Annotated in this window: 105 protein-coding genes and 2 pseudogenes (2 of these 107 running past the window's edge); 101 read left to right on the top strand and 6 right to left on the bottom strand. The window is 42.9% G+C overall.

What is annotated here, in order from left to right:
• Positions 1-548: the 5' portion of a hypothetical protein gene (locus QP794_RS25705; protein ID WP_285079589.1), read on the bottom strand. 217 nt of this gene lie to the left of the window's left edge; the window shows 548 of its 765 coding nt (coding positions 1-548); its start codon is at positions 546-548; its stop codon lies beyond the left edge, outside the window.
• 396 nt (positions 549-944) lie between these two features.
• Between QP794_RS25705 and QP794_RS25700 the strand changes: the two genes are divergently transcribed.
• The 9 genes from QP794_RS25700 (at position 945) to QP794_RS25660 (ending at position 14208) form a co-directional block, all read left to right on the top strand.
• Positions 945-1421: a hypothetical protein gene (locus tag QP794_RS25700; protein WP_285079587.1), complete on the top strand. Its 477-nt coding sequence runs from the start codon at positions 945-947 to the stop codon at positions 1419-1421.
• Positions 1422-1776: 355 nt separating this feature from the next.
• Positions 1777-2844, top strand: coding sequence for a GTPase (locus QP794_RS25695; RefSeq protein WP_285079585.1), 1068 nt, complete (start codon positions 1777-1779; stop codon positions 2842-2844).
• A gap of 364 nt (positions 2845-3208) precedes the next feature.
• Positions 3209-5179 carry a type I restriction-modification system subunit M gene (locus tag QP794_RS25690; RefSeq protein ID WP_285079583.1) on the top strand — a complete coding sequence of 657 codons (1971 nt, stop codon included), beginning with the start codon at positions 3209-3211 and terminating at the stop codon, positions 5177-5179.
• Positions 5176-6540, top strand: a complete 1365-nt coding sequence (locus tag QP794_RS25685) for a restriction endonuclease subunit S (RefSeq protein WP_285079581.1) — start codon at positions 5176-5178, stop codon at positions 6538-6540. The genes QP794_RS25690 and QP794_RS25685 overlap by 4 nt, the downstream gene beginning before the upstream one ends.
• Complete coding sequence (locus QP794_RS25680; protein ID WP_285079579.1) at positions 6537-9560, top strand: type I restriction endonuclease subunit R; 3024 nt, start codon at positions 6537-6539, stop codon at positions 9558-9560. Before QP794_RS25685 ends, QP794_RS25680 begins: the two co-directional genes overlap by 4 nt.
• A 182-nt stretch (positions 9561-9742) precedes the next feature.
• Positions 9743-10468, top strand: coding sequence for a hypothetical protein (locus QP794_RS25675; RefSeq protein ID WP_285079578.1), 726 nt, complete (start codon positions 9743-9745; stop codon positions 10466-10468).
• A 119-nt stretch (positions 10469-10587) separates the two neighbouring features.
• Positions 10588-12075 (top strand): tyrosine-type recombinase/integrase, encoded by a 1488-nt coding sequence (locus QP794_RS25670; protein ID WP_285079577.1) that lies wholly within the window; start codon positions 10588-10590, stop codon positions 12073-12075.
• Positions 12076-12093: 18 nt separating this feature from the next.
• The gene (locus QP794_RS25665) at positions 12094-13218 is read left to right on the top strand and encodes a tyrosine-type recombinase/integrase (protein WP_285079575.1); all 1125 of its coding nucleotides are present in this window, start codon (positions 12094-12096) and stop codon (positions 13216-13218) included.
• Between the two features lie 24 nt (positions 13219-13242).
• On the top strand, positions 13243-14208 hold the full coding sequence (locus QP794_RS25660; protein WP_285079573.1) for a tyrosine-type recombinase/integrase: 966 nt from the start codon (positions 13243-13245) through the stop codon (positions 14206-14208).
• 190 nt (positions 14209-14398) lie between these two features.
• Here QP794_RS25660 and QP794_RS25655 read toward each other — a convergent pair whose 3' ends face one another.
• Positions 14399-14983 (bottom strand): hypothetical protein, encoded by a 585-nt coding sequence (locus tag QP794_RS25655; RefSeq protein WP_285079572.1) that lies wholly within the window; start codon positions 14981-14983, stop codon positions 14399-14401.
• Between the two features lie 501 nt (positions 14984-15484).
• Here QP794_RS25655 and QP794_RS25650 point away from each other — a divergent pair.
• Positions 15485-16009, top strand: a complete 525-nt coding sequence (locus tag QP794_RS25650) for a hypothetical protein (RefSeq protein ID WP_285079571.1) — start codon at positions 15485-15487, stop codon at positions 16007-16009.
• Between the two features lie 105 nt (positions 16010-16114).
• On the opposite strand, the gene QP794_RS25645 is transcribed toward QP794_RS25650, so the two are convergent.
• Complete coding sequence (locus tag QP794_RS25645) at positions 16115-16507, bottom strand: hypothetical protein (RefSeq protein ID WP_285079569.1); 393 nt, start codon at positions 16505-16507, stop codon at positions 16115-16117.
• 316 nt (positions 16508-16823) lie between these two features.
• Between QP794_RS25645 and QP794_RS25640 the strand changes: the two genes are divergently transcribed.
• The 5 genes and pseudogenes from QP794_RS25640 to QP794_RS25620 form a co-directional block, all read left to right on the top strand.
• Complete coding sequence (locus QP794_RS25640; protein WP_285079567.1) at positions 16824-17843, top strand: toll/interleukin-1 receptor domain-containing protein; 1020 nt, start codon at positions 16824-16826, stop codon at positions 17841-17843.
• Between the two features lie 20 nt (positions 17844-17863).
• Complete coding sequence (locus QP794_RS25635; RefSeq protein ID WP_285079566.1) at positions 17864-18292, top strand: hypothetical protein; 429 nt, start codon at positions 17864-17866, stop codon at positions 18290-18292.
• A 328-nt stretch (positions 18293-18620) separates the two neighbouring features.
• Positions 18621-19889, top strand: coding sequence for a hypothetical protein (locus QP794_RS25630; RefSeq protein ID WP_285079564.1), 1269 nt, complete (start codon positions 18621-18623; stop codon positions 19887-19889).
• Positions 19852-21072 carry an SIR2 family protein gene (locus tag QP794_RS25625; RefSeq protein WP_285079563.1) on the top strand — a complete coding sequence of 407 codons (1221 nt, stop codon included), beginning with the start codon at positions 19852-19854 and terminating at the stop codon, positions 21070-21072. The genes QP794_RS25630 and QP794_RS25625 overlap by 38 nt, the downstream gene beginning before the upstream one ends.
• A 343-nt stretch (positions 21073-21415) precedes the next feature.
• Positions 21416-21569: pseudogene (locus tag QP794_RS25620) on the top strand (arsenate reductase/protein-tyrosine-phosphatase family protein); the annotation flags it as partial.
• A gap of 116 nt (positions 21570-21685) precedes the next feature.
• On the opposite strand, the gene QP794_RS25615 reads toward QP794_RS25620, so the two are convergent.
• Both QP794_RS25615 and QP794_RS25610 read right to left on the bottom strand, forming a co-directional pair.
• On the bottom strand, positions 21686-22396 hold the full coding sequence (locus tag QP794_RS25615; RefSeq protein WP_285079561.1) for a hypothetical protein: 711 nt from the start codon (positions 22394-22396) through the stop codon (positions 21686-21688).
• Between the two features lie 363 nt (positions 22397-22759).
• On the bottom strand, positions 22760-22903 hold the full coding sequence (locus tag QP794_RS25610; protein WP_285079559.1) for a hypothetical protein: 144 nt from the start codon (positions 22901-22903) through the stop codon (positions 22760-22762).
• Positions 22904-23454: 551 nt separating this feature from the next.
• On the opposite strand from QP794_RS25610, the gene QP794_RS25605 reads away from it, so the two are divergent.
• From QP794_RS25605 to QP794_RS25575, 7 genes are all read left to right on the top strand, one after another.
• Positions 23455-26295: a UvrD-helicase domain-containing protein gene (locus QP794_RS25605; protein WP_285079557.1), complete on the top strand. Its 2841-nt coding sequence runs from the start codon at positions 23455-23457 to the stop codon at positions 26293-26295.
• Positions 26296-26331: 36 nt separating this feature from the next.
• Positions 26332-27096 carry an ABC-three component system protein gene (locus QP794_RS25600; RefSeq protein WP_285079556.1) on the top strand — a complete coding sequence of 255 codons (765 nt, stop codon included), beginning with the start codon at positions 26332-26334 and terminating at the stop codon, positions 27094-27096.
• Positions 27093-27332, top strand: a complete 240-nt coding sequence (locus QP794_RS25595; RefSeq protein WP_285079555.1) for an ABC-three component system middle component 7 — start codon at positions 27093-27095, stop codon at positions 27330-27332. Before QP794_RS25600 ends, QP794_RS25595 begins: the two co-directional genes overlap by 4 nt.
• Positions 27310-28914, top strand: coding sequence for a DUF2326 domain-containing protein (locus QP794_RS25590; protein WP_285079553.1), 1605 nt, complete (start codon positions 27310-27312; stop codon positions 28912-28914). The genes QP794_RS25595 and QP794_RS25590 overlap by 23 nt, the downstream gene beginning before the upstream one ends.
• 59 nt (positions 28915-28973) lie before the next feature.
• Complete coding sequence (locus tag QP794_RS25585; RefSeq protein ID WP_285079551.1) at positions 28974-29189, top strand: protein-tyrosine phosphatase family protein; 216 nt, start codon at positions 28974-28976, stop codon at positions 29187-29189.
• A gap of 534 nt (positions 29190-29723) precedes the next feature.
• On the top strand, positions 29724-31523 hold the full coding sequence (locus QP794_RS25580) for a recombinase family protein (protein WP_285079549.1): 1800 nt from the start codon (positions 29724-29726) through the stop codon (positions 31521-31523).
• 507 nt (positions 31524-32030) lie between these two features.
• A complete protein-coding gene (locus QP794_RS25575; RefSeq protein ID WP_285079547.1) occupies positions 32031-32492 on the top strand; it encodes a hypothetical protein in 462 nt (153 codons plus the stop codon).
• A 196-nt stretch (positions 32493-32688) separates the two neighbouring features.
• Here QP794_RS25575 and QP794_RS25570 read toward each other — a convergent pair.
• Positions 32689-33615: pseudogene (locus tag QP794_RS25570) on the bottom strand (YifB family Mg chelatase-like AAA ATPase); the annotation flags it as partial.
• Positions 33616-34141: 526 nt separating this feature from the next.
• On the opposite strand from QP794_RS25570, the gene QP794_RS25565 reads away from it, so the two are divergent.
• The 79 genes from QP794_RS25565 to sleB all read left to right on the top strand — a co-directional run.
• A complete protein-coding gene (locus tag QP794_RS25565) occupies positions 34142-34597 on the top strand; it encodes a MarR family winged helix-turn-helix transcriptional regulator (RefSeq protein ID WP_285079546.1) in 456 nt (151 codons plus the stop codon).
• A gap of 249 nt (positions 34598-34846) precedes the next feature.
• Positions 34847-36007, top strand: a complete 1161-nt coding sequence (sucC, locus tag QP794_RS25560; protein WP_024630201.1) for an ADP-forming succinate--CoA ligase subunit beta — start codon at positions 34847-34849, stop codon at positions 36005-36007.
• A 79-nt stretch (positions 36008-36086) separates the two neighbouring features.
• Entirely contained in the window at positions 36087-37016 is a 930-nt protein-coding gene (gene sucD, locus QP794_RS25555) for a succinate--CoA ligase subunit alpha (RefSeq protein ID WP_024630202.1), read from the top strand.
• A 244-nt stretch (positions 37017-37260) separates the two neighbouring features.
• Complete coding sequence (gene dprA / locus QP794_RS25550; protein ID WP_285079544.1) at positions 37261-38391, top strand: DNA-processing protein DprA; 1131 nt, start codon at positions 37261-37263, stop codon at positions 38389-38391.
• Between the two features lie 120 nt (positions 38392-38511).
• Positions 38512-40602 carry a type I DNA topoisomerase gene (topA, locus tag QP794_RS25545; RefSeq protein ID WP_079346980.1) on the top strand — a complete coding sequence of 697 codons (2091 nt, stop codon included), beginning with the start codon at positions 38512-38514 and terminating at the stop codon, positions 40600-40602.
• A 29-nt stretch (positions 40603-40631) separates the two neighbouring features.
• Positions 40632-41969: an FADH(2)-oxidizing methylenetetrahydrofolate--tRNA-(uracil(54)-C(5))-methyltransferase TrmFO gene (trmFO, locus tag QP794_RS25540; RefSeq protein ID WP_285079543.1), complete on the top strand. Its 1338-nt coding sequence runs from the start codon at positions 40632-40634 to the stop codon at positions 41967-41969.
• A gap of 26 nt (positions 41970-41995) precedes the next feature.
• Positions 41996-42538, top strand: a complete 543-nt coding sequence (gene hslV, locus QP794_RS25535; RefSeq protein WP_024630205.1) for an ATP-dependent protease subunit HslV — start codon at positions 41996-41998, stop codon at positions 42536-42538.
• A gap of 136 nt (positions 42539-42674) precedes the next feature.
• The gene (gene hslU, locus QP794_RS25530) at positions 42675-44075 is read left to right on the top strand and encodes an ATP-dependent protease ATPase subunit HslU (RefSeq protein WP_285079541.1); all 1401 of its coding nucleotides are present in this window, start codon (positions 42675-42677) and stop codon (positions 44073-44075) included.
• Between the two features lie 988 nt (positions 44076-45063).
• A complete protein-coding gene (flgB, locus tag QP794_RS25525; protein WP_024630207.1) occupies positions 45064-45471 on the top strand; it encodes a flagellar basal body rod protein FlgB in 408 nt (135 codons plus the stop codon).
• Between the two features lie 5 nt (positions 45472-45476).
• Complete coding sequence (flgC, locus tag QP794_RS25520; RefSeq protein ID WP_285079540.1) at positions 45477-45929, top strand: flagellar basal body rod protein FlgC; 453 nt, start codon at positions 45477-45479, stop codon at positions 45927-45929.
• Between the two features lie 63 nt (positions 45930-45992).
• Positions 45993-46304, top strand: a complete 312-nt coding sequence (fliE, locus tag QP794_RS25515) for a flagellar hook-basal body complex protein FliE (RefSeq protein WP_024630209.1) — start codon at positions 45993-45995, stop codon at positions 46302-46304.
• Positions 46305-46442: 138 nt separating this feature from the next.
• Positions 46443-48026, top strand: a complete 1584-nt coding sequence (gene fliF, locus QP794_RS25510; protein ID WP_285079623.1) for a flagellar basal-body MS-ring/collar protein FliF — start codon at positions 46443-46445, stop codon at positions 48024-48026.
• A gap of 11 nt (positions 48027-48037) precedes the next feature.
• Positions 48038-49054: a flagellar motor switch protein FliG gene (gene fliG / locus QP794_RS25505; protein ID WP_053783792.1), complete on the top strand. Its 1017-nt coding sequence runs from the start codon at positions 48038-48040 to the stop codon at positions 49052-49054.
• Positions 49047-49907, top strand: coding sequence for a FliH/SctL family protein (locus QP794_RS25500; protein ID WP_285079538.1), 861 nt, complete (start codon positions 49047-49049; stop codon positions 49905-49907). The genes fliG and QP794_RS25500 overlap by 8 nt, the downstream gene beginning before the upstream one ends.
• Entirely contained in the window at positions 49894-51213 is a 1320-nt protein-coding gene (gene fliI, locus QP794_RS25495) for a flagellar protein export ATPase FliI (protein WP_024630213.1), read from the top strand. Before QP794_RS25500 ends, fliI begins: the two co-directional genes overlap by 14 nt.
• An 11-nt stretch (positions 51214-51224) precedes the next feature.
• Positions 51225-51677, top strand: a complete 453-nt coding sequence (gene fliJ / locus QP794_RS25490; RefSeq protein ID WP_024630214.1) for a flagellar export protein FliJ — start codon at positions 51225-51227, stop codon at positions 51675-51677.
• Between the two features lie 43 nt (positions 51678-51720).
• Positions 51721-52659: a MotE family protein gene (locus QP794_RS25485; protein WP_285079536.1), complete on the top strand. Its 939-nt coding sequence runs from the start codon at positions 51721-51723 to the stop codon at positions 52657-52659.
• Between the two features lie 42 nt (positions 52660-52701).
• A complete protein-coding gene (locus QP794_RS25480) occupies positions 52702-54081 on the top strand; it encodes a flagellar hook-length control protein FliK (RefSeq protein ID WP_285079535.1) in 1380 nt (459 codons plus the stop codon).
• Positions 54082-54100: 19 nt separating this feature from the next.
• Positions 54101-54646, top strand: a complete 546-nt coding sequence (locus tag QP794_RS25475) for a flagellar hook capping FlgD N-terminal domain-containing protein (RefSeq protein WP_024630217.1) — start codon at positions 54101-54103, stop codon at positions 54644-54646.
• Complete coding sequence (locus tag QP794_RS25470; protein ID WP_285079533.1) at positions 54643-55026, top strand: TIGR02530 family flagellar biosynthesis protein; 384 nt, start codon at positions 54643-54645, stop codon at positions 55024-55026. The genes QP794_RS25475 and QP794_RS25470 overlap by 4 nt, the downstream gene beginning before the upstream one ends.
• 81 nt (positions 55027-55107) lie before the next feature.
• A complete protein-coding gene (gene flgG, locus QP794_RS25465) occupies positions 55108-55926 on the top strand; it encodes a flagellar basal body rod protein FlgG (protein WP_285079532.1) in 819 nt (272 codons plus the stop codon).
• 66 nt (positions 55927-55992) lie between these two features.
• Positions 55993-56214, top strand: a complete 222-nt coding sequence (locus tag QP794_RS25460) for a flagellar FlbD family protein (protein ID WP_076208897.1) — start codon at positions 55993-55995, stop codon at positions 56212-56214.
• Positions 56214-56672 (top strand): flagellar basal body-associated FliL family protein, encoded by a 459-nt coding sequence (locus QP794_RS25455; protein WP_079346966.1) that lies wholly within the window; start codon positions 56214-56216, stop codon positions 56670-56672. The genes QP794_RS25460 and QP794_RS25455 overlap by 1 nt, the downstream gene beginning before the upstream one ends.
• A 39-nt stretch (positions 56673-56711) precedes the next feature.
• Positions 56712-57710, top strand: a complete 999-nt coding sequence (fliM, locus tag QP794_RS25450) for a flagellar motor switch protein FliM (protein ID WP_094936442.1) — start codon at positions 56712-56714, stop codon at positions 57708-57710.
• Entirely contained in the window at positions 57700-58962 is a 1263-nt protein-coding gene (fliY, locus tag QP794_RS25445) for a flagellar motor switch phosphatase FliY (protein ID WP_285079529.1), read from the top strand. Before fliM ends, fliY begins: the two co-directional genes overlap by 11 nt.
• 28 nt (positions 58963-58990) lie before the next feature.
• Positions 58991-59356, top strand: a complete 366-nt coding sequence (locus QP794_RS25440) for a response regulator (protein ID WP_017689175.1) — start codon at positions 58991-58993, stop codon at positions 59354-59356.
• A gap of 11 nt (positions 59357-59367) precedes the next feature.
• The gene (locus QP794_RS25435) at positions 59368-59904 is read left to right on the top strand and encodes a flagellar biosynthetic protein FliO (RefSeq protein WP_053783803.1); all 537 of its coding nucleotides are present in this window, start codon (positions 59368-59370) and stop codon (positions 59902-59904) included.
• Positions 59901-60656, top strand: coding sequence for a flagellar type III secretion system pore protein FliP (fliP, locus tag QP794_RS25430; RefSeq protein WP_024630225.1), 756 nt, complete (start codon positions 59901-59903; stop codon positions 60654-60656). Before QP794_RS25435 ends, fliP begins: the two co-directional genes overlap by 4 nt.
• Positions 60657-60681: 25 nt before the next feature.
• A complete protein-coding gene (gene fliQ, locus QP794_RS25425; RefSeq protein WP_024630226.1) occupies positions 60682-60951 on the top strand; it encodes a flagellar biosynthesis protein FliQ in 270 nt (89 codons plus the stop codon).
• A gap of 10 nt (positions 60952-60961) precedes the next feature.
• Positions 60962-61750 carry a flagellar biosynthetic protein FliR gene (gene fliR / locus QP794_RS25420; RefSeq protein WP_024630227.1) on the top strand — a complete coding sequence of 263 codons (789 nt, stop codon included), beginning with the start codon at positions 60962-60964 and terminating at the stop codon, positions 61748-61750.
• A gap of 23 nt (positions 61751-61773) precedes the next feature.
• On the top strand, positions 61774-62856 hold the full coding sequence (gene flhB / locus QP794_RS25415) for a flagellar biosynthesis protein FlhB (protein WP_285079526.1): 1083 nt from the start codon (positions 61774-61776) through the stop codon (positions 62854-62856).
• Between the two features lie 25 nt (positions 62857-62881).
• Positions 62882-64915, top strand: coding sequence for a flagellar biosynthesis protein FlhA (gene flhA / locus QP794_RS25410; RefSeq protein ID WP_024630229.1), 2034 nt, complete (start codon positions 62882-62884; stop codon positions 64913-64915).
• Positions 64912-66267: a flagellar biosynthesis GTPase FlhF gene (flhF, locus tag QP794_RS25405; RefSeq protein ID WP_285079525.1), complete on the top strand. Its 1356-nt coding sequence runs from the start codon at positions 64912-64914 to the stop codon at positions 66265-66267. The genes flhA and flhF overlap by 4 nt, the downstream gene beginning before the upstream one ends.
• Positions 66264-67157 carry a MinD/ParA family protein gene (locus QP794_RS25400; RefSeq protein ID WP_285079524.1) on the top strand — a complete coding sequence of 298 codons (894 nt, stop codon included), beginning with the start codon at positions 66264-66266 and terminating at the stop codon, positions 67155-67157. The genes flhF and QP794_RS25400 overlap by 4 nt, the downstream gene beginning before the upstream one ends.
• Before the next feature lie 33 nt (positions 67158-67190).
• Complete coding sequence (locus QP794_RS25395) at positions 67191-68633, top strand: protein-glutamate methylesterase/protein-glutamine glutaminase (RefSeq protein ID WP_285079521.1); 1443 nt, start codon at positions 67191-67193, stop codon at positions 68631-68633.
• A gap of 33 nt (positions 68634-68666) precedes the next feature.
• Entirely contained in the window at positions 68667-70745 is a 2079-nt protein-coding gene (locus QP794_RS25390; protein WP_285079519.1) for a chemotaxis protein CheA, read from the top strand.
• A 42-nt stretch (positions 70746-70787) separates the two neighbouring features.
• The gene (locus tag QP794_RS25385) at positions 70788-71249 is read left to right on the top strand and encodes a chemotaxis protein CheW (RefSeq protein WP_285079518.1); all 462 of its coding nucleotides are present in this window, start codon (positions 70788-70790) and stop codon (positions 71247-71249) included.
• A gap of 37 nt (positions 71250-71286) precedes the next feature.
• Positions 71287-71880, top strand: coding sequence for a chemotaxis protein CheC (locus QP794_RS25380; RefSeq protein ID WP_094936499.1), 594 nt, complete (start codon positions 71287-71289; stop codon positions 71878-71880).
• Complete coding sequence (locus QP794_RS25375; RefSeq protein WP_024630236.1) at positions 71873-72370, top strand: chemotaxis protein CheD; 498 nt, start codon at positions 71873-71875, stop codon at positions 72368-72370. Before QP794_RS25380 ends, QP794_RS25375 begins: the two co-directional genes overlap by 8 nt.
• A gap of 3 nt (positions 72371-72373) precedes the next feature.
• Entirely contained in the window at positions 72374-72817 is a 444-nt protein-coding gene (locus QP794_RS25370) for a hypothetical protein (protein ID WP_024630237.1), read from the top strand.
• Between the two features lie 15 nt (positions 72818-72832).
• Positions 72833-73621 (top strand): FliA/WhiG family RNA polymerase sigma factor, encoded by a 789-nt coding sequence (locus tag QP794_RS25365; protein WP_285079517.1) that lies wholly within the window; start codon positions 72833-72835, stop codon positions 73619-73621.
• Positions 73622-73690: 69 nt separating this feature from the next.
• A complete protein-coding gene (locus QP794_RS25360) occupies positions 73691-75100 on the top strand; it encodes a flagellar assembly protein A (protein ID WP_285079515.1) in 1410 nt (469 codons plus the stop codon).
• A gap of 52 nt (positions 75101-75152) precedes the next feature.
• Positions 75153-75467, top strand: coding sequence for a hypothetical protein (locus QP794_RS25355; RefSeq protein WP_285079514.1), 315 nt, complete (start codon positions 75153-75155; stop codon positions 75465-75467).
• 66 nt (positions 75468-75533) lie between these two features.
• On the top strand, positions 75534-76106 hold the full coding sequence (locus QP794_RS25350) for a hypothetical protein (RefSeq protein WP_285079513.1): 573 nt from the start codon (positions 75534-75536) through the stop codon (positions 76104-76106).
• 3 nt (positions 76107-76109) lie between these two features.
• Complete coding sequence (locus QP794_RS25345) at positions 76110-76742, top strand: hypothetical protein (RefSeq protein WP_285079512.1); 633 nt, start codon at positions 76110-76112, stop codon at positions 76740-76742.
• Positions 76743-77017: 275 nt separating this feature from the next.
• Positions 77018-77716 carry a 30S ribosomal protein S2 gene (gene rpsB / locus QP794_RS25340; RefSeq protein WP_024630243.1) on the top strand — a complete coding sequence of 233 codons (699 nt, stop codon included), beginning with the start codon at positions 77018-77020 and terminating at the stop codon, positions 77714-77716.
• A gap of 116 nt (positions 77717-77832) precedes the next feature.
• A complete protein-coding gene (tsf, locus tag QP794_RS25335; protein WP_024630244.1) occupies positions 77833-78483 on the top strand; it encodes a translation elongation factor Ts in 651 nt (216 codons plus the stop codon).
• A gap of 229 nt (positions 78484-78712) precedes the next feature.
• On the top strand, positions 78713-79441 hold the full coding sequence (pyrH, locus tag QP794_RS25330) for a UMP kinase (RefSeq protein WP_024630245.1): 729 nt from the start codon (positions 78713-78715) through the stop codon (positions 79439-79441).
• A complete protein-coding gene (gene frr, locus QP794_RS25325; RefSeq protein WP_024630246.1) occupies positions 79441-79995 on the top strand; it encodes a ribosome recycling factor in 555 nt (184 codons plus the stop codon). Before pyrH ends, frr begins: the two co-directional genes overlap by 1 nt.
• Positions 79996-80084: 89 nt before the next feature.
• Entirely contained in the window at positions 80085-80852 is a 768-nt protein-coding gene (locus QP794_RS25320) for an undecaprenyl pyrophosphate synthase (protein WP_285079510.1), read from the top strand.
• Between the two features lie 16 nt (positions 80853-80868).
• The gene (locus tag QP794_RS25315; RefSeq protein ID WP_024630248.1) at positions 80869-81663 is read left to right on the top strand and encodes a phosphatidate cytidylyltransferase; all 795 of its coding nucleotides are present in this window, start codon (positions 80869-80871) and stop codon (positions 81661-81663) included.
• Between the two features lie 67 nt (positions 81664-81730).
• Complete coding sequence (locus QP794_RS25310) at positions 81731-82870, top strand: 1-deoxy-D-xylulose-5-phosphate reductoisomerase (protein WP_285079509.1); 1140 nt, start codon at positions 81731-81733, stop codon at positions 82868-82870.
• A gap of 113 nt (positions 82871-82983) precedes the next feature.
• Positions 82984-84255, top strand: coding sequence for an RIP metalloprotease RseP (gene rseP / locus QP794_RS25305; RefSeq protein ID WP_079346938.1), 1272 nt, complete (start codon positions 82984-82986; stop codon positions 84253-84255).
• A gap of 61 nt (positions 84256-84316) precedes the next feature.
• Entirely contained in the window at positions 84317-85771 is a 1455-nt protein-coding gene (gene proS / locus QP794_RS25300) for a proline--tRNA ligase (RefSeq protein ID WP_024630251.1), read from the top strand.
• Between the two features lie 152 nt (positions 85772-85923).
• On the top strand, positions 85924-90243 hold the full coding sequence (locus QP794_RS25295) for a PolC-type DNA polymerase III (protein ID WP_285079506.1): 4320 nt from the start codon (positions 85924-85926) through the stop codon (positions 90241-90243).
• Between the two features lie 258 nt (positions 90244-90501).
• Positions 90502-90963 carry a ribosome maturation factor RimP gene (gene rimP, locus QP794_RS25290; protein ID WP_024630253.1) on the top strand — a complete coding sequence of 154 codons (462 nt, stop codon included), beginning with the start codon at positions 90502-90504 and terminating at the stop codon, positions 90961-90963.
• 123 nt (positions 90964-91086) lie between these two features.
• Positions 91087-92184, top strand: a complete 1098-nt coding sequence (gene nusA / locus QP794_RS25285) for a transcription termination factor NusA (protein WP_024630254.1) — start codon at positions 91087-91089, stop codon at positions 92182-92184.
• A gap of 26 nt (positions 92185-92210) precedes the next feature.
• The gene (rnpM, locus tag QP794_RS25280; RefSeq protein ID WP_053783828.1) at positions 92211-92519 is read left to right on the top strand and encodes an RNase P modulator RnpM; all 309 of its coding nucleotides are present in this window, start codon (positions 92211-92213) and stop codon (positions 92517-92519) included.
• A complete protein-coding gene (locus tag QP794_RS25275) occupies positions 92509-92838 on the top strand; it encodes a YlxQ family RNA-binding protein (RefSeq protein WP_029880929.1) in 330 nt (109 codons plus the stop codon). The genes rnpM and QP794_RS25275 overlap by 11 nt, the downstream gene beginning before the upstream one ends.
• Positions 92831-95422, top strand: coding sequence for a translation initiation factor IF-2 (gene infB, locus QP794_RS25270; RefSeq protein ID WP_285079504.1), 2592 nt, complete (start codon positions 92831-92833; stop codon positions 95420-95422). The genes QP794_RS25275 and infB overlap by 8 nt, the downstream gene beginning before the upstream one ends.
• 25 nt (positions 95423-95447) lie before the next feature.
• Positions 95448-95807 (top strand): 30S ribosome-binding factor RbfA, encoded by a 360-nt coding sequence (gene rbfA / locus QP794_RS25265; RefSeq protein ID WP_079346932.1) that lies wholly within the window; start codon positions 95448-95450, stop codon positions 95805-95807.
• A 19-nt stretch (positions 95808-95826) separates the two neighbouring features.
• Entirely contained in the window at positions 95827-96804 is a 978-nt protein-coding gene (locus QP794_RS25260) for a DHH family phosphoesterase (protein ID WP_285079502.1), read from the top strand.
• A complete protein-coding gene (gene truB, locus QP794_RS25255) occupies positions 96798-97721 on the top strand; it encodes a tRNA pseudouridine(55) synthase TruB (RefSeq protein ID WP_285079500.1) in 924 nt (307 codons plus the stop codon). Before QP794_RS25260 ends, truB begins: the two co-directional genes overlap by 7 nt.
• A 66-nt stretch (positions 97722-97787) precedes the next feature.
• Entirely contained in the window at positions 97788-98726 is a 939-nt protein-coding gene (locus QP794_RS25250) for a bifunctional riboflavin kinase/FAD synthetase (RefSeq protein WP_285079498.1), read from the top strand.
• 159 nt (positions 98727-98885) lie between these two features.
• On the top strand, positions 98886-99155 hold the full coding sequence (rpsO, locus tag QP794_RS25245) for a 30S ribosomal protein S15 (protein ID WP_024630262.1): 270 nt from the start codon (positions 98886-98888) through the stop codon (positions 99153-99155).
• Between the two features lie 252 nt (positions 99156-99407).
• Positions 99408-101510 carry a polyribonucleotide nucleotidyltransferase gene (gene pnp / locus QP794_RS25240; protein WP_285079495.1) on the top strand — a complete coding sequence of 701 codons (2103 nt, stop codon included), beginning with the start codon at positions 99408-99410 and terminating at the stop codon, positions 101508-101510.
• A gap of 241 nt (positions 101511-101751) precedes the next feature.
• Complete coding sequence (locus QP794_RS25235) at positions 101752-102729, top strand: polysaccharide deacetylase family protein (protein WP_052016603.1); 978 nt, start codon at positions 101752-101754, stop codon at positions 102727-102729.
• A 98-nt stretch (positions 102730-102827) separates the two neighbouring features.
• Positions 102828-104111: a M16 family metallopeptidase gene (locus tag QP794_RS25230; protein WP_285079493.1), complete on the top strand. Its 1284-nt coding sequence runs from the start codon at positions 102828-102830 to the stop codon at positions 104109-104111.
• Positions 104071-104517 (top strand): dUTP diphosphatase, encoded by a 447-nt coding sequence (gene dut / locus QP794_RS25225; protein WP_285079618.1) that lies wholly within the window; start codon positions 104071-104073, stop codon positions 104515-104517. Before QP794_RS25230 ends, dut begins: the two co-directional genes overlap by 41 nt.
• 221 nt (positions 104518-104738) lie before the next feature.
• The gene (dpsA, locus tag QP794_RS25220) at positions 104739-105638 is read left to right on the top strand and encodes a dipicolinate synthase subunit DpsA (protein WP_285079492.1); all 900 of its coding nucleotides are present in this window, start codon (positions 104739-104741) and stop codon (positions 105636-105638) included.
• Positions 105635-106231, top strand: a complete 597-nt coding sequence (locus QP794_RS25215; RefSeq protein ID WP_024630269.1) for a dipicolinate synthase subunit B — start codon at positions 105635-105637, stop codon at positions 106229-106231. Before dpsA ends, QP794_RS25215 begins: the two co-directional genes overlap by 4 nt.
• Positions 106232-106266: 35 nt before the next feature.
• Positions 106267-106431 (top strand): hypothetical protein, encoded by a 165-nt coding sequence (locus QP794_RS25210; RefSeq protein ID WP_285079489.1) that lies wholly within the window; start codon positions 106267-106269, stop codon positions 106429-106431.
• A gap of 221 nt (positions 106432-106652) precedes the next feature.
• The gene (dapG, locus tag QP794_RS25205; RefSeq protein ID WP_024630271.1) at positions 106653-107870 is read left to right on the top strand and encodes an aspartate kinase; all 1218 of its coding nucleotides are present in this window, start codon (positions 106653-106655) and stop codon (positions 107868-107870) included.
• A 47-nt stretch (positions 107871-107917) separates the two neighbouring features.
• Complete coding sequence (gene dapA / locus QP794_RS25200; RefSeq protein WP_285079488.1) at positions 107918-108796, top strand: 4-hydroxy-tetrahydrodipicolinate synthase; 879 nt, start codon at positions 107918-107920, stop codon at positions 108794-108796.
• 473 nt (positions 108797-109269) lie between these two features.
• The gene (locus QP794_RS25195; RefSeq protein ID WP_024630273.1) at positions 109270-110949 is read left to right on the top strand and encodes a ribonuclease J; all 1680 of its coding nucleotides are present in this window, start codon (positions 109270-109272) and stop codon (positions 110947-110949) included.
• A 227-nt stretch (positions 110950-111176) separates the two neighbouring features.
• Complete coding sequence (locus QP794_RS25190; protein ID WP_285079486.1) at positions 111177-111938, top strand: ClpP family protease; 762 nt, start codon at positions 111177-111179, stop codon at positions 111936-111938.
• A complete protein-coding gene (locus tag QP794_RS25185) occupies positions 111935-112165 on the top strand; it encodes a YlzJ-like family protein (RefSeq protein WP_285079484.1) in 231 nt (76 codons plus the stop codon). The genes QP794_RS25190 and QP794_RS25185 overlap by 4 nt, the downstream gene beginning before the upstream one ends.
• A gap of 90 nt (positions 112166-112255) precedes the next feature.
• A complete protein-coding gene (locus tag QP794_RS25180; protein WP_285079483.1) occupies positions 112256-114982 on the top strand; it encodes an FtsK/SpoIIIE family DNA translocase in 2727 nt (908 codons plus the stop codon).
• A 188-nt stretch (positions 114983-115170) separates the two neighbouring features.
• Positions 115171-115343: the start of a spore cortex-lytic enzyme gene (gene sleB / locus QP794_RS25175; protein WP_024630277.1), read on the top strand. Its footprint extends 658 nt past the window's final position; the window shows 173 of its 831 coding nt (coding positions 1-173); its start codon is at positions 115171-115173; its stop codon lies beyond the right edge, outside the window.

Below are 115343 nucleotides of genomic sequence, written 5' to 3'. Positions count from 1 at the left end.
ATCAAAGTTATGTACCATTCATAATAATATTCTTTTATGTAATCTTTAGTTTTAAATGTACTTCCAATTTTGCTACACATCTCAAGTTCAATATTCTCTACATTATATACCCTTGCAATTCGTAGCACGTGTGGATGGCTAAATAATTCAATAATCCTGCCTTGAATATTACTACTACGATCACGTTCATCATGTACATTAGGCATTGAACGAGCAATATAGTTTGCTTCCCCTAATTCATGTATGAATATACTCTTGATTTTACTTGTATCAATAGTAGGCTTAAGCTTTATTGTAATGTCTTTTTTATATTCTTGAGTAAATGCAGTATATGTCACATCGTCAGTTGAGCTTATTTCAAATTTTAATTCTTTTCCATATTGAACTATAGAATCATTGACCTCCTTTAATAAATCTATAGCCTCTGGAGTTTGATTAATAAACTCAGTCCGTATTGAATCACTTGCTGCGTTTTCTTTTTCATTCATGTTTCCGTTGCATGATGTATATGCCAAATCAAATATTTCTCTTAATGATGTAGTAGTCATGTATTGTCCACCTTTTTCTTATTCTATTTAAAATATTATGAATTATTTAAGTTGAATTCTATCTATTTCGTGATTTTTTACGTAGATGATTTACATCTCTTAATTTAATTCTACCACAACCATACACACGTTTTCACAAAGATCATCTCGGGCTGCAAAAGTTTCGTAGAACAACTTTGCTCAACTAAAAATCCGGTTGAATCACTATATGAAAATGAAGAGATCATACAAAGCCTTGCAAGTATTATTTATTAAGTAATCTAATAAAAAACCGTGAACATATTAGGTGTTTTCATTATTTTAATTTTCACCAAAACTTACTTACAAAAGATGTACATTTTTGAATTTTCTAAGTATTATTTAGTTGATTACTTAATACTTAGTGGGGGATGTAAAATGAACAATGTCTGGTTGATGAAAACCTTTAAAGATTGGTCAGTTCGTTTTTTGGAGTCGACGCCTCCTTTTATTGCTATTGATGAGGAGGGTATCGATACCGATTATGGAAGTATGTCTCAAAAGCAGCGTCAACACTTACTTGATCAACTAAAGGAAGTTAATCCCTCAAGACATTATGGGCATATTAAGCGTTTCTTCGACGATTTTTATGACGAGGCTGGGGATAACGATTTGCTAGTTCTTGGTACTGGAAAAACCACGAAGTTCTTTGTTACTGCCATTGTTAGGCTTAAGAACAATCCGTTTTTTTACAATTCAACAAATAGTAAAGATTCACGTCACCGTTTTACAGTGGAAATTTTGTGGAAAGGCACTCCTTTTGAAGTTCCCGAATGGGGGTGGGCAAACAGACTAGAAAAAATGGATACAACTGATCGCCTTAAACAATTTATAAAGATGTATACACAACTCTAGTAAGGAACAAAAACAATAAAAGCACTGATTAGTATCACAGAGAAAATAATTTAAATATTGATTCTGAACTAGAGATCTGGTGTACGATAAAATATCAAATATGAATTGCTTATTACAATGCTCACTCTTTAAATCGAGAGTTTGCTCTTTGAGAATTTATCACGCAAGAGTAATACAGTACTTAGCTGTATTCTTTTTGTAACTATATTCAGATAGCAAGAAGTTGGCAATCAATGATGGGTTGTAAGGGCGAATTATTCGAGGGAACGCAATGTATGATTCCAGAAAAACATGTTAGAATACTATCAATCCGTTGTTGATAATTTGTTGCTTTATAATTGGAAGGGGAATGATTGTGAGTAATACATTCAATAATATCAATGAGATTAAAGAAGAATTGCGAAGGCTTACGGAAGAAGAAAAAGTCAAAATTGCTTTCTTTGGACAACCTGGTGCAGGTAAGTCATCTCTGATCAATGAAATTGTCGGCGAGGAAGTTTCGCAAGTCTCTAGCTACACAGATACTACAGTTGATGCTGAGCCCTACGAATGGAATAATCTCGTTTTGATGGACTTGCCGGGATATGGTACGGAGATGTTCCCCAAAGAGACTTATTGGAATCAGTTTAATATCGATGAATATGATTTATTCTTGTGCGTGCTCTCTGGTAAATGGCATGATTCGGACACGGAATTTTTCAATAAGTTAAAGAATAAGGGGAAAGTTTGTATTTTTGTTCGTAATCAATCGGATAATCTTTTTGATAAGAGGAAGTCAATTGATCAAATTAAAGCAGAAATAAAAGTGGATATTTCTTTACAAATACATATTAAAACTGATGATTTTGAACTTATTTTTACGAGTTGCAAAACGGGAGAAGGTATTGATGAACTCATAAAAAAAATTGATGATTGTCTGGATAGTTCTAAGCGTGAATGTTGGGAGCGGAATGCCAAAGCTCATTCAATTGAATTTCTAACCAAAAAAAAAGAAGCGTGTTCTAGGTTAATTACATTAGCTGCAGGTGCTTCAGCACTGAATGGATTGAATCCAGTTATAGGTACTGACATTGCAATTGATATGGGGATTTTGGTTAACTTGTCAAAACAACTTCAGAAAAATTACGGGATCTCAGATGAAAAGCTAAAGGAAATGAGTCTTTTAAAAGAGTATGATCATATATTTCAGATCATAAATAGGGTTCTAAAATACGCTTCTACAGATGGAATTAATGCTGTGCTAAAAGCTATAATTAAAAAAGAAATTCCAAAAAAAATAGTGAAAATCATTCCTTTTGTTGGGCAAGCAATTTCAGCTACTGCTGGATTTGCTTTGACTTATTATATTGGTAAACAAATGAGAGATGACTTTCACACCCTTGCTGAGTCAATCTTAAAGAATGAGCTCGATGTTAATGCGTAATTACAATGTTTTTCGCAGTCGGCATAGTCACATAAATCTCTTATTTAAATAACTTCGAGAAAATCTGAGAGTTGATAATATTTTTATACCTTTGGTGTGGTTAAAGTCCTGGAATAAGATAAATGAGTTATAATATTATTAATGGACTTAAAAAGTCTCGGTGTTCCGAGGCTTTTTTAATATTGACTATAATTTTGAGTATTATATACCTCTGTATTAGCATCTTTTTGGTAGGAATATATTCACATAAGATAAATAGTTATAAAAATAATAAACCCTCGTATTTTGTCGAAAATGCAGGATTTATGAACAAGTACGTAGAAATTTAATGATTATATACAGAGAGAGATAAGGGAGATGTAACATGAATTTTTCAGATAAAGTCAGTTTGATTTGGAACATTGCAGAGCTTTTGCGCGGCGATTATAAACAATCCGATTACGGTAAGGTGATTTTACCTTTTACGGTGCTAAGACGTTTGGACTGCGCACTTGAAGAAAGCAAAGAAAAGGTATTGGATACCTACAAAACGATGAACGAACCACTATCCACAATCCAGAAGCGTATGCTTGAGAGAGCATCCGGTTCCACTTTTTATAATACAAGTCCCTTCACTCTACGTTCTATCCGCGATTTTCCGGGTATGCTTGCTGATAATATTAAGCAGTATATTCAAGGCTTTTCCGAAAATGCTCGTGAGATTATTCGATATTTTGACTTTGAAGCGCAAATTACCAAGCTTCAAGACGCCAATATTTTGTTCAACGTTCTTGAAGAGATGTTGAAAATTGATTTGCACCCAGATGTCGTTAGCAATATCGAAATGGGCTATATCTTTGAAGAACTCATTCGCCGTTTCTCAGAGCAGTCTAACGAAACTGCCGGGGAGCACTTTACACCGCGTGAAGTCATTCAGCTTATGGTCAATATTTTGTTCGAAGCTGAAAAAACGGCTCTTACGGGTGAAAAGGTTGTACGTAAGATATATGATCCAGCTTGCGGCACAGGTGGTATGCTTGCAGTGGCTTATGAATATCTTCGTAAACTCAATCCCACGATGAATGTTGAAGTATTTGGTCAAGAACTCAACGGTGAATCGTATGCGATTTGTAAATCGGATATGTTGCTCAAAGGGCTAAATGTGTCAAATATTAAATTTGGAAACAGCTTTACGCAGGACGGGTTGGAGAATGAAGAGTTTCATTATTTTCTCTCTAATCCACCGTTTGGCGTAGATTGGAAAAAGACGCAGAAAGATATTACAGAGGAACATAACAAAAAAGGCTTCAATGGTCGTTTCGGCGCTGGACTCCCACGTGTAAGTGACGGATCACTTTTGTTCCTTCAACATATGATTTCCAAAATGAAGCCGGGTGAAGGGCGTATTGCGATTGTTTTGAACGGCAGTCCTCTCTTTACCGGAGGCGCAGGGTCTGGTGAAAGTGAGATTCGTCGCTGGATCATTGAAAATGATTTGCTTGAAGCAATTATTGCACTCCCGACTGACTTGTTCTACAACACGGGTATTGCCACCTACGTATGGGTGCTCAGCAATCATAAATCTTCTAACCGTCAAGGCAAAGTGCAGCTGATTAATGCGATTGATTTTTATCAAAAAATGAGAAAAAGCCTTGGCAGCAAGCGGAAGGAACTCGGACAAGAGCATATTGATGATATCTTGAAGTTATATAGCTATTTTGAGGAGAGTGAACACAGCAAAGTTTTTGACAATGAAGATTTCGGTTATCGACGAGTTACAGTCGAACGTCCGCTACGTCTGAATTTCCAGACCACGTCCGATAGAATTGAAAAGCTAGAAGATCAAACAACTTTTGCTAAGCTCTCTTCTGTAGAGCAAGAAGCTATCAAAGATGTTATTAAAAGTATTGCTTCAGATCATTTGTATGTGAATCGCGATGAATTTGAAAAAGTGTTAAAGAAGCAAATTAAAGAAGCTGGAATTCCAATGAAAGCTCCAGTTTACAAAGCAATATTAGCCGCTTTAGCTGAGCGGGATGAAAACGCTGAAATTTGCTATGACGCCAAAGGAAACAAAGAAGCGGATACGGAGCTACGAGACTTCGAAAATGTACCGCTGAAACAAAGCATCTACGATTACTTCGATGCCGAAGTTCGTCCGCATGTGGAAGATGCTTGGATCAACGAAGATGTTCGTGACGAAAAAGACGGATCCTTCGGCAAAGTGGGCTATGAAATTCCGTTTACAAGGCATTTTTACCGTTATCAATCGTTACGACCTCTCAATGAAATTCATAACGAAATAAAAATGCTACAGAAGGAAATATTGATTGTGCTTGAAGAGGTAACACAATGATGGAAAATATGAAGAAGGCTGAGTTTAGGCAATATGAAATGTATAAAAACACAGGAATTGAATTAATAGATGAGATACCTTCCCATTGGAAGTTGTACAAAGCAAAATTTATTTTTAAGCATATAATTGAATATTCAAAAACAGGTGAAGAAGAGTTACTTTCTGTCTCCGAATATTATGGAGTTGCTGCGAAATCGGAAATGAATGAAGATTCTGAATTCCTAACGAGAGCTGCTACCCTTGAGGGTTATAAAAAAAATAATAAAAATGATCTAATAATAAACATTATGTTAGCTTGGAAGAAAGCTCTTGGTGTTGCACCAATAGATGGAATTGTAAGTCCTGCATATGCTGTTTTTAGAATTATTGATTTAGAAAAACATGATCCTCGTTTTTATCATTATTTACTAAGAACGGAATTGTACGCTACCGAGTTTAAAAGGTTTTCAACGGGTATTATTGATTCTCGATTAAGATTGTATCCTGAAAGTTTTAATAACATAATTCTATTAACTCCACCTTACACAGAACAAGTTGATATATCAAATTTCCTTGATCATGAAATAAATAAAATCGATGACACTATAGAAAAAAGTCGACAATTAATCCAACTTCTTAAGGAACAACGACTAGCGATCATCAACGAAGCGGTCACGAAAGGTCTCGATCCGAATGTGCCGATGAAAGATTCGGGAATCGAGTGGCTTGGCGCCGTTCCGGTGAATTGGGAAATTAAACGTTTGAAATTTATAGCCAATGTCCGCTCAGGTGTTACCAAAGGTAAAGATTTATCAGGCAAAGAAGTAATTGAATTTCCCTACCTTAGAGTAGCAAACGTTCAGGACGGATATATAGATTTATCAGATGTTGCCACCATACAAGTGGCGGAAGGGGAAGAGAAAAGATACCAGCTAAAATATGGAGATGTTTTAATGAACGAAGGCGGCGACTACGACAAATTAGGTCGAGGTGCAAAATGGGAGGCACAGATCGAACCGTGCCTTCATCAAAACCATGTCTTTGCTGTTAGACCAAATGACTTATCGTATTCGGATTGGTTGGACCTTATCACTTCAACTAGTTATGCTAAGTTTTATTTCATGTTGCATTCTAAACAATCAACCAACTTGGCTTCTATTTCATCTTTTAGCATAAAAGAGCTTCCCATTCTATTGCCTCCGCATAATGAACGAGAATATATAATTAAATATATAAAGGAAAAAACAATTAAAGTTGATACATTAATTTCGAAAGTAAGGCTTCAAATCCAAAAACTCCAAGAATACCGCCAATCGCTTATCAGCGAAGCTGTTACCGGAAAGATAAATGTCCGCAACTATGGAAAGGAGACACAAGAATGACCATCGATTATCGTGAAATCGTATTTGAATCTGCTATCGAATATTCCCTTCTTCGCCAAGGATACCTAAAAGGTATCCCTGGCGAGTTCAATGCTAAACTCGGATTATTCCGCTCACGACTCATTTTATTTTTGCAAGAAACGCAGCCCAAACATTGGGCTGCGCTTCAAACTATTTACGGGACGTCTGTCGAAAATAGTGTGATTCAGTCTATAATACGTGCTATACAAACACATCCCAAGGGGCTTATTGGATTTCTTCGAGACAGTGCACAAGGGAAATACAAAGATCGTGGTATTGAGCTACGGATGTTTTTCATGAAGCCGGATAACGATTTCAATCCTGATGCGGTCTCAAATTACGAGAAAAACCGACTTTCCGTAACTCGTCAAGTTCATTACAGCATTAACAATAACAATTCCCTTGATGTAGTCATCGATTTAAATGGATTTCCACTCATTACAATGGAGCTAAAGAACCCATTAACAGATCAAACCATTGAACATGCGATCCGTCAATATAAAAAGGATCGTGATCCGGCTGAGCCCATCTTTAGGTTCAATGAACGTTCACTTGTACATTTCGCGCTTGATACAGATGAGATACATATGACTACGGAGCTTAAAAAAGAAAAGACGTACTTCTTACCGTTTAATAAAGGTGATGGTTTTGGTAAAGGTAACCCGATTCATGAATCAGGTTATAAGACGACCTATCTATGGGAAGAAATTCTTCAAAAAAATAGCCTTTTTGATATCTTACAGCGATTTATTGAACTTAAAATTGAAGAAAACAAAAAAGATAAAAAAAAGAAAAAGAAACAACTTATTTTTCCACGCTATCATCAGCTTGATGCTGTTCGAAAAATCGCGGATCACGTCTTTACCAACGGGGCAGGAAATCGTTATCTGATTCAGCATTCCGCAGGTAGCGGAAAAAGTAATACTATTGCATGGACAGCTCACCAACTAGCTTCGCTCGCGGATCAAAATGGAAAAGCGATCTTTAATACGGTGGTTGTGATTACAGACCGGATTGTACTTGATTCACAAATCCAAGATACCATTCGCCAGTTTGATTCCACGCCTGGTTTTGTTGCTTATATTGATAAAGGCTCACAGCAACTAGCTGATGCGCTTAGCCGAGGCGCGAAGATAATCGCAACCACTCTCCAAAAATTCCCATTTGTAATGGGGAAATTGAACGGAATGCCAAAAGGATCTAAATATGCGATTATCATGGACGAGGCTCATAGCTCACAAACTGGGATGACCTCGACCAAAATGAAGGATATGCTTACGTATAAGTCACTCGAAGAAGCGGAAAGCGTGGACAAACGTGGCGAAGATCTTCTCGATGTAGATGATCAAATCGCTGAGGTGCTTGCTGCCTATGAGAGACGTCAAAACTTGAGCCTTTTTGCTTTTACGGCAACACCGAAGAAGAAAACGATGCAAACATTCGGCAGTAAAGACGAGGATGGTGACTATCAAGCGTTTCATCTCTATTCCATGCGTCAAGCGATCGAGGAAGGCTTTATTCATGATGTCCTCAAGAACTATACGACATATGATACGTATTTTAAAATTACTAAATTAGCAATTGAGGATCCTGAAGTGGATTCAAAAAAAACAAAACGAGCTATTGCCCGTTTTGTCTCCCTTCATCCGACCAATTTATCACAGAAAGCCGAAATCATTATTGAACATTTCCGTACGTTCACGAAAGACAAAATTGGCGGACAAGCCAAAGCGATGGTTGTTACATCTTCTAGGCTTCATGCGAAGCGTTATATGGACGCATTTAAAGTATATCTGTCTCAAAAAGCATATACTGACCTTCGTGTGCTCGTCGCTTTCTCCGGCAACGTTGAAGATCAGGAAATGGATGAAATCGTAACCGAAGCTGGCATGAATGGTTTTCCGGATACGCAAACCGCCGAAGTATTTGAAGAAGATGAGTACAAAATTATGATTGTAGCCGATAAATATCAGACAGGATTTGACCAACCACTGCTACATACGATGTACGTCGATAAAAAGTTAACAGGTATCAAAGCCGTTCAGACACTGTCACGTCTTAATCGAACGCATCCAGAGAAAAGTGATACATTTGTACTTGACTTTGTTAATGATCGTGAAACGATTCAGAAGGCGTTTCAACCGTATTACGAGCAGACTACGATCGACGAAGAAACGGATCCAAATCTGCTTTACGAATACCGGAGGCAACTTGATGAAACTCGGGTATATGAGGAAACCGAAGTTCAGGCACTCTGTGATATATTCTTTCAACCTAAAATGAAGCAATCAGCGACGGATCAAGCCAAGATCTATAAAATCCTGCAGACGCCGGAAAAACGGTTCAGGGCGATCTCAAAGGATCAGCAAGAAGATGTAAAGTCCATGATGAAAAAGTTCGTATCGATGTACCTGTTCCTCTCTCAGATGGTGGAATATGAAGAGGATATGAAACGCTATTTTACATTCATTCGTTTGCTGTATAAAAAGATTAGTGATCTAATGGGACAAACAGGTTGGGATTTTGACGGTGACCTCGTTGAACTGGAATATTATCGCATCAAAAAAATTGAAGAAGCACACATTGAGCTTGCAAAAGGAGCTAACGCACCTCTTACAGGGGGCTCAGGTGTCGGTGGTAAAAAGAAAGAGGATTACAAATACTTGTCTGAAATTGTCAAACAAATTAATGACCTTTTTGGTACGGATCTCGATGGCGAAATTATAAGTGGACAACTCTATGAAGTGGCTGAAAAGTTCGTAAGCACACCCGGTATGGAAGAACAGGTGGTTAACAATTCATACGAAGATTTCAAATATCCTTTCGAAAACCAGTTTATTGATGGTATTGTTGATTCATTCGAAGAGCAACGAGAACAACTTGAAAATGAGAATGACCAGCTTAATAAACTGGTTCAATTTGTTTCCTCAAGTGATGAAGGTTGTAAAATGATCAGTGATGCTGTCGGGAAAATTGTATATAACTTGCTAAAAAGGTGATATAGAAAGACGCATTTGATTATAAATGCGTCTTTTTGTAGTGATATTTGTTTCGGATAGATAGAGTAGAGTGATCTATGGTCCTGACCCTATAATCAACAACTTGTAGGATGAACAGCAAAAGTTAGAAAATAGGAATATTTGATGGCTTAAATCAATATTAATAGTGTGAGGTGATACATATGAGGAAGCAATTCTCGAAAACTTTCACTTGTGAAGAAGCAACTCTCGATAAATATAAGTGGATATACAACCGCTATAATTTAGCTGGAACAATAACACATAAAAGCTTTTTTTTACACTTACTTTCTAGATTTGAACTTGATCTATTGAATGACAAAGATCTGCATTCTCCGGAATTCAAAGCAGCGATTAATAAAAGTGCTGAGAATCCGATTTCTTATTTCACAAAAACTCAATCTGAGAGTGAGAATGAAGATAGAGTAGCAAAAGTTTTAAAAGAAGCTTTAAACAATGAACTTAAGAAGCATCCCGAACAATACAATGGCTTACTGGATCTTTGTATACAACTAGCTTCTAAAATTCTCTCATGCCAGACTAGTAATGAGAAGGCAATAAATTTGGGGAGGAAGATTTATTCAGCAGCGAGTGACAAAAAAAATGCCAGATCGTCTCTGACACTATCTAATATAATGGAATTAGAGAGTATTGGTTTCATTCCGATTTCTGATTTTTTTCCATTGTCCAACATAGTGCCGAAATCTGTAATTAAGTCATATGAAAGTTTAGAAAGGTGGAGCAAGCCTAGAAACAGTTTGACTAAGTTCTATAATAACTTTTTAAAAAAAATTGAATCATGTGAACTTGAGGATGAACTTAATAAAGTTTTGAAAAATTTAGATAAGGCACTGAACGACCCTGAATACGGAAAAACGGAAACCCTTTAATTACCAAAGAGCCGAATCGCTTGTATATCAAGCGATTCGGCTCTTTCCAATTATTGTATTATTTAAAACATAATCTAGTACTTTTCATTAATTATAATATCAATCAGGAGGTAAGATTAATGCACAAAAGACCTGATGAGATTTTTAGAGTAAGAGAAATGTGGTCTCCAGATGATATCGAAAGTTTGGAATTAAACTTCGGGAATTTTGCATGGAATGTTAATTCCACGCAAAAAAATTCAGAATTAGACATAAATTTTCCAGGAATATCCCATACTAATGAATATATCACCAACCAGATAGGAGAAATAGATATAGGAACCGTTTTTAACACCCTATACTTTGATGGGTTTGCAGAGGAAACATCACTTAAACCCATCGGCAAAAAAGCGATTAACGATTGGATTTGGGAGAACGTTGTATGTAAGCAAATCAAGTCTGCTTCTTTATGCAACTTTTTGAATAAGAAAAGAAAGAAGGTAAAGCCGGAAACTTTTGATTTAATTGTAGTACTAGCAATCGATTACTGTAATAAATGTGCTCTATTGCTAGAAAAAAAGATCGGCGAAGTTACGTCAGAAGATCTAAATGATTCAAGGATTGTTGATTTATTCATCCATGAATTTAATCAACAAAAATCTTCTGTAAAGCAGTGCTATTTGAAGCAGATTTTTAAGGCAACCTCTTTTCATAGGGTTGAATTAAAAATTAGTAAAAGAAAGAGAGAGGAGTTCATACATCCCCTTGTTCTCCGCTATCTGAAATATTGTAAGGATCAGGGGACGTTGGATAGCAGCTTATCAAACCTTTCATCACAATTAAAACGCGTATTAATTTGGCTTACTTCAGTGCCTTTAGACTTAAACTGTTACAGCATGAACGATATTCCTGTATGGGAAATCAATCATAGTCATTTGAAAGGCTATCGGAAGTATTTACAAAGAATGGTTGCAGAGGAAACGTACACGTTGAGAGGCGCGAGTCAACATATGGTTTATGTCACTTCATTCTTTCAGTATCTTTATGAAACTGAAGTTATTTCCAGTGATATAACCAGAGGTATTTCCAAAATCGTTTCTGATCCGTATGAATACCGAGATATACCGAAAGACGAGGAGATTAAAGCATTAATTAAGACCGTAATGCTTTACTCTGATAACCCTGTAGTTGAGTCATTATGTTACCTTTTAATGCTAAACATGGGGCTTAGAAATGTGGAGGTGGCAAATCTACAGTGGCAAGATATTAATCTAGAAACAAATATTCTTACAATAGATCAGCATCAATTGCCAATCCCAACAAGTATTACACGTTTGTTTGGAAAAATTAGTATTGCAAAAAAGGGATTGGTTTTTACTCAAGAACCCAGCAAGTATAAAGGGCAGATCTACAATAACTTTAAACTTTATAAACAAATTGCTGGCTGGAGATATGAAGGCGGAGTTCATTTGCTAAGACATACCTTTATTACCAGGATGGCTGAGTTTTTACCACCAATGGTTTTAAAAGAAGTCGCAAGACATGAGAGCGATAGAACGACTGCACTATATGTTCATATCAATGAATCAAAGTTAAGAGACGCCGTAAACACCCTGAAATTCTTATAAAAGAGAGGAAGAAAATGGATGAACAAAGCTGTGAAAAGAAAAAAAGGGGCAGTCAACGATGAGTTGGTCAATGCGATTGATCAGTTGATGAACAAGTATGATGTGACGCGTATCCGGTCTGTATTGTCGGCACGCCCGCAACTTATTCGTAACTTAGAAGGCAATAAAGTCGAATCTTCTGTCGCTCCAAAAACAATACAGCAAGCATTTGTTGATTTTGAATCCGGAGAAGATTTCCCATTGAAGGAATCATCAAAGAAAACCTATCGGTCGGAAATCAAGATTTTCTCGGGATACTGCGCAAATACTTTTGAGAAAGGCACCGAAACGGAGGTGAACGCTATCTTAAACAAACGGTTCATGGCAGAGTATTTAAGTCAGTGGACTAATGATAATACACGAAATAAAAAAGCTTCTTTTCTAAGATCATTTTTACATGCTGAGTGCAGAGAACTAATCATAAAAGATCAACTGGATTTAAAAAAACTGCTACCACTTGATACAGTTGATCATGACATTCCACTTTCTTTCACTCTCAAGCAAGCGCTTGAAATCGTTAATCTTTCACGGAGTGGCAACAACAATTTAAGAAATCATACTCTTATTACCACTCTCTTGGGAAGTGGAATAAGGGTAGGTGAAATTGTGATGCTTAAAACTGGTGACATCGATTGGGAAACTCAATCACTCTGGGTTCATCCAATGAAAAAAGGACTTAAAGCAAGGGAAAAACGAAAAATTAATAATAAAGCACTTGAAGTGCTCTCTGCTTTTACAAACTTCACCTATGGGTATGTAATGAAGGATTTGGAGGAAAGCGAGTACAATGATCTTTTTATTTTCTCTAAGAATGGAGGAAAAAGTCATTTAAGCGTGCGTACCATTCAAGAGATTGTTAAAAATCTGATTTATAGATGTAAAACAATTTCTAAGGAAGATAAAGAACGATTTAGCACGCATACAACACGGCATACATTTGCGATGCAATTACTAGATGCTGGAGTGAATTTTTACACCATTTCTGAATTGTTGGGACACGACAGCTTCGCATCTACAACAAGGTATCTGAAGCTTTTCGATGAGCAACTTGTTCAAGCTGTTGAAAAGCACCCATTCTCTCACACGTCGATATTTGCGAAATAAATTAAATAAAACAAAGGATGTGTAATGATGATTTTTAAACAACAACTAATGAAAGACATTTTAATTGATTCACATTATGTGAAAGACTGGTTGAAATTTGCTCGTCTTAAAGATTCGACAAAGAAGAATCAATTAACCTATTTAAGAAGGTTCGAGAGATTTATTATCGAACAATCTGAGGAGGTATTGGAAGAAGTCGATTTTAATAAATTCTATTTTTACGAAGACGCGGGCGAATTCGGTCCAATAGATCCCCTTTTTATTGACGAATATTTTGAAAGGAGCTATGAAGATTTGACCGATCACGGTCAATATAACAATATTTGCGCAATAAAGGGGTTCTTCACATTTTTAAAGGATATGGATTTGATAGCTACAAATCCTGTAACTTTAGTTAGCAATACATTTTACAAGCCTGTGAGGCGCGATAGATCATTAAGCAATGACCAATGCAATAAATTAATGCTGGCTGCGAACGAGTTAGAACCGTTTACAAAGCAGTATGCTGTTCTTTTTCTTCTTGAAATAACATGTGGACTTAGAGCAAAAGAGCTTATAATGCTCAAAAAGTCGCAAATTGATTTTCAAAGAAAATGCATATTTATTAATAGAGGTCAAAAAACCTCAAAAAACACGGTATTTATGCATTCGACTCTTTGTCAAGCTCTTTACGAGTACATTAACCATCCCCATTGGTTAACTTGGAGCAATGGGGAAGATCGGGAGATTTTCTTTTCGAACAATCAACCTCTTAACTATCAGAAGCTCCGAAATGTATTGGATTTAATTGTCAATAAAGCGAAGATGGAAATTGGTTTAACTCCACACCAACTTCGGCACACAATGGCGCGATTGATGTTTGAGAGTGGTATTGACATAATCCTAATTCAACGGCAATTACGTCATAAGAGAATCGCAACTACGTTTCGTTATTTGCCCCCATCAACCAGCCTAACTGAATATATGGAGAAAAATGCAATCGAAATATGACAAAAGCAGCCGAATATGTTATCGGCTGCTTTTACAAAATCGTTCAACTTTTATCCTTCTGTATAATAGCTTAGCATACGGTATACAGTATCTGAACCGATCTGTCTCTTCCAGCGTAAAAAGAGATTCAAGAAAGCCAATTATGCCTTCAATTGCATTAAGTTCGAAGACTCTTAAAATCACTCCATCTTCATTTGACGCGTAGCTTCGACTGAGGTAAACAATATGTCCTATCATGAGGTATTAAATCAATAATAAGTTTCTCAATGTTTTGAGTATCTCGATACCTTGCAAAAATATCATCCCCTGCTTTCCATCCGATAGGCATGGAATTTTTAGATAATTTTGCATTTTCATCTTTGTGGATAGTTGCAGTCCAGTAACAATCATTTAAACAATTGTAAATAAATTGCTCAGAAAAATTATTATCTTGGTTTAGAAAATACTTCTTAGCTTCTTCTTCGCATATGTCTCTAATATGTTTGGTTTTTGGTACTATGTGTTCAAATATCAGAGATCCTTTTTCCCATTTCCCTGGTTTAAGCAATTCTAACGCTCGCTGACTAACATAATCGGACGTATACCTCCAATCTTGTTTACTTCTGTCAAAAAACTTCCGGATAATTTCTGTATTAAGATTAGACAAAAATTTAGTTCTACCTTCCCGCATACCCCCCATATATAAGTCATCGTCAAATGGCAAGGTCTTTAGAAAGCGAAAATATATTTCTGACATTAACTCTATAGTTTTTTCTCTTGAAATCAGAATTAACACCTACTTTGCAGATGATGAAAGCACCTGATAATCAGTATATTCATTTTCACTTACTTATAATAGACTTTTGTGAGGAACGACAGAATAAAAAGACCCCATTTAGTTTCGTCCCCTATGGTTAAAGATCTCAGAAAGAATCACTCATGATTTTTGCTACAGAAACGACAGAGTCAGGGCAAACTTACTAAGCAATATGACTCAAATTCAGTAGAATTAGAAACCTTTTTTATTTCTAAGGATTCTCTAATAAGACAATTCCCCAACATTATGAAACTATGAATTAGAAATGGTTTTTTGAACCCTCAATCGACATTTATTCTGAAAACAAATAACTCCTGTCATAATCTTAAGTCACTGTTTGTGAAAAGTTTTTCTATGACAGTAGCTCCAAAGTTATAAATCTTTAGGAACAGTAAAATCATGTAACAAGCAGATAGGAAATCATGTCTTCTAGAATACATAGTTATATAAATAGTTTACAAAAGAAGGTGATTTTCTGGAATGTCAAAGTCAGACACTGAAAGTGAACATGCTAAGGAATGCTATGCTTATTTTGGGCTAGCTGTGTATTATTCTCAAGTTTTGGAGCATCAATTGGTTAATATGATTATTTTATTAAAACGATCGCAAGGGCTTCTTCCTACAGAAAGTGACTTCGATGTTCTTTATATTCAAAGATCAAAACGCACACTAGGTAATTTAATATCTGAAATAAAAGAGTTGTTTCAACTTCAAGAGGATGAAAAAAACGAATTAGAAGAAGTATTGAGGCAAAGAAATTTTATAGTGCATGATTATTTCAAAGAGAAGATAGCACTAACGCTTACCGAAAGTGGAAGAAATGAATTGGTTAATGAACTCCAACGGTTTGTTGAGCGAGTGAGAAATATAGATTCTCGACTTGAGGTTTATTCAGATAGGATGAGGAAAAGTGTAGGGTTAACCGATGAAATGTTAGAAAATGAATTAAAGATAATACGTAATGAAGTAGGATTAGATGAAAGAGAAGACTCATCTATAGATTGAACCTTAGAACATCCATTGATCAAAGACTATCAACAGGGATCGTGCTTACGATCCTTTTTTCTTTAACGTTTTTTGGTCGCAAAATTAACAATTCGATCGGTTAATCTAGCTGTATTCGTTCTCAATCCAAGGTTGAATTTCTCCAGGGTTTTTAAATATCTTCTTGGGCACAGCATCTACAAATAAGTAAAATTCATAATCACAATCATTAATTTTTATATCAATGATTGTTTCCCCAATTGAGAGCCTTATTTGGAACCGGTGTATTCTCTGATAGCCAAGTCCCCGCTCTATAGTCCATTTTTGTAATTGTAAGAAATAAGATTCTGCAACTTCCATAGAATCAGATGCAAGTTCGAATAGGCGAGAAATAAAAGCATTATATATAACAGAATCACCATGGTTTTTCCACCAAGAAAAATTAAGGGACACAAGCTCTTTGGAGATTTTGTTGGTATTCATCTTCTTTTTTTTAGTAGGTTCTAATTCTATATCCATTATAATTCGCTCCCTGTAAAGTTCTATTGAAGTCATAGTTTCTCAATGAGGTAAGACATATCTGAATCATTAATGTGGTCTCTTTCCTCTCTTTTATATAATGATAGTATGTACCATATGGAGGACAGTTATTCTGGTACTAGACCTTTGAAATAAATAACGGTTTAGGAAGGCACGTTCATAATTTTGAAAAAAGAAGTACCAGCTGTTTTTGCAGGTATTAAAAGGTAAATTTCGAGTGACTAGAAACGAATGTTTGTTCTATAATCAAGAGGAGATCTTACATATATTTTATAGTGAAAGAAGGTTTGTGGCAGTGGATAATCGGAGACCAACCGCTTTTATAAGTTACAGCTGGGATGGTGAGGAACATGAGAAATGGGTTCATGACCTGGTCAATCGTTTGCGTTCTGATGGCAGCGGAGTTGAAGCCAGTTTTGATAAATTTGAGCTTTATGATAAAACAGTAAATTTGAATCAAATGATGGTTAACGCAATAAAGAGTAACGATTATGTGATTGTTGTTCTGACTGAAAATTATAAGAATAGAGCAGATGGTTTTCTGGGGGGAGTGGGTTTCGAAGCCGAGATGCTTTTGGCTGATTTACGAAGAAATCGGGATAAGATCATCCTCGTAATGCGGCACAACGGAGATTTCGAGAGCGTATTCCCTTCGTACTTTCGTGACTATTATGCAATTGATTTTTCAGATGGCAAACAATTTGAAAAGAAATTTGACGAACTTGTAAACAGGATTTATCGTCATAATTCATATGAAAAAGCACCACTGGGATCGATGCCAAGTTTTTTAGCTTCAAATGTGCAGCCATCATCGTTAGTAGAAGAGCCGATACCTCAACCGATCAAGAAAGAAACAAACATTTTTGAATCATTTTCAACTCTTGAAATACCAAAGTCGTTTACCGATTTGGATAAAGAGGAATTTCTTCGGTCGAGTTATGATGAAATAATGAATCAATTTAATGCATTATTTGATCATGTTAAAACACAGACACCTGGCTTCACGTATCAATTAGACGTAGAAAACGCGCGGAAACATATTTATAGGCTGTATATTCATGGTCAACATAAAACAAGCGTGAAGATGCTACTCGGAAGTGGTTTTGGCAACCATCATTCGATTAATTTTTCTTTTGGGAATCAGTCCATGTTTAGTGATAATTCTTTTAATGAGATGCTTTCAATTGAGGAAAAAAATAACCAACTGAATCTAAGGATGTTAATGAGTTTCCGTCACAATGATACTTTCGTTAAGCCAACTGATATTGTAAAAAGAATGTGGGAAGATCACTTGTTGCCTTATCTAAGAAATTAGTAGTTGGGTGGGATTAAGATATGTATTTTAATGCTTATGAAAATTTCATATCAAGATTGTCGGAGTTCAGGGGAGGTAGATATTATGTTGATCTAATTACTTCTATGATTCCACAGGGGGACGAAGGAAGCTTCGTATCCTCTGAACGACATGATATTGAACCAATTCGTTTTGTTATCGTAAATGCTGAGAAATTTATAACCGGAAGTGTCGACTGGTTAGGCGAAGAAAAGTTAGAAGTATCTTTTACTTCTTACAATAAAAAAGACATCACCTCGATCAATGTTTTATTATTGAATCCAAGCTCAATGTATTACGAGAACACTGATTTCAAACAAATGCAAGTTAACATCACTTTCCACAATGGAACTGAAATCAATTTAAATAAACAAGATTACTTCCCAGAAGGAAGGGCTTTCACAGAAGTAGTAAAATTGTTGGTCAAATAAAAACTAAAGCCCTCGATATTAAAGCGCTTTTATTTTTTTATTAAAAATATACATTATATACAATGAGTTTTTTGGAAATTTTAAGCGAAGGACAAGCTTATTGTGATTAAATGTTTTGTAAGTGCAAAAAATGAATCAGATGGTTCCAATAGCCTATTCTTGTGAGAACCCTCTTAAGAGGGTTCTTATTTCTTGCCAATGTTAGTCTGGATAGATTGAATACTGACTCACTGGGTTCATTCATTCTGCCAATTTTGTCGACAGTCCATAATTGGAGGTGATATAATAGGAAAATATTACTATGTTTACGTCGAGTGGGGGAAGAGCATTGACGACTACGAATGCATATGTGTTCAACGGTAAAAAGCTATTGTCATATAGTCACTTTGATATATACAGGGAAGCATTGGTTAAAGAGGGGATTGAGGTTACCTCCACTTCATTTAATGAAATTTTTGAAGAAATAAATGGGGATTTTCCAGATAGAAAACGGGAAGCAGATAGATTGTTTTTCGAGAATATTTTTTATGGACAACTGAAGAATATTTACTTTCATAAGGTAACTAATGATTTGCCTGAAAAAAACGCATTCCTTCATAATGTAGCTCGAATAATAAATAATATGAACAAAAAGGAATCCATTCCAGCGCAACATCATGACTCATTCAATATAAATGGTTTTTATGCTTTGGACATTCTTAATATCGAAACAAAAGGTAATGTATTTTTGTTGGGGTATGATTTCAAGGAAAACAATGATCGTGTAGAATTAGCCCGTTTTTTAATTGCTCAAGTAGTGATAAAAGATGACGAGCCTGTCTACTATCTTGCAGCCCTTGAAATAAATTATTTAGAAAAATTTTATTTACTAATGTTCAGAAACTTAATAGGTATTGATGCAGTTCCACAATCCGGGTTGCTCGAAGAAGAAAAATGGAATAGAACCATGAATGGATACATTACAAAAATCAATAATTTTGTACTTAGTCCACTTGATATTATCGAAAGTTTTCAGGTGAAAAAAGACAGAGCTGGAATGTATGATATGTGTAAGAAATTAGACGATGATCTGTTGGAGGAATACAGAGCAATAGTTACAGGAAAAATTAACTCTTCTGTTGAAAATTCGATCGATGATTGGTTCGATGCTTTATTTACTGATGGAGAGGGACCGAGTGCTATTCAAAAAGAGTCTCTAAAGGATAAAATCTGCTCTCAAGTATTAGCGTTATATTTAAAAAACAATCCTCAAATTGATCTTGTGGAAAAAGCAAGAGCTCTAGGGCAAGTCGGTTACACAACTAAAATTGAATTTAAAGCGAATCAAGCAGGAAGGGGGGCAACCAAATCTAAAAGTGGAAGTGAACCCATAGTTTCTGAAGATATGTTTCATAGCTTGTATATTGATTTTAAAGGTGCATTAGAATTGCCGAAGTGGTCTTTAGCTTGGTTTACAGACGAAACTGACGATTACCTGCAAACGACTATTTATATTACAAATAACTATTTTAAAGTGATTTTTTTACCAACGAGACACTTGGACAAGGAGGCAATTTATCGTGTTGTTAGATATATTGGTGGATTCAGAAATTACTAAATATCAAGAAAATCGAGATGTTGATCATTTAAAGAACATTGAAAGATACGTTGAAATCTTGAATGAACACAATTTTACTGAGCGGTTTATCCGTAGTCTTGGTTTTTCATCAAGTGGAGCGGAACAACTTATCCAACAGTTGAAACTTGAAGACCAAATAGAGGAAAAAATTCATCTAACATGCAATATGACTGAAGAGGACTCAGTTATCTCAATTAATACTACTAAATGTCCTTTGTGTAAGGAACAGATATCAGAGAAAGAACATGAATTTGAACCACTATATCAGGTCAATTTACAAAAGGAAGAATATAATGGTATTAGACAAGCTGTATCAAATAAACTGTTAAATGTATTCCTTGATTCAGACTATTCTGACAACTACAGGAGTTTGTGTAACAACATTTCAAGTACCATACCGCTAGTGGGTGCAGGTTTTTCGATGCCTCTAGGAGCCCCTTCATGGGAGAAATTGTTTTTGGAATTTGGCTTATTAATTTCTGAAAAATTTCGGGACACATATGAAGCAATGATAAAACCAGGTAATTATTTTAGTGGAATACCATTGCTGTACCAGTTGTCTAAAAGTGTAAGGGAAGATAGACAGTTGAAGCCGATAGCTGCTGAGATCATAGAGAGACATATTAACTATGATATCCCTAACGAAAAACATAATTATGTAGACTTATTGAAAGTTAAGTTTCCATATTATTTAACAACAAATTATGATAATGCACTAAATATTTTTAGTTCAAAATACTCGGTTCCTTTAGAGATCGAAGAGATTGAAAATGTTCAAAAGTTTATTTCAGAGCATAAATCTAGAGTTGTTCACCTTCATGGTATATTGGACAAACCCAATTCACTTGTGTTGACTAAAGATGACTATACAAGAAAGTATCAAGACGACACATATACAAAGAAGGCATTAGCCTTGATGGCTCATAAATCTTTATTATTTCTTGGTTTCTCTTTCTCAGATGAGCATTTTACCGAACTCTATAAATATGTACGAGAAATTGTTGGTGGAAGACACTATATCATTACAACAGATGCTTCAAAGGCTGACGAATTAATTCAATTAAACATTATCCCAATCGTTCTGAAAGTTAACAATCGGGATGAAACCGTGATTGCTTTAAAGTATCTGTTGAAAAATATTGAGATGATTAATCATGTCTAGCCAAATAGGAAATGTCGTAGAAATTGTAAAAGACGAAGAGTTTTTATACGCGACATTAAAGAGAGAAAATGTGAGAGTCATCAGAAAAATTATGGACAGAGAAGTAATTGTTGAAATTGGGTATGTACGCTCTTTCACTAATTTTTACATCAAGATAAACGATTGTTATTATATCAGAAATGAAAATAAATTTCTGATTGAATCTGTGAAATGAACAATTTGATTCCCAGCAGTAAAACAAATAACAGCCATTAACATTTCATAGTAATGTTAATGGCTGTTATTTGTTATAGCTGTTACATATCGCCGATGAGTTCTTATATGCACTTGGTAGTGATAAAGAAGTGCAGGAATAGGGACACATGGCTTAAATCCTCGTGCTGTTCAAACGATGAAAGAAGCTGAAATCGATATTTCGAGTCATACATCAGATGATTTTAAAACAAGCAGACTACATCATCACGCTTTGTGGTAATGCCAACGATAATTGTCCAGTGTAAGTAATTGAACCGTATCCGATGTATTTATACCTTCTTCGAAAACAAACAAAAACAAAAAGGGATTGTATGCATTTCTGAGACAATCCCTAAATTAGTGTAATAGTTGGGTAGTTCTATTCCGATGTTGTTCTAATTAGACTGTACTCATATACCATTTTAGTTACATTATCAAAAAAATCTATAATCATTTTACAAGAAGATTCCAAAGTATCTTTAGTGATTTTTTCTTCGTGATCATTCTTATTTCTGAAAGCTGGGGAGGTGAATGATTGTTCTCCAGTTACTAAATCCATTTCACTATATGGAAAAATATGTTTTTGGTGCTTGTTCATATTATTTATATCTCCAACATAAGGGAAGATGGCTACTTCATTTTCTTCTATTTTCATCTTAATTTCTTCCAAAGAATCATCAGACTTTATTTTGTTCTTAATTTTAGAAAAATTCAAATATACTGGAATCGGATCTTGCGGAAACAATGACTTATGCAAAAAGTGCGCGTAAGTATCAAAAAAACTGTGAACCGTTCCATAAAAGTTCAATGTAATTTTACTTATAAGTAGTTCCGCCGGTTGTTCAGTATAATAATAATCTATTTTCAATAAACTTGAGGGAAACTCGAAAGGCTTTCCATTCTTAAGTTCGTTTAACCATGTATCATTTTTTTTATTTAGTTCGTTTTGAATATAATAATAAGAGTTCAAATCCATTAAAGAAAAAAAAACTTTTTCCTGTGCTGTTTTCAAGTAATCCATTGTTTCATTGTCCCAGAGCTGCTCCCACTCATTTAAAACCTTACGAGAGAAAATAAGTTGTTCGTTCATTTAAGACATCTCCTTCTTAATTTTTATTGAGTATAGGTGTAGGTAGCTTATTCCTGTTTCTCAAGAATTACAGGAAATTAGTGAACAGTGTTCTCAAATCTTACATATCTATACTAAGATTATTAGAATGAATGGAAAGTAACGAATGTGTTGATTTTATGAATTGTTACTATATAGATCACAAAACAATGAGATGATTGAAGAAAGTTTTCTAAGGAAATATGTACAATGACCCTATCAGGACATAAGATGAACAAACCAGCGATATTGTAGGATATTAGTATCCTACAATATCGCTGGTCATTTACCGCTTTCATTTCAAAAGCTTGGGAAGAATTTTAGAAAGTGAATTCAAGTGGTCCTTTACTCGCTGGATTGTTCGTTTTCCCATGCATCATAATCATCACTGTATCGGTCGAGATTACTATCTTCTTTAAAATATTCTTCTACATTGGGCATAGAATCGTAATCCCATTCACCATTAGGATCATTTGGATGGTTCGGCATATAGCTGTCCTCCTTGCTTTATTATCACATGTGTAGGTATTATGCATTAATTATAATGTTGAAAATTACTGATTTCAAGCATTCGCCTTTCTTGGGAAAGTTTATTATTTTATGCAGGTAAGTTCTTAAGTCAAAGATGAGAGTAGTGATACAAGGGATTGATTAGTCAGGTAATGATCTATTACGTATTTAGGAAGAAATATTACAGAATTTATTGTGGACTAGTATGTTTCAGAAAAGCTTGAGTATTTAAATATCAACTGGAAAATCACTGAGAATAATCTCGGATGAACAAGGACAACATCTTGAGGATGATGAAACCGAAATGGAAGTATAAAATATATAAGGAACGGCAGACATGGTCTGTCGTTTATTTTGATTTGTATGGTGTGGTAAACTTAAAGAACATATAATATGAAAGGGAACTAGCCATGAATATACTCCTAACCCTCAAAGGTCTGATTTATAAACCGAGAATAAACAAATTATTGAATCTTACGCAGACATATCTTGAGTCACTAGATGGTTTCGTAAAAACAGCTAATAGAGTAGTGAACGATTTTGATAAAAGTACTGCATTTATGTCCCTTAAAGAACACAAACGTTTTATCGATCGCTATATGCAAAATAAGGTTTATTTAGATAAGGGCGATCCCTTTGAAGTCCACAAAAAAATAAAACAAGAGTTTAATAAGCTACATAAATGGGTGCTAAAAACATCTAAATACAAGACAATAGTTCAGCTTTATGAGCATGTCCAACAAGAATCATATCAAGTTTATATAAGTACGCTGGAGCAATTACAGATTATTCAGACACATAACTCAAAATACGACAAAAAAATTAATCATGCTCTTAGTGAACTTGAGCAGCTTAAGCAAGATTACATAACGAACTCTGCGAAACTGCATTTTGCAAAAAAATATGAAGAAGTGTATTGTTTTTTTCGTCAAGCAGGTAAAGATGAGCTTAGTGAGCGCCAGAAGGGATTTATAAATATATTCAGCGATAAGGATGCTCAAATTACCTTTTGGAATCAGGAATACATACGAGCTAATCTTCAAACTCATTCAGCATTTTTTGATGATATCGATGGGAAATCGCTGGATGAGCAACAACGAATTTCTGTTCTGACAGATGAGGATAACAATTTAGTCTTAGCTGGCGCAGGAAGTGGAAAGACACTCACAATCGCTGGCAAAGTTAAATTCTTGACTCAAATTAAAAAAGTCAGACCGGAGGAAATCCTTCTAATCTCATTTACCAATAAAGCAGCTGGAGAGATGCAGGAACGAATTTCAAATAGACTACATGTAAATGTAGATGTGAAAACATTCCATAAGCTAGGCAATGGAATCATAGCAAAACATGTTAACGTCAAACAGAGCATAAGCGACGAGCTTAGATCTTATGTGCAAACTTTCTTTGACCGTGAGATTTTAACTAGACCAGTGTTACTTCAACATATTGTTCAATTTTTTGGAGTTTATTTTAACATTCCACGCGACCGCTCTGAATTTGAAACGATAGGTGAATATCATGAATCACAGCGAGGACTTGATTTTGAATCTTTAAAGAGCAAATTACAACGTATGAATAGTACTGACCAGACCTTAAAAGGTGAGACGATGAAGAGTTTAGAAGAAATCATGATTGCAAATTTTTTGTTTTTAAACGGGGTTGAGTACGAATATGAAAAAAATTATGAGTATGACACTGCAACGAAAGAGTTTCGACAATACCAACCTGATTTTTATTTAACTAAATATGGACTTTATCTGGAGCATTTTGGTGTCAATGAGCAGATGAGGGCTCCCTGGTTAAAAGGAATTGAAGAGAAGAAATATATTCAAGGTGTTCATTGGAAACGAGGGCTGCATGCCGAGAAAGGTACAATATGCATTGAATCCTTTTCTTATTACAATCAAAATGGTGTTTTACTTTCAAAACTAAGTGAGAATTTACAAGAATATGGTGTTGAATTTAATGAAGTTAATGCACTTGATTTGTATGAGCTTCTTTGCTCGAGACAGAATAATCAGCAGTTTGAAGAGTTTGTAAAACTGATTTGCAGTTTTATCAATTTATTCAAATCGAGCGGGTATTCCGGCACTGATTTTGATCGTTTAAAGCATGAAAACCGAATTTCCGAAAATAACCCTTTTCTTCGTAAACGCACGGAATTATTTTTCGAAATTGTTCGTCCTATTTATGAATTTTACCAAGCATCTATAGCTAAAGAACGAAGAATTGATTTTAACGATATGATTAACGAAGCGACCAGAATTGCTCGCTTGCTGGAATCAAATTTCAATTATAGATATATCATCATTGATGAATACCAGGATATTTCAAAAAGTAGATTTGGACTTGTGAAGGCGATTAAGGATAAAACCGGTGCAAAGGTTATGTGTGTGGGAGATGACTGGCAGTCCATTTATCGATTTGCAGGTAGTGATCTAGATTTGTTTACACGATTTGGAGAATATTTTGGCGCTTATGAAACCATGAAAATTGAACAGACCTACAGAAATTCGCAAGAGCTCATAGACATTGCCGGTCAGTTCGTGATGCGAAATAAAAAGCAATTGACTAAAAAACTTAAATCCGCAAAATCAACATCGCAGCCAATCAAAATACATTCATTCTCAGATAACATGGGAGATGTAGTTGATGCGATCATTGAAAGTATTGTCCAAAAATACGGAGTCAATAGTACTATCATGTTGTTGGGAAGAAACAATATGGATATCAAACAACTGGATGGTCATCACGGCTTTAACGTAGATGTGAATAAGCATCTAATAAAATCCGAGAAATATCCATCTCTTCAGCTTAGTTTTATGTCTGCACATAAATCTAAAGGATTAGAAGCCCATAATGTAATTGTAATCAATGGTCGAAATGCTGTATTGGGCTTTCCGAATCGTATGTCAGATGACCCTGTCCTTCAATGGGTACTAACAGCACCTGATTCTTTAGCATTTGCGGAAGAAAGGCGTTTGTTTTATGTCGCATTGACACGAACTGAAAATGAACTATTTATTGTTGTACCAGAGCGTGAAAAATCTTTATTTGTGAATGAACTGATTAAGGATTATAAGGTACCTCTTATTTTATCTGGAAGTCAGACCTCAATTGCTTCTAATCCGAAGTGTTTGACCTGTAATACAGGCACCCTTGTAGAGCGAAAAGGGAAGGGCGGCAAGTCTTTTTTGGGATGCAGTAATTACCCAGGATGTCGTCGTACATATAGCGATATAAGGATAATTAAGAATCAAGTTCGTTGTGCAACATGTAAAGGGTACATGGTGGTGCGGAGGAGCAAAAATGGAGTACAATTTTACGGATGTACAAACTTTCCGCATTGTCGTACGACGAAAAAAAGGTGATTTCTTAAAAAGAACATAAGAAGTGGGGGGAAATTTATGTCGAGCAATAGAAAGGCTCTCACTGAAAATGATAATTTAATTTTATTTTCTGAGGTTGAGGGGATCTGTCCTTTATGTACGAAATCGTTAATGTACGTTAAAGACGGTAAGCAGTATAAGATTTTTGAAGGTGCTCACATTTATCCATTAAATCCAAGCAAAGAAGAAGCAGAGTTATTGAAAAATGAAGAAAGATTAGGTGATGATGTTAATGATATAAAGAATTTCATCGCTTTATGTCGTGATTGTCATAAGAAATTTGATCAACCTCGAACTGTTTCGGAATATAAAAATCTGTTATCTATAAAGAAAAAATTATTGGCGAAAAGTGAAATACGAAAAAAATATATCAATTATCAGATTGAAAATGAAATCAAAGTCATACTGTCTTTATTAGCCAGTGAAGAGGATTGGGATTTGGAGCCCGAAGAACTTGAGTATGATCCAAAAGAAGTAGATAGAAAAGCAAATTCAACACTTCAAAAGTTGACTAAAAAGAAAATTAAGTTTGATGTATCGGAATATTATGTATATATAAGAGATCAATTTCGTGAGCTTGATAAATCAACTGAAGACACCTTTGAAACAATAGCTTCACAAGTAAAAGCATTTTATATGGTATTAAAAAGGGAAGGGCAGGCACAAGAAGATATCTACGAACATATGGCAGAATGGGTGAGTAAAAAAACAGAAAACAGCTCTTTGGAAGCAAGTAAAATAGTAGTATCTTTCTTTGTTCAGAATTGTGAGGTGCTTTCATGATTGTTCCAAATAAAGTTGTTAATTACGAGGAGTCTATTATCGGAAAAATGATCCCAGTTCTTGAGTCGCTCCGGAATAATGATAACAGTGTAGAAAAGTTGTTTTATGAGTTACAGGAGATATTTGATGGGGTTGAAGAGTTTATCTATACAATAGAAGCATTATTTATTTTAGACGTGATTAATGTAGATTTAGATACTGGAGGATTGGAATATGTTGAAAGAAATTCGCTGTAGCGTATTTAGAGAGCCGGTAATTAAATTTCATGCTGGATTGAATGTGGTATTAGGTGATAGTCAAGGTTCCAATTCAGTAGGGAAGTCATCTTTGCTTATGATTATAGATTTCGTATTTGGTGGAAACTCATACATTGATCATAATAGTGATACAGTAAAAGAACTTGGGCATCATCATTTTCAATTTATTCTTTCATTTAGTGGTGAATTATTTTATTTTCAAAGAGGAACGGAGTTACATAAGGAAGTTTATTTATGCGATAGTTATTTTCAGATTGTTAGACCAATGCCAATAAAAGAATACTTGTTCTTTTTGAAAGAAAAATACGCATTATCATCAAATCATTTGAATTTTCGCTCAGCTGTCAGCTTATTTTCAAGGATTTGGGGCAAATTTAATTTGGATGTTAAAAGACCATTGCATACATTTCCTAAGGAAAAAAATGCGGATACCGTCGAAAGAATTCTGTTGGTTTTCAATGAATATGACCATGTTATTGAAGATGTAAAGGTTTTAAAAGTTCTTAGAGAATCCCGTACGACACTCAATAAGGCGAGTAAATTTGAATTTCTTCCTAAAATCACTAAATCAAAGTATGAAAGAAATTTGAAAGAAAAGTCCCAAATAGAAGAAGAAATCACCACAATTCAAAATAACTTATTTCAAGAAACGCTTAATCTTCGTGAGAAGGTTACAGAAGAAGTATTCAAATTACAAAATGAAAAGAACCGTATGCTTGAAGAGAGGGACTATTTCAAAGCCCAATTGAATAGACTCAATAAAAATCTAAAAGTTAAGCATACTAATCAAAAATTTGAAAAGTTAGTTGAATTTTTCCCTGATGTTAATTTAGACAGATTAAGGACAATTGATAATTTTCATTATAAAATTTCAAATATTCTCCAGAGAGAAATAAAAAATGAAAAGAAACAGTTGGAAATGAAAATCTCATTTATTAATGATCAAATAAGAGAAACTGATCAAACAATGAGTGGTCTCCTTAGTAATAATGATCATTTAAGTCATTTAATCGAGCGATTAATCAATTTAACAACAAGGCTTAAGAACATTGAAGTAGAGAATAATATGTATTCTGAAGCTCAAACTATAAAAAGTAACATTGAAGGCAAGGAACTTAATATAAGCGAAAGTAAAACCAAAAGTATTCAAAAAGTAAATAAATTATTAAATGATCGTATTAACATAATCAATAATCAAATTCACAATCATCGGAGACATTCCCCTATATTATTGATATCTGAAAGCGATTATAGTTATCAGATCCCTGATAATACAGGGACAGGAAAGGCATATACAAACTTAATTATATTGGATTTGGCTGTGCTTGAACTAACTACTATCCCAATCCTGATTCATGATTCCATTCTTTTTACAAACATTGAAGATGATGTAGTAGAAAATTTTATACTAAATTATAATAGTCATCTGGATAAACAGATTTTTATTGCGATTGATTCAGTAAATAAATACTCTAAGGATATTCGTGCTGTGATAGAAAGGCAAAAGGTCATATCATTAGGTACTAATAAATTGTTGTTTATAAAAGATTGGAGAGGTTAGGCTCGTTAACAGCATAAACTATAGAAAGAGTAACCTGACGAAACTAGCGGGTTACTTTTTTGTGTGTAATCAGTTATAACGTCGGCAAGAAAGTTGCCTTTCACTGTGGAGGAGGCAAGGGAAGAACGGGTACCGTTGCAGCCGGGATATTGTTAGAGCTAGGGTTGGCAAATACGTTTGAGGATGCTGAAATAAAGGCAAAAAGCATCAGAAGTATCATCAATATTAAACCAATGCAAAAGGACTTATTGGAGAGCATGTACTTGAGTAAGTAACCTCACATTTGTGCACAATATCTTCCTAGCAGTTGATTGCTAGGTACACAGACAACTAATGTATTTAATCAAATAAGCACAATGCGAAATTAGGCATTGTGTTTTTTTGATTTGTTGCTGTTGATTGGAATCATATTATTGAAAACAATTTTCAGTTTATTGTCAGTATTACGTAATGGAAATATTTATATATGTTTCAGAACATACAAAAAGAAAATCAAAATGGTCTTGTTATATTCAATGGGAAACAACAAGCGGGGATATTGAGTTGCTCGAAACATGGGATATCTGAAACAGGCAGTTCAAAGATTAAATTCTATATAAGTGAGTATCTAAATAATGGTGATTTACTTGGTTCTCATCAAGTGTCTTGAAATTAACCATGTAGCTTCATTATTTAACAACAAATTTATTTTCCTATCATTATACTTTGTTTTTTCTCACTCTCCTGACCTTTGACGAAAAAAAAAACCTCTTGATATGATGTGGCGATTGTTACAAGCCTACCTCACATAAGGAAAGGGAAGTGAAACGATGACATTTACAGTAGCTTATGCACGAGTATCGACCGATTCTGATGATCAGTTGAACTCACTTGGTAATCAATTAAGCTTCTTTAATGAGTATTTTATTGAGCAAAATTATGAAAAAAGCGATTGTGGCGTATTATGTCGAAAAAATGGAGATAGCGAAGTGCTTCAAAGTGTCTTTGCGGATGAAGGTATATCAGGGAAGAATTTACGCAAACGCCAGGCTTTCAAACAAATGATGAAAGAAGCGAAAGCAGGGAAGTTTGACCTCATCGTCACCAAATCCGTTTCGAGATTTGGGCGTAACGTAGAGGATACAGCCAAAGCGGTTAAGGATTTAAAGGAACTAGGAATCGGCGTCTTTTTCTTAGACTTGAAAATAAACTCGCTCGATAATTCAAAAGAGTTCATGATAAATCTATTTGCGGCACTTGCTCAGGAAGAATCCAATAACCGTTCTTACATTACACAGTTTGGTGTTCGCAAAGCCCAGAGGCAGGGGAAATGGACCACGGGAACGCCTCCGTATGGCTACGACATAAAAGAGGGATTTCTTGCAATCAACGAAGTCGAATCAGAAGTCATAAAACGGATTTATCATCAGTATTACCACGAAGGATTTGGTACGGGTAGAATCTGTAGAACGTTAAACAAAGATGCCATTCCAACCAAAAAAGGACGACAGTGGTCGCAAAAACAGTTATCAACGATGCTAGATAACAGAATTTACACAGGTATTCAAACGACACACACAAAACAAACCATTGATATCAATCGTCAACTTCAAAAGTTGATTCCTAAGGAGGAACAAATCGTACACAAATTCGAACATTTAAAAATTATAGAGCCCGAGTTCTTTCAACTTGTTCAAATTGCAAGAAGGAAGCGTAAGGAAATGTTTGGAAGGGTTTCTTTTGTTGAGATGAAAACGGTGAATGACGACGGAGAAATCGAAACTACACTTAAACGTCAGCTGCATCGCTCAAAAACTCGATACAGTACCGTTCATTTATTTAGCAATCTATTATATTGCAATCATTGTGGGACGGGTTTAAAACGCAAAAAGAGGAAAACATATGTGCGAAAAGACGGGAGTTCCAAAGAACTTGGTTATGAATGGTGCTGTGCGATCAACGATATGTACGGCAAAACACGGTGCGCCTATCGAAGCGCCATACCGGAAGTGGCGATGATAAATTTTATCAAAGAGAAAATCGAGTTTGAAAAGAAGAATCACCTCAAATTTGATGCACTTTTAGAAAGTTATATTTCGCTGTATTATCATGAAGAAAATATTCCAGAAAGGCTTCAACACTTGGAAAAACAAATGGCAGAAAAGAATGAAGAGATACAAACTAATCTTAGACTTGTTTCCAAGGGTATTCTGTCGGACGATCAGTTTCATACGTTTAATGTGCAAGTAAAAGAAAAGCTTTTAAATTTGAAAAAAGAACATGATCGATTGAATTACTTGGATGTTGAAATCGAACAAATCAAATTAAGGCACCAAGCTTTTATGAGGGCATTAATTCAAATCGACACGGAGGACTTAACAAACAACATCCTAAGAAGGCTCATCTCCAAAATCGAAATTGTAACCCTTACTGCTTCCGAAAAGAATATCCGAGTGTTATGGAACTATATGGATGTCCCCTTCTCACAACTATTAAAGGATATCTTCTTAAAACCTTTTGGTGGAAGTTCAGCTAATATTCCAGAGGGTTATGACACCAATAGCATGGACGAAAAAATGAAAACAGAATTCAATCAAGCTCTGAAAATGATTGCGGGTGAACGGCTATAAAGAGATGGAAAAGTTCGTGAAGCTGCATAATAATGTCCTTTAAGTGAGGAAACAACCACACGATTCAAGCTCAATCAAGAAAAAAGGTGAATAATAAGGAGAACCAATATAATGGTTCTCCTTTGCTCTTGGAATGCCTCTTTGCTCGATTGTATCGCCTTAAAGCATACTAAAGATAAAAAATAGTGTTTCCCCTTTATGTTACTGCACATAAAGGGGCGTCCCCAGATTGCCGAAACATAAGCAAGATCCCTAATAGGTTCTTGTTTAAGTTAAGGATATTCTCAAATGATCAATAGCATCGAGTTGATTAGCAAGTCTTTTTTCATCCTTAAGTAATTTTACCAATTCAGAATCTCCATTGATTATGGAGTTTGCTGTATCTAGAAAGTTTGAAAGGTTTTACGTAATCCAAGTATCGCCCAATATACAGACAATTTATTTGATGTATCAACCGATCAAAACAAACGCAGCTTTTCGGCTTTATATAAAAGAAACAAAGAATCCATGATCGCTGAGATAAAGGTGCATCTACTTAATAACCTAGAGCCAATTCTTGAGGATGAATCGAACAGGTATTTTTATGAACAAACAGAGGATGCTGGTCAATGGGATGAACGTTTAATTGAGGGTGATTACTCACCTGTATATGATTATGAAATAACCGAGCTATCTGATGAAAACGAAGAACATGTTACGCTGCTTCTAGATAACCTGAATACGCTGATGGCAGGTCATATTACAGAACTTGAACCGTTAGAGCAGCTTCAAGGTACATTTTGTTATGATCATGACTTTCCAAACTATGGAATTTATGAGGGAGAAAATGTTAGCTTCTCTTGTGATGTTAACGCTAGATTGACACTGGATACCGCTAATTATAATTACAATTATATAGGTGATGACGAAGAAGAGAATGACGATCTCGAAGAAGAAACTGATGAGGTTGAAGCTGAAGCTATTCAATAAAAAATTGCCGTGGTGATTACCTAATGGGTTCCCATAGTTTAATGTAAAGGTTGCCGGAATTGGCAGCCTTGTTTGTTTTTATGCATCCTGTTTCTTAGTATTGAAAATCTTGCCACTATGAAGGTAAACAAACCACTAAATAATGTGGTATGAAGTAAAAGTAAAATAAAGGGGTGAGCAAAATCCCCCCCCTTTATATTACTGTATGGGTGGAGATCGTATGATGTGGTGAACGAAAAGGCCTGTCTGCAACCAGTCCGCGAGAGGTTTCCTTAAGCTTGCCTGCGGCACTTAGCACTTTGGTTACTTCCAGCGCTTCGTCTTCGGATAATGGGGGAAGAATCGTAGGCAGCCGTTTAATTAACATGGTTTTCCCTGTTCCTGGTGGGCCAACTAGCAAAATATTGTGCATACCTGCTGCGGCAATCATGAGTGCTCGTTTCACATGATGCTGTCCTAACACATCACTATAATCATCCTCCAGGAATGAAGTGTGTTTCGAGCGCTCGTGGTTATTCAAATTTTCGTGATCTGGAATTCGAACAGAAAGGTGAGCGTAGTCTTTTATAACCACAGGCCCCTTATTTGGTATCGTTTCTTTCGTGCTCTTTGCAGCGGTTACGCTCTTTGGTACGATATCTTGCAAATGACGAACGCCATATACTTGAATACCTCGAATCAGTGAAGCCTCTTCCAAATTATCAGCGGGAAGAAGAACGGAAGTAAAGCCTTGCCGTTTTGCCAAATCCACCATGGATAAAATGCCAGGAACAGATCTCACTGAACCGTCCAATGCCAGTTCACCCACCACTAATGTCCGTTCCTGTACAGGAAGTACCAGTTGACCACTTGTCATAAGTAAACCAACAGCAATGGCGAGATCAAAGGAAGCTCCTTCCTTTCGCAGATCCGCAGGGGCCAAATTAATCGTAATCCGTTGTAACGGATACTGATAGCCACAGTTTTTTATAGCCGCACGAACGCGTTCAACCGCTTCACGAATAGCCGAATCCGGCAATCCGATAATAGACGTCTGGGGTAAACCATTCGACAAATCTGTTTCCACTTCAATTAATACTCCGTCAATTCCATATAAACAGGCACTATGCAGTTTTCCATACATAATACAAGAAACACCTCACTTCGTCCTTGGCGCGCATAGTACGGGCCAGTCTACGAATCAAGGTGCTTCCTCAGCTTCTAACAAGCATTTTATATAAAAGAAATCAGGGCGTCAACCCGTCTCGTCATAGTACGGTTTATCTATCCCTTACTTTGGATTGTATATAGATTTCCGCATGAAGTTTCCCGCAGAATAAAAAATATTCACTTCTGAATCAATATCGCGCTGTTATGGAGGCGTAAGTAGAAGATGGGTGAGCTGTTCAACGTATCAAGAATTTTTGGTTATGTGGTTATATATTTGATTATATCTATACCTGTTATTATATTTTAGGCAATTAAATTTAACACTATTAAATAGAATGGTGAAATCATTTGTGCTCAATTATTCTGTTTTTTTTCTAATTTATGATAAGATAGATGGAGGTTCCTTATATTCGCAAATTCTTGCGGTTATAACAGGGGGCAACCTCTATTATAAGGAATATAGAATGCTCAATAGCACAATAGGTAGGTGAGACAGATATATGCAGAATGAAAGTTTGAAGCTGGATAACCAATTATGCTTTGCCATATACGCTTGTTCACGTGAAATTACGAAGATGTACCAGCCTTATCTTGAGGTACTGGGTGTAACCTATTCTCAATACCTGGTCTTGATGGTGTTGTGGGAACGTGAAGAATGTACGGTTAAGGAAATCGGAGAGGCGCTTTACCTCGATTCAGGGACACTGACACCACTTCTGAAACGTTTACAGTCAGCAGGACTTATTCATCGCGAACGTTCAGTCCAGGATGAACGAAAAGTATTGATTACACTTACAGACGCCGGGCGGGAACTTCGCTATAAAGCTTTGTCTATACCTGAAGCGATCCAGGAAGATGCATGTCTGAACAGTTCAGAGTTTGAATCTTTACTGGGACAGTTCAAGGGCCTTCTGGAGAAAGTCCATCAGACGAACACCAAAGAAGCCAGAAAATAAAATGCATCGTCGTATTATTATCAAGAAACCTTGGCTTATTAGCTGAGGTTTTTTCCATTAATATCCAAGCATTCACAATATGGGATCATACTCATATCAAAATACTGTCTATTAACCATTACTTTTTTAAGGAAAGCGTTTTAAAAACATGTTACAATGAATTGGGTTTAAGTGAAAATAGTCAACATTTGTCTTTTGTTAGTCTACCAACCCGCCTTGTTGCAGTCATGTTGATAGGAGGATTCGAGAATGAATATCCATGAATATCAAGGAAAAGAAGTACTGAAACAGTATGGAGTCACCGTTCCAAACGGAAAGGTTGCTTATACAGTCGATGAAGCGGTTGCGGCCGCAGAGGCACTGGGCAGTCCGGTGACTGTAGTCAAAGCGCAAATTCATGCAGGTGGCCGGGGGAAAGCCGGCGGCGTGAAAGTAGCGAAAAGTATCGACGAAGTTCGTGCTTACGCATCCGAAATTTTGGGAAAAGTATTGGTAACACACCAAACTGGACCTGAAGGCAAAGAAGTGAAGCGTCTTCTGATTGAAGAAGGATGCGATATCCGCAAAGAGTATTATGTGGGTGTTGTTGTGGACCGTGCCACAGGCCGCGTCGTGATGATGGCTTCCGAAGAAGGCGGTACAGAGATCGAAGAAGTAGCTGAAGCTACACCTGAGAAAATTTTCAAGGAAATTATTGACCCTGCAATTGGATTGCAAGTGTTTCAGGCACGTAAACTGGCGTACAGCATTCGTATTCCGAATGAGTTGGTGAACAAAGCGGTTAAGTTTATGCTTGCGTTGTACACAGCATTTGTCGAAAAAGATTGCTCCATTGCCGAAATTAATCCACTCGTTGTTACCGGAGATGGAAACGTTATCGCGCTGGATGCAAAATTGAATTTTGATTCCAACGCCTTGTTCCGTCACAAAGATATTCTGGAACTGCGCGACCTGGATGAAGAAGACGAAAAAGAAATCGAAGCTTCCAAATACGACCTGAGCTACATAGCACTTGATGGCAACATCGGCTGTATGGTTAATGGTGCGGGACTTGCGATGGCGACGATGGATATCATCAAATACTATGGCGGCGACCCGGCCAACTTCCTCGATGTTGGGGGCGGTGCGACAACAGAGAAAGTGACCGAAGCTTTCAAAATCATTTTGTCTGACGCCAAAGTGGCGGGTATCTTCGTTAATATTTTTGGCGGCATTATGCGTTGTGATGTCATTGCCAATGGTGTTGTTGAAGCCGCGAAGCAGCTTGGCCTGACTAAACCGCTGGTTGTTCGTCTTGAAGGAACTAACGTGGAACTTGGTAAACGCATTTTGGGTGAATCCGGCCTAAATATCGTTCCTGCTGATTCCATGGCCGATGGTGCACAGAAAATTGTTGCCCTCGTAAAATAAGTTCATTCCTGGGCAAATTGCTGCCTTAGTTCCGGAGCTGTCCGGCACTTGAAAAATAACCGTAAGGATGTGAAGCAACGTGAGTATTTTGATTGATAAAAATACAAAAGTCATTACGCAAGGCATTACGGGTTCAACGGGAATGTTCCACACGAAGGGCGCATTGGACTACGGAACCCAGATGGTAGGCGGCGTTACACCGGGTAAAGGCGGAACCAATGTTGATATCACGCTGGAAGATGGCAAAGTAGTCAGTCTCCCGGTGTTTAATACAGTACAGGAAGCGAAGGAAGCTACTGGCGCAACAGCGAGCGTCATCTACGTTCCTCCGGCATTTGCAGCGGATTCCATCATGGAAGCTGTGGACGCAGAGCTGGATCTCGTGATCTGTATTACCGAAGGTATCCCGGTACTTGATATGGTCAAGGTTGACCGTTTCATGGAAGGCAAAGATACCGTTCTGATCGGACCAAACTGTCCAGGCGTTATTACACCAGGCGAATGCAAAATCGGCATCATGCCAGGTTATATTCATATGCCTGGTCATGTTGGCGTGGTATCCCGTAGTGGAACACTCACGTATGAAGCTGTTCATCAATTGTCTGCACGTGGAATTGGACAATCTTCTGCTGTGGGAATCGGGGGCGACCCGGTTAAAGGCTCCGAGTTCATTGATATCCTGAAACGGTTCAATGAAGATCCGCAGACACATGCGGTCATCATGATCGGTGAAATCGGTGGTACGGCTGAAGAAGATGCGGCAGAATGGGTACGCGATAACATGACCAAACCGGTAGTTGGCTTCATTGGTGGTGTTACTGCGCCTCCAGGGAAACGCATGGGTCATGCAGGCGCAATCATCTCTGGTGGTAAAGGTACAGCCAAAGAAAAAATTGCGAAACTGGAATCTTGCGGAATCAAAGTTGCTCCAACGCCAGCTGAAATGGGCTCGACTCTTGTGAGCGTACTTGAAGAACGCGGTATTCTGAATTTGTGCACGACACATTAATTCTTTTCCGTTATAATAGAAGAAACGGCTCAGGAATATAATTTTCTGGTGAACCGACTATTGATCATACGGAAAAGGTAAGCAACCTTTTGTCCTGAACAGGGCGAAGGGTTGCTTTTTTGCGTTTTTTACCGGGTGAAAAAGAGAGTGATTGTTTGCCTGCGAGAGTAAACGCTTGCATTCCGTTGTCACATAACACACAATATGAGGGAAGATTTTCTTCCCGATATGGGAGGTTTTTGATATGGAAGAAAGATGGATTTTGATTGGACTGCATGAAACGGACGGTATTGGTAAGAAAACAATCTCCAAACTGCTCTCAGGACAAGATCAACTGATGGATTTGTTGGACTATAAAGAGGGAGATTGGATTGCTGCGGGATTACGCAAGGATCAGGCTGCCCGTCTAACCAAACAATTCAATATGGACTGGATTGAGCAGAAACAAGAGAGTGTTTATAAACTTGGAATTGAGATCGTTACCTATCTGGATCAGGATTATCCCATATTAATGAAGGAAACCGTTCAGCCACCCTGGGTCATGTACGGGCGTGGAGATATGAAACTGCTGCACACGCAATCCATTGCAATGGTAGGAACCCGCATGCCCACAGTATACGGACGCAAAATTGGTGAGAAACTGGCGGAGCAATTATGCAAGGCGGGTCTGACCATTGTAAGTGGGTTAGCGAGAGGAATAGATAGTGTTTGTCACGATGCGGCTCTTCGTGCACATGGTAAGACCATTGCGGTATTTGGGACAGGAATTGACAACATTTATCCTCCCGAAAACACCAGTCTTGCTGAACGAATTGCCGAAACAGGGCTGCTCTTGTCAGAATATCCTCCGGGTACGCGTGCACGTCAGGGATTGTTTCCGGAACGTAATCGGATCATTGCAGGGTTAACTTTGGGTACGTTGGTCGTTGAGGCTGATATCCGAAGTGGATCACTTATTACTGCAGATGCTGCGCTTGAAGCTGGAAGAGACGTGTTTGCTGTTCCAGGTCCCATAACATCTCCCAAAAGTCGAGGTTCGCATAATCTGATTCGTCAGGGCGCAAAATTGGTGACCTGTGCCACAGATTTATTGGAAGAGTTTCAATTGGACTTGCCAAATACGGAGCAACTTCCTTACAATAGAGGACGTTCAACGGAAAGCAGTGAAACTTCCAATCAAGGAATATTCCCTGTCGTAAAACTATCTTTAGATGAACAACGTGTTATTTATTTGCTGGAGCGGGAAGAGCAATCCCTGGATCAACTTGTTGAACAGCTCAACTGGGATTTTGGACATTTGCATTCAGTTCTGTTATCTTTAATCATAAAAAAGCAGATTAGCCAATTACCTGGAACCAAATACGCAAGGGTATGACGATGCTGCAATTAAGGCAGCATGTGAAAATAGATTATTAGCGGAAGTTAGTCATGCTGCTAATGAAGTGAGAATCATAAAAACAAGCAGCAGTTTCATGACTGAGAGGAGGATGAACCTATGGCGGATGCACTCGTAATCGTTGAGTCGCCCTCAAAGGCGAAGACGATCGGCAAATATTTAGGCAGCAAGTTCATCGTGAAAGCTTCGATGGGACATGTACGCGATTTGCCAAAGAGTCAGATCGGCGTTGAGGTAGAGAATGATTTTAATCCGAAATATATTACGATCCGCGGCAAAGGTTCAATTTTGAAAGAACTGAAGGATGCACGTAAGAAAGTGAAAAAAGTGTATCTCGCAGCTGACCCGGATCGCGAAGGTGAGGCTATTGCATGGCATTTGGCCCATGCACTTGAACTGGACGAAACCGCGGATTGCCGGGTTGTATTTAATGAAATTACGAAACAGGCTGTCAAAGATGCGTTCAAAACGCCGCGCAAAATCAATATGGATCTGGTTAACGCGCAGCAGGCGAGACGTATTCTGGATCGGCTTGTAGGATATAAAATTAGTCCGTTATTATGGAAGAAAGTCAAAAAAGGATTATCCGCTGGCCGCGTACAGTCCGTGGCCGTCAAAATCATTTTGGATCGTGAAAATGAAATTAATGATTTTGAACCGGAAGAGTACTGGAGCATTACTGCCAAACTTACAGCGGACGGAAATCCGTTTGAAGCCAAGTTCCATCAGTTGAACGGTACCAAAACCGAACTTGGCAGTGAGGCAGAAGTACAGGCCATCTTAAAACAAATCGAGGGAGCTTCTTTTACAGTCAAAGAAGTTAAAGAAAAAGAACGCAGCCGTAATCCTTCTGCTCCGTTTACAACGAGTTCCTTGCAGCAGGAAGCCGCACGTAAATTGAATTTCAGAGCTTCCAAGACGATGTCGGTTGCCCAACAGCTGTATGAAGGGGTAGACCTCGGAAAAGAAGGCACAGTCGGTCTCATTACGTATATGCGTACAGACTCTACCCGAATTGCAGCATCGGCTCAGGAAGAAGCCAAGGAATACATTGTTGGCAAGTACGGTGAGCCATTTGCACCTGAGACGCCTAGAAACTATTCCAAAAAAGCAGCCAATGCTCAAGACGCGCATGAAGCGATTCGTCCAACTTCCATTTTGCGTGATCCCGATTCAATTAAATCGTTTATGAGCCGTGATCAATTCCGGTTGTACAAACTGGTTTGGGAACGTTTTATAGCGAGCCAGATGTCATCTGCTGTTCTGGATACACTATCCGTGGACATTGCTGCAGGTGATACGATTTTCCGGGCAGCGGGTTCCAAGGTTCGTTTCCAGGGATTCATGAAGGTGTATGTAGAAGGTAATGATGATGGTACAACGGAAGAAGATCGTCTGCTGCCTCCGCTGAAAAATGGAGATGTACTGGAGAATCGGGAGATTGAGCCGAAACAGCACTTTACACAGCCGCCACCACGTTATACGGAAGCAAGGCTGGTTAAAACGCTTGAGGAACTGGGCATAGGGCGTCCGAGTACATATGCGCCAACGCTGGAGACCATTCAGAAGCGCGGATATGTTGCAATTGAAGAGAAGAAATTCATGCCAACTGAACTGGGCGAACTGGTTATCGAACAGATGGAGGAGTTTTTCCCGGAGATCCTGAATGTAGAGTTCACCGCGAACATGGAAGGTGATCTTGACCATGTGGAGGAAGGGTCGGAGGATTGGGTCAAGGTACTCGCAGAATTCTACGAATCTTTTGAGAAACGTTTAGAGTTTGCAGAAGAAGAAATGAAGGAAATCGAGATTGAAGATGAAGTATCGGATGAAATATGTGAGAAGTGCGGCAAACCGCTTGTTTATAAGCTGGGTCGTTTCGGCAAGTTTCTTGCATGTTCCGGGTTCCCGGATTGCCGTAATACCAAACCGATTATCAAGGATATTGGTGTAACCTGTCCGAAGTGTAAGGAAGGGCATGTTGTTGAACGCCGCAGTAAAAAGGGACGTATTTTCTATGGTTGCGACAAGTATCCTGAGTGTGATTTTGTATCATGGGATAAACCATCGGCGAAACCATGTCCAAGTTGTGGATCACTAATGATTGAGAAACGGAACAAACAGGGAACACGATTGCAGTGTACTTCATGTGATCATCAAGAGCCGGTAGAGGAACCGGAAGAAGAATGAGCGGATTAGCATAATGGGGGTAAATGATTTTGAATAATGAACAACAAGTAACCGTTATTGGTGCCGGGTTGGCAGGAACAGAAGCAGCTTGGCAGATCGCAAGTCGTGGTGTTCCCGTAAAACTATACGAGATGAGACCGGTTGTGAAAACGCCGGCTCACCATACAGATAAATTTGCAGAACTGGTATGCAGCAACTCGCTTCGTGCCAATGGCTTGACCAATGCAGTCGGTGTATTGAAGGAAGAAATGAGAATGCTTAATTCTCTAGTCTTGGGTGCAGCAGACCGTCATGCCGTTCCAGCAGGTGGGGCACTTGCTGTGGACCGGGACGGATTCTCAGGCGAAATCACATCTACGCTTCATCAGCATCCGCTCATTGAGGTTGTCAATGAAGAGCTGACTTCTTTGCCAGAAGACGGAATCATAGTTGTTGCAACCGGACCATTGACTTCGCCAGCGTTGTCCGAGCAAATCAAAGCCCTTATGGGTGAGGAATACTTCTACTTCTATGATGCGGCTGCGCCGATTATCGAAAAAGATTCCATTGATATGAACAAGGTCTATCTAGCTTCACGTTATGATAAAGGCGAAGCAGCATACTTGAACTGTCCAATGACAGAAGAGGAATTCGATGTGTTCTATGAAGCATTGATCACAGCGGAAGTTGCTCAACTAAAAGAGTTTGAGAAAGAAATTTACTTCGAAGGCTGTATGCCGATTGAAGTCATGATGAAGCGTGGTAAGCAAACGGCTTTGTTTGGTCCGATGAAACCTGTAGGACTCGTCAATCCGCATACTGGAGAACTGCCACATGCTGTTGTTCAGCTTAGACAGGACAATGCAGCAGGAACGCTTTATAATCTGGTGGGATTCCAGACGCATCTGAAATGGGGAGAGCAAAAACGTGTCTTTTCTTTGATCCCTGGACTTGAAAATGCGGAATTCGTCCGTTATGGCGTAATGCACCGTAATACATTTATTAATTCTCCCAAACTGCTTCGTCCAACGTATCAGTTCAAAGAGCGTCCAAACCTGTTCTTTGCAGGTCAGATGACAGGAGTAGAAGGTTATGTAGAGTCTGCGGCATCCGGTTTAATCGCGGGTATGAATGCAGCCAAAGCAGCCCTTGGACAGGAACTGGTCGTATTGCCGGTGGAGACAACGCTGGGCAGTATGGCACAGTATATTACAACAGCTGATTTCAAACACTTCCAGCCAATGAATGCAAACTTTGGATTACTGCCGAAGCTGGAAACCAAAATACGTAACAAAAAGGAAAAAAATGAAGCACTTGCACAGCGTGCACTGGATGGCATTGCTCGTTTTGCAGCAGCAGAAGGTCTAATCGTTCCAGAACGCGTGTAAATTAATCGTGGGAGGAGGCTGATATCATGGATATGTCATTTCATGCTACAACGATCTGTGCAGTTCGTCATAATGGCAAAGCAGCGATTGCCGGTGATGGTCAGGTGACCATGGGGCAAAGTGTTGTGATGAAAAATACAGCCAAAAAGGTAAGACGTTTGTATCGTGGTCAGGTTGTGGCGGGTTTTGCCGGTTCCGTAGCGGATGCCATTACTTTGTTTGAGAAATTCGAAGGCAAGCTGGAGGAGCACCATGGTAACTTGCAGCGTGCGGCGGTAGAGCTTGCCAAGGATTGGCGCCAGGATCGGATTTTGCGCAAACTGGAGGCACTCCTGATTGTTATGGATAAAACGGGTATGCTGCTGATTTCTGGCGGGGGCGAAATTATCGAGCCGGATGATGATGTTATTGCCATCGGCTCGGGAGGAAACTTTGCCTTATCTGCTGCGCGTGCGTTAAAACGTCATGCGGTGGATTTGGAAGCAAAAGACATTGCTCGTGAATCACTCCAGATTGCTTCAGAGTTATGTGTATATACCAACAATAATATTATTGTTGAAGAGTTGTAAGGAAAAGCAATCTCCCGTGATGGAGCATGATGATTAAATCGGCTTCAGTTACTTCGTGGAGATTCTTTGTCCTTATAGGTCATTTTATAAAGTCATCTCATATACAAGGTTCGCATACTGATAGGAGGGAAGCTATATGCATACTCAAGCGTTAACACCCAGACAAATCGTTGCAGAGCTTGACAAGTACATTGTAGGTCAAAAACAGGCTAAAAAATCGGTAGCGGTCGCCCTTCGCAATCGTTATCGTCGCAGCCTCTTGCCTGAGCATACCCAGGATGATATTGTGCCTAAAAATATCCTGATGATTGGACCTACCGGTGTCGGTAAAACGGAGATTGCACGCCGACTGGCTAAGCTGGTAGGAGCTCCATTCGTAAAAGTGGAAGCAACGAAGTTCACGGAAGTAGGTTATGTTGGCCGTGATGTGGAATCGATGGTACGTGATCTGATTGAAACATCCTTGCGGATGGTCAAGCTGGAACGTACAGAAAAAGTGAAGGATAAAGCTGAAGAAGCTGCCAATGAGCGGATTGTACATATTTTGGCACCTTCGCAATCCAAATCCAAAAATCAGCGCAACCCGTTCGAAATGATATTTGGCAACAATGGCAATAACACGCCAGAAGCTGATGAACAAGAACCCGATACGGGAGTAGCCGAGCGGCGCCGTAAAATCAAATTCGATTTGTTATCTGGGAAACTGGAGGATGACGTTATCGAAATTGATGTGGAAGATGCCGCACCTAACATGATGGACATGTTCGCTGGTCAAGGAAATGATCAGATGGGGATGAACATGCAGGAGATGTTTGGCAGTTTATTGCCTCGTCGTACCAAAAAACGTAAACTGGCGATTAAAGAAGCTCGCAAAGTGCTGATCCAGGAAGAAGCGGGCAAGTTGATCGATATGGATGATGTTACTCAGGAGTCCATCCGGCGGGCGGAACAGACAGGTATCATATTCATTGACGAAATTGATAAAGTGGCCAGTCAAGGGCGCGGTAGCGGCCCCGATGTATCCCGTGAAGGTGTGCAGCGTGATATTCTGCCTATCGTGGAAGGATCTACGGTAATGACCAAATACGGCCCTGTCAAAACGGACTATATCCTGTTTATGGCAGCCGGTGCATTTCATGTGGCAAAACCCTCGGATCTCATTCCAGAGCTTCAGGGGCGTTTCCCAATCCGCGTAGAACTGAACAGCCTGACACTTGATGAATTTGTATCGATCCTCACGGAACCTAAAAATGCATTAACCAAGCAGTATGTGGATTTGCTGCGTACGGAGAATATTGAAATTGAGTTCTCGGATGATGCGATTCGTGAGATTGCCAAGCTAGCTGAGTCCGTGAATCAAAATACCGAAAACATTGGTGCAAGACGTCTGCATACTATTTTGGAGAAACTTCTTGAGGATCTGTCTTTTGAAGCACCAGAACTTACGCTGGAGCGTATGGTAATCACTCCGGAATATGTACGTGAAAAATTGAATGACATTGCACTGGATCGTGATTTAAGCCAATATATCTTATAACATAGGTGTATTGCTCAGTTCAGAGCGTGATTGAAGTATGGATAACGGTATACTATGGATGATTAAAGAGTAAACGACTACACGGAAACAGGATATTCGGTCCTGGTCCTGACTATCGTAGACTTTATTCAATCCATCTGTATGCCGTTTATTTTTGTTTTAGCCTAATATAATGCAGTATTGTAACCGATAATAGAGTTGGAGTTCTATAAGACGAAAGACAATCTAGGACTTGTGCCGCAGAGATATGTATTTAAACCCTAAAGACGTGCTTACAGCACATATTCAATAATGCTATAAATTCCAATAAAAGGATTTGTTTTTTCCAAGTCTGGTGATCGGTTTAATTAGAGCTGTTAGAAAAGTTTGCATAAATGCGCAAAAAGCGAAATTAATTGCATTGCAGATGTGACTAAATTTTATCGGTTCATTAAAATCTGCATACCAAGGCTAAATGTTAAAAAAGTGTTGGGGGAATTCAGTGAAATCAGATAATCTACTATGGATATTTTGTCAATTATCTATTTCATTGAAGATCTTAGAGTATCGTTGAATTGATAAGAAAGCTTATTATATCGGTAAATATTTCTAACAGAAAACAGATTGAAGTACCTCCATGGATTTCAGGTTTGTATTAATATGATGTGCTCAATCGTACAGAAGCATAGTATAAATTTTAAGAATGTTTAAGAGCTCATAAAGAGTGCTTAAGCTTATTTTTGTTTTGGGCCCCGACATTTACGAAAAAATTCATAATTTGCAGAAAATACACAAAAAGCTCTGTCTTTCAGAAAAGATAGGGCTTTTTTCTTATTGTAATATATCCCAATCTCGAAGAAACTTATGTTATACGACAACATCAGAGTTAATTCTACTTAAGTCCTAGAAAACCGTGTAAAAGCGAATGTTTTTTGTCGAAAAAACATAAGTGTCCTGACGGAAAAAGATTGAATCTATTTCCATAATTTCTAAAGAGAGGAGGGCGATTATGAATCTTTTGAATGATATTAGTTTTCAAAGGTTACAAGGTGCACTCGATGCCTCCAACATTAGACAACGAACAATTGCTGACAACATTGCGAATGCGGACACCCCGTATTTCAAGCGTTCCGACGTTGCTTTTGAAGAAATGCTGCAGGAACAAATGAATGGAGATATGCCTGTACTTAAAGGAAAAGTAACGGATTCAAGGCATTTTGTCATAGGTCCTTCCTCTTCCGTACCTACACCAGTAGTTAATATGGACCAGTCAACTTCCATGAATAACAACCAGAACAACGTCGATGTAGACAAAGAAATGAGTCTTCTGGCGGAGAACCAGTTGCGTTACAACGCTTATATTCAGCAAGTGAATGAACAAATCAAAATGATGCGTGTTGGAGTCGAAGGGAGATAACTTAGGTGAACATCAGTAACAGTTTTAGTATCAGTGCATCGGCTCTGACGGCTCAGCGTTTGCGGATGGACGTTATATCTTCCAACATCGCCAATGCGGAGACGACGCGCGCGAGTGTAACTAACGGTGAGGCGGTCCCTTACAAGCGTAAGATGGTTGTGCTTGAGCCCAATAAAACTTCCTTCAACAGTTTGCTTCAAAATCAGATGAAAAGTAGTGGGTCTGGAGAGGGAGTTCGAGTATCAGAGATTCGTGAAGATCAGTCGCCTCTGAAGCCGGTTTATGACCCTTCACATCCGGATGCGAACGCTGAAGGGTATGTGTACATGCCTAACGTGGATATTGCGAAAGAAATGGTGGACATGATCTCGGCTTCACGCTCATATGAAGCAAACGTCACAGCTTTGAACTCAACCAAAGCAATGATATCCAAGGCATTGGAAATCGGAAGATCTTAATTAACGGCTTAAAGGTGGAAAATTACTAAAACCAAAGAACAGATATGAAAGGGAGGGACATTAATGATTCAGAACAACATGTTCAGCACACAGGGGATTCAACCGCTTCAGATGCAAAGTACGGCACAAAGCAAACCATCTACACCAGCCGAAACCATTCAGAGCTTCGGTACATACCTACAGGATGCGCTAGGGTCTGTAGCTGCACAGGAGACCCAAGCACATGAAATGTCAAACCAATTCCTGGTTGGAAAAGTGAATGTTGATCAGGTGATGATCGCTTCCGAACAGGCCCTGTTGAGTCTGCAACTTACGACTCAAGTCCGAAACAAAGTAGTCGAAGCATATCAGGAGATTATGCGTACGCAATTGTAAATTGGTTTTACATGCGCTTCGACAACAGCGCTGATTACTACAACAAGCAGCTGCGATGCTGCTCCTGACCGTTAATCTTTAGAATCGATAGAGATGGCGGAAGGACAGACCAAGCAAAGTTTCGGATGGGGTGACAGAGTGAATGAGAGAATTGCCCAGTACAGGGAAAAGGCATCCCAGTATTGGAATAGTTTTAGCAAAAAGCAAAAAGTATTATTTATTTCCACCTTTCTGTTTTTAATTTTGGCTGCAGTTGTACTAACCATGCAATTGTCAAAGACGGAATATGAAGTTGCTTTCACGGATTTGAATGCAAGCGACTCGGCAGGCGTCATTAGTTATCTTGATTCATCCAGTATTCCTTACAAATTAAGTGCAGACGGCAAGACCATATCTGTACCGAGCACGGATGTTGCTATTGCAAAAGTAAATATCGGATCACAAGGAATTATTCAGAATGGTTCATTAGGATATAAGTCATTCGAGGAGTCATCATCTCCAATCGGGATGACGGATAAAGAGTTTGATGTAAAGTACAACAATGCATTGAACGGAGAAGTAGAGCAGTTGCTTCAACGAATGCAAGGCATACAGGATGCTAAAGTGCTTGTCAATATGCCAAAAGATAATATCTTTGCTGGCCTAGAAGAACAGGATAAAGCATCCGCATCGGTGGCCCTGCAATTTAAACCGGGTTATCACCCTAATCAGGCTGCGGTAGATGGATATTTTAATTTGGTTAAGACAGCCATTCCTAATCTACCTATTGAAAACATAACGATTACCAACACGGATGAAGCGGAACTGATTCCGACGGCCCGAGGCGGTAGCGGGGGATTGTCTTCTGAAGTCCAGGAAAACATGGCTTTGCAGAAAAAATTTGAAAATGATGTTCGGAATAACGTGAAACAATTTCTTTCCCAGATTGTAGGCGAGGATAAAGTCAACGTTCTTGTGGCTTCCAAGCTGAACTTTGATAAAGAAACTCGGAAAGAAAATCTGGTTACACCGGTCGATGTAGACAATATGAAAGGCATCGAAATCAGTGTACAGGAGATTCAAAAGAGTTACACGGGGGCCAGTAATCCAACAGGCGGTGTAGCGGGTACCGGCCAACAGGATGTTCCGGGTTATCCATCCTCGGATACATCAGGCAATGCGAACTCGGAAGAATCATCAAGCACCATCAATTATGAGGTTAATCGAATCGCTAAGGATATTATATCCAGTCCATATACTGTAAAAGACTTAACCATTAATGTCGCGGTTGAACCACCTGAAGGACAAACCGAATTGGCACAACCGGTCAAGGATGCTATTGAGAATATACTGGTTAATATCGTTCGGGCTTCGTTGGCCGACTCTGGCACTGTAATAAGTGACGCTGATTTGACCAAAAAAGTTTCTGTATTATCACAGGGCTTCCAGACTGCTGCGGCAGCAAATACAGGTTTCCAGCTTTCCACCGGAATGATGTGGGGCATAGGAGCACTGGTGGCAGCATTGATTGCAGCGGTTGTAATTTTGTTAGTACGCCGTCGTCGCAAACAAAACGAAATAGAAGAAGAGGAAATTCCTCTTCCGGTAGCAACAGAGTTTCCGTCCATTACGTTGGACAGTGTAACGAACGAAAGTCAAGTGCGCAAACAATTGGAGAGTTTGGCCAAGAAAAAGCCAGACGAATTCGTCAATCTGCTGCGTACGTGGCTGGCTGACGAATAGAGGTGAACGCATTGGCGAAGGCAAGCAGTCAAGGTCTGACTGGAAGACAGAAAGCAGCGATTTTGTTGATTACATTAGGTCCGGAAGTATCCGCTCAAATCTTCAAACATTTGCGTGATGAGGAGATCGAGCAACTGACGTTGGAAATTGCCAATGTTCGCAAAGTGGATGCTTCCGAAAAAGATATGATTATGTCTGAGTTTCACCAGATCTGTCTCGCACAAGAATATATCTCTCAAGGCGGTATTACATACGCGAGAGAAATTCTGGAGAAAGCACTCGGATCGCAAAAAGCACTTGAAGTTATTAACCGTTTGACGGCTACGCTGCAAGTTAGACCATTTGACTTTGCGCGTAAGGCGGATCCGAATCAAATATTGAACTTTATTCAGAACGAAAGCCCGCAAACGATTGCTCTGGTATTATCATATCTGCAATTTGAGCAGGCAGCAGCGATCTTGTCCTCGTTACCACAAGAGAAGCAGGCCGATGTAGCTCGCAGAGTTGCTGTTATGGACAGTACTTCTCCAGAGGTCATTTCTCAAGTGGAGCGGGTGCTCGAACAGAAATTATCTTCTACTGTTACGCAGGATTATACAAATGCGGGTGGTATCGAGTCCATTGTTCAGATCTTGAATGGCGTCGACCGTGGTACGGAACGTACCATCCTCGATTCGTTGGAAATTCAAGATCCGGAACTTGCAGAAGAAATCAAAAAACGCATGTTTGTATTTGAAGATATCGTCAATGTGGACGATCGATCGATTCAGCGTATTATCCGGGATATCGACAACGCAGATTTACAGCTGGCACTCAAAGTGGCAAGCGAAGAAGTACGGGATGCTGTTTTCCGGAATATGTCGAAACGGATGTCCGAGACATTCAAGGAAGAAATGGAATTCATGGGGCCCGTTCGGCTGCGTGATGTTGAGGAAGCTCAAACTCGTATCGTAGGAACGATCCGTAGATTGGAAGAAGCTGGTGAGATCATTATCGCTCGCGGTGGAGGAGATGATATCATTGTCTAATTTGATTAAATCTTTCCAGTATGTACCGGTCGATGACCGCAAACGACTCGAAAATCATCATCATTATGGTGGATCAGAGTCTGAATCGGAATTAAACGGTGAACGTGCTGAAGGTTCCGAAGCTGAGATGCTGCAGGCACGCGTGGACGAAGAAACACAACGTCTTACCGCGGAGATGCTGGAGGATGCCAAGGAGTTTGCAGAAAAGCAGGTACGCGAAGCTTCAGAGGAAGCGGAGCGATTGCTTCAAGAAGCCCGTGAACAGATTGATAGCTGGTGGCAGGAGCAGCGTCAGCAGGATGAACATCTGACTGAAGCACTTCGTTCACAAGGTTTTCAGCAGGGTTTTGAAGAAGGCAAAGTGCAGGCTGAACTGGATCTCCAGGTGCAGATCGAAGAGATGATGAAGGAAGCCCGTGGGGTGCTTGAAGAAGCATACGTTGCCAAAGATCAGATCATTCAGGAGGCAGAGCCTTTCCTTGTGGATCTCGCCTGTGGTATCGCTGAGAAGGTCATTGACAAGCAACTCTCGGTTGAACCAGAACACACGCTTGAGCTGATTCGTCAGAGTTTGTCTCGCAAACGTGAACAGGGGATGATCACCTTATGTGTGGCACCTGATCAATTTTCTTTTGTGCAAGCCGCACGTGAAGAGTTGGCTCTGGCCATTGACTCCCAGGCAGAACTGCAGATTTTGCCTGATGCGACGGTAAAAGACAAGGGATGTGTTATACGATCATCGTTTGGCAGCGTAGATGCCAGAATAGATACCCAGCTCGCTGAAATTAAAAAAGAACTGATCCGCATAGCACTTGAGGATGAGGGGCGAAAAAATCAACATGAAGATTCTTAGCTCACAGCGATATATGGATCATCTTAAGCAATTTGATCCTGTTCGCATTAACGGTAAGGTCACTCAAGTCATTGGTCTTATGGTTGAGTCTGAAGGTCCGGATGCTAGCATCGGAGATGTATGTTACATCTACCCGGGGAAATCTGCCAAGCCTCTTCAGGCAGAGGTAGTCGGGTTTCGGGATAACAAAGTGCTGCTCATGCCACTCGGTGAACTTCAATCCATTGGTCCTGGATGTGATGTGGTTGGAACAGGTAAACCACTTGGGGTTCAGGTTGGATCAGAATTGCTCGGTAAGGTGTTAGATGGATTGGGACAACCTTTAGACGGATCATTACTACCTTCCAGAATGCCGATGTACTCCACATCCAATACGCCAGTGAATCCGATGGATCGTCCACGGGTGCTCGAAACGATGAGTGTTGGTGTGAGAGCCATTGACGGGCTGCTGACGGTTGGCAAAGGGCAGAGGGTCGGCATATTTGCCGGGTCAGGTGTTGGTAAAAGTACGTTGATGGGCATGATCGCACGTAATACAGCAGCAGACGTCAATGTCATTGCTTTGGTGGGTGAGCGGGGCCGGGAGGTACGCGACTTTATTGAACGGGATTTGGGTCCGGAAGGACTGGAAAGATCCGTCGTTATTGTCGCTACCTCCGATCAACCTGCTCTGATTCGAATCAAAGGTGCAGTCATCGCAACTACGATTGCGGAGTATTTCAGAGACAGGGGCATGAATGTCATGTTAATGATGGATTCCGTCACACGTTATGCCATGGCACAGAGGGAAGTGGGACTTGCCGTGGGAGAACCTCCTGCGATGAGAGGATATACTCCTTCTGTTTTTGCGAGTTTACCCAAGCTGCTTGAGCGAGCGGGGACTGGGCCTACAGGTTCAATTACAGCTTTTTACACCGTTCTTGTCGACGGGGATGATATGAACGAACCGATCGCGGATGCGGTGAGAGGTATATTGGATGGTCATATTGTACTGAATCGGTCCATTGCAAATAAAGGTCATTTCCCTGCCATTGATGTTCTTGCGAGTATTAGCCGTGTTATGAAGGATATTGCTCCTGAAGAACAGCTGGAAGCCGTTAATAATATGAAGAGACTCATGGCGGTATACAAAGAATCAGAGGATTTAATCAACATTGGTGCTTATCAAAGAGGTTCTAATGCAGCCATCGATGAATCGATAGACCAGATTGATAGCATCTGGAATTTTACAAGGCAGAAAGTCGATGAAAAAGTAACGCTGAGTGAAGTACAGGAACGTTTGATTCTTGAATTTGCAAGGAGATGAATGGGTAAACGATGAAATTTCGATATCATTTCCAGAAGGTTGTTGACCTGAAAAGCAATGAAAAAACGCAAGCGGAGTGGATGTTATCCACAGCGATCGGGAAACTTCAGACAGAGGAAGAGCATCTTTTACAACTAATGAATGATAAAAGGGAAATGATTGATGTCATTCAATCCGCTACGGAAAGTTCGGCTTCCGTATCCAGCCTGCAGGAAATGCAGCGGTATGTCCATCACCTTGACGAGTGCATTTCACGTAAAAGTAGTGATGTCAGACATGCTCAGGTCAATGTGCAACGGAATCAGACGTTTCTGAACGGCAGAATGATGGACGAAAAAGTATGGCTTGGGGCGAGAGACAAGGCCAAAATCAAATTTCAGCAGGAGATGCTCCTCCGGGAACAGAACGATCTGGACGAGATGGCTACTGTACGCTTCGCTGCCAAAGCCGGACGCGCGAATTAATGTGGGCCGGATGCGAAGTTGTCTCGTGAAGGAGGAATGAACAATGGCTGTTAAAGACACAGATATGGAAAAAGAGTCGAGCGGCGGTTGGGAAAAGTTCTTGATGATTTCAATCCCAATTGTGTTCACTGTGGTTTTGTTGGGTGTTTTGCTCACTCTATTTAATGTAGATATTCGCAACAACTTGCTTGAAGTTGCTAACAAAATTCCTGTCGTGAAAGACTGGGTACCTGATCCTGTGCTAGATCCGGAGAAAAAGAAACTGGAGAAGAGCGAACAGCAGGTCGAAAGTGCAGAAGCGACAATAGAAAAGCTGAAGGCACAGGTAAATGCAAAAGAAAATGAGCTCAAGGCAGCACAGGAAGCCACAACGACTGAGGCCAAAAAAGCAACTGATTTGCAAAAGAAATTGGATGATGCGGAAAAAGCTGTTGAAACCGCTGCGACAACAACGCCGGAGACGGAGTCCGATTATCAGAAACAGATCAAAGATTTAGCTAAGATGTATGCGGACATGAGTCCGAGTAAAGCCGCGCCGATTTTGCAAAATATGACGAATGAAGAGATGGTCTTGCTTCTGAGTGCGATGCAATCGGCTGCACGGACTAAGGTACTGGAGAAAATGGACCCCAAAACAGCGGCTGATGTCACGATGATGATGAAGGATGCGAAACCATCCGGTGATCTTGCCCTGGATGCACTGCAATCCCGCTTAAAGAAAGAGACTGCAACGACATCTACGGCGTCTACGACTAATTCCAAAAATTTGGATAAAAATCAGCTTAGTCAAACGTTTGCTTCGATGTCGGCCTCTAGTGGAGCGAAGCTGTTGCTCGAAACATACAAGCTGAGTCCGGATAAAACCTTGACCATTTTGAATTCTGTTGACGATGCAACGCGTTCTCAATTACTTGAAAATATGTCGACTGAAAACTCGGTTGAAACTGCAAAAATTTTAAATAAATTAATGGGTAACAAGTAAGATTAGTAGCGTCTGTTTACTACGGAGAGGAGGTGAAAACAAATGTCGATTGTATATCAAATGACATCCACATCATCCGCCAAGACAACAGGAGCAGCTCAGACTGCCGGAACTGCATCCAAAGGTGCAACTGCTGGAAGCGGTGATTTTCTGCAAACTCTTGCCCAATCATTAAGCGGTGGGGCAACGGCGGAGAACAGTTCAGCAGCAGCAGGGAGTTTAACAGCGAATCCGCTAATGTTTACCTTTGCAACTAGTGAGGACGAAGAACCAACATCGATTACAGATATCTTGAGCTCGTTATTTGCAGATTTGGATTCGCTAGATGAAGCTTTGGAAAATGATCCGTCGCTACTAGGGGATTTACAAAGTTTGATTCAGCAGATGTATGCTCAATTAAACGCTGCTTCAGATACTCAAGCTGAAGGTTCTGACGAGCCTGCAACTGAAGCGGGAAGTGCAGCATCAGCAATTGATTTGGCCGAGCATCCCGCAGCAGTGCGCTTTGTATTACAGGATGTGCTTACACAGCTGATTTCTGGAATGACCGAGCCGGATAGTACAGTTGCCAAGAATGCTCCAGAGTTCAAGCACCTGCTTCAATCTCTTCAAAGTCAGCTGCAAGATGCTGGCGTTGACACTAGTCTTAACAAAGGGTGGACTGAACTTAAATCCATTCTGGATACATTAGTTGTCGCTAAGGATCAGGCGGTGCAAGTGGCTCCAACCAATCCCGTTCAAACGTCCAAGCAAGATTCTGTGGTACCGCAAGTTCTTGTTGCGGCAGTTTCAAATGCTGGAACTAAAGTTACAGTTGAAACGGATTCAACACCTGCTACAAATGAAGTTGGAGAAGTGGATCATTCCAGTATCATCACCGCAGGAGAGTTGTCCTTACGTTCATCAGGTACATCAGCAGGTAAACCGGCTGAGCCTGTCATGCAAGCATCCCAGTTTGCAAAAGAGATGACACAGTTTGTTGTGAATAAGTTGGATATTGTGCAGCAAAAGGGATTCTCGGAGGCGACGATCTCACTCCGTCCAGAGCATCTGGGTAAGCTGGATGTACAGATTACTTTGCAAAATGGACAATTGGTTGCACGTTTTATGACCGAGCATACGATGGCCAAAGACATGCTGGAACAGCAAATGATGCAGCTGCGCAGCTCGCTTCAAGCTCAAGGCATTCAAGTGGAACGACTTGAGGTTACTCAGAACAGTTCACTTGGTTCACAGATGTATCAGGATGGTGGTCGCCAGCCAGGAAGCAATTCTCAGCAGCAACGCCGCTCACGTGAACGTGAAGAACAATCGGATGATGCTGTAACTACAGCAACTCTCCAGGAAGAATTACGGAACTGGCGCAGTGAGCATGAAGAAGGTAATGACCAGCGAAGAGACACGTTTACAGCAGAGGCTTAATCAGAAATGAGGTGAAAAGATGGCTAATGAAGCGATTTCTACTAATAATACGTGGCCTAACTATTCGGCAGCGAATAAAGCTACAACAAGCGCTGCAACAAAGGAATTAGGTAAGGATCAGTTTCTCAAAATTTTGATTACCCAGCTGCAGAATCAGGATCCGATGCAGCCGATGGAGGATAAGGAGTTTATTGCTCAGATGGCTCAGTTCAGTTCGGTAGAACAACTGGTGAATATCTCATCTCAGCTTAAGACTTTAAATCAGTCTCTTGGGACAGTGTCTGGCATGATTGGCCGCGAGATCAGTTGGCTTTCTTCTAATAAAGAGGATAACGGAACCCTGCGTCAAGGCATTGTGGATTCCATCATCGTACGAGATGGTGTTCAGTACGCAAAAGTGGGCAATGACGAAATCAAGCTGGATGAAATTATTCAGGTAACCAATCCAACACAGGCTGAGGAAAATGAAACTCCGGTCCAGAACGCTGCAGATTCAGCTGAAACGACCGAAAGTAAGGAACCAGAAGCATCAGCGCAGCCTGAAGACAATGGAAACACGTTATGAGTGATCGGATAACAGTAGGTCAACTCTACACAGGCCCAATTACACCTAATTTGCTTAATCGCTCCAAATCGGGAGAAGCGTCCAATGGACCTGAACGCCCTTTTGCACAGGTCTTGGAAGACAATCTTCTGAAATTGAGTAATCATGCTGCCAAAAGGTTGGAACAGCGTGGTATTGAGCTCAAGACTGAGCAGATGCAACAGATTGGCACTGCCCTGGATAAGGCTGCTGCCAAAGGAGCCAAGGAATCCTTGATTCTGATGAATGATATGGCTTTTATCGTTAATGTCAAAAATCGCACTGTCGTTACAGCCATGGATAGTGAAAGTATGAAGGATAATGTATTCACCCAGATTGACAGTGCTGTAATTATTTCTTGACCGGCTGGCCCTTCTCGGGAGCCGGAATGCCGCTGACCGACTGACGCGGTAACCAAATTAAGGCTGGGAGGATTTTTAAAAATGTTGAAATCAATGTACTCAGGCGTTTCCGGGATGCGGGGTTTTCAAACGAAATTGGATGTAATTGGTAATAATATTGCGAACGTAAATACGGTTGGTTTTAAAGGTAGTCGTGTCATGTTCAAAGATATTATGAGCCAAACCACTGCAGGGGTGACTGCACCGACTGATACTCCATCCGGTGGTGTGAATGCGAAGCAAATCGGTTTGGGTGTATCTGTAGGGTCTATTGACACTTTGCATCTTGCAGGAAGTCCGATGACTACAAACAATCCAACAGATTTGCGTATTAATGGAGATGGCTTTTTCCTGGTACGTTTGAGCGAAGATCAGGAAGTTCCCTACCTTACTCGGGCCGGTGATTTCCACGTTGATGCGGCACGCAACTTGGTGACTTCAGACGGTCTCTTTGTAATGGACAGTGGTGGTGGTAACATTACCATTCCTGATGATGTTGTTTCATTTACGATTGGTCAGGACGGAACGATCAACCAAACCATGGCTGATGGAACTATCGAGCCAGGTGCACAGATTGGGATCGGTAAAGTTGTTAATCCGGAAGGACTTGAAAAAATCGGGGGCAACCTCTATCGCATGACTGCAAATGCCAATCCAGATGGTGCACTTGAACCTTTGACTGCCAATAGCGCAGAAGATGGAACAGGCTCAATTATTGCAGGCCAATTGGAAATGTCCAACGTGGATCTGACTGGAGAATTTACAGAGATGATCGTGGCTCAGCGTGGATTCCAGGCGAACTCACGGATTATTACAACGTCGGATGAAGTGCTTCAGGAAGTTGTTAACCTGAAACGTTAATAACTGATTAGTAATTTTTAATGCGTGGGGGAGCTTGCTCCTCCACTCTGATCGAGGGGGCTTAGCATGATTTCGGTTACGCGGTTAAATGGTTCTCCCATGTGGTTAAATGCGCTGATGGTTGAAATTGTGGAAGAGACACCAGACACGTATATTACTCTGGTAACCGGAAAGCGACTTATTGTGCTTGAAAAGGCCGATGATGTCATTTCCAAAATTAAAGATTACAACCGTGAAATCGGGGTTCAGGCAGCCACTATCAAAGTGCAGCAAACGGAGGAGTCCTGATGAAAAAGATGTTGCCTTGGCTTGCAACGAGCTTGCTAGCTATAACACTCATTGTGGTGGTTGTGTTTGTATTTATGCAGGGACAGAACGGGAATAAGCTTGATACACATACGGCAGCTGCTGCAGAGAAGAAGATGACTGCGGATGAGATTGTCGAAGTTTCCTCAGAGCTTGGAGAAATTAAAACCAATTTGGCTGATATAGACCATATTGTCGTTGTAAGTTTTTCTTTCAAATTATCCGACAAAAAAGCCAAAGAAGATTTTGAGAAAATCAAGGAAATCACGGTGAAGCCTATTATCATCCAGACGTTTGCGGATACCAAGTCTGATGAACTGGCTACAGCGAAAGGTCGCATTCAATTTAATAAAAAATTGACCGAGCTTATTAATGAAGCTTTGCCGGAAGGTAAGCTGACCAGCACTAGTTTTTCTTCTTTTTTGACAGCACCAATATAATGAACAGGACACGCTGTAAATCTGTAAGGGGGTGAGAACATGGTGGATGTATTATCACAAAATGAGATTGACGCCCTATTAGCTGCCCTTTCCTCTGGTGAGATGGATGCTGAGGAATTGAAAAAGGAAGAAACTCAAAAGAAAATTAGATCATACGATTTTAAGCGGGCGGTTCGTTTTTCCAAAGATCATATTCGAAGCTTGACCCGTATTCACGAAAATTTTGCACGCTTTCTCACCACTTATTTTTCAGCCCAACTGCGGACGTTCGTTCAGATCAATGTCGTTCAGGTTGAACAGTTGCCTTATGACGAGTTTATCCGTTCTATTCCGAAGATGACGATATTGAACATATTTGAGGCGGAGCCATTACAGGGACGGATGGTAATGGAGGTTCATCCCAACGTGGGTTATGCAATGCTGGATCGCCTGCTTGGCGGAACAGGAAATGCACCGACAAAGATCGCATCGATGACGGAAATTGAGACGACGATTATGGAGCGGATTTTCAGCCGTGCGTTTGAGAGTTTGCAGGAAGCCTGGAAGACCGTGTTGGATATTTCTCCAAGAATGGAAGCGCTGGAGACCAATCCGCAATTTATGCAGATTGTATCTCCCAATGAGACCATTGCTCTGATCTCGCTGAGCACCAAAATCGGTGACACCACAGGTATGATCAATTTGTGTATCCCGCATGTCGTTCTTGAACCTATTATGTCCCGGTTGTCGACTCATCAGTGGTTTGTTTCGGAGAAAAAGACGAGAGCTCCGGAAGAATATGATGCTCTCAAAGAGCGTGTGAACAAAGCCAAATTGCCCGTCGTTGCGGAATTAGGAGAATCCAGAATTTCGATTGCTGAATTTCTGGGACTGTCTGTTGGCGATGTCATTACATTGAACAAATCCGTTGATGAGGGACTGTCCATTAAAGTTGGAGACAGGCTGAAGTATATGGGAAGCCCGGGAACGATCAAGGATCGTGTGGCTGTGCAAATAGACAAGATTGTCACCGAAGGAGTTGAAGAATTTGACGAGTAAGGATTATTTATCCCAAGAAGAAATCGATGCTTTGCTCAGACAATCGGAATCGATGAACAGTTCGGAACCGGCTGAGAAAACAGTTGATGATTTTTTGACCGAGCTAGAACAGGATGCCTTGGGAGAGATCGGTAACATTACATTTGGTAGTGCAGCGACAGCTTTGTCCACGCTTTTGGGCCTAAAAGTAGATATTACAACACCTAAGGTGTCCATCATTAGCCGGACACAGTTTGATGAAGCGTTCCCTAAGCCTCACGTTGCCGTCCATGTAAACTATGTAGATGGATTTGAAGGGATCAACTCGCTGGTCATCAAAAAACGGGATGCGCAAGTGATAGCCGATTTGATGCTTGGTGGCGAAGGGAATCCGGTCGATGAAGAACTGAATGAAATCCATATCAGTGCAGTACAGGAAGCAATGAATCAGATGATGGGTTCGTCTGCTACATCCATGTCCACAATCTTTAACCGTTTCGTGAATATTTCTCCTCCGGGAATCGATATTCTCAATATGGAAAGTGGTGAGGGAGTCAGCAATCTTCCAGAAGATGAGACGTTGATCCAAGTATCCTTCCGTCTGTTGATTGGTGATCTGATCGATTCCAATCTCATGCAGCTGCTTCCGGTGCACTTTGCGAAAGAAATGGTAGAGATGCTGATTGGAGGAGCGCAAGAGTCTACTGCCAGCGCACCAGTTGCGTCGACACCTGAGCCAGCACCAGCAGCAGCACCTGTTGCCCCTCAGCAACCTCCAGTTCAGCAACAGATGCCGCCACAGGCGCAACAACCGCCTGTTCAGGATTATAATGGATATGGCCAGGCTCCGATGGGGGCGCCTCAAGGAATGCCGCCACAGCAGCCTTACAGCATGCCTCCGCAGCAACCATATGGTGTACCGCAGCATTACGGCGGTGTACCGAACAGGAATGTAAACGTACAACCGGTTCAATTCGCCAATTTGCAAAATGGGGCGTTCGGCCAGGTAGACGAAAACAATTTGAATTTATTGATGGACATTCCCCTTAAAGTCACCGTAGAATTAGGAAGGACCCAGAAGCAAATTAAGGATATTTTAGAACTGTCACAAGGTTCAATTGTCGAGCTGGACAAACTGGCCGGTGAACCTGTCGATATTTTGGTGAATAACAAGCTGATTGCCAAAGGTGAGGTTGTCGTCATCGACGAAAACTTTGGTGTCCGTGTTATAGATATCGTAAGCCAATGGGACCGAATTCAGAAATTACAATAAGCACAATTTAGGGAGGACTTGAATCAAGATGGCAAACCGAATTTTAGTCGTGGACGACGCTGCATTTATGAGAATGATGATCCGGGACATTTTGTCCAAAAACGGATACGAGGTCGTTGGCGAAGCACAGGATGGATCACAAGCAATTGAGAAGTTTAAGGAGCTTCGTCCTGATCTGATCACCATGGATATTACCATGCCTGAGATGGATGGTATTGCAGCATTGAAAGAAATTAAAAAAATTGACGCTAACGCAAAAGTGATTATGTGCTCTGCAATGGGTCAACAAGCGATGGTTATTGATGCAATTCAAGCCGGAGCCAAAGATTTCATCGTGAAGCCGTTCCAATCTGACCGGGTTATCGAAGCAATCAGCAAAACGCTGGGCGTTTAAGAGACATGATGATGGCTCAGGATAAGATTCCAAATGATGTAGGCGCGGGAGTCAATTATTATTTTCAGCTTGTATGGGTGATTGTTGTCCTGGCCGTCATTCTGGTTCTTATAGTCTACCTGATTCGTTTTCTAAACAAACGGAATCAGCGATGGTTCCGGAACGGCACAATTCGTATTTTGGGTGGAGTCGGACTGGGACCAAACAAGTCGCTGCAAATTATAGAAATTGGCGGTAGCGTTTATCTACTCGGTGTGGGTGATGACATACAGCTGGTGGATAAGGTTTCGGATCTTGAAGAGGCACAGCGAATCATTGATTCATTTGAACGGGATGCTTCAGCACAACAGGGAAGCCTCTCGCCTCTCATTGCAAAGCTGGCAGCCCGCTTGCGCAAAGATGAACCGCCGCGGGAAATGGAACTTGAGGATACAACCTCTTTTCACGAACTGTTTGAATCTAAACTTCGGCAGATGCCTAACCGTAAAGAGAAGATGGAGAAGGTCCTGGAAGAAGACAATACTACAGATCGGTCGAGGGATTCATGAAGAAAAAGATTTGGTTAGCGTGTTTATTCATAGGGCTCTTCAGTCTGGCCTCCGTCACTGCTGCCTTTGCCGAACCGATTCCGAATATTGACATTCAAATTGGAAACGGGGATGGGAGCACACCAAGCACGAGTTCACTTTCCATTATCCTGTTGATCACGGTACTTAGTATAGCACCAGCTTTGCTAGTACTGATGACCAGTTTTACCCGGATTGTTATCGTTCTCGGGTTTGTGCGGACATCCTTGGGTACGCAGCAAATGCCACCCAATCAGGTGCTGGTCGGTTTGGCGCTTTTTCTGACACTTTTCATTATGTCACCGACGTTGTCATCCATCAATCAGGTAGCGCTTCAGCCCTATCTCAAGGGAGACATCACACAAACCGAGGCGTTGGAAAAAGCTGCGGATCCCATGAAGAAGTTTATGTTCTCCCACACCAGGGAGAAAGACCTATTGCTGTTTATGAAGTACAATCAAACCGAAAAGCCCAGCACATACCAGGATATTCCGATTACTGTGATGGTACCGGCATATGCAATCAGTGAGTTGAAGACAGCATTCCAGATGGGATTCATGATCTTTATTCCATTCTTGGTTATAGACATTGTAGTGGCGAGTACGCTCATGGCTATGGGGATGATGATGCTTCCGCCTGTCATGATCTCATTACCTTTTAAAATACTGCTATTTGTGCTTGTCGATGGCTGGTATCTGGTCGTGAAGTCACTGTTGCTGAGTTTTAACACTTGAGCCGGAATATTAAAGGAGGACGGTCATGACTTCGGAGTTTATTATCGGTCTGGCCGGGAAAGCAGTCTATACTTCACTGCTGGCCAGCGCACCCATGCTTATTCTAGCTCTGGTTGTAGGACTCATTATCAGTGTCTTTCAGGCAACAACTCAAATTCAGGAGCAAACACTGGCCTTTGTGCCTAAAATCATTGCCGTACTTCTGGCAGTACTTTTATTTGGTCCTTGGATATTGAATATACTGGTCGATTTCACGTATAACATTCTCGATAATTTATACAGATACATAGGGTAGGCTGTTGCAGATGGAGACATTGTTGCAAAGTTTTCCTGTCGCTCTGCTTATGTTTTGTCGAATAGCATCATTTTTTGTAACCGCACCTGTCTTCTCGGCTCGGAATGTGCCGAATTCTATTAAAATTGGTTTATCGGCATTTGTAACCTTAACTGTGTATATGGTATACGGCATAGACCAGGTTGTACCTACGGATCTGAGTTATATCCTGCTGGTCATCCGAGAGATATTGATTGGCTTGCTGCTAGGCTTTGTTGCATATCTGTTAATGACGGCTATACAGACAGCAGGAACTTTTATTGATCTTCAGATCGGTTTTGGTATGGCTAACGTATTTGATCCAATGACTGGTGCTTCTGCACCGCTTACAGGTAACTTCAAATATGCCTTTGCTATATTACTCTTTCTGACAATGAACGGACATCATTATCTGCTCGATGCCATTGTATACAGCTATCGCTGGATTCCGTTGTCGAACGCATTCTTTATAAGATTGGCAGATGGAAGTATTGCTGAATTTTTGGTGCGTACATTAGGTGAATCATTTATGTTGGCTTTTCAGATGTCTGCACCGATTGTTGTTGCCCTGTTTTTGACGGATGTAGGATTGGGATTCTTGGCAAAGACGGCTCCTCAATTTAATGTATTTGCCGTCGGAATGCCGCTTAAGGTACTCGTTGGGCTTGCTATTTTGCTTTTGCTGGTTCCCAGTTTTGCCTTTGTGTTTAGTCAATTGTTCGAAGTAATGTTCAGATCCATGGAAAAATTGCTTGGGACCATTGGACAAAGGCCGGGCTGAGTGAAACGGAGGACAAGATTCAAATGAAATATCAACTCGACCTCCAGATGTTCGCAGGGGAAAAAACAGAGAAGGCTACCCCGAAAAAGAGGCAGGATACGCGAAAAAAAGGACAGGTTGTCAAAAGTATGGAGCTGTCCGGCGCATCCATTCTCCTATTCACCTTTTTGATCATGATGATGTTCAGTAACTTTTACAAAGAACGTATGGTTCGACTGTTTACAGACATCTTCATTAATCGGCTGAGTATGGAGGTCACTGGGGAGAACGTCGTATCCTTATTGATGCGTTATGGCATCGAGGTGATGTTATTGCTTGCTCCTGTTTTGCTCGGTGCAGTACTGGTTGCGTTAATCGTCAATTACATGCAGGTAGGTTTCCTGCTTGTAGGAGAGGGCCTCAAGCCGAAACTGGAAAAGTTGGATCCGATTAAAGGGTTCAAAAACATTTTTTCTCTTCGTTCTTTGGTGGAGTTTGCTAAATCCATAATGAAAATGTCGATAATCGGCTTCCTGGTTTACAGTACCATCACAGGTTATCAGTCAGATATTGCTTCGCTTTCACATTTTTCATTAGATGCGATTCTGCATTTTGCGGCTTCAATCACCTTAAACTTGGGGATCAAGATTGCAGTAGCCCTGTTAGTACTTGCCGTACTCGACTATATGTACCAGAAGTATGATTACGAGAAAAACATTAGGATGTCCAAACAAGACATCAAAGACGAATACAAAAAAATGGAAGGTGACCCACTGATCAAGGGGAAAATCAGGGAGCGTCAGCGTCGTATGGCTGTTCAGCGCATGATGCAGGAAGTTCCCAAAGCGGATGTGATTATCACTAACCCAACTCACTTTGCCGTAGCGCTTAAGTATGAAGGGTCTGAGATGGAAGCACCGCAGATTATAGCCAAAGGTCAGGATTATGTCGCCTTGCGCATTAAGGAAATTGCCAAAGAGCACGGTGTCATTACAATGGAAAACAAGCCGCTGGCACGGGCATTGTTCCAGAGAGCCGAGATTGGTGACGCTATACCGGCTGATTTGTTTCAAGCGGTAGCCGAAGTGCTGGCTTATGTATATAAATTAAAGGGCAGAACGAAATAACAGGGGATCGGAGGCCGTACATCCATTGAAAACAAAAGATATAGCTGTCCTTGCGGGTATCATCGGCATCGTGTTGATGATGATTCTCCCGATCCCAACCTGGTTGTTGGACTTGCTGCTTGTCATCAATATCTCACTTGCACTGATGATACTGCTTGTTGCGATGAACAGCAAAGAAGCACTGCAATTCTCCATCTTTCCTGCGTTGTTGCTAATCACGACGTTGTTTCGATTAGCACTCAACATATCGACAACGAAACTGATTCTGGGACAAGGGAACGCGGGATCTGTTGTAGCCACCTTTGGTAGCTGGATAGCCGGTGGACAGATTGCAATCGGATTTGTTGTGTTCCTAATTCTCGTCGTTGTTCAATTTATCGTTATAACCAAGGGTTCCGAGCGTGTAGCTGAAGTAGCAGCACGGTTCACCCTCGATGCGATGCCTGGTAAGCAGATGAGTATTGACGCAGATTTGAATGCTGGACTGATTAATGAGCAGCAGGCGCGTGAACGACGTTCCAAAATTGAACGTGAAGCGGACTTTTACGGAGCCATGGATGGTGCGAGTAAGTTTGTAAAAGGGGACGCGATTGCGAGCATCATTATTCTCCTAATCAATCTGATTGGCGGCTTTATCATCGGAATGACAGTACATGGTCTTGCTTTTGCTGATGCGCTGTCCACCTATTCCGTATTAACTATCGGGGATGGATTGGTAAGTCAGATTCCTGCACTTCTAATTTCTACAGCAGCAGGTCTAATTGTGACAAGAGCATCATCGGAAGGTAACCTGGCCGATGACATTACGGGGCAATTGTTTACATACCCGACGCTCCTTTATATTGTAGCCTTTGTAATAGCAATGCTCGGATTTTTCACTCCGATCCATATTATCACAACGCTGCCTCTCGCAGGTTTGCTAGCTTATTCGGGTTGGAGAATGCAGAACAACCTGAATCAGAAGCAAGTCGCGGAGGAGCAAATGGAAGAGGAGCAACAGATTGAAGAAGTGAGAAGTCCAGAGAGTGTAATTAACTTGCTTCAGGTTGACCCTATCGAGTTTGAATTTGGGTATGGTTTGATTCCTCTGGCTGATAATCAGCAGGGCGGAGACCTGTTGGATCGGATCATTATGATACGTAGACAGTGTGCTCTTGAACTCGGGTTAGTTGTTCCGGTAATCCGCATTCGGGATAACATCCAATTGAGACCGAATGAATATGTCATCAAAATTAAGGGTAATGTGGTTGGCGGCGGGGAACTGTTGTTAAATCATTATCTGGCGATGAGCCCGGGTTACGAAGAAGAGTCTGTAACAGGTATAGAAACAACAGAGCCAGCTTTTGGACTTCCAGCGTTATGGATTGATGAAGTAACCAAAGACAGAGCTGAACTGGCAGGATATACGGTTGTAGATCCTCCTTCGGTTGTAGCAACACATCTGACTGAATTGATTAAGAAGCATGCGCATGAGTTACTTGGCAGACAAGAAACGAAAGCACTTGTGGATAATCTCAGAGAGAATTATGCTGCGCTGGTGGATGAACTCATTCCATCTGTCCTCTCTATCGGAGATATACAGAAAGTACTCGCCAAGCTGCTGCGTGAGAAAGTTTCCATTCGGGATATGGTTACAATCTTCGAGACACTGGCTGACTACGGAACGTATACCAAAGATCCGGATGTACTGACGGAATACGTGAGACAATCTCTCTCTCGTCAGATTACTCAGCAATTCTCTCAAAAAGGAGAGACGCTTAGAGTAATCACTGTTGGACCTGGTCTGGAGAAGAAAATTGCTGAGAGTGTACAGCAATCCGATCAAGGCAGTTACCTTGCATTGGATCCGGCCTCAACGCAGAGTGTATATCAAAAGTTGACTGAACAAGTCAATCGATTAATCCAGTCTGGTCAGCAGCCTGTTGTATTAACTTCTCCAACCATTCGTATGTATCTGCGCCAGGTGATCGAACGCACCATGCAGGATATACCAGTGCTTTCCTATAGTGAGTTGGAGCCGAATGTTGAAATCCAAAGTGTCGGGGTGGTGAACTTATGAGAGTAAAACAATACGTCGTGGAGACCATGCCCGAAGCTATGCTTCAAATTCGCAAAGACCTGGGAAGTGATGCCGTCATTCTGTCCACCAAAGAAATCAAGGTGGGCGGTATGCTGGGGATGTTCCGCAAAAAAAGGATCGAAGTTGTAGCAGCAGTGGATAAGGAAGAAAAAAAACAAGCAACAAAGCAAGTGCAAAACCAATTTACACCCGTGCCTCGCGCATTTGTACCTGAAGCATATCGACAAACGGCTCATTCGTTTGTCGCCGCTTCAGATGAATCGGCTGTAAATACAGCCGACAAACATGTGCAAGAGAGAGTGACGGATGCCCCTGCTGTGTCTGAATCGAGTAAAATCGGTTCAGACATGAGCAGTGGCAGATCTTCTTTGAGTTTCGAGCATAAACCGCGACCGCAAGGGGCGGATTTTTCGGGTTTAACATCTGCTAGTGGGCAGCAGAAGCAGGAGATCAATCCGCAGCAAGACCAGCTGATGTCTGAATTGCAGGAGCTCAAACTGATGATGACCAAGTTGTCTAAGCAAGGGGCTTCGGCAGACCCGGTACCAGAGCAGCTTCATGCTCTTCGAGAAAGGTTGATGGAGCAAGACATTTGGCCAGAAGTATGGGAATCATGGTTTGACGTTGTTCAGTCGTTGCTTGCTGAAAAAGGATTAACTGAAGTAGAAGCCGTTCAAGCCGTTCAATTGGAAATTTCACAGTTTTTGGAGAAACGTATCGATGCAGGCATTTTACCGACTACACGTATTGTATATGTAGCTGGGCCAACAGGGGTTGGTAAAACAACAACGATTGCCAAGCTGGCTGCTGAACAGATGTTCAACAAACAGCGAAAGGTAGGGTTTATCACTTCAGATACGTATCGGATCTCAGCGGTAGAGCAACTAAGAACGTACGCATCCATTTTAAATGTCCCGCTTGAGGTCGTACAATCCCCAGGTGATACACAGCGTGCGATCTCCCGTCTTGAAGAATGCGATCTGATCTTTATGGATACAGCGGGAAGAAACTACAGAAATGAGCTGCTTGTTTCAGAACTGCAAAGCTTACTCGCGCCTGTGGAAAATAGTGAAACCTTTTTGGTTATGAGCATGACCTCCAAAAGTGCCGATATGGTTCAAATTACAGAGCATTTCAGCAAATATGGGCTGGATAAGGTCATCTTTACGAAGATGGATGAGACCGGCAGCTGCGGCCCGATGTTTAATCTGCTGCACCGTTTTCCACTCAAACTTGCTTATGTGGCTAACGGCCAAAATGTGCCTGATGATTTGCTCAAGCCTGATGCGGATTCTCTGACCAAACAATTGTTAGGAGAGCTTGTACGATGAAGGACCAGGCAGCCTCACTCAGAAGTATGGTCTCCATGCCTAGGGGAGTGGAAGAAAGGGGACGTAATTCACGTTCCTCCAAGATCATAACCGTTGCCAGTGGAAAGGGAGGGGTTGGTAAATCCAATTTTACACTTAACTTTGCACTGAGTTTACAGGCATTGGGGCAAAAGGTATTAGTATTTGATGCAGACATAGGGATGGCTAATATCGATGTCTTAATGGGAACCTCTTCTCCCTATAATCTGTACCACTTGTTATACCGACAGAAATCCATACAGGAAATCATACAGCTTGGTGCAAGCGGGTTGCCTTATATCGCCGGAGGTTCGGGGATGCAGGAATTGTTCTCATTGTCAGATCGAGATCTGGAGTTTTTTGCTGGGCAAGTTGAAGAGATTGCTCAGGAGATGGACTATGTCATTTTTGATACAGGAGCAGGACTTTCCAAAGAAAATATGAAATTTATCGGTGCAGCCGATGAATGCCTAATCGTCACCACACCTGAACCAACTTCAATAACTGATGCTTATGCTTTAGTCAAAGTTATGCATGGCCAGGAAAATGCTACACCCTTTCGGATGATCGTTAACCGGGTTGAAGACCAGCAAGAGGCGGAACGGGTGGCGGATAAAATAGCTGGAGTGGCAAAGAGGTTTTTACAGATCGATATCCCGCTGCTTGGATACATTTCCGAAGATGCCCAAGTAGTAAAGGCAGTTAAAAGGCAAGTACCATACAGTTTGGCATATCCGAATGCCAAAGCTTCCAGGGATATCGAGAAACTCGCACAACACTATTTGGCTGCACCTGCTGCTCAGGGATCGGGAACCGAAACCTTAACAGGAATCAGAGGTTTTATGAAAAAGTGGCTAAAGCGGACAACATGATCTCTGAATAAAGGAAACAGGGGTGGAAACAACATGGCGGTGTATCAAGTATTGGTTGTCGATGATTCCGCTTTTATGCGTAAAATTGTCTCGGATTTAATAGAAGCAGATTCGGAGTTTAAGGTTACGGCAACAGCATCAAATGGTAAGGAAGCCATTCAAAAAGCAATAGACTTGAAGCCAGATATCATCACAATGGACGTTGAGATGCCCGAAATGAATGGCTTGGATGCATTAAAATCGATCATGAAGCAATCTTTCGTTCCGGTAATTATGCTCTCGGGAATTAATGAGCAAGGCATGAAGGAGACCATCATGGCGCTCGAGGCCGGTGCCTTTGACTTTATTCGTAAGCCATCCATTGTGCATGATCAGGATATTGCCCAAGTAGGTAAAGCACTGATTGAGCGGATGCGAGCAGCAATGAATGAAATCAAGCGAAAAGCCGATCGGGAAGCATCCATGAAGAAGAATCGGGATGAAGCGCAGAGCAAACTGCTGCATCAGTCCCAGCGAGTTCAGGTTGACCCACCTTTACAAGACCGCAAAGGTCTTTTGAAGAAAACGATAGAACCTGCCCAGTCAGGAACACGACTTGGCAGTGACAAATCTGAATCCTTGCGAGCAAAACCGAAGCAGCCAACTGCTCCACTGACGAACCAGAATGCGGGACGTTTGGACAAGAAGCCGGAGCGTTTACGAGATGCAAATGGAGCCTCGGATACGAGCACTGACAAGTTAGCAAAGGCGAACAAATCAACGCAGCCTCCTAAGGGAAACCATTTGTCCAATATGTCTCGATTGGCTGAACAGGAGACAGCAGCCACTTCAGCCGAACTATCCAAGGATATTACCAAGGTAATCCCGTCCCATAAGGGAGCAGGGGGAGCAGACGGTTCATTCAACAAACTTGTGGCTATTGGTTGTTCAACAGGAGGTCCGAGAGCCCTCAAGACTTTGCTGGAGCAGCTGCCAGGTGATTTACCGGCTCCAGTCATTATTGTTCAGCATATGCCGCCTAATTTTACCCGGTCCCTTGCCCAGCGTTTGAATACATTCAGTGAACTGCATGTGGTTGAAGCTGAGGAAGGAATGGTTCTACGAAAAGGGACAGCCTACATTGCTCCAGGTGGCTTTCATGTCATAGTCAACAAAACGGCAGACGGAAGATTTACCATAAAGCTGACAGAGGAAGAACCAGTCAATGGTCACAGGCCCTCAGTAGATACGATGTTTGAGTCGCTGCTGTCGTACACGTCATTGCAACGACATCTGGTTTTGCTGACAGGGATGGGCAGTGACGGCGCTCGTATGATGAAAAAATTGTATGAAGCCGGTGTCACATCAACCTTTGCGGAGAATGAAGAAACTTGTGTTGTGTATGGTATGCCGCGTTCTGCTGTAGAGCTGCAATGCGTGCGTCATCTTCTGCCATTGCAGGAGATTGCGCCTAAACTTGTTCAAGCTGTGAAATAAACGGAGTGTAACTCATGGAGGAGGTGCCTCACAATGGACATGAATCAATATTTATCTATGTTTATTGATGAGTCTAATGATCATCTGCAGTCCCTTAACGAAAATATGCTTCAACTCGAAGGCAGTCCGGAGGATCTGGGAATTGTTCAGGTCATATTCCGCTCCGCTCATACGTTGAAGGGTATGGCTGCTACAATGGGTTTTGAGGATCTGGCATCATTGACGCACAAAATGGAAAATGTGCTGGATCTGGTACGTAATGAAAAGTTGAAAATGCAGGATTTCATTTTTGATACCCTGTTCAAGAGTTTGGATGCTCTGGAAACAATGGTTCAGGATATTACCGAAGGTGGAGAGGGTAAAGCGGATGTCTCTTCCATCGTAGCCTCTCTCCAAGCCATTGAGAGTGGTGAATGGACGGGAGGTACTGCTGCTCCAGCAGCCGCAGTAAACCAATCATCAAGTACAGTAACACCAAGTGCGGTTGAACTGGACGAATTCCAGTACTCCGTATTGGATCAGTCCATAGCTGAAGGTCATCGTGTGCTCTATATTGAAGTTCTTGTCAGCGAGCAGAGCCAGCTGAAGGGCGTACGTGCATATATGGTCTTCGATCTGTTAGAACGCTCGGGTGAAATTGTTAAATCGTTCCCAACAGTACAGGATATCGAACAAGAGAAGTTTGAGCGCAGTTTTTCGTTGTATTACATAACAACCAAAGAGGCGCAGGAACTTGAAAAAGGCATTATGAGCATCTCTGAAATTGAGAGTGCCAAAGTCATTCAGCTGGATCAAGAGACTCTTCAGCAAATGACCAATCAGGCAGCGGCAACAGCTGAAATGGAAGCTGCACCTGTTCCTGCTCCAGTAGATGCATCCCCGGAATCGGTTTCTTCATCAAAAGACGAACCAAAGAAGCCGGCAGCGACCAAAACAGCTGCACCTAAACAAGCTGCTGCACCCTCACGTACCATCCGTGTGGATATAGAACGTCTTGATGTACTGATGAACTTGTTCAGCGAGTTACTGATCGATCGTTCCCGTTTGGAGCAGTTGGCCAGCGAGACGGGTAATAATGATTTGTCTGACACGGTAGCTCATCTGAGCAGAGTCAGTACAGATTTGCAAAATATTGTACTGAAATTGCGGATGGTTCCTGTGGATACGGTATTCAACCGTTTCCCGCGTATGATTCGTGACCTGGCTAAAACTCTGGACAAAAAGATCGATCTGGTCATTACGGGTGCCGAAACGGAGCTTGATCGGACGGTAATCGATGAGATCGGCGATCCGCTGGTGCATTTGCTGCGTAACGCTGTAGACCATGGTGTTGAATCGATCGCAGAGCGTGTGGCAGCGGGTAAACCGGAATTGGGGACAGTTAACCTTCGTGCCTTCCATAGCGGAAATCATGTATTTATCGAAATCGAAGATGACGGTAAAGGCATTTATCGCGATAATCTGTTGAGAACAGCTGTCAAACGTGGCGTTGTTACCGAAGAACAAGGTGCCAAGATGAGTGATGATGAAGTCAATCAGCTGTTGTTTGCACCAGGCTTCAGTACCGCAGATAAAATCTCGGATATCTCCGGCCGTGGAGTAGGCTTGGATGTTGTAAAATCCAAAATCACCTCCCTTGGTGGTAATGTAACCATTCATTCGACACCGGGTAAAGGTACCAACTTCTCCGTTCAATTACCTTTGACCTTGTCTATCATCGCTGCGATGCTTGTCCGACTTGGTTCCGAGAAATATGCCGTTCCTTTGTCTTCCATTGTGGAGACAGCTATTGTGCAGCGTGAACAGGTTCGCAACATTCATGGCAATAAAATGATCACGTTCCGTGAGTCTTTAATTCCGTACCTGTCCTTGAGCGAAGTTTTCGGGGTGCCTGATTTCAATGATGCGGACGAACAAGAAACTGAAATCGTGGTTATTCGCAAAGGTGAACGTCTTGCAGCTGTAGCAGTTGAAGAATTTATTGGACAGAGTGAGATTGTTCTTAAATCGATGGGGACTTATCTTCCTGGCATTGAAGGGATCTCTGGTGCAACAATTCTGGGAGACGGACAAGTAGCTCTGATTCTTGACCCTAATGCGTTTATTAAATAAGCACACAAGATAAATCTTACATTTAATAGGGAGGTTTTATCCATGGAAGAAGAGTTGAAAGTCATTGTCTTTAAATTAGGTTCCGAAGAGTATGGTATTGAGGTAGACAAGGTTCAGACGATTGAGCGTATGATGCCTATTACCCGTGTTCCCAAGACCCTCTCTTTTGTAAAAGGGGTTATTAACTTACGTGGTGTTGTTATTCCCGTCATTGACCTGCGTGGTCGATTCTCTTTGCCGGAAACAGAATATACCGATCAAACACGTATTGTTATTGTAGGCGTGGACGACATGCAAGTTGGCTTTATCGTTGACTCTGCCAATGACGTTATTGACATTAAGCGTGATGCTATCGATAGTCCGCCGGAAGTAGTTGGTGGAGTTAAAGCAAGATACCTGCGCGGTGTAGCCAAGCTGGAGGATACGCGCTTGTTGATCATGCTTAATCTCAACGAAGTATTAAATAAAAGCGAGATTGTACAGCTGGAAAGTATTGAGGGCTAACACCGTGGAACTGTTCAACCGATTTGAGGGATTCCAAATGGATGTGCTCAAAGAGGTCGGTAACATTGGAGCAGGCAACGCCGCAACGGCGTTGTCTCAGCTTCTCAATAGACCGATTGACATGGGTGTACCTACAGTACAGATGCTTCCTTTTGAAGAAGTTGCTGAGAAAGTGGGCGGAGATGAACGTATTGTTGTTACCGTATTTCTTCGTGTTGAAGGCGAAGCACCAGGCAATCTCTTCTTTATGATGGCACCTGAGGCTGCCAAAATGCTGCTGAACCGGCTTGCCGGTTTTGATCTGAAGGAAGGTCTTGCATTCACGGAAATGGAACAATCTGCTCTATCCGAAATCGGGAATATTCTGGCGGGTTCGTATCTTTCTTCTTTGGCAGATTTCACAAAACTAGCTATGTATCCGACCGTTCCTGGACTTGCTATTGATATGGCTGGAGCCATTTTAAGTTATGGTTTGCTGCAGTTTGGTGAAATGGGCGACGATGCATTATTGATTGACACTTCTTTCTTTGAAGGCGAAGATCAGGTAGAGGGTCAATTTTTCCTGATTCCGGATCCGCCTTCATTTGCTAAGATATTTGAATCTTTAGGGGTGCCACTGGATCATGATTGAAGACAAAAGCGTCGTTAAAGTCGGTATGGCGGATTTGAACATTGCTCATCTTCCCGGCGTAATCCGTACGACTGGCTTGGGCTCTTGTGTGGGATTAACGATGTATGATCCGCATTTGAAGCTTGCCGGAATGGCGCATGTCATGCTCCCCACTTCAGAGATTGCTCGTGAAGGAACGTTGAACAAAGCCAAATATGCAGATACGGCATTGCCGGAATTGTTACAAAGAATGATACAACTCGGTGCCTCTCGTTCACGTATTGTGTCCAAAATGGCTGGAGGGTCTCAGATGTTTGCCTTCTCGGGGGCAGGGGATACAATGCGTATCGGACCGAGGAATGCGGATTCTTGTCGCGAATGGTTAGAGAAGCTTGGAATTCCACTTCTCGCCGAAGATACCGGTGGGAATTATGGACGAACGATTGAAATGGATTGTGAAACTGGACTTTTGACTATTCGAAGTGTCCAAATGGGTGTAAAGGAACTATAAGACATGATAGGAAACTACCGCATTAATCTTGGAGCAGGCATAGTCGGATTTATTCTGACTTTTTTTGTAGCATACAGCAGCAATGTGTTGATGACCAGTTTAATTCGCGGGTTGATCGGCTTTGTAGCCTGGTTTGTCCTTGCTTATGGTTTGCGCTGGGGACTGGGATTGCTGCTGAACCCTCAGGTAGAGGGGGATGAATATGGTTATGATTCACCGGGCGCTCAAGAACTAAGAGGTTCACAGGTGGACATTAAACTCGAAGACGATGGACAAGAGCTGAACGACTTGCTCAAACATGGACAGAACGCCTCCTCTGGGGAGAACCTTCCACCATCTGAGACGAAAGCTCCAACGGGATTTGCTCCTTTGGATCCGCCTAAACTTGTCCGGACCAAGGAGCCGGAGGAGTTGGCGCAGGCCGTTCGTCACCTGACAGACAAATAAGGAGGGTGAAAGCAATTGAACGAGCGTAAAGCTTCGCATTTGAACCACGCTGACCTGTGGGAAAAGTGGAAAGAACAAGGCGATCTTGAAGCCAAGAAAAGTTTGATCGAAAAGTATCTTCATATTGTAAACTATGTATCCGGGCGTTTGGCTGTCGGTCTGCCCAAAAATGTCCCGAAAGATGATCTGGAGAGCAATGGTGTCATGGGATTGATTGATGCACTGGAGAAATTCGACTATGAGCGTGGTCTGCAATTTGAAACGTACGCCTCCTGGCGGGTACGTGGTGCAATCCTTGACGGTTTACGACAGGGAGATTGGGTGCCTCGTTCCGTTCGGGAGAAAGCAAAGCGGATTGAAGATGCTTACCAGCAGTTAGAGCAGACATATTTGCGTTCCGTCAGTGATGAAGAAATGAGTCAGTATCTCGACGTGTCGACGAAAGACTTTCAACATATGCTTCAGGAAGTGGCAGTGATGTCGCTTTGTTCGCTAGAGGACCCGATCCGGGAAGAAGAGTCTGAGACTCGACTATCCTTAATGGTCGGCGAAAAAGCTAAAAATCCGGATTATAAAGTCAATGAGTTCTATTTAAAAGAAGCTTTGGTGCAAGGGCTTGATAAATTGACGGTCAAAGAGAGAACGGTTGTTTCACTTTTATATTATGAAGATCTGTCTCTTAGCGAAATTGCTGAAGTCATGTCTCTTTCTCCGTCACGAATCTCTCAACTGCACTCAAAGGCCATCTTAAGGCTACGGGGAACACTGGATAAACAGAAAGACTTGCTTATGCGTAAAGATTAATAGTTGAATAGAAAGTGTGAATTTTAGGATTTTTGGGGAGTGGAAAGCCTAAAAGGGGGAAAAAATGCATTGACACAGCAGACTGTTTTGGAACAGTGTTTGAGCATTGTTTTATCAGATGATAAAAGTACGGCCTACCTTGAATTTTCCAAACAGGAAGAAGATTTTACGTGTACACCGGACGAACTCGAAAAATATATAGCAAGTCAGGGTATTAAATATGGTGTGCTGCGCGAAGCATTGCTTGTTTTTGTGAGTCGTCCTGAGATGTATGTGAAGGATCAATGCAAGATTGCGGAAGGGATTAAACCAGTACAGGGAACGGATGGATTCATCAAGGTACTGGTGGGCATGGACGATTCCAATGAACGGCGCCCTCTGGAAGCGGAAGACGGGAAAGTCGATTACAAAGAAGTGACTCGTTTAAACAATGTTCGAACAGGTCAAATCATTGCCGAACGTATTCCTCCTGTGGATGGCACGGCAGGTAAGGCTGTGACTGGTGAAGAAATCCCTTTTCGTCCCGGGAAAGAAGCCCGTTTCAAAGTTGGGAAAAACGTTGTCGTTAATCCGGAAGGATCTGCGATGTATGCTGCTTTGGATGGATTGGTTACCAAAACAGACGGCAACAAATTGAATGTGTTTCCTGTATACGAGATCAATGGCGATGTGGATTATAACATCGGTAACATCGATTTTGTAGGTACAGTTGTTATCCGAGGTAATGTGCTCACCGGTTTTAAAGTAAAAGCGGCGGGGGATATACGTGTTGTCGGAGGTGTCGAGGGAGCGGAGCTGGAAGCGGGAGGCTCTGTCGAAATTACCGGCGGTATTATTGGTTATAACAAAGGACTTATACAAGCTGGACATAACGTGAAATGTACCTTTATTCAAGAAGGCAACGTCGATGCGGCGGAAAATGTTCTGGTATCCCAAAGTATTATGCATTCCACGATTCGTGCAGGAAATGCGGTAATCTGTGAAGGCACAAAAGGACTTATCGTTGGCGGGTCCATCCAGGCCGGTGAAAAAGTCTCGGCACGTGTTGTTGGCAACAGCATGTCTACTGTGACATCCATTGAAGTAGGTGTATTACCTAAGCTGCGTAATGAGCTGAATGACTTGCGTAAGGAAGTCAGGGAACAGATGGATGCCTTGGATAAAACGAAAAAAGCTTTGACATTATTGGATCAGTTAGCTGCTGCTGGGCAATTAAGCCCGGATAAAATGTCAATGCGGATCAAACTGAGTGCTACACAAAAATCTGCCCTTCGTCTTAGTGAGGAAACGAAAATGCGTATCTTTGAAATCGAAAAGGTGCTTGAAGATACAAGCAGGGCTCGCGTCGATATCCATAAGATGATTTTTGGTGGCTCTAGAATAGTTATCGGCAGATACACCAAATTTATTAAAGATCCGATAAGTCGAATATCTTTTTATTATCATGATGGGGATATAACGATGGTTCCATTCGTTTAAGTACAGCATTCAAACACATGAAGAAATCCATCCGATACCGTGAGGTGAACGTATGAGTTTCAAAGCGGTTGAGTTGCAGATTGCCGTACCTAGAACAAGTGAGGCCGGGCGTTATCAGAGTGAAGCTCAGCAGAGACCAGTGACGGACCAGAACTTGCTGGCAGAACAAACGGCCAAAGAAGCAAATGAAGCAAGACAACGAAGCGAGGCGCTGGATGAAACAGCACACACCAATGTACGCGATGGTCAGTCCAGAAACCAAGAGCAGCAGAGCGGCTCCAACGAACCGGAAGCGACTTCAACACTGGAAACTGTCAAACCTGCCGAGCATCCATACAAAGGAAAACATATTGACCTGTCGTTGTAATGGATGACATGTGACTCACATGTAGTCTTGAGCATCGATGGCTGCATTAAAAGGAGAGAACCCAATTTGTCACCATGGATTATTATTGTCATATTAGGAGCCTGCGCTATTGCATATGCGTTTATCATGCCCAAGAAAAACAAGGTGCAGGAGCCTGGGCATCACCTGGTGCAAGAGATGGAAACTACGCTTGAACATTATATGGCTGAGATCGAAAACGACAATGATGCTCTCATCCAGCGTGTTGCTGAGATGAAGGGTGAGGCGACGGCTGCAGATCAGCGTATGCAATCGCAGCTTCAGGAATTGCAGCGGAGGCTGGATCAACTGGAAGAAAGTAAAACGACACAAACAGACATATCCTCCAATATAATTCCGGTACATAGCACAAGCGGATTGCAAGCTCAGGCGCTTGTAGACAGTGTGCGAGCAGATTTGGCCCAACAGGCTTCAGAAGCAGGAGAGCAGGCCGCTGTACAAGAATTGAAGCCTGTACGTGATTCCATTAAGGATCGATATGCAGAGCTGTTTAATTTATATGCCGAAGGAAAGTCAGTCGATACCATTGTCAAGCAGACGGGGATACAACGTGGAGAAGTACAGCTGATTTTACAGCTGGCAGAACGGGAGGAGAGCTAAGAAATGGACAAGCGCTCCTTATGGATTGGACTTGGAAGTGGCATGATTGTTGGTGCGGTATTGCTGCAGCTTGCAACGGTCGGACAAAACGCATTGTCTGAGAGTAATCTTGACCCGGATGTAGCTACAGCCAACCTGACCATGGAACAGCTTGAAGCGGCGGCGAAGAGTATGGATATGAAGCTTGTTGCTTCCGATGATGAGCTGTATACAGAAACGGAGTGGGTAGCGAAGAAGAAACAGGAAAGCAGCGAACTGCAGGGGAAAACGGCAACGGCCCCCGAAGCGGCAAAGTCAGCTGAGGAACCGGAGCAACCCGAAAATCCACAGCAGCCTGCCACCAATGAAAGCGGAAACCAGAACGAAGTCAATCAGCCTAAGACGACTGAGCCGTCAACGCCTAACAATCCTGAAGCTGCGGCTACAGTATCTTTCAAAGTACGTTCAGGCAACAGTCTGGCCATCGTGGCGGGTAATCTGGAGAAAGCCGGGATTGTTGATAGTGCACAAGCTTTCATAAAAGCTGGCAGGGCTGAACGAATTAATACCAAAATACAAGTAGGCACCTATGACCTGGAGAAGGACGAAAGCTTCAAATCCATTATTGCCAAGATTACAAAAGAACCGTCAAACTGAGTGCGCTCAGAAGGACGGTTTTTTATTTATAGATTGTGACAGGTTTTGCACCGCTACTACGGATATGAATTTGTTTGAAAAGAGCACTTTTTTGTACAAGGCATTTTAGTTTGAAAGACTGTTGCATCAGGCAATCAGTTATGCTATATTAGATAACGGTGTTAAAACACACGCATGTGCTAATTTTGTTGAGGGTGCTTTCCTGATGGAGAGTCTTGGCGAAAAATGATGCCGGCGGAGGACACAATAAAAACCATATTAGGAGGTGTGTGAAGATGGCAGTAATCTCCATGAAGCAGCTTCTCGAAGCTGGGGTACACTTCGGTCACCAAACTCGTCGTTGGAACCCAAAAATGGATCGTTATATCTTCACTGAAAGAAACGGAATTTATATCATTGACTTGCAAAAGACAGTGAAAAAAGTCGAAGAGGCTTACAACTTCGTTAAAGGAATCGCAGGAGAGAATGGTACAATTCTTTTCGTGGGTACGAAAAAACAAGCTCAAGATTCCGTTAAGGAAGAAGCTGAACGCGCTGGTCAATTCTACATTAACCAACGTTGGCTCGGCGGTACCCTGACTAACTTCTCAACTATTCAAAAACGTATTGATCGTTTGAAACAGTTGGAAGCTTGGGAAGAAGACGGTACTTTCGCTGTATTGCCTAAAAAAGAAGTAATCTTGCTTCGCAAAGAGAAAGATCGTCTGGAGAAATTCCTCGGCGGTATTAAAAATATGAAAGGCCTGCCAAGCGCCCTGTTCATCATCGATCCACGCAAAGAGCGTATCGCTGTTGCGGAAGCTCGCAAATTGGGTATCCCAATTGTAGGTATCGTTGATACAAACTGCGATCCGGACGAGATCGATTATGTAATCCCGGGTAACGACGACGCAATTCGCGCCGTTAAGCTGTTGACAGGTAAAATGGCTGATGCCGTTATCGAAGCTAACCAAGGCGAAGAAACTTCCGCTTAATAGATTCGAACATATCTAATGAATTAAATGAAAAGGGTGGTTGGCAGGTGGATAACCTCTCACTGCCCTTTTTTTAGAGTGTACTTACAATTACTTATTTTTGGAGGGAATTAATAATGGCAGTTAATGCGAGTGCAGTAAAAGAACTCCGTGAAAAAACGGGCGCAGGTATGCTCGATTGCAAAAAAGCACTGGAAGAAGCAAACGGTGACATCACGAAAGCAGCTGAATTGCTTCGTGAAAAAGGTCTGTCAGCAGCAGCAAGCAAAGCTGGCCGTGCAGCAACTGAAGGCGTTGTAGAATCTTATATCCACGCTGGTGGCCGTATTGGTGTACTGGTAGAAGTTAACTGTGAAACGGACTTCGTTGGTAAAACAGACCAATTCAAAGATTTCGTTAAGGACATCGCTATGCAAATCGCAGCAGCGAACCCGAAATTTGTCACTCGTGAAGAAGTTCCTACAGAAGAGCTGGAAAAAGAGAAAGAAATCTTGAAAGCTCAAGCTTTGAACGAAGGCAAACCTGAAAAAATCGTTGAAAAAATGGTTGAAGGCCGTATTGGTAAATATTACGAAGAATTCTGCCTGTTGGAGCAAACTTTTGTTAAAGATCCAGACAAAACGATCTCCCAACTGTTGAACGAAAAAGTTAGCCAAATCGGTGAAAACATCTCCATCCGTCGTTTCGTTCGTTACGAACTGGGTGAAGGTCTTGAGAAAAAAGTAGACAACTTCGTAGAAGAAGTTATGTCCCAAGTGAACAAATAAGACGTTTTTCAAACCGGCAAGCAGAAATGATTTTCGAAGATATAAGAATGATGAAACTTCGAAGCGCTGCTCCCTTATATCCCAGGAAAACAATGCCTTACCGGTTGAACGTTTTTCCTAAAAGAGCGGAACACAACTGTGTTCCTTTCTTTTTAAGCAGGAGGCCATGCGCGAGAAGTTTTGTTGGTTGAACGCCCGGGGTGTTCAATTCAAAGTGGAGGGTGAATAATTGGAACAGCCAGTATTTAAACGTGTTGTCTTAAAGGTCAGCGGAGAGTCTCTTTCCGGTCAAAACGGCTACGGTATTGATGCAGAGACGATCTCGTCGATTGCCCAGCAAGTAAAAGAAGTGGTTGAACTAGGTGTACAGGTTGCTATCGTATGTGGCGGCGGAAACATCTGGCGTGGAATTGCCGGTAGCGAAAACGGCATTGACAGAGCGACTGCGGATTATATGGGGATGCTGGCGACGGTTATGAACTCGCTCGCACTGCAAGATGCACTGGAACAGATTGAAGTGCCTACACGCGTACAGACATCAATTGCCATGCAACAAATCGCAGAGCCTTATATTCGTCGTAGAGCTATTCGTCATCTGGAGAAAGGCCGGGTCGTTATTTTTGCAGCAGGTACAGGTAACCCGTTCTTCTCCACCGATACAACAGCAGCACTGCGCGCAGCGGAGATCGAAGCAGAAGTCATCTTGATGGCCAAAAACAAAGTAGATGGTGTGTACTCAGCAGATCCGTTTAAGGACAGCACAGCTGTCAAGTTTGATCAGTTGACTTACATGGATATACTTAACAAAGATCTTGGTGTAATGGACTCAACGGCGTCCTCGCTTTGTAAGGACAACAACATTCCGTTGATCGTATTTGCCATTACGGAACAAGGTAACATCAAACGTGTTGTTCTTGGTGAACGCATCGGGACAATCGTTAAAGGGAGTGTAGATTAATGCCACAAGCGGTTAAAAAACATGCCGAAGAACGTATGGATAAAGCGATTCAAGCGTTACGACGTGATCTTGCCACTTTGCGTGCAGGTCGTGCAACTCCGGCTCTTCTCGACCGGATTCAAGTGGAGTATTACGGTGCAATGACTCCGCTCAACCAATTGGCTAATATCAGTACACCGGATTCCCGGACACTGATGATCCAGCCATGGGATAAATCCTCCATGGGGGACATTGAGCGTGCAATTATGAAATCCGATCTTGGCCTTACGCCAGCGAACGACGGAACAATGATTCGTCTGTCCATTCCAGCACTTACGGAAGAACGCAGACAAGAACTAGTGAAGTTGACGAAAAAGTTCGGTGAAGAAGGTAAAGTAGCCATTCGTAATATTCGCCGTGATGCGAATGATGATATTAAAAAAATGGAGAAGTCAGACATTTCCGAGGACGAGTCCCGGAGACATCAAGACGACATCCAAAAATCGACCGACAAGTTTATTGCTGAAGTCGATAAGGTACTCGCTGCCAAAGAAAAAGAAATCATGGAAGTGTAAGACAAGCGCAGCCCCTCCAATACGGTGGGGTTTTGTCTCTTTTTCCAAGCTTCAGGTGAAGAAACTTCAGGGATTTTGGAGGAACAGGAATGATCAAACGGGTTCGGTCGTGGTGGAATGGGGCTGACAAGCAGGAAACGCTGACTATATCCGAGGATAATATCCCGCAGCACGTCGCCATCATTATGGACGGCAATGGACGATGGGCGAAACGTTTGGGTCTCCCGCGAATAGCTGGCCATCAGAATGGGATGAAGGCGGTCAAACGTGCGACCATCGCGGCGGATGAACTGGGCATCAAATATCTGACGATGTACGCTTTTTCGACAGAAAACTGGACGCGTCCAAAAGAAGAAGTGGATTTTCTGATGCGGCTTCCGCAAGAATTTTTGGCGATAGAGCTGGATGAACTTATAGAAAAAAATGTACGCATTCGTATGATGGGCCAGGAGGAGCATTTGCCTTCACATACCATTAATGCTTTGCGTGAAGCTATACGTCTTACGGAACATAACACAGGGCTTGTTTTGAATTTTGCAATGAACTACGGAAGTCGTCGCGAAATGACAGAATGTGTCAAACAGATTGCTCTGCAGGTAAAGTCGGGGGAACTATCGGCAGAGGATATTACGCCTGAACTCATTGACAAACATATGCTCACTGGGGATATGCCTGATCCGGATTTGCTGATCCGGACGAGTGGAGAGTTGAGATTAAGCAATTTCATGCTTTGGCAGCTTGCATATAGCGAATTATGGTTTACGGATATATACTGGCCCGAATTTGGCAAAAAGCATTTGCTTGAAGCAGTAGCCGAATATCAGCGCAGAACAAGGCGTTACGGCGGTTTGAAATAGATGGAGGATGAAGCCGTTGAAACAGCGATTAACGACTGGAATCATAGCAGGTGTGTTGTTTTTGGGTTTTTGCATGCTGGGCGGACCCTGGTACCATGGTTTGGTATTGCTTATGGCTCTCATCGGTTATTATGAATTTGTGAAAATGACCGGGGTACAGCCTTTTTCAGGTGTAGCCCTAATCGGTTATGCAGGTATCTTTGCAATTGTATTTCCTTGGGAAATGGTTTGGGAAGCCAGACCGCTAACGTTATTCCAGATTGGCTGGATTGTGATGCTGGTTTTAATGACAGCCTCTGTTGTAACTAAAAACAAGATTTCTGTGAACACAGTAGCTATGCTCTTTCTGGGAGTAATGTACATTGGAATCGGTTTTTATTACATTGCAGAATCCAGACATTTGCATCATGGATTGTTCTGGACATTCCTGCTGTTAGGTTCCATATGGGCAAGTGATGCTGGTGCCTATTTTGTTGGAAAACTGATCGGAAAGAACAAATTGTGGCCCTCGATTAGTCCTAACAAAACAGTAGAGGGTGCGCTCGGCGGGATAGTAATCGCGGTAGTCACTTCTGTAGTTTTTGCATGGGTGTCAGACGGGTTGTTGTCTTGGCAAAGAGCGGTATGGATTGGGATTGCATGCGCGGTTGTGGGACAGATGGGAGATCTGATCCAATCTGCTTACAAACGTGTGTATAACATCAAAGATTCCGGCACTCTGCTCCCGGGGCATGGCGGTATTCTGGATCGGTGCGACAGCTGGATTGTCGTTTTTCCATTCGTACATATACTAATGCTTTTGCCCTATTAAAGATGAGCACAAGCCACATGACGAGATGTTCGTCATAGGCATTGGATAAATAAAGATGAGGTGCGGCATGAAAAAAATTGCGATTCTCGGGTCAACGGGTTCCATTGGAACCCAGACACTGGATGTAGTCGATATGCATCCCGAACGCTTTCAAGTAGAGGGACTTGCTGCTGGGGGCAATATAGAACTGCTGATTGAACAAGCGAAGCGCTACCGGCCCAAAAAGGTATCCGTTGGCTCGAAAGAGCTGGCCGAAATCGTGGCTCCGCACTTACCTGCTGAAACGCAGCTTTTTTATGGTAAAGAAGGACTGGTGGAAGTTGCTGCCGGAACGGATGCAGATACGGTTGTTACTGCTGTAATGGGGAGTGTTGGGCTTGAGTCAACCCTGGCTGCTATTGATGCAGGCAAACAGATTGGGCTGGCTAATAAAGAGACGCTAATTACAGCGGGACACATTGTTACTGCCAGAGCGGCTGCAAAAGGGGTACCGATTCTGCCTGTAGATAGTGAGCACTCGGCTATCTTTCAATGCCTGAATGGAGAGCCTCGTGAACGTGTGATGGGAATTACGCTTACGGCCTCTGGAGGATCTTTCCGTCATTTGACTCGTGAACAGTTAAAGGAAGTTACCGTGGAAGATGCGCTCAAACATCCGAATTGGTCCATGGGCTCGAAGATTACGATAGACTCGGCGACGATGGTGAATAAAGGCCTGGAAGTTATTGAAGCGCATTGGCTGTTTGGTCTAAGTTATGATCAGATTGATGTGTTGCTTCACCCGGAGAGCATCATTCATTCCTACGTGGAGTTCAATGATACGAGTATTATTGCGCAGCTTGGCAATCCGGACATGCGTGTTCCCATTCAGTATGCACTTACTTATCCTGACCGTTTGCCTTCACCTGCGAAACGTCTATCCTTAGCGCAAGCAAGCGAGCTGCATTTCCGTGAGATGGATATGGAACGGTTCCCTTGTTTAAGAATGGCGTACGAGTGTGGTAAAATGGGAGGAACCGCAACAACGGCGTTTAATGCAGCCAACGAGGTTGCTGTAGCCCGCTTCTTGCGTAAAGAGATTTCGTTCCTTAAAATAGAGGATATTATTGCTTCTGTGCTGGAAGCACACCGCAATGTGGACGACCCTGATCTGGAGGAAATCGCAAGATGTGATCAGGAGAGCCGTCAACTTGCGCTCAGTCTTTGATCTCTTTTTTCAAGATAAAATGGAAGAAGTGATTCTCTTGTGCGGCATCAGAGAATAATGATAATCTAAAGGGACAGACTGCGGTTCGTGCCGTGAAGGAGGATGGATAGGGATTGGAAACCATACAAGTGGTATTTCTAACGGTGCTCATGTTCTTTGTCATCGTGACGGTTCATGAATGGGGACATTATTATTTTGCCAAACGCGCCGGTATTCTTGTACGGGAATTTGCGATCGGTTTTGGTCCCAAATTGTTCTCATATAAAAGAAACGAGACCCAGTTTACACTGCGTTTGCTGCCTTTTGGCGGATATGCACGTATGGCTGGGGAAGACCCGGAACTGGTAGAGATTCAAGAAGGTCAGACCATTGCAGTAAGAGCTGCTGATGACCAAGTCAAAATGATCTACCTCGATCAATTGGATAACCGAAAAAATGTAATTCGTGGTGAAGTGATCTCCATAGATATGGAGACTGCGCTGAAATTGCAACTCGATGTGGATGGCGAAATTCAGCAGTACCGGATACATCCGCAAGCGATGTTAGTAAGTCGAGGCAAACAAACCCAGATTGCACCGAAAGATCGCCAATTTGGCAGTAAAACGGTGGGGCAGCGGGCCCTGGCTATTTTTGCCGGACCACTCATGAATTTCATCCTGGCATTTGTGTTGTTTGCCGTATATGCGCAAATGGCAGGCGTTGTCGTTGAAAATCCGCAAAATCTGGAAATTGGTGAAGTGCTTGAAGGTGGAGCCGCCGACCAGGCGAATTTGCAAAAGGGAGATATCATTGAAACAATCAATGGTACTGCTATTGGTACGGATTCGCAAAAAATGGTGACGATGATTGCTGATTCCAAAGACAAACCGATGGAATGGACGCTGCGTCGGGGAAATGAAACGTTTAATATAACGATTACACCTCGTGCCGTAGAAGGACAAGAAGGCGGGAAAGTAGGAATTGTACCAACGTTACCAACCCGATCCGTTGGATTTGTAGAAACCTTCAAGGTGTCAGGGATAGCGATGGTCGATACAACCAAAGTGATCTTTGAGGGCTTCAAGCACTTGATCAATCAGTTTAACATGGATGATATTGGTGGTCCTGTGCGTACTTTTGAAGTTACAGGCCAAATTGCGAAGCAGGGGATCGAGCAGTTGACGAGATGGGCAGCTATCTTGAGTCTGTACCTCGGTATTTTCAACCTGTTGCCAATTCCAGCGTTGGATGGAAGCCGTCTTGTATTCCTCGGAATTGAGGGGCTGCGGGGCAGACCCGTTGACCCTAACCGGGAAGGCATGGTTCACTTTGTCGGTTTCGCCATGTTGTTTGTACTGATGCTGGCAGTAACATATAATGATATATTACGATTAATTAACGGATAATTATGGTTTGACTAGCTCTGACTATTCAGAGCTAGTCGTTATGGGAGGACGCTGGAGTCTTATGTCAAAGGAAAATGATAAACAGTTCGTGACTGAAATTACACCTCAGGGCGAGGATTTCTCACGCTGGTACATTGATGTTATTAAAAAAGCTGATCTCATGGACTATTCACCCGTACGCGGTTGTATTGTTTTCAAACCAGACGGCTTCGAAATTTGGGAGCACATCAAGGATGAGATGGACCGTCGTTTCCGTGAAACCGGTCATCGCAATGCTTACTTCCCAATGTTCATTCCCGAGAGCTTTTTCCAAAAAGAAAAAGAACATGTGGAAGGGTTCAATCCTGAATTGCCTTGGGTAACGGAAGCAGGCGGAGAAAAGCTGGAAGAGCGTCTGGCAATCCGCCCAACCTCCGAAACCATCATTGGTCACATGTACTCCAAATGGATTCAGTCGTATCGTGACTTACCAGTACTGATCAACCAATGGGCTAACGTGGTTCGCTGGGAGAAGAGAACACTGCCTTTCCTTCGTACAAGTGAATTCCTGTGGCAAGAGGGCCATACGGCGCACGAGAACGAAGAAGAAGCACGCGAAGAGACGATGAAAATGCTTGAAATCTACCGCGAAGTTGTGGAAGAATATCTGGCAATTCCCGTTATTACAGGTCAGAAAACAAAATCCGAGAAATTTGCAGGTGCTGTAGACACCTTCTCCATCGAAGCGATGATGAAGGATGGACGTGCGGTTCAAGCAGGAACTTCTCATTATATGGGTACGAATTTTGCGAAAGCATTTGAGATCCAGTATCTTAGCCGCAACAACGTGCTGGAACTGGCTCACACTACTTCATGGGGAACAAGCACACGTCTGATCGGTGCATTGATTATGGTTCACGGGGATGACCGTGGTCTGGTTCTTCCTCCTAAAGTAGCACCAACACAAGTGGTTATGATTCCGATTGGACCTCCAAAAACACGTGATGCCGTTGTAGGCCGTGCGGATGAGTTGTTCGCTGAACTGAAACAAGCGGGAATCCGTGTGAAAATGGATGATCGCAGTGATGTTCGTCCAGGCTGGAAATTTAACGAGTACGAAATGCGTGGTGTTCCAATTCGTCTTGAGATTGGTCCGCGTGATATGGAGAATGGTGTGTGTGTTCTCGTTTCCCGGATTACTGGAGAGAAGAAAGTCGTTGAACAAGCGAATCTGGTGGAAGAAATCCAGACGATGCTGACTCAAGTGCAAGCCGATATGCTGCAACGTGCTCGCACGTTTATGTCGGACAACTTCTACTCTGTCGATACGCTTGATGAGATGAAGGAATTGATGGAAAACAAACGCGGGTTCACACTGGCTGGATGGTGCGGTTCAGAAGCTTGCGAAGATAAAGTAAGAGAAGTAACAGGTGCAACAAGCCGGAATATTCCGTTCCAGCCTGCGGAAGAAAAGCATACGTGCCTGGCTTGTGGTGAACAAGCGAAACACACGGTTGTGTTTGCAAGAGCGTACTAGGTCAGGAAGACATGACTAACTGCACTTATTCACCGTAAGAGTAAGGAATGGAGAGCTTCTGTCGGATAAAATGAGTCGGTGCGGGTTCGGATCGGGGACATTTTTGAATGCAGAGGCTTTTTCTGTTTTAAGGGGGTACAAGGAGGAACACGATGAGTGGATTCGAGGAGAAGAGAAAACGGTTTGAGTTGTTGATGAAACAGACGGAGCTTCCGGCTGGCCTGATAGAGCCCTACTTTTTGGATGGATGGATTGAACGGGTGGAGACAAGCCGTAGCAACCGCGATTGGACTATTGTGATTGCAAAGGATACTTTGGTTCCTGCTCCAATCTATCGTACATTTTGCCTGCATATCCAGGAGAAAATGAATCATATTTCTAAGATTACGTTTGGTTTCAAATATAGTGATCAGGTCGAGATTGGTGATATTGTCAGTGAGTATTGGAATCTGTTCCTAGAATGGGTTACACGGGAGATTCCATCCGTGAATGGTTGGATGAATCGCACCAAGTTTGAATGTGAAGCAGATCTGCTGCAATTGACCATGAGTGATGCCATGTCGATGGAGCTTGCGAAGAAGAAGCAGATTGATCAGGCAATAACAACCTTTTATGATAAGTATTTTCAAGTGCCCTTGCGGGTCAAACTGCTCGTTGGTGAGGTTGAAAGCAACAAAGAGGCGATGGAGCAATTCCAGCTCAAGAAGCGGGAAGAAGAGCTTCAAGTTATCGAACAGATGATGAGCGAAGTGGACTCGGAAATGCCTGAAGAGGAAGAACAGGGCGATGTTCGCTTACAAATGGGATATGAGATCAAAGAACCACCTGTACCTATGCAGGAAGTTCAAGATGAAGAGAAAAAGGTTACGTTACAGGGAACGGTCTTTGGACTGGATCGCAAAGAATTGCGTAACGGAAATACGTTATTTACGTTTTATTTGACGGACTTCACGGATTCCATGCAAATGAAGATGTTCGCCAAAACAAAAGAGGATGTCAGAATCCTCAGCTTGCTTGCCAATGGAAAATGGGTAAAAGTCCGTGGACGTGTAGAATACGACCGGTTTATGCAAATCCCGGAACTTGCTATGATTCCGTCAGATTTGGTTGAAGTAAAGGCACCGCCATCCCGTAAGGATAATGCAGCTGAGAAACGGGTTGAGTTCCATCTGCATTCCACAATGAGTACAATGGATGCCGTAACTTCGATTGACAAATACGTAAAGACTGCAGCGGAATGGGGACACAAAGCAATCGCGGTAAGTGATCATGGCGGTGTGCAGGTGTATCCGGAGGCGTCCAAAGCGGCCAAGAAAAACGGGATTAAAATGATTTACGGCCTTGAGGCCAATGTGGTGAACGATTCGGTTGCTGTTGTTTTGGCGCCGCAGCCGTTGGAGCTCAAATCAGCAACGTATATCGTCTTTGATATTGAGACCACAGGTCTATCGGTAACCCAGAACAAGATCATCGAGATTGCTGCAGTGAAGGTGGAGGACGGTAAAGAGATTGATCGCTTTGCTACGTTTGTAAATCCGCATGAGCGCATTCCATATAACATTCAGCAGTTGACCAACATTAACGATGATATGGTGAAGGATGCACCGGAGCTAGAGCCGGTTATCCGTGACTTTGTAGAGTTTGCAGGAGATGGCGTATTGGTTGCGCATAATGCGCGATTCGATATGGGCTTTATTCAGGCTTCACTGAAACAGCTTGGTATGCCTGAGCTTCCGAACCCTGTCCTTGATACATTGGAACTGGCACGGTTGTTATATCCAAAAATGAAGAACCACCGTCTGAATACGCTGGCGGATAAATATAAAGTAGCACTGGAAAGTCATCACCGGGCGATTGATGATACGATTGCACTCGCAGGCATACTGAATGGATTGGTTAATGATGCTTTTCAGATGAAAGGCCTGACCATGCTTGATCGGCTCAACGATTATGTCGGTGTTGATCTCTCGAATACGCGTCCATTCCATTGCGGAATCTATGCTTTGAATGATGTCGGCAAAAAGAATCTCTATAAACTGGTATCCCTTTCTCATACAGAGCACTTCAAACGGGTACCATGTATTCCAAAATCGAAACTAATCAATTTGCGTGAAGGCCTCATTATTTTATCCGGTTGTGAAAAAGGCGAGTTTTTCGAGGCAGTGCTCAATAAATCACTTGAAGAGGCAGAAGAGATCGCTCACTTCTATGACATTTTGGAGATCCAGCCTCTGACGATGTATATGCACTTGGTGGACAAAGGGCTGGTGGCTACACCTGAGGAATTGAAGCTCGCGGTTCGCAAAGTTGTTGACATTGGTGCAAAATTGGGGAAACCGGTCATAGCGACAGGTAACGTGCATTATCTGGAGCCGCGCGACAAGCTATATCGGGATATCACCATTCATGGAATTACAGGCTTTAGTCCGCTCAAGGATCAGCGTAAACCGGATGCTCACTTAAGAACGACAGATGAAATGTTGGAAGAGTTCCAGTACCTGGGCCAAGACAAAGCCTACGAAGTTGTCGTTACAAATACGGTTGAATTAGCGGATCGATTTGAGGAAATCAAGCTGTTCCCGGATAAGTTGTTTACCCCAATCCTGGAAGGTGCGGACGATGAAATCCGCAATACTTGCTATAATACCGCCAAGTCCATTTATGGTGAGGAACTGCCGGAAGTCATTGTGGCGAGACTTGAGAAAGAACTGAAGCCAATCATCAAATACGGTTTTTCTGCCAACTATCTGATCTCGGAACGACTGGTTAAAAAATCAAATCAGGACGGCTACCTTGTCGGCTCCAGGGGATCCGTTGGTTCGTCTGTCGTTGCTACTTTCCTGGGTATTTCCGAGGTTAATCCGCTGCCAGCACACTATATTTGTGTGAATTCGGAATGCAAACACAGTGAGTGGTTCCTCGACGGCAGTGTACCGAGTGGATTTGACCTTCCGGAGAAAGAATGCCCTGATTGTGGAGGCCGACTAAAAGGCGAAGGGCAGGATATTCCGTTTGAGACCTTCCTTGGCTTTAAAGGGGACAAGGTTCCCGATATTGACTTGAACTTCTCGGGTGATTATCAGCCGCATGCGCATAACTATACCAAGGTGCTTTTCAGCGAAAAGAGTGTGTTCCGTGCGGGCACGATCGGCACGGTGGCTGAGAAAACGGCGTTCGGTTTTGCCAAGAAATATGAGGAAGAGCATCATAAGAAATGGCGCGGGGCTGAGCTGAATCGTCTTGCATCCGGCTGCACAGGGGTTAAGCGTAGTACCGGACAGCATCCCGGTGGTATTGTCGTTGTACCGGACTATATTGAAGTGGAAGATGTAACGCCTGTACAATTCCCGGCCGATGATGTTAATGCGGAGTGGAAAACAACGCATTTTGATTATCACGCCTTCGAAGAAAATTTGCTAAAACTCGATATTCTGGGGCACGATGATCCAACTATGATGCGGATGCTGCAGGATTTGACGGGTATCGATCCAACGACGATTCCGATGAATGATCCAAAAGTCATGAGCATGTTCAACTCAACGGAGGCACTGGGCGTTACGCCTGAGCAGATTCGTTCACCTGTTGCCACCTTTGGTGTACCAGAGATGGGCACGAAGTTTGTACGTCAGATGCTTGTCGAATCACAGCCTTCTTCTTTTGCCGATTTACTCCAGATCTCCGGATTGTCACATGGTACGGGGGTATGGCTCGGTAACGCACAAGATCTAATCAAAAATGGAACGTGTAACATCAAAACGGTGATTGGTTGCCGGGATGATATCATGTTGTTCCTGATCTATAAGGCGGGCATGGACGCCAGTCTGGCCTTTAAAATTACGGAGAGTGTGCGTAAGGGGCGTGGTTTGCCGCAAGAATGGATTGATGAGATGAAAAAGTGCAAGGTGCCGCAATGGTACATTGACTCCTGTCTTAAAATCCAGTACATGTTTCCGAAGGCCCACGCGGCCGCTTATGTTATCTCGGCAGTGCGTACAGCCTTCTTCAAGCTGTATCACCCCATTGAATACTACGCGACATATTTCACAGTTCGTGCGGATGAGTTTGACATAGAATTGGTATGTCAGGGCTATGAGCCCATCTATCGGAAGATCGTAGAGATTGAACAATTAGGTTTCCAAGCACCGCCAAAAGAAAAAAACATGCTGCCCGTCCTTGAGATGGCACTGGAAATGGCAGCACGCGGATTCTCGCTCAAACCGATTGATCTCTATCGTTCGGAAGCAACGAAGTTTATCGTTGACGGTAATTCACTCATTCCTCCGTTCTCTGCATTGGGAGGAATCGGGGATAATGCTGCACGCAACATCGCTGCGGCAAGAGAGCATGGAGAATTCCTGTCGATTGAAGATTTCCAGCAGAAGTCCAAAGCAAGTAAAACGATTGTTGAGCTGTTGACTGGTATGGGATGCTTCCGTGGTTTGCCGGAAAGCAATCAATTATCGCTGTTCTAAAATGGCATTTTGCGTATCCAATGTTGGTCTGTGATGTGATTGCGAAATTTTTCTTCATTAGTAACCAAAATGCCTGAATGATCGCTTACTTGTCACTATTACCAGACTATGTTATAATTTTTGAAGTGAACGAGATAGTACGAATTTCTAAAGAGTGGGGAAACCCACTCTTTAGTCTTTGGTATACAAGAATCTTGGGTAATGAAGAAATTGCCAGTCCTTATTTGCTGGTGTAACCTAAGTTGGAGGTTATCGGTTTTGAGCACAACGAACATTAAATCTACCGTGGAAGAAATGATCCAACCCTACTTGAACGAACAAGGCTTCGAGCTGGTTGACATCGAATACGTCAAAGAAGGCAGCAACTGGTTTTTACGGGTGTATGTCGACAAAGAGGGTGGCATCGACATCGATGATTGTGTCTTGATCAGCGAAAAGCTGAGCGCCAAGCTGGATGAGAACGATCCGATTCCAACCATCTATTTCCTTGAAGTGTCTTCTCCCGGTGCGGAGCGTCCACTGAAAAAACCAGAGGATGTTGCCAAATCCGTAGGCAAAAATGTATTTGTTACAACCTACGAGCCGGTAAATGGAATAAAGGAATTTGAAGGCAAGCTGCTTTCCTTTGATAACGGGGAACTTGTGATCGAAGCAGGCAAGAAACAGCATGCCATTCTTTATGACAAGGTTGCGAGTGCGCGCCTGGCCATTCTGTTTTAAGTGCCTTGTTCACTTATTAATGAAAAAAGACACATCTCACGATAACGGCAAAGTGCTCATGAGTTTAGAGCCTTTCGCCGTTTTACGTATGAGATGCCATGTTTGAAAGGGGGATCAACATTCATGAGTATGGATTTTATTGAAGCAATGAATGAATTGGAGCGGGAAAAAGGGATCAGCAAGGATGTGCTGTTTGAAGCGATTGAGGCAGCGCTTATCTCCAGCTACAAGCGTAATTTCAACACCGCCCAGAATGTGCGTGTTGACATGAACCGCAATACGGGTGTTATCCGGGTATATGCCCGCAAATTGATCGTGGAAGAAGTCCTGGATTCACGTACCGAAATTTCATTGCCTGCTGCACGAGAGATCAACCCACACTTCCAGCTGGAAGATATTGCGGAGATTGAAGTTACGCCGCGTGATTTCGGACGTATCGCCGCACAAACTGCCAAACAGGTAGTTACCCAGCGGATTCGTGAAGCCGAACGCGGCCTGATCTACAACGCTTTCGTTGATAAGGAAGAAGATATCGTTACGGGAGTGGTGCAGCGTCAGGATTTGCGCAATATCTACATCGATCTGGGCAAAATCGAAGCGGCTTTACCGCTGACCGAATTGATGCCGAACGAGAAGTTTGTTCATGGTGACCGTATTAAAGCGTATATCACCAAGGTCGAGAATACGACCAAAGGGCCGCAAATCATTTTGTCCCGTACCCATCCGGGCTTGTTGAAACGTCTCTTTGAACTGGAAGTACCTGAAATTTTTGACGGTGTAGTCGAGATTCGCTCCGTCGCACGTGAAGCGGGCTTCCGCTCCAAGATTGCCGTTCATTCCCGCAATGAGGAAGTTGATCCGGTTGGATCATGTGTAGGTCCTAAGGGAATGCGCGTGCAGACCATTGTGGGTGAGCTGCGCGGTGAAAAAATTGACATCGTTCGTTTCTCCGACCAGGTAGACGAATATGTGGCTAATGCACTTAGTCCTTCCAAGGTATTGGAAGTTCAAGTATTTGAGGAAGAAAAGATGGCTCGGGTTATTGTTCCTGACTATCAGCTGTCCCTCGCCATTGGGATCAAAGGTCAAAATGCCCGATTGGCAGCCAAACTGACCGGCTGGAAAATCGACATTAAGAGCGAGAGCCAGGCGGAACAGGAATTCGGCAGAGAGAAAGATTCTTCTTTGGAAATGCACCAAGATTCCATCTCCGTCGACTAAAGTAAAGCACGGGGGGGCGCTAACGTATGAAAACCAAAAAAGTACCGCTGCGCAAATGTGTGGCGTGCCAGGAAATGATGCCCAAAAAGCAGCTGATCCGTATCGTTAAAACGCCAGAGGATGAAGTGCTAATCGATTTGACTGGCAAAAAGTCCGGACGTGGTGCCTATTTATGCGGCAAAGAGTCCTGTTTTAAGCTTGCACTCAAAAACCGGTCTTTGGATCGGGCGCTAAAAGGCAAAGTCTCACCGGAAATTTATGAGCAATTGGCAGCTGATTTTGTCGCGGTAGAGGACGAATTCATAGCAGCACAGGAGCGTGAACATGATGAATAACAAAACATTGTCTTATCTGGGACTCTCCATGCGTGCAGGCAAACTTGTAACAGGTGAAGAAATTGTACTTAAAGCGATCCGTTCTTCCGAAGCTAAAATGGTTATTGTTGCGGGTGACGCCTCGGCCAATACACAAAAGAAATTTCGCGACAAATGCGGGACATATAAAGTTCCACTGGTGATCGGATTTGACCGGGATAGTCTGGGTTCAAGTATCGGTAAAGAAACGCGGGTTGTTCTTGCAGTAACGGATCGAGGGTTTGCAAAAATGATCTCCAAGCAAGTCGGTATAATGTCGGAGGTGGAGTATATTGAGTAAACAGGAAAACAAGGATAAATTGCGAGTTTATGAATATGCGAAGTCCCTTAATATGAGTAGTAAAGAAATTATAACCATTCTTAAAAAGCTGGATATTCCCGTAAACAATCATATGAGTGTCATGGAGAATGGTTCAGTCGGTAAGGTGGAACAATTTTTTAAAGATATAAAATCCACTGCGGCTTCCAAACAAAACAACGAAGCAAAATCCGTTGCTACTTCGTCAATGCGCAGTGACAAAACAGTGGACAGCAACAAACCGGCCGGCGGAGTGAACACGCCGAAAAGCAACAACACATCCGGTAGTCCCGTACAAACAAAAATACAACAGGAAAAGCAGGTAGGTATGAACAATAGACCAAATTCAAACAATAACAATGGCTCCCAAAGACCTAGCGGCCAAGACAGCCGCAACAGAACGAATTCTTCCCAAGGCTCAAGCCAAGGAGGACAATCAAGTAATCGTCCAAGACCAGCTCAAGGTGGACAAAGCAGCACAGCATCCCGTCCGCAAAGTACGGGTCAACGTCCAACGAACAGTGGTGGCGGTCAAACAAGAAGTGCAGGCCCGAACAGCGGTGGAAACACTGGCACTGGCGGCAACCGTACTGGTGGCCAAGGACAGAGCTCGGGACAAGGCCAACGCAGAGGCGGCCAAGGTAATTCAGGCAATAACAACAACAATAGCGGCAATCGTTCAAACAGCGGTGGCGGTGGCGGTGGACGTCGTTATGACGACAACCGTGGCGGCAACTTCCGCGGTAACCGTGGTGGCAAGAACAACCGTAACAGAAATCAACAACAGTACCAACAACGTGAGAAAATTGATAACACACCTAAGAAAATCATCGTGCGTGGTGACATGACTGTTGGTGAAACAGCGAAGTTGCTCCATAAAGATGCTTCTGAAGTTATCAAAAAACTCATCGCAATGGGTGTTATGGCAACCATCAACCAAGAGCTTGATATCGAAACCATCCTGCTGCTTGCTGGGGAGTTCGGTGTTGAGGTTGAAGTGAAAATTGTCCTTGAAGATGACCGCTTCGAAACTCTGGAAGAGAATGATGAGCCTGCTGACTTGCAATCTCGTCCACCAGTAGTTACGATCATGGGTCACGTTGACCATGGTAAAACAACATTGCTCGATGCGATTCGTTCAACGAATGTAACAGGCGGAGAAGCAGGCGGTATCACACAGCATATCGGTGCTTATCAAGTAGAAATTAACAACAAAAAAATCACGTTCCTGGATACACCGGGTCACGAAGCGTTTACCGCTATGCGTGCACGTGGAGCACAGGTTACGGATATTACAATTATTGTTGTAGCTGCTGATGACGGTGTAATGCCACAAACGGTTGAGGCAATTAACCATGCTAAAGCTGCAGGGCTGCCAATTATCGTAGCTGTCAACAAAATTGACAAGCCGGGTGCAGATCCGGATAAAGTAAAACAGGAATTGACCAACTATGAACTCGTTCCAGAAGAGTGGGGCGGCGATACCATCTTTGTTAACGTTTCGGCGAAACAAAGAATGGGACTAGAAGGTCTGCTTGAAATGATCCTGCTCGTTGCAGAAGTGAACGAATACAAAGCGAACCCGGACAAACGTGCCCGTGGTACAGTGATCGAAGCCGAGCTGGATAAAGGACGTGGCCCAGTTGCCCGTATTCTCGTGCAGCACGGTACACTGAAAGTCGGAGATGCTTTTGTCGCAGGTAACTGCTTCGGTCGCGTACGTGCGATGGTGAATGACAAAGGTCGCCGTTTAAAAGAAGCTGGACCTTCAACACCTGTAGAAATTACCGGTCTGACTGAGGTTCCAGGTGCGGGTGATCCGTTCATGGTGTTTGAGGATGAGCGTAAAGCGCGTTCCATCGCTGACAAACGTGCAATTACACAACGTGAATCCGATCTGGGTACTAACACACGTGTAACATTGGATGATCTGTTCCAGCACATCAAAGACGGTGAAATCAAAGATCTGAACGTAATCATTAAAGGTGACGTACAAGGTTCGGTTGAAGCATTGAAAGGTTCCCTTGCGAAAATCGAAGTTGAAGGTGTGCGCGTGAAAATCATTCACAGCGGCGCTGGTGCGATTACAGAATCCGACATCATTTTGGCTGCTGCATCGAATGCCATCGTTATCGGTTTCAACGTTCGTCCTGATAACCAGGCGAAATCGACTGCAGATCAAGAGCAAGTAGACATTCGTCTGCATCGCGTGATCTACAGTGTTATCGAAGAGATTGAACAAGCGATGAAAGGTATGCTTGATCCGATCTACAAAGAAAAAGTAATCGGTCATGCTGAAGTTCGGAGCACATTCTCCATCAGTAAAGTGGGTACCATTGCTGGATGTATGGTTACCTCGGGTAAAATTACCCGTGCCGCGGAAGCACGCGTGATTCGTGATGGCATCGTCCTTTACGAAGGTAAGCTGGATTCCCTGAAACGCTACAAAGATGATGCCAAAGAAGTAGCCCAAGGCTACGAGTGCGGTATCACGCTGGATAAATACAATGATCTCAAAGAGGGCGACGTTATTGAAGCCTTCATTATGGAGACCGTACAACGATAAGCAAGGAAGCATGAGGTGAACAACAATGGCTAAGGTTCGTACAGGTAGAGTGAGCGAGCAGATCAAGAAAGAATTAAGTCTGCTCATCCAATCTGAACTGAAAGATCCTCGTATCGGCTTTATTACCGTAACGGGAGTCGAAGTAACAGGGGACTTGTCGCAAGCCAAGGTTTATCTGAGTGTCTTCGGTGAACAGGAACAAAAGGATAACTCGCTTAAAGCGCTGGCCAAAGCAAATGGATTTTTGCGTACCGAACTGGGCAAGCGTATCCGTTTTAGACATGTTCCCGAGTTGATATTCAAGATCGACGAATCCATCGCATATGGCAGCCGGATCGAAAAGCTGCTTGGTGATATCGGTACCGACAAGAACGAATCCGAGTAACAGAATAAAGGAGACGGCAATGCACACTTATGAACAGGCGCTTCAGGACGGAAAGCAATTTCTGCTGGAGCATGATGATTACCTGGTCGTGTCGCATGTACAGCCGGACGGTGACGCAGTCAGCTCGACGGTAACGGTGGGCTGGCTGCTGTCATGTCTGGGTAAGACATTCACGATGATTAATGAAGGTGAAATTCCTCAGCTCATGCATTTTTTGTGGGAAGCTGGCAAGATCGTGAACATGACCGAACAACCACCGGAGCGGAAATATAAAGCGATAATCTGTGTGGATTGTGCAGATTTCTCCAGAGTAGGTCTGACTCGTCATTATTTCGAAGAAGATGCTGTCATTTTAAATATTGATCATCATCCGACGAATGACGCATATGGCACAGTAAACATCATTAAGCCAGACGCGGCAGCAACGGCTGAAATTCTGTTTGATTTCCTTAATCTTTTCCCAGTGAAATGGAATAAAGATGTGGCTACAGCAGTATATACAGGATTGCTAACAGACACAGGTGGATTCCGCTATGCCAATACGAGTCCTAATGTGATGACCACCGCATCCAAATTGCTTGAACATGGTGTGGACGGGCCTTATCTCGCACAAATTTTGCTAGAGCAGGTGACGCTTCCCCAAGTGCGTATATTGAATCAGGCACTCTCAAGTCTGCAAATGACGGACGATGGCAAAATTGCTTGGGTAGTCATTACGCCAGAAGATATGATCGCTTGTGGTGCAGCCAATGAAGATCTTGAAGGGGTAGTCAATTACCCGCGTAACATTCAAGGTGTGGAAGTGGGTATCTTCTTCAAAGTGATCAATGACAATGCCGTAAAAGTATCTCTTCGGTCGGCTGGCAAGGTTGATGTTGCTTCACTTGCACAGAACTTTGGTGGAGGCGGACATGTCCTCGCTGCTGGATGTCGCGTGGAAGGTAAGTTGGAAGATATCGTCGCACTAGTGCTGAAGCAGGTGAATACTCAATGGTAAAACCATTTGAAGGCGTTCTTCCGGTGTACAAACCAGCGGGATTTACGTCTCATGATGTTGTGGCCAAAATGCGTCGCATTCTCAAAATGAAACGTATTGGTCATACAGGCACATTGGACCCGCAAGTTACTGGCGTACTTCCACTCTGTCTTGGACGCGCAACACGTGTGGTGGAGTACATGCAGGAGCTCCCCAAGGAATACCTGGCAACGCTACGACTGGGCCTGTCTACAGACACCGAGGATATGACGGGTGAGGTTATTGAGCGGTCAGAGAAGGCTGTTGAGGTAACACAGGAGCAGGTTCAGCAGGTGCTGGAACAATTCCTGGGCACCATCTCTCAGGTTCCACCTATGTATTCGGCGGTCAAAGTGGATGGGAAACGTCTCTACGAGCTTGCTCGTGAAGGGAAAACGGTAGAGCGCAAGAGTCGTGAAGTTACGATCTATGAACTGGAACTGACAGGAATTGAGAAACAAGGCGACACCACGGATATATCGTTTCGTGCTTTATGTTCCAAAGGGACGTATATTCGAACCTTATGTGTGGATATCGGCAGGAAATTGGGGTATCCGTCCACAATGCTACAATTGGAGCGCACGATATCGGCTGGCATTTCCGCTGAACACTGCCTCCGCTTTGAAGAAGTGGAACAACGCATGATGGATGGAACGTTAGCCGAGGTGCTGATTCCGGTTGATGAAGCCATTTCTTCCATCCCGGCACATACGGTTGGTGCTGATCAGGCCAAGGGAGCACTTCAAGGCCAGAAATTGTCGGCGCGTTTGCTCGAACCGCCTGCTGAGCAACCAGGTCTATTGCGGTTATATGATCAGGATGGGACGTTTCTGGGGATATTTGAGCGGGATGAATTGAAAGCAACGGTGAGAGCTGTTAAAGTCTTTTTACCGGAATAAAGAGGTTTCTGGTTTGAGTGGTGGTACTCAAGCCTGGCCTATCAAGTGAAATGCAGGTGAATGATTGTGAAAACCGTAATGCTAACCTATCCGCAGACGTTAGATTCGGCTGTTCAGTGCACACAACCCCAAGTGCTCGCGATCGGCCAATTTGACGGGCTGCATCTCGGACATGCAAGTGTCATTTTGTCAGCTGTCCGCATTGCACGCGAAACGGGCATGCAGGCAGCGGTGATGACCTTTCATCCTCATCCGAAGGAAGTTATGCGCAAAGGGGATTACGAGGGTTATCTTACTCCCTTGAGAGATAAAGAAGACATCCTGTCTGAAATGGGTGTAGACGTACTCTATGTGGTAGAATTCAATGAGTCGTTTTCAAAATTGACGCCGCAGCAATTCGCACATGACCTGCTGCTTCCGCTTCAGACTCGAACAGCCGTAGTTGGTTTTGACTTCCGCTTCGGTCACAAGGGAGCAGGAGATGAGCAGCTTCTTCGAACATTGGGAGAAGGCCAAATGACGGTGGAAACGGTACCTCCATTCCTGTTAAACGGGGAGAAGGTGAGCAGTTCTCTTATTCGTGGCCTGTTGAAGCGGGGAGAAATGGACGAAGCCAGTCAGTGGCTCGGACGACCTTACAGCATCAGGGGAACAGTGATTCATGGAGAGAAACGTGGACGGACCATTGGGTTTCCTACCGCTAACCTTGAACTCACGGATCATTATGTTACGCCAGCAAAAGGCGTCTACGCTGTTCGGGTGCAGTACGGGGAGCAGGAACTGCGTGGCGTCATGAATCTTGGTGTGAAACCTACCTTTCACGAAAGCGGGATGAAACCTACGTTTGAAGTGCACTTGCTTGATTTTGATGGGCTGTTATATGACCAGGAATTAAAGGTTGAGCTCGTTCACTACATTCGTGCAGAACGGAAGTTTGAATCCATTGATGCATTAATCAGTCAGATTCGTGAAGATGCATTAACCGCCGCCCGCCTGTTATCTTGAGGTCCAGGATAAAATACAGGTTTACATTTACTTTGTCTGGGCAACTATGATATAATGTACTACGTTGTCGTTTGAGACAACAAATAACCTTGGCTTGGTTGCTTGCTCTCACCGGCGGCGACGAGGCTAATGGCGATTATAATGAAGGAGGTGAATAGGATGGCATTGACTCAAGAACGTAAACAACAACTGATCGACGAGCACAAAACTCATGAGTCCGATACTGGATCACCTGAGGTGCAAGTTGCTATCCTTACGGAAAACATCAAAAGTTTGACAGACCACTTGCGTACGCACAAGAAGGACCACCACTCACGTCGTGGACTTTTGAAAATGGTAGGTCAACGTCGTAAGCTTTTGGCTTACGTTAAAAACAAAGATGTTAAACGTTACAGCGCACTGATCGAAAAACTCGGATTGCGTCGTTAATTATCGTACATGTTTTCTAAATCAACCTGGCTGTTATCCGTCATTCCTTTGTCTAAAAGGACAAGCGGAGCTTACAGCCGGGTTGTTTTGTAGATGAACATGTTGCCATATATTTGTAGCTGACGGCTCCGCAAGGAGCTTTTGTTTTGCAAGTGAGCATGTTGCTGTGGAGTTAATGAATGCAGGACAAGCAGGAAATACTGTGAAAATGCAGAATCCATTGTGTTAGGAACGATTAAAAGGAGGGATTTCATGGAACAGCGTGTTGAAATGCAGCTTGGTGGAAGAACGCTTACGCTTGAAACAGGGCGTTTGGCCAAGCAGGCTAATGCTGCCGTTAAGGTAACATACGGAGATACCGTTGTATTGTGTACCGTAACAGCATCAAGTGAGCCTAAAGATCTGGACTTTTTCCCATTAACGGTAAACTATGAAGAAAGATTGTATGCCGTAGGTAAAATCCCAGGTGGATTTATTAAACGTGAAGGCAGACCGAGTGAGAAAGCGATTCTTTCGAGCCGTCTGACAGACCGTCCGATTCGTCCTTTGTTCCCGGAAGGTTTCCGTAATGATGTACAAGTTCTTAATATCGTTATGAGTGTGGATCAGGACTGCGAACCGCAAATTGCTGCCATGATTGGTACATCGGCTGCACTGAGCATTTCGGATGTTCCATTTAGCGGACCGATTGGTGGCGTGAAAGTTGGACGTATTGATGGCGAGTTCATCATCAACCCAACGATTGCACAGCTTGAGATAAGTGAGATTGAACTCGTTGTTGCAGGAACCAAAGATGCCATCATGATGGTTGAAGCGGAAGCGAACGAAGTTCCGGAAGAAATAATGCTTGAAGCAATCATGTTCGGACATGACGAGATCAAAAATATTGTTGCAGTCATTGAACAACTCGTACAAGTGGCTGGTAAAGAAAAAATGGCTGTGAAATTGCATACCGTTAATGCTGAAGTTAACAGCAGTGTACGTGAGTTCGCCAGTGCTCGTCTGGTTGAAGCTGTTAAAATTGCTGAGAAACATGCACGTCAGGATGCAATCGATGTTGTGAATGACGAAACTGTTGCTCACTTCGAAGAGAAGTATATTGAGACTCCTGAACTGCTCAAAGATGTAAAAGAAGTGCTGCACGATATCGTTAAAGAAGAAGTGCGCCGTCTTATCACACATGACAAAGTTCGTCCGGATGGACGTGGACTCGCTGAGATCCGTCCAATTGAATGTGATACTTCCCTGCTGCCACGTACTCACGGTTCAGGTCTGTTCACTCGTGGTCAAACACAAGCGCTCAGCATTTGTACACTTGGTGCACTGGGTGATGTTCAGATTTTGGACGGAATCAGTCTTGAAGAAACGAAACGTTTCATGCATCACTACAACTTCCCGCCGTTCAGCGTAGGTGAAGCTCGTCCACTGCGTGCTCCAGGCCGTCGTGAAATCGGACATGGTGCTCTGGGTGAGCGTGCTCTTTCCAAAGTAATTCCTTCCGAAACGGACTTCCCATACACGATTCGTCTGGTATCCGAAGTACTGGAATCCAATGGTTCTACTTCCCAGGCAAGTATTTGTGCCAGCACATTGGCTATGATGGACGCAGGTGTACCAATCAAAGCTCCAGTAGCAGGTGTAGCTATGGGTCTGATCAAAGACGGAGATCATGTATCCATTCTGAGTGATATTCAAGGTATGGAAGATCACCTCGGTGACATGGACTTCAAAGTAGCAGGAACACCTGATGGTGTAACAGCTATTCAAATGGACATCAAAATTGATGGTATTGATCGTCAAATTTTGTCCGAAGCATTGGCTCAAGCCAAAGAAGGCCGTATGCACATCTTGAGCAAAATGACTGAAGTGATGAAAACTCCACGTGAGCAATTGTCACAATATGCCCCTAAAATTACAACTATGCATATCAATCCGGACAAAATCCGTGATGTTATCGGTGCAGGTGGTAAAATTATCAATAAAATCATCGAGGAAACCGGTGTTAAAATTGATATTGAACAGGATGGACGTGTCTTTATCGCTTCTTCCAACCAAGAGATGAATGATAAAGCCAAATCGATCATCGAAGGGATCGTGCGCGAAGTACTGGTCGGCGAGATTTATGTCGGTAAAGTAAAACGTGTTGAGAAGTTTGGTGCATTCGTTGAAGTGTTGCCGAACAAAGAAGGTTTGGTACACATCTCTCAACTGTCCACTGAGCGTGTTGCTAAAGTGGAAGATGTGGTTGCGATTGGTGATTCCATTACGGTAAAAGTAACGGAAATTGATCCACAAGGGCGTATCAACTTGTCCCGCAAAGCTGTATTGACTGCTGAAGCTCCGGCTCAATCCTAGGCTGCGCGCCATCGTTTTTTAAAAGATAGATTGAATGAAGAGACAGAATGTGAATTTCTGGCTCTTTTTTTATCGTTTAAATACTTTTTTTTGAAATCGCTTGTTTATCCATTAAAGCCTTTGAATCCAGCTTTGAAGATCGTTTACATGAACAGCCTGTTTTATTCATATTCTTGCCCTTGTCCTCATATGATGGGGACAAAGACGGCGGGAGGATGGAGCTGTGAAAAACCAATCCAAAATGCTGGCGGCTGTCATGGTAGGTATGACAGCTGTCATACTGATCGGACAAGTGGGCAGTGTACGTACATACATTACGGAAATTCGTGATGGGCCAGGCACGCAAAATGCATTTGATATGTTTAAAGAGGCAACCGGAGAAGATCAGCTGTTGTCGGCGATCCGGGATAAAGCAGCCGAAACGAAAATCGCTCCGGTAAATGCCAGAGTGGATCGGGTTTGGAAAGCGATACCCGGGTATAACGGGATAGAGATCGATGTGGAGGCCACGTATCGCAAGGCGCTTGGTGGGACGCTGAATACGAAGATAGCATATGTCTATCGGCAGACTGAACCTGAGATTCAGCTTAAAGATTTGGGTGCACACCCGATTTATCGGGGGAATCCCGAGAAACCCATGGTATCATTTATGATAAATGTAGCATGGGGCAATGAATTCATTATCCCGATGCTAGATACGCTTGATGCTGAAAAAGTCAAAGCTACTTTTTTTCTGGATGGCAGCTGGCTGAGCAAAAACGAGGAACTGGCCAAAGAAATCCAAAAGCGTGGACATGAGTTATCGAATCACGCATACTCACATCCGAACATGAGTCGGTTGAGTACGGAGCGGGCCAAGTTGGAAATCAGTAAAACCGAGGATCTACTCAAAGAAAAGTTGGGTGTGGAGAACCACTGGTTTGCTCCGCCATCCGGTGATTTTAATCAACAAACAGTCGACATTGCTTCCGGCATGGGACTGCAAACGGTACTTTGGACTCTGGATACCGTGGATTGGCGCAAACCGAGTTCTGATTCTGTTGTCGCCAAGATCGCCAAAAACGTGGAAGCCGGCACATTAATTCTAATGCATCCTACGGCTGCTTCTTCAGGAGCTCTAAAAGGAATGATTGATTCCATACGGGCCAAGGGTTTGACGCTTGGAACCGTTAGTCAAACGTTGTCATCTGAGCGGTTGAAGGGTTCAGCGGTTGAGTGAATGATGTTTTTTTGTTAATATCAAACAGTTGGAACCAAATGTCGATTTCGATCTCGCGTTGAAATCTAGGCAATTATAGAGATGTAGGAGGGCCAACCGTGAAAAAAATTCAGCTGGGCAATGGCCTCAGAGTTGTTATGGAACAGATCCCGACCTGTCGTTCCGTGTCATTTGGAATATGGGTCAAGACAGGTTCTCGTAATGAGCAGCCTGCAAACAACGGAGTATCCCATTTTATTGAGCACATGTTGTTCAAGGGAACGGATCGTTATGATGCCAAGGCGATTGCGGAGCAGTTCGATGCAATTGGTGGTAACGTGAATGCGTTCACTTCGAAAGAATACACTTGTTATTACGCCAAAGTATTGGATGAACATCTGCCAATAGCAGTGGATGTATTGTCGGATATGTTCTTCCGCTCCAAAATGGATGATGGTGAATTGCTCAAGGAGAAAAACGTCATTCTGGAAGAGATATCGATGTATGAGGATACGCCGGATGACATGGTCCATGATCTTATGGCTTTGGCCGCTTATGGTGAGCATCCGCTGGCTTATCCGATTCTGGGTACCGAAGAGCGCCTCAAGGCGATGGACTCCAGCCATCTGCGTGCATATATGAAAGAGCACTATACGATTGAAAATACCGTTATTAGTATCGCTGGTAATATTGATGACAGTGTAATCGATTTGATGGAAAAGCATTTTGGTGCTTTTGATATCAACGGTGTAGCTGAACAAGTCACGCTGCCTGCGTTCCAGAGCGGACAACTCTTTCATAAAAAGAAAACGGAACAAAATCACATCTGTATCTCGTTCCCGGGATGTAAAATTGGAGATCCGCTTCAGTTCGCCATGGTCGTGCTGAACAATGCGATAGGCGGAGGAATGAGCTCCAGACTGTTCCAGGAAATTCGGGAGAAACGTGGTCTGGCTTACTCCGTTTATTCGTATCATAGTTCGCATGCAGATAGTGGACTCTTCACCATATATGCAGGTACAGCGCCGAAACAGACGAAGGAAGTGCTGGATCTGACCAAAGAGGTCCTGCATGATCTGGCTGTAAATGGTTTATCTGAAGATGAGCTGCGCAAGGGAAAAGAACAGCTGAAAGGCAGTCTGATCCTCAGTTTGGAAAGCACGGGCAGCCGAATGAACCGCCTGGGCAAAAACGAGCTGATGCTGGGCAGACACCATACGCTGGACGAAATGATTGCTAAAATTGAAGAAGTGAAGATGGACGATATTAATGCTGTGCTGGACCTGATGTTTGCTGAGCCGTTTGCGCTCGCTATGGTCGGTGCTTCGGATCGTACGATCGCTGGATTAAGAAGGGATGATTTTGTTGCATTACGTTCAAATTCAAAAGTTACCGGGCAATGAAGATATTAAATTGCCTCAAAAAATGTCAGAGCTGGCCTCCGGCTTTGATGTAGTTGCGGCATTGCAGGAAGAGGTAGTGCTGCAGCCGGGTCAGCGTACTTTGATTCCTACGGGACTCGCAATGGCGATGCCAGCTGGATTGGAGGCACAGATTCGCCCTCGCAGCGGACTGGCTTTCAAACACGGAATTACTTGTCTGAACACACCAGGCACCGTTGATGCCGATTATCGCGGTGAAGTTAAGGTTCTTTTGATCAACCTGGGTCAGGAGCCATTCACAATTGTTCGTGGGGAGCGCATTGCCCAAATCGTCTTTCAAACTGTTCCAGCAGTTGAATTAACAGAGGTAGCTGAACTATCGGAAACGGTACGTGGAGATGGCGGATTTGGTCATACCGGTAAATAACGGTTCCGAAATGATCCTGGTTCGGCGCATATGTAAAAAGAGTTTCATAATTTAATTTACTGAGCTAGCTCTGGAAGAGTCGTCCCCAACGGGGCGGCTCTTTTTTCTGTTTTGAACGATAGAGGCCAGGTTTCTTTGGATGCTTGAATTTAATTGTTTCACCCCGCTGTGGGCCACTGCATACGATAAGGCATACATGTGGTGAAAGGAGTGACGTCCCGATGCTGACCGGTGTCCGGATTATAGTCATGGGCGGAGATGCACGGCAGCTTGAAGTCATTCAAAAGTGCGCAGAGCTGGATGCTACGGTAAGCGTGGTGGGCTTCGATAAGCTGGAGTATTCCATTCCGGGTATTGAACATCAGGAGTTGGAGGACGATGTATTTGCTTCGGCAGATGTACTGGTACTTCCTGTTGTCGGGTGTGATGATCAGGGTAAAGTGAGTACTTCGTTCAGTGATACTTCAATTTTTTTGAAAAAGGAACATGTTGCGGCATTGCCGGAGCATTGTATTGTGTTCACCGGCATGGCGAAGCCTTTTTTACGTGATCTATGCCAGGAAAATGGTCTGCGGCTTGTTGAAGTACTCGATCGTGATGATATCGCGCTCTACAACTCCATTCCGACAGCCGAAGGCGCCATTGCCATGGCGATTCGGGAGACGGACTTCACGATCCACGGCTCGGAATGCATTGTGCTTGGCTTGGGTCGAACAGGTTTCACAATGGCCAAAACGCTTCAGGGACTTGGAGCAAATGTACGGGTAGGAATCAGGCGTGAAGAGGATGCTGCTCGAGCAGCGATAATGGGCTGGAAGCCTTTCATGACAACGGATTTGGCCGCTCAAACCGGGGATGTTGACTTGCTTTTTAATACGATACCGACTATGATAATCACAGCGCAAATCCTGTCCAAAATGCCGCAAAAAGCAGTCATTATCGACCTCGCATCCGCTCCTGGCGGCTGTGATTTCAGGTATGCCGAAAAACGCGGTATCAAAGCGCTGCTTGCGCCTGGCCTCCCCGGCATTGTTGCTCCCAAAACGGCTGGCGGCATTATTGCCGACGTTTTAATCCGTTTGCTTTTGGAAGAACAAAACGCACGGGAGGTTGAACAATGAACTGGCAGGGAAAAACGGTAGGTTACGCAATTACAGGTTCTCATTGTACGTTTGAAGAGGTTATGCCGGTGATTAGCCGCTTTGTAGCCGAAGGTGCCAATGTTGTCCCGATTATTTCCAATTCGGTTCTGACTACGGATACACGCTTCGGGACCGCGCAAAATTGGCAAAAACAGTTGAAAGATATAACGGGGAATGATATCATTTCTACAATTGTTGAGGCAGAGCCGTTAGGTCCTTCCAAGTTGCTTGATGTGCTCGTAATTGCTCCATGCACAGGCAACACGACGAGTAAGCTGGCTAACGCGATGACGGACAGTCCGGTTTTAATGGCAGCCAAAGCCCAGATGCGAAATCAGCGTCCGCTAGTACTCGCTATTTCTACAAATGACGGTCTTGGGTTGAATGCTGCAAACATCGCCAAGCTGCTTGTGGCCAAATATCTGTATTTCGTGCCCTTTGGGCAGGATGACCCGGTGAAAAAACCAAACTCGTTAGTGGCTAAAATGGAGCTGATTCCGGAGGCATGCTGGAGCGCGCTTGAAGGCAAACAGTTGCAGCCAATGATTGTGCAGCGTTCTGCACAGGCTTAATAGTTTCTTAGGTCCAACGTAACATGTTTTCAGACATGATTCTGTACAGACTTAGTTACGGGGATAACGGTTATACGCTTGAAGAAATGAAGATGGTTCGAGAGACAAAGAAAATCATGGGGACGTTATGCTGGTATGAACAGCTACCTGTGCCTTACGTTCCTTTCATCAAAAGGGCATTCCTGCTTGCAAACGATTAGGTCAGGCAAGCGGGATGAGTGCACGGGAAACGTGTGCGTCATGATCCCGATAACAACCGCGGCCTTTATTTGGGGATGGTTACACAAAATCTTCAAAGAGGAGCGGCATGAAATGCCGTATAAATTGCTGAAATTATCGCATCGGAACGCTCCCTAGGGTGATCCATTTGTTGAATTGACCCGTGTCCAGTCTTCTTGCGTACACAAATGGAGGAATAAAGATGCGCATCATGGTACAGAAATTCGGAGGTACGTCTCTCTCTACCGTTCAGGCGAGAGAGCATGTGCTCCGTCATGTTAAACGTGAACTTGAAGCAGGTTTAAGTCTGGTCATCGTTGTGTCAGCGATGGGTCGCCGCGGCGATCCTTATGCTACAGATACGCTACTGGATTGGACTGCACAGAACGGAAATGCACTATCTGCACGCGAAAAGGATTTACTGCTGTGCTGCGGTGAAATTATATCTGCGACGACTTTGAGCAGTTTGCTTGAACATGAAGGCATTCCAACTACAGTGCTGACCGGTGCACAAGCAGGTTTTGTGACGGACGACAATTTCGGGAATGCCCGAATTTTGGATGTCCGTCCTGTTCGTGTGCTGGAGCAGCTTCAGGTTGGGCGTGTTGTCATTGTTACAGGGTTCCAGGGGCAGACTGAGAACGGTGACTTTACGACGCTTGGTCGTGGGGGAAGCGATACATCGGCAACAGCTCTTGGTGCAGCATTACACGCCGAGATGGTGGACATATACACAGATGTAAATGGGATATTGACAGCAGATCCACGGATCGTGGAAGATGCTCGCCCGTTGACTGTTGTGAGCTATGCCGAGATATGTAATATGGCTCATCAAGGGGCCAAGGTAATTCATCCACGTGCAGTCGAGATTGCAATGCAATCCCAGATTCCAGTGCGTGTACGGTCTACCTTTGCTGATAGCGAAGGGACGTTGGTTACGCATCCAGAAGGATTCCAGGACGTGCAGACAGGCATAATTGACCGATATGTAACAGGGATTGCTTATGTAAGTAATGTTACGCAAATAACGGTGGAAGTGCCGGGCGGTGCAGATCGTTTACAGCTGAAAGTGTTCAAAACGATGGCCGAAAATTCGATTAGCGTAGATTTTATTAATGTTACCCCCTTGGGAGTTGTCTATACCGTTTTCGATAGTGATTCCGAGAAAGCTATACAGGTACTGCAGGAAATTGGTCTTAAACCGCAAAGCCTTTCCGGCTGCGCCAAAGTTTCCGTCATTGGTGGAGGTATTAACGGAGTGCCAGGCATTATGGCACGGATCGTGGAATCCCTGACACTGGCGGATATCCAGATCCTGCAATCTGCAGATTCCAATACAACGATTTGGGTACTTGTGAAAAAAGAAGATATGGTTCAAGCTCTGAGGGCACTTCACGCCTCATTCGAACTTCACTTGTAGGGAGGCCGAAGTCAGCGAGCCGGACCTGTTTTGAAGGAGGAATCGAATTGGACTTTGGAAGATTGATTACAGCAATGGTCACTCCGTTCAACGAACAAGGGGGGATCCATTGGGAGGAAACTGCACGTCTGATAGACTATTTGATTGAAGATCAGAAGTCTGAGACGCTCGTTGTTTCAGGAACAACTGGAGAATCTCCCACGCTAAGCGACAAAGAAAAAGTAGAGCTATTCGAATTCGCAGTAAAACATGCGGCTGGACGGTGCAAAATCATTGCCGGAACAGGTAGCAATAACACCGCCCATTCAATCCATCTGACTCAGGACGCTGAACGTGCTGGCGTAGATGGCGTTTTGCTGGTTGTTCCTTATTACAACAAACCAAGTCAAGAGGGAATGTATAGACATTTTGAAGCGATCGCTAACGCGACGAAACTGCCAATTATGTTATATAACGTTCCTGGGCGTACCGCAGCCAGTCTTTCGGCTGCAACAACGCTTCGTTTGGCTCAGATTCCTAACATTGTAGCTACGAAGGAATGTGTATCTTTGGAGCAAGTCACGCAGATTTCTGCGGGGGCACCGGAACATTTTAAGGTGTATTCCGGTGATGACGCTGCTGGCTTGCCTGCCATTGCTGTAGGCGCTTATGGGATTGTTAGCGTTGCTAGTCATGTGGTAGGTGTTGAGATGAAACAAATGATTGATGCCTTCTTCGGTGGAGCGCCTGTACAGGCGGCTCAGATTCATCAGAAGTTGTTTCCAGTGTTCAAAGGCCTATTCGAGTGCCCGCAGCCTTTACCGAACCCTGTAGCGGTGAAATACGCTCTTACATTGCGAGGTCTGAACGTAGGATCCGTACGCCTTCCGCTTATTGCCCCAACAGAGGATGAGCAAGAGTTTATTCGTACGCTGTTTAACGAGTAAGCATGCGGATATAGAACTAAATTTGTTAACTTTATAAACTTATAAAAATGACAGAAGAACCGCTCCGCGTTAAGAGGAGGCGGTTCTTTTTTTGACGACGATTGTTAGGTTTCTTTTCACAACTGTGGGTAAACGTGGGGGTTAACGAGAGAGTGACTTGTTTTTTTTGTTTTTAATCATGTATAATGATGTCAAGTGACTGGGTGCGGTATTTTTTTGAAATTGAAAGCGACATCGCTTCTTGGTGTGGCTTTGTGGTGAAAAAGGAAGGAACGGCTAAGAAGGATCATTTCAGAATCCATCTTGTGGGTGAAGGGGAATAACTTCGAAGAACTTCTTCCAAATATCGTGAATAAAGGTGCTCTTTTGCATTCATCCCTATTTACGGGCATGGGTGTGATGGACTGCTTTTCTTAACTTACAATAAAATAATAAGGTACGACGTCCAACTACCATAGGAGGTTTAGATTCATTTGTCTAAGAAAAATAACAACGATAAACTGATGATTTTTGCTTTGGGCGGCGTAGGCGAGATTGGTAAAAATATGTACGTCATCCAATACGCGAACGACATTGTAGTCGTAGATGCTGGTCTTAAATTCCCGGAAGAAGATATGCTTGGAATCGACATTGTCATTCCTGACATCTCTTATCTGACTGAAAACCGTGACAAAGTAAGAGGGATTATTTTGACTCACGGACATGAGGATCATATCGGTGGTCTGCCATATGTTCTGAAACACTTGAATGTTCCGGTATACGGAACAAGGCTGACTCTCGGACTTGTGGAGAACAAGCTGAAAGAAGCCAATTTGCTGGGTGAAACAAAACGCATCCTGATTGATGCGGATTCCGAGATCCAACTCGGCTCTGTATTAAAAGCAACGTTCTTCGCTACTAACCATAGTATTCCGGATTCCGTCGGCGTATGTGTCGAAACACCGGAAGGCGCAGTTGTTCATACAGGTGACTTCAAATTTGACCACACTCCAGTCAATGGTCAATATGCAGATCTCCAGCGTATGGCTCAGATCGGAACGAATGGCGTACTTGCCCTCTTGTCCGATAGTACCAACGCAGAGAAACCTGGATTTACACCTTCGGAGAAAAATGTGGGTATCGTTCTGGAAGACATCTTCCGCAAAGCAAGCCAACGTGTCGTTGTAGCAACATTTGCTTCCAACGTACACCGGATTCAACAGGTTATCAATGCAGCTGAAGTAACTGGACGTAAAGTCGCAGTTATTGGACGCAGTATGGTAAATGTGGTGGGCATTGCTTCTGAACTGGGTTACCTTGAGATTCCAGACGGCATGATCATTGAGCCGGAAGAAGTAGGCAAAATGGCTGCTGACCGTGTAGTAATTCTGTGCACAGGTAGCCAAGGCGAGCCGATGTCAGCGTTGACACGTATGGCTCGTTCCACTCACCGTAAGGTAGATATTCTGCCTGGAGACACCGTAATTATCGCAGCAACACCAGTTCCAGGTAATGAGAAATATGTAGGCCGTACGATTGACGAACTGTTCCGTTTGGGTGCCAACGTGCATTACAGCGGTGCAAACAGTGGCGTTCACGTATCTGGTCACGGTAGCCAGGAAGAGCTGAAACTGATGCTTAACCTGATGAAACCGAAATATTTCCTGCCGATTCACGGTGAATTCCGTATGCAGCGCCGCCACGCGGTACTGGCTGAATCTGTAGGCATTGATCCGGATAACATTTTCATTACGGATATCGGTGAAGTGGTTGAAATTCAAGGCGGAGCAGCACGTAAGGCAGGTAAAGTTACTGCAGGTAACGTGTTGATCGACGGTTTGGGTGTAGGCGATGTAGGTAACATCGTATTGCGTGACCGTAAATTGCTGTCGCAGGATGGTATTCTGGTTGTCGTGGTAACGCTGAGCAAACAGGATGGCAAAATTGTTTCCGGTCCGGACATTATCTCTCGTGGATTTGTCTATGTACGCGAATCGGAAGGACTGCTTGATGAAGCCAATCGCATCGTCAGCAGCACATTGCAGAAGTTGATGAGTGAGAACGTTAACGAATGGGCTTCACTCAAAACGAATGTTAAAGATGCACTCGGACGCTTCTTGTATGAGCAAACTCGTCGTAGACCGATGATTTTGCCAATCATTATGGAAGTTTAAAATAAATCAAACAAAAACATAAATTCAGGCACACAGTCGCCCCTTCTCTACGAGTAATATTGGACGGTTCCTCGTAGAGAAGGGGCTTTTTTTGTTGTTTTCTGGTCCTACACCAGATTAAGGAGAAATTGATGAGTAATCGGGTATAAGTCAGCTGGAACATTCCCCATACTAAGGAAATACATTACATGTTTCTGGAGAAGGGGAGTAATCGAATGAGCGAATACATGAAAAACAAGCAAACACCCAAATCGGAACAACCGAGCATCGAGGCACCAGAAGTACCTGCACAAGGGGAAAAGACCATGTCTCCTGTAACGGAAGCCATTCAGCAATTTGGACAGACGCAGTCCCCCGCAGCTGAATCGAACATTTACTGCATGACCATTATCGGTCAGGTGGAAGGACATTTAATTTTGCCTCCGCAAAACAAAACAACAAAGTATGAACACATTATTCCACAGCTGGTTGCAGCAGAGCAGAACCAGCGAATTGAAGGCATTCTGATCATTTTAAACACAGTAGGCGGAGATGTGGAGGCGGGCTTGGCTATTGCTGAAATGATTGCTTCACTCAGTAAACCTACGGTTACGGTCGTCATCGGAGGAGGGCATAGCATCGGGGTTCCGATCGCGGTTGCCTCAACCTATTCTCTAATCGCGGGTAGTGCAACAATGACCATTCATCCGATCCGCATGAACGGACTCGTTATTGGTGTGCCTCAGACGTTTGAGTACATGGAGAAGATGCAGGAACGTGTTGTCAGATTTGTTACGTCGCACTCGAATATCTCTGAAGAAATGTTCAAGGAACTGATGTTTAAGACAGGCGAACTCAACCGGGATATCGGAACAGCTGTGGGAAGTGCTGATGCGGTCAAACACGGATTGATGGATGCCGTAGGCGGGATTGGTCAGGCCATTGCCCAGTTGAATCAGCTCATCGGAGACAAGAGACAGACGCTGCAGGCAGGTGGCTATACCCAATGACACTCTACACGGTGATGCCACCTGAACTACTATGGTCAGGGATGTGGAATGAGGGAGAAGACACCCGGGAGATCAAGATGAATGGGTTATTGATGCAGGTCAGACCTGTTAATGAACATGAGGCTGTCATTGTACGTTTACTTGAATGCCCCTTGGAAGCTTATCTGAATCCCGCCAATATGCCCGGATCTATCGTTCCGCTTTCGGGTAACTCGGGACCAACATAACACGACGAAATGAGACAAATTGAGCAGAAAAAGAACATATGTACGGATTATATTTGTATGGTATAATATTCTTCTGGGGGTGACCTGATTTTGGCCAGAAGAAAAAAGAGGAAAAAAAAGGCCGCAGCGTTTAGCGGCGTTTTAAAATATGAAATTTACGGCATTGTGCTTATAACCCTTGCCGTCATCGCTTTGTCGGGTGAAGCAACCGTAGGACGATCGCTTTCCAAGATGTTTGGATTAATGCTTGGGAAGTTTTATTTTGCGATTCCGCTTATAGGGATCTATTATGGCTTAATGGTGATGATTCATCGAAAATGGCCAAGTGGCTGGACAACGCGCAAGACAGGGCTCGTATTGCTGGTGTTCGCCTTAACCCTGATGAGCACCGTCTCTGCCATGCACCAGAAGCTTATACCGGTTGGAGCTCTTGAGCCTGGTGCTGTACTTACACAGATACATAATGATATGCAAACCGAGCTGCTCACGCCTGCTGCGCCAGGCGAAAGGGATTCGATGCTCAATAAGGACATTAGCGGCGGTTATATCGGAGCGGCGCAATTTGCCTTGTTCTTGTGGTTGTTTGGCAGCTTGGGTGCACGATTGATTATGATCGTCATGTTCATTATCAGTTTCATGCTGATTACCAATCTTTCTTATGTCGATCTAATCCGCATTTTCAGAACGAAGATATGGGATGCAGGAAGTGCGATGTACAAAAGGTTGGAGGCTAGACCGGCAACGCGTGCCGCTTCAAGCTCTGCGGGCAAGAAAAGTGGGAATATCCGCAAAGTGGTGCCTGTTCCAGTAGTGGACGACGAGGAAGATGATGACGATGAAATGCATGATCAGCAGCTACCGAAACGAAAATCACCTATATTTTTCCAACTATTTGGAAAATGGGGTTCTGATCGGGAACGGATGAAGGCTGAGCGTGAGTTGGATCAGGATGATTCTTCAGACACGGAACATGTTGTCTACCGAGCAGAGCAGGAAAATCTTGCAGATGCATGGCAAGACGGGCCAATCATCGCATCTGATACAACGGCTCCAGCAGCTGTTGCGGTGCAATCAAGAACTAGTTCAGCTCCAATTATCCGTGACTTCTTTGAACACGTTAGAGCAGAGGATGCGAGTAAAGATGATGATCTGGATGATGCGTATCCTTTTCCAGATGATCTAACGGTTAATATGCAGGGAGAAGAGCTCCCAATCAAGGTTTCAGATGAAATACTGGATACTAATGAGTGGGCTGAAACCGCGAATGCTGGAGCAGATGTGATGGATGCTGTGGACGGTATTTCAGACGTTGAGTCTACGTTGAGCAATGCGGCTCAAGGTTCGGATACGGAGGGGCAGGAAGTGCAACCTGTTAAGCCACCACCACCACCGAAACCTTATAAGCTTCCGTCGTTCCGACTTCTTTCCAAGCCCAATAATGGAGGCAAGAGTGGCGACCAGAAGGATTATATGCAGACTGCTCGCAAGCTGGAAGCAACGCTGGAAAGCTTCGGTGTTCGCGCCAAAGTTCTTGAAGTGGTCAGAGGACCTGCTGTTACACGATATGAGATCCAACCGGATATAGGAGTGAAGGTCAGCAGAATTGTAAGCCTGACAGACGATATTGCTTTAGCCCTGGCGGCAAAGGATATCCGGATGGAAGCACCTATTCCCGGCAAATCTGCTATAGGTATTGAGGTGCCTAATGGAGAGGTATCCGTTGTAACGATGCGGGAGGTCATGGAGACAGCCACATTCCAGGATGCCGAATCCAAAGTGACTATCGCATTTGGACGGGATATCTCCGGACAGACGATTATCGGTAATCTGGCTCGTATGCCCCATTTGCTGGTTGCTGGTGCGACGGGTTCAGGTAAATCCGTATGTATCAACGGTATTATTACCAGCATCCTGTACAAAGCGAAGCCGGATGAAGTGAAATTTCTGATGGTCGATCCCAAAATGGTCGAGCTGAACGTATATAACGGTATTCCGCATTTGATGGCACCTGTCGTAACCGATCCCAAAAGAGCTTCACTTGCTCTCAAAAAGATTGTCGTTGAGATGGAGAAAAGGTATGAGCTGTTCTCCAAATCGGGTACACGTAACGTTGAAGGTTACAACAATCTCATGAAGGACAATCCAGCCGCAGTGTTGCCTTATATCGTTGTTATCGTGGACGAGCTGGCAGACCTTATGATGGTTGCCGCAGGTGATGTGGAAGACGCGATTGCCCGATTGGCTCAGATGGCACGTGCCGCCGGTATCCATTTGATTATTGCCACTCAGCGTCCTTCTGTAGATGTTATTACAGGTGTAATTAAAGCCAACATCCCGTCCCGGATTGCCTTCGGTGTGTCCTCTCAAGTGGATTCCCGAACGATTCTGGATATGGGTGGGGCCGAGAAACTGCTGGGTCGTGGAGATATGCTGTTCATGCCAATGGGAGCTTCGAAGCCGGTTCGTGTACAAGGCGCTTTCATGAGTGATGAGGAAGTTGAAAATATCGTGAATTACGTGCGTGGCCAAGGTGAAGCACAGTATGATGAATCCATTGTGCCTGAGGTGGATGATTCCGTTCAGGCAGCAGATGAAGTACAGGATGAGTTATATGAACAGGCGGTGCAGATTATTTTGGAGGCAAAGCAAGCCTCGGTCTCTCTGCTGCAGCGTCGAATGCGGGTCGGTTATACACGTGCAGCACGTTTGATTGACTCCATGGAAGCCCGAGGCGTGATTGGTCCTTACGAGGGGAGCAAACCAAGGGAAGTATTGATCTCACTGGAGCAGTATCAACAGAATAAAATAAGCTCGTAACACACAGCGGATGCAAGTGAATTTAAGCCCTTAACCTTATTGGTTAAGGGCTTTTTGCATGCCATTGGACTAAAGTTTTGCCATGATGTCCAATGATCGTCTGATTTGGTGCATAGGAACGAAGTATGCTTGTCATAATAACCTTAGCGATTCTGTTAATCCCACAAGAGAAAGGTAGAGCTCAGTCGATGCGAAAAATGAACATATGGCTTTTCACTGCTATTTTGCTGATGTCCGCATTGGGAATTCGTTATATGCTTCCTGGGAATACAGCAACCGAAAGTCTAAACCAAAGTACCCCGCAGGTCGAAGAGAAGTCCTTACCCACTTTTAGCACCAATGCTGTGAAATATGGAAGTTA

It is taken from the genome of Paenibacillus sp. UMB7766-LJ446 (genome assembly GCF_030226665.1).
In the GTDB taxonomy this organism is placed as follows: domain Bacteria; phylum Bacillota; class Bacilli; order Paenibacillales; family Paenibacillaceae; genus Paenibacillus; species Paenibacillus vandeheii.
Note: the sequence above shows the minus strand (reverse complement) of the source record. Positions and strands in the feature narration are given on the sequence as shown.

Excerpts from the sequence above, each read along its gene's own strand:
- QP794_RS25345 (WP_285079512.1), top strand. The coding sequence starts at position 76,110 with ATGGACAAGCGCTCCTTATGGATTGGACTTGGAAGTGGCATGATTGTT.
- QP794_RS25475 (WP_024630217.1), top strand. The coding sequence starts at position 54,101 with ATGGCTAATGAAGCGATTTCTACTAATAATACGTGGCCTAACTATTCG.
- QP794_RS25700 (WP_285079587.1), top strand. The coding sequence starts at position 945 with ATGAACAATGTCTGGTTGATGAAAACCTTTAAAGATTGGTCAGTTCGT.
- QP794_RS25370 (WP_024630237.1), top strand. The coding sequence starts at position 72,374 with ATGATAGGAAACTACCGCATTAATCTTGGAGCAGGCATAGTCGGATTT.
- QP794_RS25295 (WP_285079506.1), top strand. The coding sequence starts at position 85,924 with ATGAGTGGATTCGAGGAGAAGAGAAAACGGTTTGAGTTGTTGATGAAA.
- rpsO (WP_024630262.1), top strand. The coding sequence starts at position 98,886 with ATGGCATTGACTCAAGAACGTAAACAACAACTGATCGACGAGCACAAA.
- QP794_RS25380 (WP_094936499.1), top strand. The coding sequence starts at position 71,287 with ATGGATGTGCTCAAAGAGGTCGGTAACATTGGAGCAGGCAACGCCGCA.
- QP794_RS25685 (WP_285079581.1), top strand. The coding sequence starts at position 5,176 with ATGATGGAAAATATGAAGAAGGCTGAGTTTAGGCAATATGAAATGTAT.
- QP794_RS25485 (WP_285079536.1), top strand. The coding sequence starts at position 51,721 with ATGGCTGTTAAAGACACAGATATGGAAAAAGAGTCGAGCGGCGGTTGG.
- QP794_RS25275 (WP_029880929.1), top strand. The coding sequence starts at position 92,509 with ATGATGAATAACAAAACATTGTCTTATCTGGGACTCTCCATGCGTGCA.
- QP794_RS25565 (WP_285079546.1), top strand. The coding sequence starts at position 34,142 with ATGCAGAATGAAAGTTTGAAGCTGGATAACCAATTATGCTTTGCCATA.
- QP794_RS25320 (WP_285079510.1), top strand. The coding sequence starts at position 80,085 with ATGATCAAACGGGTTCGGTCGTGGTGGAATGGGGCTGACAAGCAGGAA.
- fliP (WP_024630225.1), top strand. The coding sequence starts at position 59,901 with ATGAAGAAAAAGATTTGGTTAGCGTGTTTATTCATAGGGCTCTTCAGT.
- pnp (WP_285079495.1), top strand. The coding sequence starts at position 99,408 with ATGGAACAGCGTGTTGAAATGCAGCTTGGTGGAAGAACGCTTACGCTT.
- QP794_RS25610 (WP_285079559.1), bottom strand. The coding sequence starts at position 22,903 with ATGCCGAACCATCCAAATGATCCTAATGGTGAATGGGATTACGATTCT.
- rpsB (WP_024630243.1), top strand. The coding sequence starts at position 77,018 with ATGGCAGTAATCTCCATGAAGCAGCTTCTCGAAGCTGGGGTACACTTC.
- QP794_RS25595 (WP_285079555.1), top strand. The coding sequence starts at position 27,093 with ATGATTGTTCCAAATAAAGTTGTTAATTACGAGGAGTCTATTATCGGA.
- sucC (WP_024630201.1), top strand. The coding sequence starts at position 34,847 with ATGAATATCCATGAATATCAAGGAAAAGAAGTACTGAAACAGTATGGA.
- QP794_RS25390 (WP_285079519.1), top strand. The coding sequence starts at position 68,667 with ATGGACATGAATCAATATTTATCTATGTTTATTGATGAGTCTAATGAT.
- QP794_RS25690 (WP_285079583.1), top strand. The coding sequence starts at position 3,209 with ATGAATTTTTCAGATAAAGTCAGTTTGATTTGGAACATTGCAGAGCTT.
- QP794_RS25355 (WP_285079514.1), top strand. The coding sequence starts at position 75,153 with ATGAGTTTCAAAGCGGTTGAGTTGCAGATTGCCGTACCTAGAACAAGT.
- QP794_RS25455 (WP_079346966.1), top strand. The coding sequence starts at position 56,214 with ATGAAAAAGATGTTGCCTTGGCTTGCAACGAGCTTGCTAGCTATAACA.
- QP794_RS25670 (WP_285079577.1), top strand. The coding sequence starts at position 10,588 with ATGCACAAAAGACCTGATGAGATTTTTAGAGTAAGAGAAATGTGGTCT.
- QP794_RS25190 (WP_285079486.1), top strand. The coding sequence starts at position 111,177 with ATGAAAAACAAGCAAACACCCAAATCGGAACAACCGAGCATCGAGGCA.
- QP794_RS25210 (WP_285079489.1), top strand. The coding sequence starts at position 106,267 with ATGATTCTGTACAGACTTAGTTACGGGGATAACGGTTATACGCTTGAA.
- QP794_RS25580 (WP_285079549.1), top strand. The coding sequence starts at position 29,724 with ATGACATTTACAGTAGCTTATGCACGAGTATCGACCGATTCTGATGAT.
- rnpM (WP_053783828.1), top strand. The coding sequence starts at position 92,211 with ATGAAAACCAAAAAAGTACCGCTGCGCAAATGTGTGGCGTGCCAGGAA.
- fliI (WP_024630213.1), top strand. The coding sequence starts at position 49,894 with ATGAAGATTCTTAGCTCACAGCGATATATGGATCATCTTAAGCAATTT.
- flhF (WP_285079525.1), top strand. The coding sequence starts at position 64,912 with ATGAGAGTAAAACAATACGTCGTGGAGACCATGCCCGAAGCTATGCTT.
- QP794_RS25480 (WP_285079535.1), top strand. The coding sequence starts at position 52,702 with ATGTCGATTGTATATCAAATGACATCCACATCATCCGCCAAGACAACA.
- dpsA (WP_285079492.1), top strand. The coding sequence starts at position 104,739 with ATGCTGACCGGTGTCCGGATTATAGTCATGGGCGGAGATGCACGGCAG.
- QP794_RS25435 (WP_053783803.1), top strand. The coding sequence starts at position 59,368 with ATGGCTCAGGATAAGATTCCAAATGATGTAGGCGCGGGAGTCAATTAT.
- QP794_RS25395 (WP_285079521.1), top strand. The coding sequence starts at position 67,191 with ATGGCGGTGTATCAAGTATTGGTTGTCGATGATTCCGCTTTTATGCGT.
- hslU (WP_285079541.1), top strand. The coding sequence starts at position 42,675 with ATGCATACTCAAGCGTTAACACCCAGACAAATCGTTGCAGAGCTTGAC.
- QP794_RS25260 (WP_285079502.1), top strand. The coding sequence starts at position 95,827 with ATGCACACTTATGAACAGGCGCTTCAGGACGGAAAGCAATTTCTGCTG.
- topA (WP_079346980.1), top strand. The coding sequence starts at position 38,512 with ATGGCGGATGCACTCGTAATCGTTGAGTCGCCCTCAAAGGCGAAGACG.
- QP794_RS25680 (WP_285079579.1), top strand. The coding sequence starts at position 6,537 with ATGACCATCGATTATCGTGAAATCGTATTTGAATCTGCTATCGAATAT.
- rbfA (WP_079346932.1), top strand. The coding sequence starts at position 95,448 with ATGGCTAAGGTTCGTACAGGTAGAGTGAGCGAGCAGATCAAGAAAGAA.
- QP794_RS25615 (WP_285079561.1), bottom strand. The coding sequence starts at position 22,396 with ATGAACGAACAACTTATTTTCTCTCGTAAGGTTTTAAATGAGTGGGAG.
- truB (WP_285079500.1), top strand. The coding sequence starts at position 96,798 with ATGGTAAAACCATTTGAAGGCGTTCTTCCGGTGTACAAACCAGCGGGA.
- QP794_RS25645 (WP_285079569.1), bottom strand. The coding sequence starts at position 16,507 with ATGGATATAGAATTAGAACCTACTAAAAAAAAGAAGATGAATACCAAC.
- fliM (WP_094936442.1), top strand. The coding sequence starts at position 56,712 with ATGGTGGATGTATTATCACAAAATGAGATTGACGCCCTATTAGCTGCC.
- dprA (WP_285079544.1), top strand. The coding sequence starts at position 37,261 with ATGGAAGAAAGATGGATTTTGATTGGACTGCATGAAACGGACGGTATT.
- QP794_RS25675 (WP_285079578.1), top strand. The coding sequence starts at position 9,743 with ATGAGGAAGCAATTCTCGAAAACTTTCACTTGTGAAGAAGCAACTCTC.
- proS (WP_024630251.1), top strand. The coding sequence starts at position 84,317 with ATGTCAAAGGAAAATGATAAACAGTTCGTGACTGAAATTACACCTCAG.
- QP794_RS25600 (WP_285079556.1), top strand. The coding sequence starts at position 26,332 with ATGTCGAGCAATAGAAAGGCTCTCACTGAAAATGATAATTTAATTTTA.
- QP794_RS25400 (WP_285079524.1), top strand. The coding sequence starts at position 66,264 with ATGAAGGACCAGGCAGCCTCACTCAGAAGTATGGTCTCCATGCCTAGG.
- tsf (WP_024630244.1), top strand. The coding sequence starts at position 77,833 with ATGGCAGTTAATGCGAGTGCAGTAAAAGAACTCCGTGAAAAAACGGGC.
- QP794_RS25215 (WP_024630269.1), top strand. The coding sequence starts at position 105,635 with ATGAACTGGCAGGGAAAAACGGTAGGTTACGCAATTACAGGTTCTCAT.
- QP794_RS25590 (WP_285079553.1), top strand. The coding sequence starts at position 27,310 with ATGTTGAAAGAAATTCGCTGTAGCGTATTTAGAGAGCCGGTAATTAAA.
- fliE (WP_024630209.1), top strand. The coding sequence starts at position 45,993 with ATGATTCAGAACAACATGTTCAGCACACAGGGGATTCAACCGCTTCAG.
- nusA (WP_024630254.1), top strand. The coding sequence starts at position 91,087 with ATGAGTATGGATTTTATTGAAGCAATGAATGAATTGGAGCGGGAAAAA.
- flhB (WP_285079526.1), top strand. The coding sequence starts at position 61,774 with ATGAAATATCAACTCGACCTCCAGATGTTCGCAGGGGAAAAAACAGAG.
- QP794_RS25185 (WP_285079484.1), top strand. The coding sequence starts at position 111,935 with ATGACACTCTACACGGTGATGCCACCTGAACTACTATGGTCAGGGATG.
- frr (WP_024630246.1), top strand. The coding sequence starts at position 79,441 with ATGCCACAAGCGGTTAAAAAACATGCCGAAGAACGTATGGATAAAGCG.
- QP794_RS25470 (WP_285079533.1), top strand. The coding sequence starts at position 54,643 with ATGAGTGATCGGATAACAGTAGGTCAACTCTACACAGGCCCAATTACA.
- QP794_RS25440 (WP_017689175.1), top strand. The coding sequence starts at position 58,991 with ATGGCAAACCGAATTTTAGTCGTGGACGACGCTGCATTTATGAGAATG.
- QP794_RS25385 (WP_285079518.1), top strand. The coding sequence starts at position 70,788 with ATGGAAGAAGAGTTGAAAGTCATTGTCTTTAAATTAGGTTCCGAAGAG.
- fliQ (WP_024630226.1), top strand. The coding sequence starts at position 60,682 with ATGACTTCGGAGTTTATTATCGGTCTGGCCGGGAAAGCAGTCTATACT.
- QP794_RS25665 (WP_285079575.1), top strand. The coding sequence starts at position 12,094 with ATGAACAAAGCTGTGAAAAGAAAAAAAGGGGCAGTCAACGATGAGTTG.
- QP794_RS25650 (WP_285079571.1), top strand. The coding sequence starts at position 15,485 with ATGTCAAAGTCAGACACTGAAAGTGAACATGCTAAGGAATGCTATGCT.
- dapG (WP_024630271.1), top strand. The coding sequence starts at position 106,653 with ATGCGCATCATGGTACAGAAATTCGGAGGTACGTCTCTCTCTACCGTT.
- QP794_RS25460 (WP_076208897.1), top strand. The coding sequence starts at position 55,993 with ATGATTTCGGTTACGCGGTTAAATGGTTCTCCCATGTGGTTAAATGCG.
- fliR (WP_024630227.1), top strand. The coding sequence starts at position 60,962 with ATGGAGACATTGTTGCAAAGTTTTCCTGTCGCTCTGCTTATGTTTTGT.
- hslV (WP_024630205.1), top strand. The coding sequence starts at position 41,996 with ATGGATATGTCATTTCATGCTACAACGATCTGTGCAGTTCGTCATAAT.
- QP794_RS25575 (WP_285079547.1), top strand. The coding sequence starts at position 32,031 with ATGATCGCTGAGATAAAGGTGCATCTACTTAATAACCTAGAGCCAATT.
- flgG (WP_285079532.1), top strand. The coding sequence starts at position 55,108 with ATGTTGAAATCAATGTACTCAGGCGTTTCCGGGATGCGGGGTTTTCAA.
- QP794_RS25660 (WP_285079573.1), top strand. The coding sequence starts at position 13,243 with ATGATGATTTTTAAACAACAACTAATGAAAGACATTTTAATTGATTCA.
- QP794_RS25235 (WP_052016603.1), top strand. The coding sequence starts at position 101,752 with ATGCTGGCGGCTGTCATGGTAGGTATGACAGCTGTCATACTGATCGGA.
- QP794_RS25635 (WP_285079566.1), top strand. The coding sequence starts at position 17,864 with ATGTATTTTAATGCTTATGAAAATTTCATATCAAGATTGTCGGAGTTC.
- flgB (WP_024630207.1), top strand. The coding sequence starts at position 45,064 with ATGAATCTTTTGAATGATATTAGTTTTCAAAGGTTACAAGGTGCACTC.
- fliJ (WP_024630214.1), top strand. The coding sequence starts at position 51,225 with ATGAAATTTCGATATCATTTCCAGAAGGTTGTTGACCTGAAAAGCAAT.
- QP794_RS25310 (WP_285079509.1), top strand. The coding sequence starts at position 81,731 with ATGAAAAAAATTGCGATTCTCGGGTCAACGGGTTCCATTGGAACCCAG.
- QP794_RS25375 (WP_024630236.1), top strand. The coding sequence starts at position 71,873 with ATGATTGAAGACAAAAGCGTCGTTAAAGTCGGTATGGCGGATTTGAAC.